The 115,343-nt window shown below is 30.7% G+C and carries 99 protein-coding genes, 1 tRNA gene, 1 rRNA gene, 10 pseudogenes, 2 riboswitches and 1 other annotated feature (2 of these 114 cut by a window edge); of the genes and pseudogenes, 59 read left to right on the forward strand and 52 right to left on the reverse strand.

Annotated features, from left to right (window positions below):
- The 4 genes and pseudogenes from AGR56_RS21990 to AGR56_RS13270 form a co-directional block, all read right to left on the reverse strand.
- Positions 1-214: pseudogene (locus AGR56_RS21990) on the reverse strand (ABC-2 family transporter protein) (it extends 605 nt beyond the left edge of the window).
- Positions 211-1,227 (reverse strand): ATP-binding cassette domain-containing protein, encoded by a 1,017-nt coding sequence (locus AGR56_RS13260; protein WP_053242639.1) that lies wholly within the window; start codon positions 1,225-1,227, stop codon positions 211-213. Before AGR56_RS13260 ends, AGR56_RS21990 begins: the two are co-directional and overlap by 4 nt.
- Positions 1,228-1,294: 67 nt before the next feature.
- The gene (locus AGR56_RS13265; RefSeq protein WP_053242640.1) at positions 1,295-1,588 is read right to left on the reverse strand and encodes a hypothetical protein; all 294 of its coding nucleotides are present in this window, start codon (positions 1,586-1,588) and stop codon (positions 1,295-1,297) included.
- Positions 1,589-1,686: 98 nt separating this feature from the next.
- Positions 1,687-2,711: pseudogene (locus AGR56_RS13270) on the reverse strand (branched-chain amino acid aminotransferase).
- 1,051 nt (positions 2,712-3,762) lie between these two features.
- On the opposite strand from AGR56_RS13270, the gene AGR56_RS21995 reads away from it, so the two are divergent.
- The 5 genes from AGR56_RS21995 to AGR56_RS13295 all read left to right on the forward strand — a co-directional run bounded on the left by AGR56_RS21995 (position 3,763) and on the right by AGR56_RS13295 (position 7,508).
- On the forward strand, positions 3,763-4,044 hold the full coding sequence (locus AGR56_RS21995; protein ID WP_242851443.1) for a hypothetical protein: 282 nt from the start codon (positions 3,763-3,765) through the stop codon (positions 4,042-4,044).
- Positions 4,007-4,183 carry an NfeD family protein gene (locus AGR56_RS22000; RefSeq protein WP_242851444.1) on the forward strand — a complete coding sequence of 59 codons (177 nt, stop codon included), beginning with the start codon at positions 4,007-4,009 and terminating at the stop codon, positions 4,181-4,183. Before AGR56_RS21995 ends, AGR56_RS22000 begins: the two co-directional genes overlap by 38 nt.
- Positions 4,184-4,199: 16 nt before the next feature.
- Positions 4,200-5,144, forward strand: a complete 945-nt coding sequence (locus tag AGR56_RS13285; protein WP_053242642.1) for an SPFH domain-containing protein — start codon at positions 4,200-4,202, stop codon at positions 5,142-5,144.
- Positions 5,145-5,368: 224 nt separating this feature from the next.
- Positions 5,369-6,943 (forward strand): glycosyltransferase family 4 protein, encoded by a 1,575-nt coding sequence (locus AGR56_RS13290; RefSeq protein WP_053242643.1) that lies wholly within the window; start codon positions 5,369-5,371, stop codon positions 6,941-6,943.
- A 241-nt stretch (positions 6,944-7,184) separates the two neighbouring features.
- Positions 7,185-7,508: a hypothetical protein gene (locus AGR56_RS13295; RefSeq protein ID WP_053242644.1), complete on the forward strand. Its 324-nt coding sequence runs from the start codon at positions 7,185-7,187 to the stop codon at positions 7,506-7,508.
- Positions 7,509-7,572: 64 nt separating this feature from the next.
- Here AGR56_RS13295 and AGR56_RS13300 read toward each other — a convergent pair whose 3' ends face one another.
- Positions 7,573-8,187 carry a flavin reductase family protein gene (locus tag AGR56_RS13300; protein WP_053242645.1) on the reverse strand — a complete coding sequence of 205 codons (615 nt, stop codon included), beginning with the start codon at positions 8,185-8,187 and terminating at the stop codon, positions 7,573-7,575.
- A 165-nt stretch (positions 8,188-8,352) separates the two neighbouring features.
- Here AGR56_RS13300 and AGR56_RS20820 point away from each other — a divergent pair.
- From AGR56_RS20820 to AGR56_RS22015, 5 genes and pseudogenes are all read left to right on the forward strand, one after another.
- A pseudogene (locus AGR56_RS20820) lies at positions 8,353-9,533 on the forward strand (YibE/F family protein).
- Between the two features lie 20 nt (positions 9,534-9,553).
- Entirely contained in the window at positions 9,554-10,225 is a 672-nt protein-coding gene (locus tag AGR56_RS13310; protein WP_269144198.1) for a response regulator transcription factor, read from the forward strand.
- The gene (locus AGR56_RS22005; RefSeq protein WP_242851445.1) at positions 10,222-10,494 is read left to right on the forward strand and encodes a hypothetical protein; all 273 of its coding nucleotides are present in this window, start codon (positions 10,222-10,224) and stop codon (positions 10,492-10,494) included. The genes AGR56_RS13310 and AGR56_RS22005 overlap by 4 nt, the downstream gene beginning before the upstream one ends.
- Before the next feature lie 83 nt (positions 10,495-10,577).
- A complete protein-coding gene (locus AGR56_RS22010; protein ID WP_242851446.1) occupies positions 10,578-11,357 on the forward strand; it encodes a histidine kinase dimerization/phospho-acceptor domain-containing protein in 780 nt (259 codons plus the stop codon).
- Positions 11,309-11,746 (forward strand): HAMP domain-containing sensor histidine kinase, encoded by a 438-nt coding sequence (locus AGR56_RS22015; RefSeq protein ID WP_242851447.1) that lies wholly within the window; start codon positions 11,309-11,311, stop codon positions 11,744-11,746. The genes AGR56_RS22010 and AGR56_RS22015 overlap by 49 nt, the downstream gene beginning before the upstream one ends.
- A 14-nt stretch (positions 11,747-11,760) precedes the next feature.
- On the opposite strand, the gene AGR56_RS13320 is transcribed toward AGR56_RS22015, so the two are convergent.
- Positions 11,761-13,038, reverse strand: a complete 1,278-nt coding sequence (locus AGR56_RS13320; protein WP_053242646.1) for a trypsin-like peptidase domain-containing protein — start codon at positions 13,036-13,038, stop codon at positions 11,761-11,763.
- Positions 13,039-13,217: 179 nt separating this feature from the next.
- Between AGR56_RS13320 and AGR56_RS13325 the strand changes: the two genes are divergently transcribed.
- Both AGR56_RS13325 and AGR56_RS13330 read left to right on the forward strand, forming a co-directional pair.
- Entirely contained in the window at positions 13,218-14,288 is a 1,071-nt protein-coding gene (locus AGR56_RS13325; protein WP_053242647.1) for an AI-2E family transporter, read from the forward strand.
- A gap of 48 nt (positions 14,289-14,336) precedes the next feature.
- Positions 14,337-16,238 carry an LTA synthase family protein gene (locus AGR56_RS13330; RefSeq protein WP_053243337.1) on the forward strand — a complete coding sequence of 634 codons (1,902 nt, stop codon included), beginning with the start codon at positions 14,337-14,339 and terminating at the stop codon, positions 16,236-16,238.
- Positions 16,239-16,279: 41 nt separating this feature from the next.
- On the opposite strand, the gene greA is transcribed toward AGR56_RS13330, so the two are convergent.
- The 7 genes and pseudogenes from greA to AGR56_RS13365 form a co-directional block, all read right to left on the reverse strand.
- Positions 16,280-16,744 (reverse strand): transcription elongation factor GreA, encoded by a 465-nt coding sequence (gene greA / locus AGR56_RS13335; protein WP_053242648.1) that lies wholly within the window; start codon positions 16,742-16,744, stop codon positions 16,280-16,282.
- Between the two features lie 143 nt (positions 16,745-16,887).
- Entirely contained in the window at positions 16,888-17,670 is a 783-nt protein-coding gene (locus tag AGR56_RS13340; RefSeq protein ID WP_053242649.1) for a PilZ domain-containing protein, read from the reverse strand.
- 126 nt (positions 17,671-17,796) lie between these two features.
- Complete coding sequence (locus AGR56_RS13345; protein WP_053242650.1) at positions 17,797-18,756, reverse strand: acyl-CoA dehydratase activase; 960 nt, start codon at positions 18,754-18,756, stop codon at positions 17,797-17,799.
- A pseudogene (locus AGR56_RS13350) lies at positions 18,737-19,836 on the reverse strand (2-hydroxyglutaryl-CoA dehydratase). Before AGR56_RS13350 ends, AGR56_RS13345 begins: the two are co-directional and overlap by 20 nt.
- Entirely contained in the window at positions 19,808-20,731 is a 924-nt protein-coding gene (locus AGR56_RS13355) for an acyl-CoA dehydratase activase-related protein (RefSeq protein ID WP_053242651.1), read from the reverse strand. Before AGR56_RS13355 ends, AGR56_RS13350 begins: the two are co-directional and overlap by 29 nt.
- 103 nt (positions 20,732-20,834) lie before the next feature.
- Positions 20,835-21,695, reverse strand: coding sequence for a patatin family protein (locus AGR56_RS13360; RefSeq protein WP_053242652.1), 861 nt, complete (start codon positions 21,693-21,695; stop codon positions 20,835-20,837).
- Positions 21,696-21,858: 163 nt separating this feature from the next.
- A complete protein-coding gene (locus AGR56_RS13365; protein WP_084757026.1) occupies positions 21,859-22,542 on the reverse strand; it encodes a L,D-transpeptidase family protein in 684 nt (227 codons plus the stop codon).
- Between the two features lie 155 nt (positions 22,543-22,697).
- On the opposite strand from AGR56_RS13365, the gene AGR56_RS13370 reads away from it, so the two are divergent.
- The 3 genes from AGR56_RS13370 to AGR56_RS13380 all read left to right on the forward strand — a co-directional run bounded on the left by AGR56_RS13370 (position 22,698) and on the right by AGR56_RS13380 (position 25,901).
- A complete protein-coding gene (locus AGR56_RS13370; protein WP_053242653.1) occupies positions 22,698-23,189 on the forward strand; it encodes a DUF4912 domain-containing protein in 492 nt (163 codons plus the stop codon).
- 141 nt (positions 23,190-23,330) lie between these two features.
- A complete protein-coding gene (locus tag AGR56_RS13375; RefSeq protein WP_053242654.1) occupies positions 23,331-24,920 on the forward strand; it encodes a 1,4-alpha-glucan branching protein domain-containing protein in 1,590 nt (529 codons plus the stop codon).
- A gap of 18 nt (positions 24,921-24,938) precedes the next feature.
- Positions 24,939-25,901, forward strand: a complete 963-nt coding sequence (locus AGR56_RS13380) for a restriction endonuclease (RefSeq protein ID WP_231017413.1) — start codon at positions 24,939-24,941, stop codon at positions 25,899-25,901.
- A 397-nt stretch (positions 25,902-26,298) separates the two neighbouring features.
- Here AGR56_RS13380 and AGR56_RS13385 read toward each other — a convergent pair.
- Positions 26,299-28,390, reverse strand: a pseudogene (locus tag AGR56_RS13385) (RNA degradosome polyphosphate kinase).
- A 262-nt stretch (positions 28,391-28,652) separates the two neighbouring features.
- Here AGR56_RS13385 and ppx point away from each other — a divergent pair.
- On the forward strand, positions 28,653-30,152 hold the full coding sequence (gene ppx / locus AGR56_RS13390) for an exopolyphosphatase (protein WP_053242655.1): 1,500 nt from the start codon (positions 28,653-28,655) through the stop codon (positions 30,150-30,152).
- A gap of 145 nt (positions 30,153-30,297) precedes the next feature.
- On the opposite strand, the gene AGR56_RS13395 is transcribed toward ppx, so the two are convergent.
- On the reverse strand, positions 30,298-30,474 hold the full coding sequence (locus AGR56_RS13395) for an H-type small acid-soluble spore protein (RefSeq protein ID WP_053242656.1): 177 nt from the start codon (positions 30,472-30,474) through the stop codon (positions 30,298-30,300).
- 206 nt (positions 30,475-30,680) lie between these two features.
- On the opposite strand from AGR56_RS13395, the gene AGR56_RS13400 reads away from it, so the two are divergent.
- The 3 genes from AGR56_RS13400 to AGR56_RS13410 are packed head-to-tail and all read left to right on the forward strand — an operon-like array spanning position 30,681 to position 33,271.
- Positions 30,681-31,706, forward strand: coding sequence for an ABC transporter substrate-binding protein (locus AGR56_RS13400; RefSeq protein ID WP_053242657.1), 1,026 nt, complete (start codon positions 30,681-30,683; stop codon positions 31,704-31,706).
- Between the two features lie 19 nt (positions 31,707-31,725).
- On the forward strand, positions 31,726-32,484 hold the full coding sequence (locus AGR56_RS13405; RefSeq protein WP_053242658.1) for an ABC transporter ATP-binding protein: 759 nt from the start codon (positions 31,726-31,728) through the stop codon (positions 32,482-32,484).
- Positions 32,426-33,271 carry an ABC transporter permease gene (locus tag AGR56_RS13410; RefSeq protein ID WP_053242659.1) on the forward strand — a complete coding sequence of 282 codons (846 nt, stop codon included), beginning with the start codon at positions 32,426-32,428 and terminating at the stop codon, positions 33,269-33,271. Before AGR56_RS13405 ends, AGR56_RS13410 begins: the two co-directional genes overlap by 59 nt.
- Positions 33,272-33,405: 134 nt before the next feature.
- Here the strand turns inward: AGR56_RS13410 and AGR56_RS13415 are convergent, their stop codons facing one another.
- From AGR56_RS13415 to AGR56_RS13435, 7 genes and pseudogenes are all read right to left on the reverse strand, one after another.
- The gene (locus AGR56_RS13415) at positions 33,406-34,212 is read right to left on the reverse strand and encodes a DUF2156 domain-containing protein (protein WP_347460480.1); all 807 of its coding nucleotides are present in this window, start codon (positions 34,210-34,212) and stop codon (positions 33,406-33,408) included.
- Positions 34,166-34,291, reverse strand: a complete 126-nt coding sequence (locus AGR56_RS23485) for a hypothetical protein (protein WP_347460481.1) — start codon at positions 34,289-34,291, stop codon at positions 34,166-34,168. The genes AGR56_RS13415 and AGR56_RS23485 overlap by 47 nt, the downstream gene beginning before the upstream one ends.
- A 79-nt stretch (positions 34,292-34,370) precedes the next feature.
- A complete protein-coding gene (locus tag AGR56_RS13420) occupies positions 34,371-34,679 on the reverse strand; it encodes a helix-turn-helix transcriptional regulator (protein WP_053243339.1) in 309 nt (102 codons plus the stop codon).
- Between the two features lie 148 nt (positions 34,680-34,827).
- On the reverse strand, positions 34,828-43,053 hold the full coding sequence (locus tag AGR56_RS13425; RefSeq protein ID WP_242851448.1) for a glucoamylase family protein: 8,226 nt from the start codon (positions 43,051-43,053) through the stop codon (positions 34,828-34,830).
- Positions 43,054-43,205: 152 nt separating this feature from the next.
- Positions 43,206-43,412 carry a hypothetical protein gene (locus tag AGR56_RS22020; RefSeq protein WP_242851449.1) on the reverse strand — a complete coding sequence of 69 codons (207 nt, stop codon included), beginning with the start codon at positions 43,410-43,412 and terminating at the stop codon, positions 43,206-43,208.
- 338 nt (positions 43,413-43,750) lie between these two features.
- The gene (gene lysA / locus AGR56_RS13430; RefSeq protein WP_053242660.1) at positions 43,751-45,040 is read right to left on the reverse strand and encodes a diaminopimelate decarboxylase; all 1,290 of its coding nucleotides are present in this window, start codon (positions 45,038-45,040) and stop codon (positions 43,751-43,753) included.
- Positions 45,041-45,155: 115 nt separating this feature from the next.
- Positions 45,156-45,331: riboswitch (Lysine riboswitch) on the reverse strand.
- Between the two features lie 173 nt (positions 45,332-45,504).
- Positions 45,505-46,804, reverse strand: a pseudogene (locus AGR56_RS13435) (M18 family aminopeptidase).
- A gap of 241 nt (positions 46,805-47,045) precedes the next feature.
- On the opposite strand from AGR56_RS13435, the gene AGR56_RS13440 reads away from it, so the two are divergent.
- Positions 47,046-48,233, forward strand: a complete 1,188-nt coding sequence (locus AGR56_RS13440; RefSeq protein ID WP_053242661.1) for a cation diffusion facilitator family transporter — start codon at positions 47,046-47,048, stop codon at positions 48,231-48,233.
- Positions 48,234-48,640: 407 nt separating this feature from the next.
- On the opposite strand, the gene AGR56_RS13445 is transcribed toward AGR56_RS13440, so the two are convergent.
- Genes AGR56_RS13445 through AGR56_RS13465 form a run of 5 tightly spaced genes read right to left on the reverse strand, consistent with a single transcriptional unit; the run spans position 48,641 to position 52,925 of the window.
- Positions 48,641-49,705, reverse strand: a complete 1,065-nt coding sequence (locus AGR56_RS13445) for a spermidine/putrescine ABC transporter substrate-binding protein (protein ID WP_053242662.1) — start codon at positions 49,703-49,705, stop codon at positions 48,641-48,643.
- Positions 49,702-50,484 (reverse strand): ABC transporter permease, encoded by a 783-nt coding sequence (locus tag AGR56_RS13450; RefSeq protein WP_053242663.1) that lies wholly within the window; start codon positions 50,482-50,484, stop codon positions 49,702-49,704. Before AGR56_RS13450 ends, AGR56_RS13445 begins: the two co-directional genes overlap by 4 nt.
- Positions 50,478-51,308 carry an ABC transporter permease gene (locus tag AGR56_RS13455; RefSeq protein WP_053242664.1) on the reverse strand — a complete coding sequence of 277 codons (831 nt, stop codon included), beginning with the start codon at positions 51,306-51,308 and terminating at the stop codon, positions 50,478-50,480. The genes AGR56_RS13450 and AGR56_RS13455 overlap by 7 nt, the downstream gene beginning before the upstream one ends.
- Entirely contained in the window at positions 51,308-52,357 is a 1,050-nt protein-coding gene (gene potA / locus AGR56_RS13460; RefSeq protein WP_053242665.1) for a spermidine/putrescine ABC transporter ATP-binding protein, read from the reverse strand. Before potA ends, AGR56_RS13455 begins: the two co-directional genes overlap by 1 nt.
- 28 nt (positions 52,358-52,385) lie before the next feature.
- Positions 52,386-52,925, reverse strand: coding sequence for an XRE family transcriptional regulator (locus AGR56_RS13465; RefSeq protein WP_053242666.1), 540 nt, complete (start codon positions 52,923-52,925; stop codon positions 52,386-52,388).
- Between the two features lie 345 nt (positions 52,926-53,270).
- Between AGR56_RS13465 and AGR56_RS13470 the strand changes: the two genes are divergently transcribed.
- The gene (locus AGR56_RS13470) at positions 53,271-55,001 is read left to right on the forward strand and encodes a multicopper oxidase (protein ID WP_084757027.1); all 1,731 of its coding nucleotides are present in this window, start codon (positions 53,271-53,273) and stop codon (positions 54,999-55,001) included.
- Positions 55,002-55,375: 374 nt separating this feature from the next.
- Here AGR56_RS13470 and AGR56_RS13475 read toward each other — a convergent pair whose 3' ends face one another.
- Positions 55,376-55,888 carry a ferritin gene (locus AGR56_RS13475; protein WP_053242668.1) on the reverse strand — a complete coding sequence of 171 codons (513 nt, stop codon included), beginning with the start codon at positions 55,886-55,888 and terminating at the stop codon, positions 55,376-55,378.
- Positions 55,889-56,093: 205 nt separating this feature from the next.
- Here AGR56_RS13475 and AGR56_RS13480 point away from each other — a divergent pair, with 205 nt between their 5' ends.
- From AGR56_RS13480 to AGR56_RS13505, 6 genes and pseudogenes are all read left to right on the forward strand, one after another.
- Positions 56,094-56,939 carry a DUF4037 domain-containing protein gene (locus AGR56_RS13480; RefSeq protein ID WP_053242669.1) on the forward strand — a complete coding sequence of 282 codons (846 nt, stop codon included), beginning with the start codon at positions 56,094-56,096 and terminating at the stop codon, positions 56,937-56,939.
- Between the two features lie 3 nt (positions 56,940-56,942).
- A complete protein-coding gene (locus tag AGR56_RS13485; RefSeq protein ID WP_053242670.1) occupies positions 56,943-57,773 on the forward strand; it encodes an AraC family transcriptional regulator in 831 nt (276 codons plus the stop codon).
- A gap of 93 nt (positions 57,774-57,866) precedes the next feature.
- Entirely contained in the window at positions 57,867-59,087 is a 1,221-nt protein-coding gene (locus tag AGR56_RS13490; RefSeq protein WP_053242671.1) for a multidrug efflux MFS transporter, read from the forward strand.
- Between the two features lie 51 nt (positions 59,088-59,138).
- The gene (locus AGR56_RS13495; RefSeq protein WP_053242672.1) at positions 59,139-60,032 is read left to right on the forward strand and encodes a LysR family transcriptional regulator; all 894 of its coding nucleotides are present in this window, start codon (positions 59,139-59,141) and stop codon (positions 60,030-60,032) included.
- A gap of 110 nt (positions 60,033-60,142) precedes the next feature.
- Positions 60,143-60,341 (reverse strand) — a binding site (T-box leader).
- Between the two features lie 620 nt (positions 60,342-60,961).
- Positions 60,962-62,618, forward strand: a pseudogene (ilvD, locus tag AGR56_RS13500) (dihydroxy-acid dehydratase).
- Between the two features lie 30 nt (positions 62,619-62,648).
- Positions 62,649-63,608 carry a bile acid:sodium symporter family protein gene (locus tag AGR56_RS13505; RefSeq protein ID WP_053242673.1) on the forward strand — a complete coding sequence of 320 codons (960 nt, stop codon included), beginning with the start codon at positions 62,649-62,651 and terminating at the stop codon, positions 63,606-63,608.
- 416 nt (positions 63,609-64,024) lie between these two features.
- Here the strand turns inward: AGR56_RS13505 and AGR56_RS13510 are convergent, their stop codons facing one another.
- Entirely contained in the window at positions 64,025-64,318 is a 294-nt protein-coding gene (locus AGR56_RS13510; RefSeq protein WP_053242674.1) for a SagB/ThcOx family dehydrogenase, read from the reverse strand.
- 564 nt (positions 64,319-64,882) lie between these two features.
- On the opposite strand from AGR56_RS13510, the gene AGR56_RS13515 reads away from it, so the two are divergent.
- Positions 64,883-65,338 carry a Tn3 family transposase gene (locus tag AGR56_RS13515; RefSeq protein WP_278279702.1) on the forward strand — a complete coding sequence of 152 codons (456 nt, stop codon included), beginning with the start codon at positions 64,883-64,885 and terminating at the stop codon, positions 65,336-65,338.
- Between the two features lie 125 nt (positions 65,339-65,463).
- Here AGR56_RS13515 and AGR56_RS13520 read toward each other — a convergent pair whose 3' ends face one another.
- The 3 genes and pseudogenes from AGR56_RS13520 to AGR56_RS13530 all read right to left on the reverse strand — a co-directional run bounded on the left by AGR56_RS13520 (position 65,464) and on the right by AGR56_RS13530 (position 69,574).
- Positions 65,464-66,387 (reverse strand): glycosyltransferase family A protein, encoded by a 924-nt coding sequence (locus AGR56_RS13520; protein ID WP_231016488.1) that lies wholly within the window; start codon positions 66,385-66,387, stop codon positions 65,464-65,466.
- Between the two features lie 451 nt (positions 66,388-66,838).
- Positions 66,839-67,909, reverse strand: coding sequence for an aspartate-semialdehyde dehydrogenase (asd, locus tag AGR56_RS13525; RefSeq protein ID WP_053242676.1), 1,071 nt, complete (start codon positions 67,907-67,909; stop codon positions 66,839-66,841).
- A gap of 290 nt (positions 67,910-68,199) precedes the next feature.
- Positions 68,200-69,574 (reverse strand): annotated as a pseudogene (locus AGR56_RS13530) (sodium:alanine symporter family protein).
- A gap of 116 nt (positions 69,575-69,690) precedes the next feature.
- Positions 69,691-69,777, reverse strand: a riboswitch (glycine riboswitch).
- Between the two features lie 320 nt (positions 69,778-70,097).
- Between AGR56_RS13530 and AGR56_RS20370 the strand changes: the two are divergent.
- Together AGR56_RS20370 and AGR56_RS20375 are read left to right on the forward strand one after the other, a co-directional pair.
- Complete coding sequence (locus AGR56_RS20370) at positions 70,098-71,195, forward strand: methyl-accepting chemotaxis protein (RefSeq protein WP_157055770.1); 1,098 nt, start codon at positions 70,098-70,100, stop codon at positions 71,193-71,195.
- 65 nt (positions 71,196-71,260) lie between these two features.
- Positions 71,261-71,791, forward strand: a complete 531-nt coding sequence (locus tag AGR56_RS20375) for a methyl-accepting chemotaxis protein (protein WP_347460539.1) — start codon at positions 71,261-71,263, stop codon at positions 71,789-71,791.
- A gap of 111 nt (positions 71,792-71,902) precedes the next feature.
- Here the strand turns inward: AGR56_RS20375 and AGR56_RS13540 are convergent, their stop codons facing one another.
- The 5 genes from AGR56_RS13540 to AGR56_RS13555 all read right to left on the reverse strand — a co-directional run bounded on the left by AGR56_RS13540 (position 71,903) and on the right by AGR56_RS13555 (position 76,873).
- The gene (locus AGR56_RS13540) at positions 71,903-73,486 is read right to left on the reverse strand and encodes an FMN-binding protein (RefSeq protein ID WP_053242677.1); all 1,584 of its coding nucleotides are present in this window, start codon (positions 73,484-73,486) and stop codon (positions 71,903-71,905) included.
- Complete coding sequence (locus AGR56_RS13545; RefSeq protein ID WP_278279703.1) at positions 73,476-74,231, reverse strand: FAD:protein FMN transferase; 756 nt, start codon at positions 74,229-74,231, stop codon at positions 73,476-73,478. The genes AGR56_RS13540 and AGR56_RS13545 overlap by 11 nt, the downstream gene beginning before the upstream one ends.
- A 19-nt stretch (positions 74,232-74,250) precedes the next feature.
- Positions 74,251-74,499: an FAD:protein FMN transferase gene (locus AGR56_RS22895; RefSeq protein ID WP_278279639.1), complete on the reverse strand. Its 249-nt coding sequence runs from the start codon at positions 74,497-74,499 to the stop codon at positions 74,251-74,253.
- Positions 74,500-74,720: 221 nt separating this feature from the next.
- The gene (locus AGR56_RS13550) at positions 74,721-76,187 is read right to left on the reverse strand and encodes a HAMP domain-containing sensor histidine kinase (protein ID WP_053242678.1); all 1,467 of its coding nucleotides are present in this window, start codon (positions 76,185-76,187) and stop codon (positions 74,721-74,723) included.
- Complete coding sequence (locus AGR56_RS13555) at positions 76,187-76,873, reverse strand: response regulator transcription factor (RefSeq protein WP_053242679.1); 687 nt, start codon at positions 76,871-76,873, stop codon at positions 76,187-76,189. Before AGR56_RS13555 ends, AGR56_RS13550 begins: the two co-directional genes overlap by 1 nt.
- Positions 76,874-76,993: 120 nt before the next feature.
- Between AGR56_RS13555 and AGR56_RS13560 the strand changes: the two genes are divergently transcribed.
- Both AGR56_RS13560 and AGR56_RS13565 read left to right on the forward strand, forming a co-directional pair.
- Positions 76,994-77,764 carry a YdcF family protein gene (locus tag AGR56_RS13560; RefSeq protein WP_053242680.1) on the forward strand — a complete coding sequence of 257 codons (771 nt, stop codon included), beginning with the start codon at positions 76,994-76,996 and terminating at the stop codon, positions 77,762-77,764.
- 53 nt (positions 77,765-77,817) lie between these two features.
- Positions 77,818-78,690: a DUF1002 domain-containing protein gene (locus AGR56_RS13565; protein WP_053242681.1), complete on the forward strand. Its 873-nt coding sequence runs from the start codon at positions 77,818-77,820 to the stop codon at positions 78,688-78,690.
- A gap of 160 nt (positions 78,691-78,850) precedes the next feature.
- Here the strand turns inward: AGR56_RS13565 and AGR56_RS23490 are convergent, their stop codons facing one another.
- The 7 genes from AGR56_RS23490 to AGR56_RS22040 all read right to left on the reverse strand — a co-directional run bounded on the left by AGR56_RS23490 (position 78,851) and on the right by AGR56_RS22040 (position 83,344).
- Complete coding sequence (locus tag AGR56_RS23490) at positions 78,851-79,402, reverse strand: ATP-binding cassette domain-containing protein (RefSeq protein ID WP_347460540.1); 552 nt, start codon at positions 79,400-79,402, stop codon at positions 78,851-78,853.
- Entirely contained in the window at positions 79,396-80,643 is a 1,248-nt protein-coding gene (locus AGR56_RS13570; protein ID WP_347460482.1) for an ABC transporter transmembrane domain-containing protein, read from the reverse strand. The genes AGR56_RS23490 and AGR56_RS13570 overlap by 7 nt, the downstream gene beginning before the upstream one ends.
- On the reverse strand, positions 80,588-81,274 hold the full coding sequence (locus AGR56_RS22025; RefSeq protein WP_347460541.1) for an ATP-binding cassette domain-containing protein: 687 nt from the start codon (positions 81,272-81,274) through the stop codon (positions 80,588-80,590). Before AGR56_RS22025 ends, AGR56_RS13570 begins: the two co-directional genes overlap by 56 nt.
- A gap of 16 nt (positions 81,275-81,290) precedes the next feature.
- A complete protein-coding gene (locus AGR56_RS22900) occupies positions 81,291-81,791 on the reverse strand; it encodes an ABC transporter transmembrane domain-containing protein (protein WP_347460542.1) in 501 nt (166 codons plus the stop codon).
- Positions 81,745-82,341 (reverse strand): ABC transporter transmembrane domain-containing protein, encoded by a 597-nt coding sequence (locus AGR56_RS22905; protein ID WP_278279640.1) that lies wholly within the window; start codon positions 82,339-82,341, stop codon positions 81,745-81,747. Before AGR56_RS22905 ends, AGR56_RS22900 begins: the two co-directional genes overlap by 47 nt.
- Complete coding sequence (locus tag AGR56_RS22035) at positions 82,338-82,631, reverse strand: substrate-binding domain-containing protein (RefSeq protein ID WP_242851451.1); 294 nt, start codon at positions 82,629-82,631, stop codon at positions 82,338-82,340. Before AGR56_RS22035 ends, AGR56_RS22905 begins: the two co-directional genes overlap by 4 nt.
- Positions 82,632-82,702: 71 nt before the next feature.
- Positions 82,703-83,344 carry a LacI family DNA-binding transcriptional regulator gene (locus tag AGR56_RS22040; protein WP_242851452.1) on the reverse strand — a complete coding sequence of 214 codons (642 nt, stop codon included), beginning with the start codon at positions 83,342-83,344 and terminating at the stop codon, positions 82,703-82,705.
- A 400-nt stretch (positions 83,345-83,744) separates the two neighbouring features.
- Here AGR56_RS22040 and AGR56_RS13585 point away from each other — a divergent pair, with 400 nt between their 5' ends.
- The 5 genes from AGR56_RS13585 (at position 83,745) to AGR56_RS20380 (ending at position 86,604) form a co-directional block, all read left to right on the forward strand.
- Positions 83,745-84,737, forward strand: a complete 993-nt coding sequence (locus AGR56_RS13585; RefSeq protein WP_053242682.1) for a glycosyltransferase family 2 protein — start codon at positions 83,745-83,747, stop codon at positions 84,735-84,737.
- A 30-nt stretch (positions 84,738-84,767) separates the two neighbouring features.
- Entirely contained in the window at positions 84,768-85,184 is a 417-nt protein-coding gene (locus AGR56_RS22045; protein ID WP_242851453.1) for a hypothetical protein, read from the forward strand.
- A gap of 155 nt (positions 85,185-85,339) precedes the next feature.
- Positions 85,340-85,819 (forward strand): hypothetical protein, encoded by a 480-nt coding sequence (locus tag AGR56_RS22050; RefSeq protein ID WP_242851454.1) that lies wholly within the window; start codon positions 85,340-85,342, stop codon positions 85,817-85,819.
- Positions 85,820-86,048: 229 nt separating this feature from the next.
- Positions 86,049-86,246, forward strand: coding sequence for a hypothetical protein (locus AGR56_RS22055; protein ID WP_242851455.1), 198 nt, complete (start codon positions 86,049-86,051; stop codon positions 86,244-86,246).
- Between the two features lie 205 nt (positions 86,247-86,451).
- Positions 86,452-86,604 (forward strand): hypothetical protein, encoded by a 153-nt coding sequence (locus tag AGR56_RS20380; protein WP_157055772.1) that lies wholly within the window; start codon positions 86,452-86,454, stop codon positions 86,602-86,604.
- 7 nt (positions 86,605-86,611) lie between these two features.
- Here the strand turns inward: AGR56_RS20380 and gpmA are convergent, their stop codons facing one another.
- The 4 genes from gpmA to AGR56_RS13610 form a co-directional block, all read right to left on the reverse strand.
- On the reverse strand, positions 86,612-87,343 hold the full coding sequence (gene gpmA / locus AGR56_RS13595; protein WP_053242683.1) for a 2,3-diphosphoglycerate-dependent phosphoglycerate mutase: 732 nt from the start codon (positions 87,341-87,343) through the stop codon (positions 86,612-86,614).
- Positions 87,344-87,543: 200 nt separating this feature from the next.
- Positions 87,544-88,752, reverse strand: a complete 1,209-nt coding sequence (locus tag AGR56_RS13600; RefSeq protein ID WP_053242684.1) for a M20 family metallopeptidase — start codon at positions 88,750-88,752, stop codon at positions 87,544-87,546.
- A gap of 103 nt (positions 88,753-88,855) precedes the next feature.
- The gene (locus AGR56_RS13605; RefSeq protein WP_053242685.1) at positions 88,856-89,272 is read right to left on the reverse strand and encodes a C-terminal helicase domain-containing protein; all 417 of its coding nucleotides are present in this window, start codon (positions 89,270-89,272) and stop codon (positions 88,856-88,858) included.
- Position 89,273: 1 nt separating this feature from the next.
- Complete coding sequence (locus AGR56_RS13610) at positions 89,274-91,148, reverse strand: SNF2-related protein (protein ID WP_278279705.1); 1,875 nt, start codon at positions 91,146-91,148, stop codon at positions 89,274-89,276.
- Between the two features lie 103 nt (positions 91,149-91,251).
- Between AGR56_RS13610 and rrf the strand changes: the two genes are divergently transcribed.
- A 5S ribosomal RNA gene (gene rrf, locus AGR56_RS13615) occupies positions 91,252-91,368 on the forward strand.
- Between the two features lie 7 nt (positions 91,369-91,375).
- Positions 91,376-91,451, forward strand: a tRNA-Lys gene (locus AGR56_RS13620).
- Between the two features lie 961 nt (positions 91,452-92,412).
- On the opposite strand, the gene AGR56_RS13625 is transcribed toward AGR56_RS13620, so the two are convergent.
- Positions 92,413-92,871, reverse strand: coding sequence for a LysM peptidoglycan-binding domain-containing protein (locus tag AGR56_RS13625; RefSeq protein ID WP_053242687.1), 459 nt, complete (start codon positions 92,869-92,871; stop codon positions 92,413-92,415).
- A gap of 127 nt (positions 92,872-92,998) precedes the next feature.
- Between AGR56_RS13625 and AGR56_RS13630 the strand changes: the two genes are divergently transcribed.
- The 4 genes from AGR56_RS13630 (at position 92,999) to pheA (ending at position 96,917) form a co-directional block, all read left to right on the forward strand.
- Positions 92,999-94,039, forward strand: a complete 1,041-nt coding sequence (locus AGR56_RS13630; RefSeq protein WP_053242688.1) for a M42 family peptidase — start codon at positions 92,999-93,001, stop codon at positions 94,037-94,039.
- Positions 94,030-95,031, forward strand: coding sequence for a M42 family metallopeptidase (locus AGR56_RS13635; RefSeq protein ID WP_053242689.1), 1,002 nt, complete (start codon positions 94,030-94,032; stop codon positions 95,029-95,031). The genes AGR56_RS13630 and AGR56_RS13635 overlap by 10 nt, the downstream gene beginning before the upstream one ends.
- A gap of 12 nt (positions 95,032-95,043) precedes the next feature.
- Positions 95,044-95,988 carry an aminopeptidase gene (locus tag AGR56_RS13640; RefSeq protein WP_053242690.1) on the forward strand — a complete coding sequence of 315 codons (945 nt, stop codon included), beginning with the start codon at positions 95,044-95,046 and terminating at the stop codon, positions 95,986-95,988.
- Positions 95,989-96,086: 98 nt separating this feature from the next.
- Positions 96,087-96,917 carry a prephenate dehydratase gene (pheA, locus tag AGR56_RS13645; RefSeq protein ID WP_053242691.1) on the forward strand — a complete coding sequence of 277 codons (831 nt, stop codon included), beginning with the start codon at positions 96,087-96,089 and terminating at the stop codon, positions 96,915-96,917.
- A 130-nt stretch (positions 96,918-97,047) separates the two neighbouring features.
- Here pheA and AGR56_RS13650 read toward each other — a convergent pair whose 3' ends face one another.
- On the reverse strand, positions 97,048-97,869 hold the full coding sequence (locus tag AGR56_RS13650; RefSeq protein ID WP_084757162.1) for a TerC/Alx family metal homeostasis membrane protein: 822 nt from the start codon (positions 97,867-97,869) through the stop codon (positions 97,048-97,050).
- Between the two features lie 56 nt (positions 97,870-97,925).
- Complete coding sequence (locus AGR56_RS13655; protein WP_053242693.1) at positions 97,926-98,531, reverse strand: uracil-DNA glycosylase; 606 nt, start codon at positions 98,529-98,531, stop codon at positions 97,926-97,928.
- 156 nt (positions 98,532-98,687) lie between these two features.
- On the opposite strand from AGR56_RS13655, the gene AGR56_RS13660 reads away from it, so the two are divergent.
- The 16 genes and pseudogenes from AGR56_RS13660 (at position 98,688) to AGR56_RS13735 (ending at position 115,197) form a co-directional block, all read left to right on the forward strand.
- Positions 98,688-99,512, forward strand: a complete 825-nt coding sequence (locus AGR56_RS13660) for a hypothetical protein (RefSeq protein ID WP_053242694.1) — start codon at positions 98,688-98,690, stop codon at positions 99,510-99,512.
- A 23-nt stretch (positions 99,513-99,535) separates the two neighbouring features.
- On the forward strand, positions 99,536-100,669 hold the full coding sequence (locus tag AGR56_RS13665; protein WP_053242695.1) for an alanine--glyoxylate aminotransferase family protein: 1,134 nt from the start codon (positions 99,536-99,538) through the stop codon (positions 100,667-100,669).
- Between the two features lie 200 nt (positions 100,670-100,869).
- A complete protein-coding gene (locus tag AGR56_RS13670) occupies positions 100,870-102,510 on the forward strand; it encodes a DUF362 domain-containing protein (protein WP_053242696.1) in 1,641 nt (546 codons plus the stop codon).
- Between the two features lie 22 nt (positions 102,511-102,532).
- Entirely contained in the window at positions 102,533-104,005 is a 1,473-nt protein-coding gene (locus AGR56_RS13675; protein ID WP_053242697.1) for a methyl-accepting chemotaxis protein, read from the forward strand.
- 150 nt (positions 104,006-104,155) lie between these two features.
- Positions 104,156-105,007 carry a methyl-accepting chemotaxis protein gene (locus AGR56_RS13680; protein WP_053242698.1) on the forward strand — a complete coding sequence of 284 codons (852 nt, stop codon included), beginning with the start codon at positions 104,156-104,158 and terminating at the stop codon, positions 105,005-105,007.
- Positions 105,008-105,295: 288 nt separating this feature from the next.
- The gene (locus AGR56_RS13685) at positions 105,296-106,048 is read left to right on the forward strand and encodes an exodeoxyribonuclease III (RefSeq protein ID WP_053242699.1); all 753 of its coding nucleotides are present in this window, start codon (positions 105,296-105,298) and stop codon (positions 106,046-106,048) included.
- Between the two features lie 27 nt (positions 106,049-106,075).
- Positions 106,076-106,462, forward strand: a complete 387-nt coding sequence (locus AGR56_RS13690; protein WP_053242700.1) for a VOC family protein — start codon at positions 106,076-106,078, stop codon at positions 106,460-106,462.
- A 17-nt stretch (positions 106,463-106,479) separates the two neighbouring features.
- Complete coding sequence (locus AGR56_RS13695) at positions 106,480-107,592, forward strand: class I SAM-dependent RNA methyltransferase (RefSeq protein WP_053242701.1); 1,113 nt, start codon at positions 106,480-106,482, stop codon at positions 107,590-107,592.
- A gap of 198 nt (positions 107,593-107,790) precedes the next feature.
- Entirely contained in the window at positions 107,791-108,465 is a 675-nt protein-coding gene (locus tag AGR56_RS13700; RefSeq protein WP_053242702.1) for a response regulator transcription factor, read from the forward strand.
- A 101-nt stretch (positions 108,466-108,566) separates the two neighbouring features.
- Positions 108,567-109,481: a HAMP domain-containing sensor histidine kinase gene (locus tag AGR56_RS13705; RefSeq protein WP_242851456.1), complete on the forward strand. Its 915-nt coding sequence runs from the start codon at positions 108,567-108,569 to the stop codon at positions 109,479-109,481.
- 109 nt (positions 109,482-109,590) lie between these two features.
- A pseudogene (locus AGR56_RS13710) lies at positions 109,591-110,347 on the forward strand (ABC transporter ATP-binding protein).
- Positions 110,334-112,238 carry an ABC transporter permease gene (locus AGR56_RS13715; RefSeq protein WP_053242704.1) on the forward strand — a complete coding sequence of 635 codons (1,905 nt, stop codon included), beginning with the start codon at positions 110,334-110,336 and terminating at the stop codon, positions 112,236-112,238. The pseudogene AGR56_RS13710 and the gene AGR56_RS13715 overlap by 14 nt, the downstream one beginning before the upstream one ends.
- A 322-nt stretch (positions 112,239-112,560) precedes the next feature.
- Entirely contained in the window at positions 112,561-113,028 is a 468-nt protein-coding gene (locus AGR56_RS13720) for a sigma-70 family RNA polymerase sigma factor (protein ID WP_053242705.1), read from the forward strand.
- On the forward strand, positions 113,025-113,252 hold the full coding sequence (locus AGR56_RS13725; protein ID WP_053242706.1) for a helix-turn-helix domain-containing protein: 228 nt from the start codon (positions 113,025-113,027) through the stop codon (positions 113,250-113,252). Before AGR56_RS13720 ends, AGR56_RS13725 begins: the two co-directional genes overlap by 4 nt.
- Positions 113,253-113,756: 504 nt before the next feature.
- Positions 113,757-114,008 carry a DUF3173 domain-containing protein gene (locus AGR56_RS13730; RefSeq protein ID WP_084757164.1) on the forward strand — a complete coding sequence of 84 codons (252 nt, stop codon included), beginning with the start codon at positions 113,757-113,759 and terminating at the stop codon, positions 114,006-114,008.
- Positions 114,001-115,197, forward strand: a pseudogene (locus tag AGR56_RS13735) (site-specific integrase). Before AGR56_RS13730 ends, AGR56_RS13735 begins: the two are co-directional and overlap by 8 nt.
- A gap of 48 nt (positions 115,198-115,245) precedes the next feature.
- Here the strand turns inward: AGR56_RS13735 and guaA are convergent.
- Positions 115,246-115,343, reverse strand: partial view of a glutamine-hydrolyzing GMP synthase gene (gene guaA, locus AGR56_RS13740; protein ID WP_053242708.1) — the final stretch only. 1,435 nt of this gene lie beyond the right edge of the window; the window shows 98 of its 1,533 coding nt (coding positions 1,436-1,533); its start codon lies beyond the right edge, outside the window; its stop codon occupies positions 115,246-115,248.

Genomic DNA, 115,343 nt, shown 5'->3' on the forward strand with positions numbered 1-115,343 from the left:
ATGACATAAATATATATAAAATCATTTCATTTCGAGTAAATCCAGCCAGCACACCATTTCTACTACTGCCATATATAGCCATCCATAAGTAATATGTAATGAACATACTAAATATCCGTCCAAGAATAAAAAGATAAAATCTTCCTTTATAAGCAAAATTACTTTTTATTTGATTTAAAGCAAAGGGCCAGTAAACTTTTAAAAATCTGTTCATAATGTACCATTAATCACTCCATTTTTATATATTTCTTTTACCACTTCAGATAATTCTGTTTCCTGAATTTTAATATCTTTTACTTCAGTTTGTCCCATAACATAAGAAATAACATCTGCTACTCCATATAACTTTTTATTAAAAGTAAATATTATACTTCTTCCATCTGACTCCACTTTAAGTTGATTGTTTTCCAAGCCGAAAATGCTATAATAATCCTGTTTTTGAATTTTCCCTAAATCTTTTACATCTATCTGCACTTTACACTTTCCCCCAAAATCATTTCTGAGCTCTTGTAATCCACCATCATAAATTAATTTCCCTTTATCTATTATCATAATTCTATTACAAAGCTCTTCGATATCGCCTAAGTCATGAGTTGTTAAAACAACTGTTGTATTATACTGCTTATTAATGTCTTTTATTGCTTGTCTCATTTTATCCTTTACTAATAAATCTAGTCCTATCGTTGGTTCATCTAGATATAATACTTTAGGATTGTTCAATAATGCAGCTGCTAAATCCGCTCTCATTCTTTGACCTAATGATAACGTTCTAACCGAATTATTTATAAAACCGGTTACATTTAATACTTCATTCAAAAACTTCATACGTTCTTTAAAATCCTTGTCACTAACATTATATATTTCTTTTAAAATAGTAAAAGATTCGCTTAGTGGAAGGTCCCACCATAACTGCGTCCTTTGTCCAAAAACAACACCTATATTTTGTGCATTTTCTTTACGATTTTTATTTGGATCAATGCCGTTAACAATACATTTACCTTTTGTTGGTGTTAAAATTCCCGTCATCATTTTAATAGTAGTAGATTTACCAGCTCCATTACTTCCAATATAGCCTACTATTTCACCTCTATCAATATGAAATGAAATATCATCAACAGCAACTTTACAAACTTTTTCGGTTGTAAACAGGCCCTTCACTGCCCCTTTAAAACCAGGATATTTTTTAGTTGTTACAAATTCTTTTGTAACGCCTTCTAGTGTAATCACTTAAAACTACCCCTCATGCAACATATTTAGACTATTTAATAGGAAAATCTATAAACCTTTTTTGTCTTTATCTCATAAAATTATTATATTTTAAAAACTTAAGAACTTTGCTTTCTCTAACTACCCAATCATTCGTATTCTTGTTATTTTTACTGATAACTTTTTCATTCTGTTGTACTGTATTATCTAAATCCATAAATACAGGAGCAAATTCTTCTTCTTTTTCATATTCATCTAAATATTGTTCACTTTTATTATTAGTATCAATTTCACATTCATAATAAATTGATTTCATGCGAAATATTGTATTCACATCAAATCTATCTACATTTTGCTGAATTATCTCTCCAATTTTTTTCAATTAATTTTAACATGAACCTTGTTTTGTGAATTAATAGTTTTCAAAAATAAAAGGAAATTCAATAATTAAATTGAATTTCCTTTTATTGATATAAATAATTATTTAATTACCTTTAACCAACCCTTAGGTGCCTCAACACGCCCCATCTGGATTCCTGTTAATGTATCACGCAGCTTTGTGATAACAGGTCCCATATCTTTCATGCCACTTGGAAAACAAATTTCTTTGCCGTGATCTACAATCTTTCCTACTGGTGAAATAACAGCTGCTGTTCCACAAAGTCCACATTCTGCAAAATCTTTTACTTCGTCAAAATAAACAGTTCTTTCTTCTACTTCTAGTCCAAGATAGTCCTTTGCAACTGTTAATAAAGAACGACGTGTAATTGAAGGAAGAATAGTATTTGATTTTGGTGTAACAACCTTGTTGTCCTTTGTTACAAATAAGAAATTAGCTCCTCCAGTTTCTTCTACCTTTGTTCTAGTAGCTGCATCTAAATACATGTTTTCATCAAATCCTTCTGCATGTGCAGTAACAATTGCATGAAGGCTCATTGCGTAATTAAGTCCAGCTTTGATATGTCCAGTACCATGTGGTGCAGCACGATCAAAGTCACTAACACATAAAGTTAAAGCTTAACGCCTCCTTTAAAATATGGTCCAACTGGTGTTGCAAATACTCTAAACTGGTATTCATCTGCTGGTTTAACTCCAATAACTGGTCCTGTTGCAAACATAAATGGACGGATATAAAGAGTAGCACCGCTTCCATATGGAGGTACCCATGCTGCATTTGCCTCTATAGTCTTTACAATAGCATCTACAAATTTTTCTTTTGGGAAAACTGGCATTTCCAATCTCTTGCAGGAGTTTTCCATACGTTCTCCATTTAAGTCAGGACGGAAGGTAACAATGTGACCATCCTCAGTTGTATAAGCCTTCATACCTTCAAAGCATGACTGAGAATATTGCAGTACACCTGCACATTCGCTAATTGCAACAGTTGCATCCGAACTTAATGCACCCTCGTCCCATTTACCATCTTTGTAGTTAGCAACAAATCTTTTATCTGTTGGAACGTATCCAAAACCAAGGTTCGCCCAATCTATGTTTTTCTTTTCCATACCACTACATCTCCTTATATGTATTAATTAATGTTCCATTGATTCTTCGTCTTATTAATAATACTCTTCTAATCAAATGAAGCATATCGACAATTAATTAGCAACATTTAAAATTGCTTACTTTACATTACATACTATCACATATAATTTTTAAAATAAATATTAAATTCATATTTTTTTATAAAATGCTAATTAAAGGTGTGATTTATTAAACAATAGTAAAATGTAAATGGTTTAAACGGGGTATTTGTAATTTTATCTTTATCATGTAATAATAGTCGCAAACAAAAATGAAGACTTCATGGGGAGTATCCCAGCAGTATTTACTTTTTTATTGAAAACTAGTTTTGAAGTTTTTTATTAAATCATCAAACTCCACTGGTTTCATTGAAATATACATATTTTTAACATATTCCCGCTCAAACTGAATAATATGTTTATATGACAACTTACAAGCTCTAAGTACTGCTAGCCTGTGATTCAACTTGATCTTTTTATCTTCTGGTTCTTTAAAACTCATTCGTATAAATAGCATTTCATATTTCGCATATATAGCAAATCCATAAGCAACCGGTATATACTATATATGTTAAAAAATTAGTATATAATAATCATATCATTCGATCAGTAAAATTTAATTTAACCACTTACTTTTTTGCAACCGTTCTTATAGCATTTATACACCATAAGTCTGCATGAATATAGACAAAATCATGACCACCGGCTAAGCCGGTGGTTTGCTCAGCCCTGTAAGGCATATTACTGGCTGGGCTAAAAGCCCTCTGAATGGTCCGCCACCCGCATACTTTTCCGTGCAGTCGCTAAAGCGACTATTTTTTGTTCTTCTTTACTATATATTATTATATCACGAATAATAAAATATATAGGGACTTTAATAAGTATAAGCATACGAAAATTAATGAAAAGTGAAGATTGCGTTAAGAAAATCATTTTTAAAGAGTAATTAATACCACTTTAAAAGTTAAAAATAAGGCTTTATTAATTCCGCATATTAGTGTAAATTATAAATATCGAGAGGGGGGTAGTAATAGTGGATACTATTTTTAAAGTATGGATATTTATTTTTGTAGTTATGATTTTTATTGACATAGCCACAAGTGGATTTTTGTTTGTGTGGTTTTCAATAGGAGCAGCCGGAGCAATAATAACCCATTTACTGGGTGGAAGTGTAATTGCTCAAGTAATAGTTTTTGCCGTAATAAGCATAATTTGTTTTATTTTTGGATATCCTATGGCAAAAGATTATAAAAAGCACTGTAAAAAGAACTCCTCTTATGGAAGAAAAGTATATAGGAAAGGAGCTGGTTGCTGAAAGGGATATAGAGGAAACATCTAAGATAATGGTTGGAGGAATTTATTGGACAGTTGAAAATATTGGACATCCAATAAAAAGAGGAGAAAAATTTGTGATTACAGGTATTAAAGGAAATAAATTTTTAATAACTAAATAAAAAGGGAGAGGTTAAAATGATAGGAAATATAATTATAGGAGTTATTGTACTTGTTATATTATTAATTATTTTAAGTTGTTTAAAGGTCGTTACTACTGGATATATCTTCATTGTTGAAAGATTAGGACAATACAATAGAAGTCTTCAACCTGGTTGGAATTTTATGATTCCATTTGTTGATTTTGTAAGAGCTAAGGTTTCTACAAAGCAGCAGATACTAGATATTGAACCACAAAGTGTTATAACTAAGGATAATGTTAAAATATCCATAGACAATGTTATATTTTATAAGGTAATGAATGCAAGAGATGCTATATACAACATAGAAAGCTATAAATCTGGTATTATATATTCTACTATAACCAATATGAGAAACATAGTTGGTAACATGACACTTGATGAAGTGTTATCCGGAAGAGATAAAATAAATCAAGAATTGTTACAGGTAGTAGATGAAATTACAGATGCATATGGAATAAAGATATTATCTGTTGAAATAAAAAATATAATTCCACCAGCAGAAATACAACAAGCAATGGAAAAACAAATGAGAGCAGAGAGAGATAAGAGAGCAACTATACTTCAAGCTGAAGGACAAAAGCAATCAGATATAGCTAGAGCAGAAGGAGAAAAGCAAGCCAAGATACTTCAAGCAGAAGCAGAAAAGCAATCAAACATAAAACGTGCAGAAGGTCTTAGAGAGTCACAGCTTCTTGAGGCAGAAGGTAAAGCAAAAGCAATAGAAAAAATAGCACAAGCAGAGGCTGAAGCAATAGAAGTTGTTAATAAATCTATAATACAGTCTGGAACTAATGAAACTGTTATTGCGTTAAAGCAAGTTGAAGCACTCAAGGAAATGGCAAAGAACCCTGCTAATAAACTTATACTTCCAAATGAAACTTTATCATCTTTTGGTAGTATAGCCGCTATAGGTGAACTTTTAAAGAAGGATACAAAGTAAATAAAAATGTGCAGGATTTAATATCCTGTACATTTTTATTATATAAAATTAATGCATAGAGTACGATTAATTTTATACAAATGGAAAAATATTACTTTAATAGAGCTAAATAGGTTGAATAATAAAAAAAATAGTTATAATTGGTAATATAGATTATAATATATTTTGTTTTTTCAGAAAAGTTTGATAAAATATTTTTAAATAGTAGGTAAGGGGGAAATGAGTTGAAGATATTAATGTTATCGTGGGAATATCCACCTAAGAATGTTGGAGGGCTATCAACACATGTATACAATTTGTCGCATGAACTTAGTAACTTGGGATACGAAATACATGTTGTTACTTGTGAAGAAGGTACAGCACCTATACAAGAGAATGATAATGGTGTTTATGTTCATAGAGTATCACCATATAAAATAGATACAGACGATTTTGCAAAATGGGTTATGCATTTGAATTTCGCAATGATTGAAGAGTGCATAAGGTTAATAAAGGAAATAGGTAATATAGACATTATTCACGCTCATGATTGGCTTACAGCATACTCAGCTAAAGTTTTGAAATGGTCTTATAAAATACCAACAATATGTACTATTCATGCTACCGAAAAGGGTAGAAATAATGGTATAAGAACTGAAATGCAAAGATATATATCTTCTGCAGAATGGCTGTTGAGTTATGAAGCATGGAAGATAGTTGTGTGCAGCACATATATGAAAGGGCAAATAGTAAATACATTTGCTTCTCCAGAGGATAAGGTATGGGTAATACCTAATGGCATAAATCTTAAAGAATTTGATTTCGAGTTTGATTGGCTTAGTTATAGAAGGCAATTTGCAGAGGATGATGAAAAAATAGTATTTTTTATAGGAAGGCATGTGTTTGAAAAAGGAATTCAACTGCTTGTAGATGCATCTTATGATATAGTCAAAGGATATAGTAAAGTCAAATTTATAATTGCAGGAAAAGGACCTATGACAGAAGAGTTAAAAAGTAAAGTAAGAAATATGGGATTAGAGAATAAATTTGTATTTACAGGCTATATGAACAATGAGAGCAGAGATAAGCTCTATAAGGTTTCAAATGTTGTTGTATTGCCATCTTTATACGAACCATTTGGTATTGCTGCAATTGAGGCAATGGCTGCGGGATGTCCTGTTGTAGTATCTGATACTGGGGGATTTAGTGAAATAGTAGAACATAAATTTAATGGAATGAAAATGATAAATGGAAATGCAAATAGCCTAAAAGATAATGTACTCCAACTTTTAAATGATGAAGGGCTGTGCAAATACCTAAGGGAAAATGCATTTAAAACAGTAAGTGAAAATTATACCTGGAGTAAAGTTGCAGCCTTAACTGTAAAAATGTATGATCTTGTAAAAAAGGAAGCAGAGGGTACAGAGTGGGATTTAGGTGGACAAATCCCAAATAAAAAGTATTCTAGACCTAGGCAAACTAGAAGGAAAGCAAAAACTTCAACTAGTAAAACCGTCAAGGAAAAAGAAAGTGAAGAAGCTTCTTTAAAAGGTAAAAGCACTAGAAAATCTACAAGTAGTTCTAAAAGGGCTAAGACTGCCGCTGAAAAAAAAGTTAGCGCATCAGAAAAACTTAAAGTAGACGAAAAAAATAATGATGAGATAAAAGGTGGAGAAAAGGTTAATGATTCCGCCAAAGAGGGAGAAAAGGAAAAAACGACTAAACCAAAAAGGACATACAGAAAAAGAAGTTCATCATCAACTAAGCCGAAAACTACAAGAAAGAAAATTGTAAGCAAAGATGAAACCGATGAAAAATGATATGATGAAGATTGAAGGAAAACTGCATTAGAAATTTGATTTTTAAGGAATATTTGATTTAATTTGATTGTATACCCCCTTAAATAACTTTTGTATTACGTACAAATATATGTAATATTATGAAGGATTATTGCGATTTTAGTGTAAGCATAGTGCTAGAATAAAAATAATGCAAGAGAAATTGAGAAAGTAAAATGAACTAAAACTTATAGTTTAATCATATATTTGAGGAGGAGTTAAAATGGTCAACAATAATGGAAAAAATTTATTGTATGCACTAGTAAGTAAAAATTTGAACAGTATACAATTAGATGAAGAAGATATTATAAATTATAGAAATGAATTAATATTGAATGAAGTAGATACATATATTAATAATATTAAAAAATTACCAAATGATAAAAATAATAAAAATGCATATTTATTAGCAAATAAATATCTTATAAGTAGGATATGTGATCACTTAAGAGTATGTGAACATTTAAGGATATGTAATAATGAAGATATTGAAGAACTGGAATTTATGGCTGAACTGAAAAGAATCAAATTAAGTGGGCAAATATAGTAAATGTAATGATTTTTATGGTTTAATTCATTAAAAGGAGTCTAGTTTTTAGGCTCCTTTTTAGTTACTTATGGCTGCTTTTTTTAGAAAAAGATTTATGTAAGTTTTTATTTTTTTTCTTTTTTACTGAATATCCAAATGAACCAAGTGGTTTTGAAGTAAGTCCATAATATTCACCATGGTTATAACAAATTAAATCTGCTTTATTAAAGCAAATTTTACCACTAGAATCTAATAAACTTTCGTCTACTTTAACGTTTAGAACTTCTAATAAAAATAAATCATGTGTGCCAAGAGGAGTGATTAATTTTACTCTGCATTCTAATGCTATAGGAGAAGCCTCTAACGAAGGAGTGGAGATAGATATTCCTTTGTTTAACTTTAGATTTAAATGCTTGATTTTATCTTCTTTTTTGCCAGAAACAACTCCGCAATAATCTACAATTTTAACCATGCTTTTTGTAGGAAGGTTTATAACACATTCGCCGCTTTCCTTAATATACTCATGGGAAAGTCTTTCTGGTCTAACACCCATAGCTATAACAGGTTCTTTGGTGCAGACAGTACTTATCCATCCAACTGTAAAAACATTGATTTTATTATAACTATTTTGAGAAGTGATAAGAACTACTGGTGTAGGGTTTAACATAACACTTCCTTTAAAGTTTAATTTACTCATTATAAAATCTCCTATTCTCATAAAAAATATTTGCTTTATTGATTTAAAATTAACATCAATAATTTTAACATATGATTAACAATTTAAGAAATTCTTTTTTTACAAATAATACTGTGATATAGTTTTTTATATAAAGCTGTATATTATGGATAAGGAGAAAATAAAATGAAAATTAGCATAAAGAAGAAGCAAATTAAATATTTGTTAGGAGCTTCAATTTTAATTATTTTGTTTATAGTATTTCATTTTTTATTTGGTGGTTCTCAGGATGACTTAGAGATACATGGAAAAGTAATAAAGGAGATAAATAATACCAGTGTTTCTAATAAAGTTAGCAAATCTAATTCTAAAAGTAAGACAACAACATTGGCAAGAAATTATGTTCTTGTAAAAATACTAAATGGTTCTCATAAAGGAGAAACCATAAAATTAGATAATCTAGTAAATGATAAAACAAACCATCAATCACTTACTAAAAAGGGTGACGAGGTGCTCGTTAATATTTCGGAAGATAAAAATGGACACATTAAAAATGGATCATACATATATGATGTTGTTAGATATAAGTTTATATATGCATTGGTAATTATATTTGTATTACTTATAGCTCTTGTTGGTGGCGCAAAAGGAATAAAGTCAATAATAGGACTTGCAATAACAGGCTTTGCTGTTTTAAAGATAATGCTTCCTCTTATAATGGCAGGATTTAATCCTATAGGAGTTGCGGTTTTTATATGTATTGGTGTTAGTATTTTAAATTTACTTATTATAAGTGGGAAAAACAAAAAAACCTTTGCGGCTATAATAGGCACCTGTGTGGAGTTGCGATTGCTGGGCTTATTGCAGGTATAAGTATTTCATCGCTAAGGCTTTTTGGACTTACAGATGAAGAAGAGCAAATGATTATTTATATATCTCAAAATGTAAATTTTAACTTTAGCGGATTATTATTTGCAGGAATACTTATGGGAGCGCTTGGGGCTGTTATGGATATTAGTATGTCTATTGCATCTTCTATAAATGAAATAAACCAGCAAAGAGAAATGAGTATGGTAGAGTTGATTAAATCAGGAATGAATGTAGGAAAAGATATAATGGGTACTATGGCTAATACCATAATACTTGCTTATGCTGGAGGGGCGATGTATATTATGATATGGATATCATCTTATGATTTGCCATTCCATAGAATTTTAAATCAAGATGTAATAGCATCAGAGGCTATTAAATCATTAGCTGGAAGCATAGGACTTATTTTTACAATACCGCTTACAGCAGTTTTTTCTGCTTTTATATTTAAGAGAGAAAAAAATCATGAGCAAGAGGAGGAAAAAACTGCCGAATAATTTAAAGGAGGAAGCTTGTTTTGGAAAAAATACTTGTAGTTGAGGATGAAGATAGAATGAGAAAGCTTATTTCAACCTACCTTGAAAGAGAGTCATATGAGGTTCTTCAGGCAGCTGATGGAATAGAGGCTATTGATATATTTAATAGTGAGGAGGTTTCACTTGCCATACTGGATATAATGATTCCCCTTGTGGATGGATGGAGAGTATGCAGGAGTATAAGGGAAAAATCAAGCATCCCCGTAATAATACTAACTGCAAAAAGTGAAGAAGAGGATAAACTTTTAGGATATGAACTTGGGGCAGATGATTATGTAACAAAGCCATTTAGTCCTAAAGTCTTAGTTGCAAAAGTTAAAGCACTTTTAAAGAGGGTTAATGGAAAAGAATTAGATAATCAAAGTAATTTTGACGGTCTTACCATAAATGAAATCTCGCATGAAGTTGTGTTACAAGGAAAACAAATTTATTTGTCACCTAAAGAGTATGAATTACTTATATATTTTTCTAGAAATCTTGGTATAGTTTTGAGCCGTGATAAGATACTTGATAATGTATGGGGAAAAGATTACTATGGTGATTTAAGAACGGTAGATACTCATGTTAAGAGGCTTAGAGAAAAACTTGAGGATAGAGCCTATCTTATAAATACCATAAGGGGAAGTGGATATAAATTTGAGGTGAAAAAGTGAAAAAAATAAATATAAAAAATAGTATAACTGCTAAATTGTTTTTAATAACACTTAGTTTTTTTACAGTATTTATAGTATTTATTTTATTATTTGAGTCCATATTCTTTCAAAAAATATATGAAAATAAAAGAAAAGATAATTTAAATAAAGCGGCTATTAATTTTAAAAATTATTATAATAATGAACTGAATAAAATGAATTCCAATGATATTGCAGATTATTATAGAAAGAATTTGAAGAAAAAAATGACTGCACTATTGCAATTTTAAATAGCTATGGAAATCTTAAATATCTTACCAGTAGGGATAATGATGAAAGTAATTCTACTGATATTAACAGAATAAAAGAAATAATGTATAAGTGGGTTTCTGATCCGGGTTCATTTATTGATATGAAAAGGACAGGAAAAAGTAAAACTTATGTATTTGAAAGTAAAGTATATAATATGAAGAATATAGTTTCTGTAGTTCCGGATACTACAACTAATGAATATATCTTTGCAATATCATCATTTACACCAATAACTGAAGCATCCGATGTTATGAAAGGAATTTTTATATACGTTTTTATTGGAGGTATAATCTTGGTTTTAATAATGGCATTTATATATTCCAATATGATAACTAAACCTCTTGTAAAAATAAATAAAGCCGCCTCAAAAATGGCTAATCTTGATTTTGATGAAAAATGCAGCATAAATAGGGAAGATGAAATTGGGAGTATAGGGAGAAGCTTGAATTTTCTTTCTAATAATTTAAATAATGCCTTAAATTCTCTTAAAAATGCAAATGAAAAGTTAAAGAAAGATATTGAGAAAGAAAAAGCATTAGAAAAAATGCGAAAAGAATTCATAGCTGGTGTTTCCCATGAACTTAAAACTCCGGTGGGACTTATAGAAGGTTATGCCGAAGGACTTAAAGATAACATTGTTACATCAGAGGAAGATAGAGAATATTATTTAAATGTAATAATAGATGAAGCTCTAAATATGGGAAATTTAATTTCGGATATGCTTGATTTATCTCAGCTTGAAAGTGGCAATTTTAAACTTAGTAAAGTAGTTATAGATATAGGTGACTTGGTATGGAAGTGCTATCAAAAATATTGTACTATTTTAACGAGAGAGGTATAGAATTAGATATAAATATTATAAATGTGAATGTGATAGCAGATAAATATAGGATTGAGCAAGTACTTAATAACTATATAAATAATGCTTTAAAATATGTGAAGAACAAGATAACTATAAACATGATTGAAAAAGAAGAAGAAGTTGTAGTACAGATAATTAATGATGGTGAAAAAATATGTGAAGATGAACTGGATAAAATTTGGGATAAGTTTTACAAAATAGATAAGTCTAGGAATAGAAAAGCTGGAGGAACGGGACTTGGACTTTCAATAGTAAAAAACATAATTGAGCTTCATGGAGGAAAGTGTGGGGCAGCTAATACAGAAAATGGCGTTGAATTTTACTTTACTTTGAACAAGGTGCAACAATATAAAAATATTGCGAAGTAACTTCGCAATATTTTTTAATTTGAAAGTGTAAGGGATATAGTTTTTGTACTATCATTCCTATAAATCTCTACTTTTACTATATCACCTGCATTGTGCTTAGCTTTAATTGAATTTAAATCATCTACGCTTGTTACTTTTTTACCATCAAATTTAGTTATTACGTCACCAGCCTGTATCCCTGCTTTTTGTGCTGAACTAAAATCTTGAACTTGTGCAACATAAATTCCTGCTGGAAGACCATGAGCTTTTAATTGGCTTTCACTATAACTTTCAGTTATAATACCTAGCATTAATATTTGTTTTGATAAGCTTGAAATCTTAGGTTTAACTAAATCTATAGGAATTGAGAAACCTATTCCTTCTACACTAGTTTCACTGCTGCTACTGCTTCCAATTTTAGCACTATTTATACCAATTACTTGTCCTTGAGCATTTACAAGAGGACCGCCACTGTTTCCAGGGTTAATTGCAGCATCCGTTTGTATATAAGTTTGCTTATTTGACGTCCCATCTACACTTATTTGTCTGTTTAAGGCACTTATAACACCAGTGGTTACTGAGCCTAATAGATCTTGCCCAAGAGGATTTCCTATAGCATATACAGGATCTCCAACATTCATACTGCTTGAGCTTCCCAGTTCTGCAACTCCGGGTACTTTAACATCTTTATCTGTTATTTTTATTACTGCTAAATCCATTGATGAATCGTAATTAACTACTTTAGCGGATACTTGTTTTTTATTGTTGAATATTACGGTTATTGTATCAGCGCCATCGATAACGTGATAATTTGTTAGTATATATCCTTCGCTATTAAAGATAATTCCAGAACCCATACCATCTTGCTCACTAGTTCCACTGTTACTGCCGTTTCCGTAGGAACCAAATACATCACCATAATCTGAGGAACTTACCTTTGTTTTTGTTGACACTCCAACTACTGCAGGAGCAACTTTTTTAACTATTTGTGCTCCAGTTAAGGTTCCACTTTGACTTGCAACTGTAGAAGTATTGGTGGCTTTAATAGTCGATGAAGAAGTATCTGTATAGGAGGCACCTGCGTTTTGCGCCAAACTTTTATATAAAGGAGTATTTTTAAAAGCACTTGAATTGGGGAGTAAATAAAGTGCTCCAGCAGTTGATATAGTACCACCTATTATAGAACATGCAAGACCTACTATAATGTATGAAGTAAATTTATTTCTTCTTTTAGGTTTTTGTGGTGGAATAAAATCATTATTTATCTTAAGTTCTTCTGGCATATTATTAGAATCATCATTAAAGTTATCCATAAGTATTACCTCCAATTAATTGTTATTTACTATGTTTTAATAATAATATTTTTATGTGACATTCTTGTGACAAATTTTGTTTAAGTAGTTTTAACAAAAAAGTTACTCCGTAGATTTAATTTTACATTGAAATTATAAAGGATTAATAGTAAACTATTATCAGTAAAGGAGGAATACTATTGGATTTCATAAGAGAAGTAATTCATAGAGAAGCTTTTAAGAAACTTATGTTTTTTTTCGTTTTGATTTTAATACTATATTTTGCTAGAAAAATGCTTAATCTAGTTCTATTGACTTTTCTGTTCACATATTTAATAAATAGCGCTGAAGTTTTCATTGTTTCTAGATTATCTAAATATGTAAAAATTAGAGAGGGAATTGTTACTATAATTTTATACATTATAATAATAACTGCTATTGTTATTGCTTTTTATAAGTATATTCCAGTTGTCATAAATGAAGGTAGTAGTCTTGAAAAACAGGCTGAAAATTTTTATAAAAATTCTAATGCATTTGAACAGTATACATTTATAGATAAGTATATTTCACCTATAGTCAGTAAAATTGATATTCAGAAATATACAGAACCTGGTGCCAAGTTTATCATTAACTCTATAACAAGTTTTGGTAAAGTTGGTGTAAATGCATTTTTAGCATTGATTTTAAGTCTTTTCTTTATAGTTGAAAAAAGAGAAATTATAAGATTTGGCAAAAAATTTGAAGATAGCAAATTATCAAGTATGTATAAATATTTTACTTATTACGGAAATAATTTTTTAAATTCTTTTGGTAAGGTTATTAAAGCTCAAATAATTATAGCCTTTGTAAATACGGCTCTATCTGTAGTGGCTCTTGCTGCAATGGGATTTCCAAGCCTTATGACATTGGGACTTATGATATTTATATTGAGTTTAGTACCAGTAGCAGGTGTAATAATTTCATTAGTGCCGTTATCACTTATTGCATTTAAGATAAATGGTCCAATAGAGGTTTTATACGTTTTAATAATGGTATTTGTTATCCATTCTGTAGAAACTTATTTCCTCAATCCTAAGCTTATGTCATCTAAAACTCATATTCCGATATTCTTTACATTTGTAATACTTTTAGTTTCAGAACATTTTATGGGTACGTGGGGATTGCTTTTGGGAATACCTTTATTTATGTTCATACTTGATGTATTTAATGTAAATATTACTGAAGGAGTTTCTTCAGGCATAAAAAAGACATTAGCTTTTAAAAAGAAATAATTTTAATTAAAATATTTGAAAAAAGAGATGATGAATTTGAAAACACCCATGCCAATTAAAAAAATATATAATAATACGGTTGCAAGAAAGATAAGTGAATTTGTAAAAAGCAATATTGATGTGGTTGTATTTTTTGTAATATTATGTGTAAAATTGGTGAGCTATGGCAAAAGTATATCACCTGAATATTTTGACCCAAGTGTTATTATACCTATTATTGCATCTCTATTATTATTGTGCAGTTTTGCTTTTTTATTGAAAAACAAAGCTAGAATAAGGTATTTGCTTATTGTAGATACTTTAATTAGTGCTTTTATAATAGCGGATTTAGTTTACTTTAGGTATTATAAGGATATAATAACTGTTTCAGTAATTAGAGATGCTAAGTTATTAATGGGAGTTAAGGATGCTGTAATTGGACTTATAAAGGTTAATGACTTTATATATATACTTGATATTGTGATTTTTATTCCTGTGCTTAAAATATATTATAAAAAGGTTAATGTTAGAGTACAGTCCATTATAGCTAGAATAATTACTTTTATAATGATATTTGCTGTAGGAACAGTAGTGGATGCTAAGACATTTAAAAGAGTTTCAGTAGAGCAGCCAACACTTTTAACTGCCATGAGCAATAGAATTTATTTGACTAAAATGATAGGAAACTTGAATTTTCATATAGTTGATGCATTTAATTTTACAAGTACAAAAATAAAAAATTCTAAAAAGCTTCCTGAAAGTGAAGAAAAGAAGGTAAAAAGTTATCTTGAAAACAATACAAGTAAAACAAATAGTCAATTTACTGGGATAGGAAAAGGAAAAAACCTTATAATGATTCAGGTAGAAGCACTTCAAGGTTTTACAATTAACCAAAAAATAAATGGTAAAGAAATAACACCTAACTTAAATAAATGGGTGAATAAGAGTATGTATTTTGACAATTACTTTTATCAAGTAGCTGGTGGAAATACTTCAGATGCTGAATTTATGTCTCTTAATTCACTTTATCCAGCTCAATCGGGAGCGGCATATTATACTTATGGTGGAAATACTTTAAACGCATTGCCTAAGGAATTAGGCGAAAAAGGTTATTATACAGCGGCACTTCATGGATACACTGAAGGTTTCTGGAATAGAAATGTAATGTATAAGACTGAAGATTTCAATGATTTCTTTGGACAATCTAAGTATAATCATGATGAAAATGTAGGGTTAGGTTTAAGTGATAAATCTTTTTTAAATCAATCTTTTGATAAACTGCAAAAATTTAAACAGCCATATTTTTCTTTCCTTATTACCTTAAGTAGTCATTATCCATTTAATGATGTTAAAGGATATGAAAATGGTATGGATACTTTGGATGTTGGAAGTTATAAAGATACTCTATTTGGTGATTATTTAGAGGGTATACATTATACCGATAAGCAGCTTGGAGATTTCTTAGATAAACTTGAAAGCTCTGGTATAGCCGACAATTCTATTATTGTAATATATGGTGATCATTTTGCTATTCCTAAGCAAAATATAAATGATTTATATAAATTTGAAGGCTCAACTAGCACGGACGATTTGGCATGGTATCAATATCAAAAAGTACCTTTATTGATACATTTTCCAAAGGATGCGAATAAAGGGCAAAATCATACCTATGCCGGACAAATGGATTTATATCCTACTATAGCGAATATGTTTAATTTGAAAAATAATTATATGTTTGGTAAGGATATATTTAATGTTGCTAACAGAAAGGTTACCTTTAGAAATGGATCTTTTACAGATGGAAAAGTATTCTATGTGTCATGGACAAATACTTATTATGATATAAAAACTGGAAGTAAAATTAGTGAAACCCCTGAACTTAAAAATATGAAAGACAGTAGTTCGAGAGAATTAGAGTATTCTGATGAACTGCTAAATCATAATCTAATAAAAGCATGGACGACAAAATAAGGAAGTTATCATAAGATAACTTCCTTATTTAAATATAATTATTATAATATTTCAAGTACCTCAACCTCATAGCTGCCATCAGGTGATTCAACAACTGCTTTTTTATTTACTTCGAGTTTGTATAATGATTTTCCTAAAGGGGAGTCAATGCTTATTTTCATATTTTTAGCATCTGCTTCTACTGAACTTACAAGAGTTACTTTTTCTACTTCATCTATATCATAAAATTTAACCATTGCAGTTTTATTTAAATCAAATACATTTTCACTTACAGAAGTTTCAACAACAGTAGAAGTTTTTAAGAGTTCTTCTATTTCCTGAATTCTAGTTTCATTCATAGACTGATCATCTTTAGCAGCACTATAATCAGCATTTTCGCTTAAATCACCTTGGGCTCTTGCAACTTTTAGAGCTTCTTTTATTTCGACCCTTTTAATTGTTTTTAAGTATTCGAGCTCCTCTTCTAGCTTTTTTTTTCCTGATTCTGTTAAAATAACTTTATTCAATTATAAACACCTACTATCTTAAAATTATGTATTTGTTTGATGGAAAATAGTATATTACATACACTATTAATAATATTACTAAAATTAATTTATTTCAAGAGAATACAATTCAATTTTAGTAATGTTAACAATATAAAAGTTTTCTATTTGTTTTCTATATTAAATAAATATTTTGAAATTTCTTTAGCAACATCTAATTTTATATCATCCGGTAAGGCATCAAACTTATGTCTTAAATTAGATGCTTTTTCAGATTCTAGTGGGGATATGTCAATATTCTCTAACTTTAGTGCTTTTATATTTAAATTGTCACCATAAAGAGAAGAAATAGAGAAATCCAATACATGCTTAAATTCTTCATATTCATAAATACTTATATTAAAATAATTTAAATGGTTATTTCCGTATTCTTCAAATCTATTAACTAAATTTTTTAGAATTATAAAAGCTAGTCTATTAGACTTATCAACTTCGCCAAGCAGCCAGCTTGAATATTGAAAAAGAGTATCTATATCAGATGCAGATATAGATATTGTGCAAGTCATATTTTCAATAATTTTAGTTGCCTTATCCTTATAAATATATATAAAGTTATTGCGATAAAATTCTTCTATTATACGTTTTAAAAGATGCTTATTGGTTGCAAGTAAATCAAATTTGCAACCATAGATAAAGCCTTTTTCCATACCTACTTGTCCCCAAATTATAGTCGCATTACATGTTAGATTTAAATTTCCTATAGGAAATTTAAAGGTTATTTTATCTCCGATTTGTAATCTTTTTGGTAGATTCAATCTTGTTCCACTTTCACTTATATCTAAAATTTCAACATCATTAATTTTATCTATACCATTTACCATAAAGAAAGTTGCTAAGCATTTAAATCTAACCCTTTTAAAGTTTCTTTGTTCTGTAAAATTTTTCATCTCATTCACCCTCAATATAAATATAAAAGTTATTATTAGGTATTCTAAAAGTTTAAGATACCTAATAATAGTAAATAAATTATATACATTTATTATAAAGTATATTTATAGATAAATAAACAAAAATTAAACTGCGGTGCTCTTGTTCCATTTACCGCATCTATCTCCAAAGCATCCTACTAGTTCATTGTTATTTTTAATTTGCACTACTTCGCATTTATTTTCACATCCGCTGCATTCAAAGCTGCTTGATACAAAATCCATATTTGCTAAATTGAATCCTTTGAAATTCGTTTGAGTTTTGTACTTTTCTATATAGTCTTTGGCTAGTATAGCAGCACCAACAGCACCCATTACTTTATGATTAGGTGGAACTGTTATTTCATATCCTAAAGCTTTTTCAAAAGCAAGTTTTATTCCTATATTTGAGGCAACGCCGCCTTGAAAAAGAATTTTTGGTAGTATTTCTTTACCTTTTCCTACATTATTCAGATAGTTTCTTACTAAAGCTTCACATAATCCACGTATAATATCATTTTCGCTATATCCAAGTTGCTGCTTATGAATCATATCCGATTCTGCAAAAACGGCACATCTACCGGCTATTCTTACGGGAGACGTTGATTTTAAAGCGTGTTCGCCAAATTTATCTATTGGTATTTCTAATCTTTCAGCCTGTCTGTCTAAAAATGAACCAGTTCCAGCGGCGCAAACTGTATTCATAGCAAAATCACTTACGATTCCATTACGTAAAATTATTATTTTTGAATCTTGACCGCCTATTTCAAGTATTGTTTTTACATCCTTATCTAAATTTAAAGCTGCAACAGCATGAGCTGTAATTTCATTTTTAACAATGTCACCACCTATAAGATATGAGGCTATTTGTCTACCGCTTCCCGTAGTTCCAACACCTAGTATTTGTCTATCGGTATATTTATCCTTTAAAATCTTAAGGCCGTTTTGAATTGCCTCAATTGGTCTTCCTTTTGTTCTAAGATATATGCTTTCTACTACCTCTGTATTTTTATTTAAAAGAACTATATCTGTACTTACAGATCCAACATCAACACCCATGTAATACATTATTTTCTCTCCTTTCAAGTAAATCTATAAAAGCTTCAATCCTTGTAATATATCCTGCTTCACCTGTCATTTCATCAACTATAAGGCTTAATATAGGAAAATCTTTATCTTTTGAAATTCTAGGAAGTATAGACTTTGCTACAATTTCTGGCATACATCCTAAAGGGAAAATTTGTATAGCACCATCAAAGTTAGAATGACTTGACATAACTGCTTCTCCGATGCATTCACGTGCATGACCGCCTATATAATAAGGTAAATACTTTTTTGAATTAAGTCTTAAATCAAGAGAATTTAACTTGAATATAGATAAAAAGGCATCTTTAAACCACCAACTTGGGCTTAAATGTCTTGAAGTTGATACACCATAATCCATAAGTTTATCTTCAATATACAAATTCGAGAAAGGTTCTATTATAGTATATATTTCGCCTATTATGGCAATTTTTAAAGGATGATTTTCTTTGTTTAATTTTACATTGTCAATTTTGTGCTTATAAACTTTAAGAAATTCTAAAAGCTCTTGAGGATCATTATAGGAAAATGCCTTTTTTTTGCAATCTTTTAATATTTTTTTGCATTCGCCCACATTTTGCTTCATAACCAACTTTTTTCATGAGCTTCTTTTTCAATATAATCTATTAAATTTATTATCCTATAAGCTGTGTATAGGATTTTTAACTTTTTCTTTGTGCTTAAAATGCTTTCATTAGATATTTTTTCTATTCTTTTTAAGAATTCATTTTTACCAATAGAACTTGGTTTATCTAAAACAATGAAATCAACATCATACCCTAGTTTTTTTAATAAATTCATTTGAAGTTCACAATATTCACCGAATCTACATGGACCGCAGCTTCCTGTTATTATAACAGTATCTGCACCTTTCTCTATACTTTCTATATAGCCGCCAAGCATTATTTTAAATGGAAGGCACATCTCCTCAGGAGAATATAATGAGCCTAGCTCTAAACATCTTCTGTTACTTTGAGGTGGAAGAACATAATCTATGCCTAAACCATCAAAAACGGCTTTTGCTGCATAACAGGTATTACCTAGTTGAGGAAATGTTATTTTCATATATCATACACCTCCTTTTAAGCATATCTGAGAAAGCTTCTAGTCTAGTATCAAAACCAGCTTCTCCTGTCTGTTCGTCTATTTTTAGTATAAGCATTGGAAATGATTTTAAACTATCTTTTATAAGCTCTATTAATACAGAATCTATTCCACAAGAAAAAGACGAAATATATATAATGCCATGAACAAGATTGTTTTTGGCAGAAAAAACTGAGAAGCCATAGGATTCTCTAGCAAATGTCCAAAAAGGTTTTTTAAATAAGCTTGCTGCTTCATTATTAATTAAATTTTCATCTATAGTTTCTTCTGTAATTACACCTATGCCTAATTTATGTAATTTTTTTATTAAGTTTAGATTTGAAAAAGAGTCGTATAAGTTGTAAGGATGACCAACTAATGCAATGTTAATATCATAGTTTTTATCTTTAATTCCTAAATTTAAACTGTTTTGTACAAGAAGAGCTTTCGAGTAAGCGGCCTTTATTTTGTAGATATTTTTTGTGAAGATGGATCCTGAATTCTTTATAAATGACATGAAACTTTTTTTGTTATACGAATATATTGGAAACGAGATGATCTTTGGCATATTGGGAATGTCGCTTACAATCATTTCAGGAAGTCCACAAAATTTAGGACATATGAATTCTGATTTTCTTAACTGCATTATTCTAGGAATAAGCATTATATCGCACTTATCCTTTAAATATGCGACATGGCCATGGAAAATTTTTATTGGTAAACAAGCTTCATCAATAGAATATTTAATCCCTAAATTTAAAATTTCTTTATTTGTATCTGGAGACGTTATAATCTCTGCGCCTAATTCATTAAAGAAGGTCTTGAAAAAGGGATAATATCTATAATACAATAAACCCTTAGGCATTCCAATTTTCATGGGATATCATTCCTCTCTGTATAATTTAGTACATCTAGGTATTTTATCCATAACATTTGACTTTTATTCATTTGTTACAAATAAAAATGGATAGGCATTGATCCTATCCATTTTTATTTAAAAAGCTTATTATATCTTTATAATTTCTTTCTGCATCTTTATATCCCTCATTATATAATTCAATAAGCTTTTTTGGGTTTTTTTCAGTTCTTTTAACAACAGGAGGGGTTTGAGGTTGTATTATAAATACCTTGCCATCGTTATGTAGTTTGTTTATATATTCAATGGTTTCATTATAAAGCTTATGTCTTTGTACAAGAGAATTATATAGTCCTTTATAGTTGTGGTATTTTTTTGATGCAAGCCATTTTAATTTAAACGGTTTTTTTATATATCCTCGCTGCCTAGTTAAGATAATTACATTCTTTTTGTTTCCATCACTTATAGATTTTTTTATTGGTATTGGATCGGAGAGACCGCCGTCCATAAGTATTGAATCATTTATTTTTACAGATTTAGCTACAAAGGGAAGACTGCTAGAAGCTTTTATTATATCAAGAATATTATTATTAGTATAATTACTCTTGTTAAAATAAACTTCTTTACCTGTAATGCAATCAGTAACACCAATTACAAATTCACCATCATAGTTGGAAAAGGTTTTAAAATCAAAGGGGACTAATTTTGTTGGAATTTCATTAAATATAAAGTCCATTCCAAATATGGACTTGTACTTAAAGAGGTTTCTATAGCTTAAATATCTTGAATCAGAAACAAAATCTATAGTTACAGATTTTGTTCTCCCGCGCTGCTTTGAAACATAAGAGGCACCATTGCAAGCTCCCATAGATACTCCTATTATGTATGGAAAGTAAAGATTTCTATCCATAAAGAAATCAAGAACACCTGATGTGTATACTCCACGCATTCCTCCGCCTTCTAGTATAAGACCTACATTGTTCAAATAATCATCTCCTTTAAAGAATACATCTGTTCTGCAAATGCCTACATAATCTAAAGTATAAAAAAATTCCAATAGTATAATTATAGCAATATGTTTTGTTTTTAAAACAGTGTATGCATTAAAATTTTACAAAAAGTTAAAACATATATATCAATCCATAAGTTTAATTCCTAGTTTTTTGAAAAAAATTACTACTTATTGTGTCACTTACATAGAGTTCATTATCTTTTTGAAATTTGTGTACATAGTATTTCATGCCGTCACCATAAATGCCATCAGCATTACCTTTGTAGTAACCTTTGTCCTTTAAAATTACCTGTAAGTCATATACGTCTGAACCTCGCATACCAGGTTTTAAGGTACGTTGACTTGAACTGAAATTAGTGTAAGGACTACCAGCAACTATTACTTTTGTTCCTATTGGAGTTATTTTATATAACTCGACTACATCTTTGTTTCTCATTCTTATGCATCCGTGTGAAGATGCCCAGCCTATTGAACTTGGAGCACTTGTTCCGTGTATACCATATTGCCCCCAGGGTACATTAAAGCCCATCCATCTTCCGCCAAAGCTTTCTCCCCAGGTATCCTTATGTACAATAGTCCAGGTTCCTATTGGGGAAGGAGTAGTTGCTTTTCCTGATGCAACTGCGTAATTTTTTATTATTTTATCATTTTGAAATACAGAAAGAGTATTGGTGCTTATATCTACGATTATTGTGATTTTTTTCTTTGGATCATAATTGGAAATAGTGTTTACTTTTGATTTATAAAAGACCAATATACAAATTGACTCTATTAATAGTACTATTAGTAGTGATGTTACTATTGTTTTAAATTTAAGCATTGTTACCCCATATAAAAATCTATATTAAAGTATATTTATTAAAATGGTATTTAATGTATGCTTTATAGTACATGTGTAAATTTATTCGTGACAGCGTTAGTATTTTACGGTATAATATACTATATTAACTAGTTGATTATTGGGGGTGCGGAGTTATGGTAGATGAAGATAAATCATCAATAGTTTTGCTTGTACAAAATGCACGCAATGTATTTTGTTATTTTAGTGTTTCCGCTGTTGAAATTAAGGAATTTCAAGATAGATATGGGGAAAATTCATGGAAAAACTCAAAGCCAGTAATAAAAGTTTATGAAGTAATAAATGGCATTGTTTCTGAAGTCAAAACAATTTATATTGATGCTTTTGCTGATAATTGGTTTATACACTTAGATAAGGGCGATATGGATGTATTTGTAAAGCTTGGAAGGGTGCTTGCAGATGATACCTTTGTGGCAGTTGCGGTATCAAATACTGTTACAACACCTAGAGATAATCAATCAGGTGATTCAGCGGTTTACTATGTAGATGTATCAGAAAATTCTCTTGCTCCAAACAATAGTTTACCAACATGCAGTGAAGGATCAAATGAAAATTGTATGCATAAAGAACCAAAACCATATCCATTTGTTGACGGAAAAAAAAATTAGACCATATCCCAGATTGGTAATTTGTTACTCTAAATATAATAATGAATATTTTGAAAAATGCTCAAAAGAAATTATTAATAATTATTTTAAATTTCCTGTGTGCACATCTAAGGGGAAATAAGTTGATTGGGGTGAATAAATTTGAAAAAAGGATATGTTGCGTTTGTACTTCATGGTCATATGCCTTTTATAAGGCATCCTGAAATTAATGATCCACTTGAAGAAAGATGGTTATTTGAGGCTATGAGTGAGTGCTATATTCCACTTATTCAAGCTTTTGATGGAATTTTAAATGATAAAATAAAATTTAAAATGACAATGTCCATAACACCGCCTTTGATGTCTATGCTTCAAGATGAGTATCTAAATGAAAGATATCTTGAATATCTTAATAAGTCTATAGAACTTTCAAATAAAGAATTAATAAGAACTAAAAATAATTATGAAAAAAATAAAGTTGCACATTTTTATAATGACAGATTTAAAGGACTTCTTGAAACATATGAAAAGTATAATAATAACTTAATGAATGCATTTAAAAAGTTTGATAAACTTGGGTGTCTTGAAATAATAACTTGTTCAGCTACGCATGCATTATTACCGCTTATTTCTGTAAATCCTGAAGCAGTTAGGGCACAAATTGCGACGGGTGTAGAATTTTACACTAAAGTTATGGGACATGCTCCAAAAGGTATATGGCTTCCTGAATGTGCTTACAGTTATTCGCTAGATAGTGTACTTAAGGAGTATGGTATAAAATATTTTATATCGGAAAGTAAAGCGGTGCTATATGCTTCTCCTAAACCGATGTATGGAACAAATGCTCCTATAGCAGTTCCAAATGGTGTATGCACTTTCGGAAGGGATATGGATTCATCATATCAAGTGTGGAGCGACTTTATGGGATATCCTGGAGATTTTAGCTATAGAGAATTTTATAGAGACATAGGATATGAACTTCCTATGGACTATATAAAACCATATATAAATGTCTCTGGCATAAGAATAGATACTGGTTTTAAATATTATAAAATAACTGGCAATACTGAGAATAAGGAGATATACAATAGAGATGAAGCAATGCAAAAAGTGTGGCAGCATGCATCACATTTTTCTAAATGTAGAAATGATCAGATAAATGAAGTTTCAAAGCACATGGACAAACCACCTATTATAACTTGCCCGTACGATGCTGAATTGTATGGACACTGGTGGTTCGAGGGACCGGATTTTATAAATGCGTTCATAAGAAAAAGTGCTGAAGAATGGACTTCATATGAACTTATAACTCCATCAGAATATCTTGAGATGAATCCTATGGTTCAATGTTCAACTCCAAATCCGTCAAGCTGGGGAGAAAATAGTGATTATTCTGTTTGGGTAAACCCTTCTAACCAATGGATATATAGAGAACTTCACAAATGTGAAGAAATAATGATAAGGCTTGCTAATACTTACACTGACCCAAGTGAACTTCAAAAAAGAGCATTAAACCAAGCGGCAAGAGAACTTATGCTTGCAGAATCTTCAGATTGGCCTTTTATTATAAAAAACAATACTACAGTTGATTATGCAGTTAGAAGAATAAATAGCCATTTAAATAGATTTATGACAATTTATGATGATATAACAAAAGATAACATAGAGTTAAAAAATCTAGAGAAAGTAGAAAAAATAGATAATATATTTCCAAGTATAAATTATAAGGTATATGCTAAAACAAACGGATAAAATATAGGAGGGATTTTCGTGGCGGCAAATTGGTGGATGATAAGTTGCAAAGTCAATGAAGATTTGATTGATTTTTGGATGAAAAATGGCATAGTTACAGTTGGATGGAGTGAAATTGGAAATCCTTTGGAATATGAAACTAAAGACAAGCTTTTAATAAGATGTGATCAAGTTTACAGCGATGTAATGCCTGGTAAGAGAATACAATATGAAAGTCAAATTTGGAGATTTTCAAGAGAAATAAATAAAAATGATAGAATAATCACATATAATGCTGTGACTGGAGAATACTATATAGGAATAGTTTTAGAAGGGTATAAATATATGGCTGAGTTATATCCTAAACAGCCTAATGTATTGAAAGTGAAGTGGATAGAAAAGCATATAAATGAAAAATTAATTTCTAAGGAACTTAAGGATTCGTTAAGTCAAAATTATGTTGTTTTTAGAGTGTTTAATTGTGATGTAGAAATAGAAAGACTTCTTGTAAGCAATGGAAATGTTAAAGAAGCTTTGGACAAAGAAAATGAAATATATAATGAAGTCTTAGAATGTATTAAAGAACTCCTTAAAAATATGGATAAAGATAAATTTAAAGTACTTATAAAAGAATTATTGTGTGCTATGAAGTATAAGGTAAGCAGTAATTATGATAATGATAGAGAAAATTCTTATCTTATTATAAGTGAAGATGAACTTAGTTTTACTAAAAATATAATAAGGGTTTGCCATCTTAATGATAACGAAGTATCGAATTTAGATACATTATTAAATATATTGAATAGTTATAATGACAATATCAATAAATATCTTGTTATTTCAAATAATCCTATATCACTGCCTGTTAAAAATGGAGTTAATGATAAGTTTTTTATGATTAATTTGTCATTAAGCGATGTTGTTTTAAAATTATTTCAATACTATGATGCTTTAAGCGAAGATACTACAAAATTACTTTTGTTAAGAAAAGTATACATTTAAATAGCTCAAGAGGGTATTTCTAATTTTGAAATGCTCTCTTTTTATAGATAAACAAGCTGAAATATTTAAATTACCAATACCAAATTTATCCTTACAAACTGGAATTTGTTGAGCACTATAGTGAAGGGTTTTAACTCACTTCGTTTGTTAAAAGACTAAGGTTTTCGCTATGCGAAAGGTGAAGGGTTTTACGGTGCTGTGCACGTAAAAGTTTTTGTCTGTTGCTAACAAAGCAGTTTATTTTAGTTCTAGGAAGGATAATGGGTCAAAGCCCACTGCCCCGTCGTTATTTTTATTTTGTATTTACTCAATGTTTTTGTCTGTTGCTAACAAAGCAGTTTATTTTAGTTCTAGAAGGATAATGGGCAAAGCCCATGCCCCGCGTATGATTACATTTTTATTGGTTTAAATTGTTTTCTTTTTCCCGTTTTCTTAATTTTTTTGCGTATTTTTTATATTGATCTTCAAAATATGCCTGGCTATTTATGGCGATTTGGCCCGTAACCTGAGTTCTTGTGTAAGTTCCATCCATATTTAATATTCTAGCTTTTGCATTGTCGTTAAGATACACATTAAGCTGTTCTTTTATTGTATTAACTAACTTACTACTTTCAACCGGAAATAATATTTCTACTCTTCTGTCTAGATTTCTATTCATCCAGTCAGCACTTGATAAATATATAGCTTCATCATCCTCACTTCTAAAATAAAAAACTCTACTATGTTCAAGAAATCTGCCAACTATGCTTATAACTTTTATATTTTCACTTACACCTTTTATCCCTGGTCTCAAGCAGCATATTCCTCTAACAATAAGACTTATTTTAACTCCTGCTTCAGAAGCATCATACAATTTTTCGATAATTTCTTTATCAACTAATGAATTTACTTTTGCAACAATAAGTGACCTTTTTCCCTCCTTAGCATTTTCAATTTGCTTTTTTATAAGTAATAAAAAACTTTTTTCTCAAGTTTATAGGCGCAATATATAGCTTATTCATTTCACTTATTTGAGAATATCCAGAAAGCATATTGAAAAGAGAAGATGCATCTGATGCAATTAGGTTATTAGATGTAAATAGCCCTAAATCTGTATAAAAATTAGCTGTTACATCATTATAATTTCCTGTAGCGAGATGAACATATCTTTTAATACCATCTTTTTCATTTCGCACTATAAGAAGAACCTTTCCATGTATTTTAAGTCCTAAAAGCCCATATATTACGTGACAGCCTGCTTTTTCAAGTTTTTTAGCCCATACTATATTATTTTCTTCATCAAATCTAGCCTTTAGTTCAACAAGTACAGTAACTTGCTTTCCATTTTCTGCAGCTTCCATAAGAGCATTTACTATTGGTGAATTACCACTTACCCTATATAAAGTTTGCTTAATTGCAAGTACTCTTGGATCCTTAGAAGCCTTCTTTACCAAATCAACGACATATTCAAAAGATTGATATGGATGAAATGCAAGTACATCCTGCTTAGAAATAACTTCAAACATATCTTTATCTTTTCCGTAAAATTCAAGAATAGGCTGTGGCTCAAACTTTGGATATCTTAACCAATCATATCCCTCAAGAGAAGCCAACTTATTCAAAAATGTCAAATCAATTGGACCATCTATTATATATATATCAGCTTCATTAGCTTCAACTTCTTCTTTTAGCTTGTTTAGAAGCCTTAAATCTATTCCATCCTCTACCTCTACTCTTACTACCTCTCCCCATTTTCTTCTTTTCACTGACTGCTCAATAGTTTCAAGCAAATCTTCCGCACCTTCCTCATCTATAGTGAGGTCTGCATTTCTTGTTATTCTATAATCTCCCATAGTAATAACCTTATGCCCTTTAAATAAATCTTGAGCAAACATTTTTATTACATCTTCAAGTAAAATACAAACTACTTCTTTACCATGAGATGGGATTTTAATTATTCTTCCTATAACAGAAGGTACTTGAACAGTTCCAAACATTACAGAATCATCTTTTCCTTCTATAAATAATGCTATATTTAAACTTCTATTTAATATAAGTGGAAATGGTCTGCTGCTATCCATAACCATTGGGGTAAGAATAGGAAAAACAGTATCATAGTAATACTCCGTTATATATTTTTTCTGCGCTTCATTTAATTCTTCTGGTTTAACTATATATATCTTTTGTTCTCTAAGTTCATCTAAAAGTTTTCTATAACATACATACTCATCTTCAACCATTTTTCTAACCCTAATCCTTATCTGAGTAAGCTGTCCCTCTGGCGTAAAACCTGCTATATCTGGAATAGTAAATTCTGCATGAATTTGCTCTATTATAGATGCAACTCTAACCATAAAAAATTCATCTAAATTAGAACTGGTTATTGAGCAAAATTTAATTTTTTCAAAAAGAGGATTGCTTTCATCTAAGGTCTCTTCTAAAACCCTATTATTAAATTCTAGCCAACTTAATTCCCTGTTTATAAAATTATCACAACTCCATTTTCCCATATACATCACCCTCTTGTAATATTAATTATAGGCTTTATTCCCATTAATTCTTCAAAAAATTCTCTATTTTTATTAAAATAAAACACAATTTACTATGTCCGCCCTAAACATATTTCTATAATTATAGCATAATTAACATGAAATATTATTATATTTAACCTAAACTTTACATACGCTAATGTATAATATACAAGCCTCTCACTTTAACTAATAAATGTGATATAATAATAAAATATTTTAATAAAGATTGGAAGATGATAATTTGAAACACATTGGCGTAATAGATATTGGTTCTAACTCCGTAAGGCTTCTTATAACTGAAATAACAGACAAACGTTCATTTAAAATCATCACAGAATTAAAAGAATATGTTCGTCTGGGTGAAGGCTTCGACAATAATGGAAGCCTTAAAGAAGAAAAAATACAAGAAACCATAAACGTGCTTAGGCTTTATAAAAACTTTTGTGCTACTTTTCCGGATATTAAAATAATAGCAACTGCCACAGAAGCTGTAAGAAAAGCCAAAAACCAATCTTATTTAATAGATAGAATAAAATCCGAAATTAATTTAGATATACAAGTTCTTTCTGGTGAAAAAGAAGCTTACTATGATTATTTTGCTTCTATAAATACTTTAAGCATTAACAACGGACTTATAATGGATATAGGTGGTGCGAGTACAGAACTAATACTTGTAGAAAATAGGAACTTAAAAGAATGCATAAGTTTGCCATTTGGTGCCATAACTTTAACAAAAAAATTCAACCTTCAAGACTCAATTTCAAATGCAGAGGAAAAAAATCTTAAAAGTTTCCTATTGGACAGCTTTTCAAAAATAGCATGGCTTAATGATTTAAAAGTAAATACCCTTATAGGTATAGGGGGCAGCATAAGAAACATAGCAAAGATAAGCAAAAAAAGAACCAACTATCCACTGAATTTAATTCACAACTATAAGCTAGACAGTGCTGAAGTTTTAGATATATATGATGAAGTAAAATTGAAATCTGCTGAGCAAAGGAAGAAAATAAAGGGTCTATCCAAAAACAGAACTGACATATTTGTTGGTGCCGTATGTGCAGTTAATACTTTAATTGATATGTGCAAAATAAAACACGTAATAATAAGTAGAAATGGACTTCGCGAAGGTGTTCTTTTAAGTACTCTTTATAATAAACAAAAAATAGATGACATTCTTGGTTTCTCTATAAATAATATCATGATAAACAACAGCATGAATCCTAAACATAGTAATCATGTTTATAAACTTACACTATCTTTATTTGATGAACTAAAACCAGTTCACAGACTAGATGACTACCTTATAAATGTAATTAGAACCTCAAGTATGCTTCATGATATTGGAAGCAATATTTCCTATTACTATCATCACAAGCACTCTGCCTATGTGATACTTAACTCTATTATATATGGCTTAACTCCACGTGAATGTGTCATGAGTGCTTTTGCTGCATATTATCACAGAAGCGACAGTTTGCCATCTGATTTTGATAAATATAAAACTCTAATTGACAAGGTTGATTTATATTCAATAAAGGTAATAGGCATTTTAATTAGAATCGCTGAAAATCTAGATAAAGATTTATCAAATTCAATAACTGATATAAAATGCACCATAAATGATGATGTCATAATAATAAAAACTGTTTCAAATACTAATTCTGATTTTCTTATAAAACAAGCTCAAACAATTTCAGACTCATTTAATGAACTTTTAGGTAAAAAGCTATATGTTGTATGATATATAGAAGGATGTGAAAATGTAGGTATTCTTTTTTACTGGTCGCTTATAATGCTTTATGCGTGGTGTAGTAAAACCTATAGAATACCTTTTTTTCACAACCTCTTCACTTTAAATCTTTCATACAATTTATTTCATATAGCGTTCAAGTTGTAAGTTCTCTAATATCTACATTAAACTTTTCACTTGTGGTTAAATCTTTTACTAAAATCTTGCCATCCTGATCTGTTCCAATTCCCTCCAAATATACAGGTTTGTTTTTATATCTTACCTCTATAAATCCTTTGGAATTAAGTATTTCCTTTACTCTTTCTTTTTCCACGATAATTCCTCCTATAGCTTTTATACTTATTACTGGCTATGCTTAAAGAATGTTGATAGTAATGACATAAATCTTTATCAACATTATTTTTAGCATAGATTTATTATTTAAACTTTTAAAAATTTTATGCTAAGAAATTTAAAATAATAACTTATCTCCTTCACACTTCATATTATGAATTAAGTAATATATTACGGAGGTCATTCATGAGAAAAAAACATTTGAAAATATTATCTCTTATAGTTTCTTCTTTAATGCTAATAACTTTGTTTTCATCTTGCGGAAAAAAAACAAGCACAAGCTCCTTAACCAAAGTTCGCTTAAATGAAGTTACACGTTCTGTATTTTACGCACCAATGTATGCTGCTATAAGCAATGGTTATTTCAAGGAAAATGGAATTGAGCTTGACATTTCCACTGGTCAAGGTGCAGATAAAACTATGCAAGAAGTTTTAAGCAAAAATGCCGATATAGGTTTTTGTGGTCCTGAGCAAGTAATCTATATTTACAATCAACATAGGCAGGATTACCCAATACTATTTGCACAACTTACACAAAAAGATGGCTCTTTTCTTGTTGGTAGGAAAGAGGAAAAAGATTTTAGCTGGTCTTATTTAAAAGGCAAAACTATAATTGGAGGCAGACCTGGTGGAGTTCCAGAAATGGCATTGGAATATGTGCTTAAGAATAAGAACCTTAAAATAGGTAAAGACGTGAATGTAATAACAAATATAGACTTCAAAGCAGTTGGTGGTGCATTTAAAGGTGGCACAGGTAATTACGCAACGCTTTTTGAACCTACAGGAAGTTTGCTAACTCAAAGTAAATCTGGGTATATTGTTTCATCAGTTGGGGCCGAGGCTGGAACACTTCCATATACTTGCTTTTTCTCCACAAAATCTTACATGACAGAAAATAAAGACGTAATTCAAAAGTTTACAAATGCAATATACAAAGGTCAATTATGGGTAAAAAATCATTCAGATAAAGAAGTCGCTTCTACTATAAAGTCATTTTTTCCTGGTACTAGTGAAAGTTTAATTGAAAACTCAGTAAAAAATTATAGAAAAATAGGAGCATTTGCTGAAACCCCTGCTTTAAGTGAAAAAGATTTAACAAGACTTATGGATATAATTCAAAGTTATAAATCTTCTCTCATAAAAGAAAGACCTTCCTTTAACACTATAGTAAATAACAGCTTTGCAAAGGAGGCAGTGCAGAAAATTAAATAATTTAGAAGGTGATAATAAAATGGATAAAGTTGATGTTAAAAATATTTCTGTTAATTATCATTCCCTAAAAGCAGAAACAAAAGCACTAAAGAATATATCATTTTCAATAAAAGAAGGAGAATTTGTAAGTATTGTTGGACCTTCTGGTTGTGGAAAATCAACTCTTTTAAATATAATTGCTGGACTTTTGAAACCCTCAAGCGGCGAAGTATATATAGATGGCACTTTAACAAAAGGTGTTTCACCTAAAATTGGTTACATGTTTCAAAAAGATAATCTTTTTGAATGGCTTACAGTAAAAGATAACATAGCTCTTGGTCTTAAAATACAAAAAAAATACACACATGAAATCAAAGATAAAATAGGTGATTTCCTAGTTAAATATGGATTAGGTGGTTTTGAAAATCATCACCCAAACGAGCTATCTGGTGGCATGAGACAAAGAGTTGCTTTAATTAGGACACTAATTTTAAATCCTGAGGTTTTACTTTTAGATGAACCATTTTCAGCTTTAGATTACCAAACTAGACTTAATGTTGGAAGTGAGATTTGCGGCATAATAAAGAAAGAAGGAAAAACAGCAATTATGGTAACACATGATATAGCAGAAGCTGTTTCTATATCTGAGAGAATACTAATACTTTCAAAGCGTCCTGCTTATATAAAAAAGGATGTATCAATAGACTTAAAGGAAGAATCTCCAATTAAAAGACGTGAGGATGAAAACTTTAGAATTTACTTTGATATTATATGGAAGGAGATGGACAAAAGTGAATGAGACTATAGAACAAAAAAAATATATTTTGGATCTAAAAAAAGAAAAAATAAAAATTAGAATCACTAGAATTTCCATACTTATAGCCCTCTTCACGGTTTGGGAAATTGCTGGTGATCTAAACTGGGTAGATCCATTTCTTATAAGTACTCCTTCCAGAATGATTAAGAGTCTTATAACAATATACGGAGAAGGAACTCTATTTACTCATATATTGGTGACCTGCTTCGAAACTATCATAGGTTTTGTATCTGGAACAATTTTAGGAACAATTATTGCTATACTCTTATGGTGGTCTAAATTTGCCTCAAAGGTATTAGATCCTTATTTAGTTGTGCTCAATGCACTTCCTAAAGTGGCTTTAGCACCAATAATAATATTTTGGGTAGGAAATGGAATGAAAGCAATTATTATAGTAGCCCTTTTAATTTCAATTGTAACAACCATAATAAGTGTATTAAATGGTTTTAATGAAGTTGATTCAGACAAAATAAAGCTTCTTCAAACACTTGGTGCAAATAAACTTCAAATACTCCTTAACCTAATAATCCCAGCTTCGATTCCAACTTTAATTTCTGCCTTAAAAATAAATGTAGGCTTATCTTGGGTTGGAGTTATAATGGGTGAATTTCTTGTTGCAAAAGAAGGTCTAGGCTTCTTAATTGTGTATGGTGGTCAAATTTCACAGCTAGATATGGTAATGATGAGTATCGTAATTTTATCTATTTTGGCTTATATAATGTATTTAGCTGTTGACTTACTTGAAAAAAAATTAAATGCTAGGTACTAGTACCTTTAATTCTAGCCTTCTTTATGATATTATCAATATCATTACAATATTGAAAGGTGGTAACTACTATAAAAAACTAAGCCAAAAGCTATTGAACTTAAAAATACTGTATAAACTTATAACAATTGTTATATTTATACAGTATTTTTTTCAAGTTTTACTGGTTTATATGACATTTTGGCCTTTCTCAATCCTTCAATACCTAAATCCTGCTCTCTATTGACATAGATTACTTCACTGCAATACCTTTCAACAAAGGTTTTATTAATAAACACATATATACCATTAACGTCCTTTCTTCCCTTCTCAATGTGAACTATTGCCATATTGTCATTGACAATTTCTCCAATTGTAAAAGCTGAGAGTGCATCATCGATATACACTGCAATTCCTTTCAAATTTAATATATCAGCATATTTCAATATTTCTTTTATTCCTTCGAGTTCATAGGTTAAATATATATCACCCCTATTATTTTCCTCATACCATCTTTCACTAGCTGAAATACACTCCTCAATTACTCCTTCTTCCGAAAGATCTTTAACTGTATAATCATAATTCTTAACAAAATTATTATAGTGATTCTTTTTTGAATGTAACTTCTTTCCTGATAGATTAATTAATTTTTCACTTAAATAAATATAATCAAAATTATCTACATCTTCTCCAATTTTAATATTGTCACCATAAACTTTTTCAAGTTCATCTTTAAATTCATCTTCAACATCTTTAAATAAGTAAGCCATATTATTTTTTTCTTTATATTCTTCAAGACTTTCAATTATCTTATTTAAGCTTTCTCTAGAATATCCTATTGGCTGCATAAAATGATATTTTTCATTAAAATCCTTTTTCTTTATTATAAGGGCATCTTCATATATGCAGTATTTAATATCACAGCCTTTTCTCCATATAAGAAAAACTTGTAAAAGAAAATTCACAGGTTTTAAATTTATAATCCTTTAAATACTTATCAAATACATTTTTATCATCAATAGTAACTTCTTTAAACTCTAACATAAAAATCTCCTTACCTACAATTATATTTTTTGTAGTTCGTCAGTAATCGAACTTTTACCACAAAAAATATTTAACTACCTTACTTTAAGAAATTTCTCACTGCCTCAACAGCGTCTAAATTTATTTTGCACGTAAAACATTGTCCATTACGTGTATATTCTATAAGTCCTGCATTTTGAAGCTCTTTAAAATGATGCGATATCGTTGAACGGGATAATTTCATGCAGCAGCATGCCTTAGTAAAACATTTTTCAACTCCTTCATTAAAGCAGTATTTCCCTCCATCATCTTTATTTGTTTCATACCATTCATATAGCATCTTAAAAAGCTTATACCTTTGCTCACATGATAATGCTTTAAATATTTTTACCAAATCGACTTTTTTCATAGTTCTATAGTAATAAAACAATGAAAGTTTGTCAAGGTATATTATATAAGTGAAGGATTTTAACGAGCAATGCAAGTTAAAACCCTTCACCATTTGCGACAGAAAATTCCTTCACTTTTTCACTAATGAATACGAAATTATAAATAATCTAAATAATAATTTCAACCTCATGGTGGCCAAATTCTGCGAAGGGAATTACATCTCCTTCTATATTCTTTCCATCGAATTTTATTTCTTTGTTTGAACCTCTCATAACTTTTATATTATAAACCGAATTATAGTGGTTGTATTTTATTGTATATTCATTCCAATCTTCTGGAATACATGGCTTTACTGAAAATCCTTTCCCTTCTACAAGCTTTAATCCCAAAATTCCATCCAGCCCTATTCTGTACATCCAACCTGCTGTTCCTGTATACCAGGTCCAACCTCCTCTACCCACATAAGGCTGTTTTGCATAAACATCAGCTGCCATTACATACGGTTCAACCTTATAGGTATGACAATCATAGTAGGATTTTGTATGATTTATAGGATTTATCATGTTAAACAACTTAACTGCCTTTTTTCCTTCTCCAAGTTTCGTCATAGCATATATTACCCAAGTAGCTGCATGAGTGTACTGACCTCCATTTTCTCTTACGCCTGGTACATATCCTTTTATATAACCTGGTTCAAGTTTTGATGAGCTAAATGGTGGAGTTAAAAGTAAAATAACACCTTTATCCTCTTTTACGAGGTATTTTTCGAGTGAGATCATAGAGCGTTTTGCTCTAGATGGTTCTGCTGCTCCAGATATAATTCCCCAAGACTGTGCTAAAGAATCTATCTGACATTCCTCATTTTCTGAAGAACCAAGCGGCGTTCCATCATCAAAATACGCTCTTCTGTACCAATCTCCATCCCAAGCATTCTTTTCAATATTCTCTCTCACAAACTCACTCAATTCATTATATCTTTGTACTCTATACTCATCATTTTTCAACTTAGCTATTTCTTTAAAATTTTTAAGAATAGAATACATAAACCATCCAAGCCAAACACTTTCGCCTTTTCCCTTGTTGCCTACAGTGTTCATGCCGTCATTCCAATCACCACTACCCATTAAAGGTATGTTGTGAACTCCGAATTTTAACCCTTTTTCTATAGCTTTTACACAGTGATCATATACACTCTCAGATTTTTCAGATACTCTTGCAATATTATATCTTTCATCTTCTCCTTCTCTTAAAGGTTCATCGTCTATATAGTTAACTTTTTCATCAAGTACACTGTAATCTCCTGTATTTTTTATATAATCTAAGGTTACGTATGGAAGCCACAGTAAATCATCGGAAAACCTAGTTCTTATCCCACTGTTAACTATAGGATGCCACCAATGTTGAACGTCTCCTTCTAGAAATTGCCTTGACGAATTTATTAAAATCTGCCTTCTCGTAATTTCAGGTTTTATATAACTTAATGACATAACATCCTGAAGTTGATCTCTAAAACCATAGGCTCCTCCAGATTGATAAAATGCTGTTCTTGCCCATACCCTACATGCTAAAGTCTGATACATAAGCCATCCATTCATAAGTAAATTCATAGTTTCATCAGGTGTCTTTACAGTTATAGTGTGAAGTAACGAATCCCAGTATTCTTTAGTGTTTTTTAACTCCTTATCTACTTCCTCAAAAGAAGAATATTTTTGAGTTATCTCCATTGCTTTATCCAGTGAAACAGTTTCTCCAAACATTATAATAATTTCTTTTTCCTCGTTTGGTTTAAGTTCTACTTTAGTATTCTCGCAAGCACATGGTTCTTCTCCGCTGCCTACATAATTTGAAAGTCTTGATTTCTTCATAAATTCAGGATTTTCAGTGTTACCTCCTCTACCTATAAATTCTCTTCTGCTGCCTGTAAAGCTTTCTTCTTCTCCTCCATACATCTTTAAATAAGCAAATGCGTTTCCAAAATTTGTACTATAAGGATTTTGTGCATATATTACTTTTTCCTTATTTTCCAAATACGTAGAAATATAATTAGAAGTTTGCTCATAGGCAACCCCTAAAACAAGTTCTGCAAAATACGTAATAGACAAGCTTCTATGAACTTCAGTATTATTTTTCAAATTCACCTTTAATATTTTAATGCTCTCATTCATAGGAACAAACATAGTGATACTTCCTATTATTCCTTCCCTATAATGCTTAAATGTAGAATATCCAAAACCATGTTGAATTATATAGTCTTCTTTATCCCTAACAGGTTTAGGTGATATGCTCCAAAATTCACCAGTATCCTCGTCACGAACATAAAGAGCTTCTCCAGGTGGATCAGATACCCAATCATTGTACCAAGGTGTCACTTTATTTTCTCTACTATTTTCATACCAAGTATAAGCAGAGCCACTTTCAGATACATGAAAACCAAATTTATCATTTGAAATTACATTTATCCATGGGGCAGGAGTATTCTTATCATCATTCAAAATAATAGTATACTCACCATTTTTATTAAATCCTCCATATTCATTAAAAAATTTAAGGCTTCCAATTTCAAATTTATGCGGTTTTATATTATATTTAACATTTTTTGTTTTTAAGTCTGGGATTTCATTATCCTCTTTCATCTCATTTTTAATTTGACTTACTAAAAGTCCATCTTTGGAATCAACCACAAATTTAGCTATACCTATTAAAAAATTCATATCTTCTTCAGGTATTTCCGATTTACCATAAAGAAATATCCTGCCAGAATTTTTTTTCTTTATATTGGAATTTCTTGCTGCAATCAAGTCTCTTATTGAATCCTTTAATATATGAATATATGAATTTTCTTGAAGATCTAAAATTATAAAATCATAATTGAGACCTTTAGTCTCTAAATATTCATGCGCAAGAATCATTTGTCTTGCAAGATCAACATCATTTTCCTCTCTTACAAGGAGAAGTAAAATAGGCAAATCTCCAGAAATACCGTACCCCCACAAATGCGGTTGAGAGTTTTTTATATTCTTAACGTAGTTTTCTCTAAGTTTAAGAGAACTATTTACGAACAATATTCTTGATGCCATTATTTGATATATATTTGCCTGATTTGATTTTATTCCCATATAGCTCATTTCAACCTGAGTTTGAGTCCGTGCAAGTTCAAATACACGTTTTAAGCTGTGATATTTACTATACTTTTCCGCAGTGCTTATAACTTCATCCTTTGATGTTGATATAGAATTAATATAATATATATTGCACGTTTTTCCAGGATGTATTTTTACTTTTTTTCTTATACTTATTATTGGATCAAGTACATCACCTGCAGTATTTTTAAGTGGATTATTGATACCCTCAGGATTATTTTTACTTTTTCCTCTTCCTATAAAATTAACTCTGCTGGTCTCATAAGACGTATTAGAAAGCTCTACTCCCTCTACTATCATTTTTTGCATAATCCAGTACTTTGTATCCTTATCACTTCGTGGTCTTCTTGATGCAATAATACATTCTGGAGCTTTTACAAATTCCGTAGTTACAAAAAGATTGCTAAAAGCAGGATGAGCCAAATCTGCATCATGCGGTGCTATAGTTATCTCAGAGTAACTCGTTATTTCAAATATTTTAGAAGAAGCCGTCTTGTTAGTAATTGATATTTTTCTAACCTCAGCATCTTCTTCATTAGAAACCGCTACAGCAGTATTAGTTATAATATTTCCATCTTTTCTTTTGAATTCTGCCCTATCAAGAGCAAAGACAGCTTCATAAAAATCTCCTTCGCTCTCGCAAGGCTCATAAGTCGGACTCCACCACTTTCCCGTTGAAACATCTTTTATATAAAAGAACATTCCAGTATCATCTTTAGTTGCATCATGCCTCCACCTATAAACTTCAATATTATCTCGTCTACTATATCCACTTCCACTATTTGATATCATCAAAGAATATCTTCCATTCGATAAAAGCTGCACTTCCGGAGTTGGCGTTTTAGGAGTTCTATATGTCCTAACAGTAATATTTTGTTTTAATCCTTTAAATTCTGGTACATCAAAGACTTGTTCTCTATCATATACAATTCTCCTTGGAATTCTTTCCTGAAGCAAAAGTTCTGTAGCTTTTACCCTTGGATTTGAATGAAATCTTTGTTGCAGCACATTATTATAAATAACATTATCAAGTGCCATCAGACTCATTCCCTCATGGTGAACCATAAAGCATCTTACAATGGACTTATCCCTGTTCTTATCGGATCTTCCTCTTGTATAATCTAAAGCTTCATAAAATCCATATCTTCCTTCCATTCCTTCACTTACAAGTTCTCTCATATTATCTAAACAATCTTTAAAATCAATTTGAAGTCCCATAACAGTTGAATACGGAGATATAACAAGTTCATTTGCAAGCCCACGTTTTAATCCTATTCCTGGAACTCCAAAAGCCTTATACTGATAATTATTGTCTACATCAAAGCTATAATATGCAGATTCTGAAATTCCAAAACACGACACTTTCCTGCTTCTACAGTATTTCTTTTGAGCCTCTATAACGGTTTTGTATGTTTCATTAAGAAGAGTATCTGGATAACTCTTCATTATGGCAAGAGGCATAAAGTATTCAAACATAGTTCCGCTCCAGGATACAAGTCCTTTTCTACCAGCTATAGATGTCATTGATCTCCCAAGTTTAAACCAATGTGTTTGTTCTACATCTCCTTTAGCTATTGCTATAAAACTTGCCTGTCTTGCTTCAGATGCTAGAAGATCATAATAACTCTTTCCAAGACTATCGCTTTCTATATCATAACCTATAGCGAATAATTTTCTCTTCTTATCAAACAACATTGAAAAATCCGTTTGATTTGATATTTTTCTTAATCTTTCTTTTAAATTATCCATCTTTAAAAGAAGGCTTTTAACTTTACTATTTTGTTTATCAAAATTGTTTACTATTCTTGTAACTAATTCAGCACTAGATTTTTTTAGCCTTAACTTTTCAATTTCATATGGTATATCACTTATTGGTGTGTGCATTAATATTTCATTTAAAAATTCAATGCTTTCATAGTCATTTTTAAATTTTTCATTTATCTCTGATACTGGAAATGAGAATTCTTCGATTTCATTTATAAATTTTACACACATAGCTTTAAGCTTCATATTCCAATAAATTTTATCTCTATCATAGTTCTCTTCTACACTTTTGACTTTATCTAATATTTTGTTTAGCATTTCACACCAAAAACTCAAGCTGAAATCATCTGTGGCTATTTCATTTAATATATCTTCATAGTATCCATCCTCTACTTCTTCCACTGCTAATTTTAAGGTATCTTCTATTCCTGTTTTATATTCCTTTCGTACTATAGGATTGTTTTCGTACTCTCTAATTGTTCCTATGAGAAGCCACAAATATCCAACAAGGTTACCACTATCTACGGTAGATACATAAAGCGGTTTAAGAGGTTCCTTTGTTTTTGTGTCATACCAATTATAAAAGTGACCTCTATACATTGGTAAACTTTCCATCTCAGAAAGCACTTTATCAACCCTATTTACAAACTCCTCGATTCCTATAAAACCAAAATCGTATGCAACTATGTTAGAAGTAAGCCCCATTCCCATATTTGTTGGAGATGTTCTATATGCAACTCCTTTATTGTACTCTTCTTGATAATTGTCTGGAGCAAGAAAATTTGATTCTTCATTTACGAAATCTTCAAAATAGGCCCAGGTTTTTCTGCACATTCTTCTTAAGAAATAGTTATCTTGAGATGAAATATTTGCATGCTTTAATCCTCTTTCTTTACTTATATAATAAGCAATAATTGGACTTATAAACCATATTACACAAGAAGGAAACATAATCATTCCAATTTTTATTTCTTTTGAAAATGAAATATATGCTATAACAAGAGCAACAACGCTTCCACTCCACATCGTCTTAATAAAATCATTTAGCTTTCTTCCCATTAACCTTTCACTATCAGCTGCTGTCTGCCATTCAAGTAATTTCTTTTTGCTTATAAGCATCCTATAAAGTGTTCTTATTATTGCATCAAGCATTAAATAAGCCTTATATGGCAAAAAAGCAAATATTAAAAACACTTGTTCTATTACCGTTTTGCTACTGTTTATTTTTCCAGATAAACTAAGTCCCCTTATAGGAGACGCTACAACCTCTGACACATCAAATAGCCATGGGCATATCAATGCTAAAAATGCTACACTAAGCCATCTATCCGGATTATATGGAAGTACTGTAAATGCCAGTATACTAAGTATTACAATTGCTGGAGATACAAGGCTTCTTCTTAAATTATCTGCAATCTTCCACCTAGAAAGAGCATTTATAGGTGATTTTTTAAATATCCAAGCTGCAATCTGCCAATCACCTCTAACCCATCTATGCAGTCTCTTTGAACTTGAATTATAATATGCAGGATATCCATCTATAAGTTCAACATCTGTTACCAATGCTGTTCTTGTGTATGATCCTTCAATCAAATCGTGGCTTAATATAGCATTTTCTGGAAGTTGATCCTTAAGCATAGTTTGAAACACGTCAATATCGTATATACCTTTTCCTGTGTAAATACCTTCTGCAAATAAATCTTCATAAACATCTGATACTGCTGTACTGTAAGTGTCAATTCCAGTTTCACCTGAAAATATCTTGGAATACATGGTTTTATTGGCACTTACTGTACTTATACTTACTCTAGGCTGCATAATTCCATATCCACGAACAACCTTATCATTTTCTATCTCTGGTTTATTTAAAATATGGGTTACAGCCCCTATTAGTTTTTTAGCGGCATCTCTTGGAAGCTTTGTATCAACATCAAGCGTTATTACATATTTTACATCTTTTAGTTTTTCTATATCTCCACTAATAACATTGTAACTTGTATTCTTATCTCCTCTTATCAGTGAATTGAATTCCATAAGTTTACCACGTTTTCTTTCCCAACCAATCCACATATTTTGTTTTTTATTAAATTGTTTATATCTATTTAAAAAGAAAAATATATCTTCACCATTACTGCTGTACTTGCGGTTTAAATCTTTCACCCTTTTGAGTGCAATTCTATTTATCTTTTCATCGTTAATATCATTTTTAACATAGCTGTCTTTGAAATCCCCCAATATCGCAAAGTATATATTTTTTTCTTTATTAGCAAGGTAGTACACCTCCATATTTTTCATAAGCTCAATTACTCTATCTTCACTATTTAAAATTGTAGGTATTACTACAACTGTTTTTGCGTAATCTGGTATACCACTGCTTAATTCCATTTTAGGTACAAACCTAGGATTAATTAAATGATTTATACTCCAATTTAGTATTGAGTTAACTATTTCGGAACACGGTATTAAGATACTTATCCCACCAACAATGTATTTCCAAGGTTTTGCATAACTATCTGTAACATATATTATCCAAAGCATAAAAACAGTTAATAAAATTGTTCCAAGGACATTAGCCCATATATATGCTGCAACTTTATGCTTATCTATATAACTTCTAAAATCTATTGTTCCACTTCTCTTAGATTTAAGCTTATTTTTTAGTTCTTCTACGCCATCATCCATAAGATAATACCCAACATGCTTTTTCAATTCACTTTTTGATTCTGCTTCATCAGCGCATTTAACTGCTGTCCTTGCAATGTATGCTTCTGGCAACCTCGTTTGCTTTGAAATAACTTCTACTCTATGCCTATAGTAATCCCTTGATGCATAATCCATATTTATATATATATTTGACGGATCTTTCTTTAATATCTGATGGGTTATGCTAAGTTTTTCAAAACATTCCTTCCAATTTAATGCTTCCACTTCCCTTATTCCACTTATGCAATTTCTCATCGACACTTGAAACTTTGCCTGTTTTTGATGTTCAATAATAATCATTCTATTACTGTCCATCTCTTGAACTTCCATAATATTTTCTATGTACTTATAAATTTTTTCATTTTCTACTCCATTATCTCTGATAACCTTTAAAAATCTTTCCATAAAGTGTGTAGAAAATATCATATTTCCTTTTATTAACCTTTTTATTTCATTTTCTGTTAACTCTTTATCTGAAAGTTTTATTATTTTATCTCCAAGCTTATCTGCTTTTCTTTTCTCTCTTTCAGCAAAAACTATCCCTGAAACAACCCTACTTATATTCTGAATAATTGCTATTCTAAGCATAGTTGGAAGTACCCAAAGTTCAGAACTTGTAAGCACACTCCTTTTTTCATAAGCATTAATAAATGAAAGGATAATGTTTTCATCTACTTTTCCATCTGTATGCGATATTAGTTCTGTACTTATATGATATATCCTTGGCAATCCTTTTACTGAACCTTTATTTATTATAGGAAGCTCTTTATATAAACTCTCCGACATATTATGTTTTATATCTTTATATTCTTTTTCTATAAGGTATAAATTGTCAAGAAGCCATTCAGCTGCTGGAACTATTTCTCTATTATTTCTGATATCTCTGTCTATATACTCATAGCCCCTTAAAATACTTTCATAGCTTAAGTCAAGTCTTCTTATAAGACTTTTTTGCTGCTCCTTTTTCTTGTAGCCTTATGATATTTAGAAAGTTCTACAGCATGATTCTCCAATTTTTCACTTTCAACATCATCAATATATGGAACATCATCAAAAGAATAATTAGAATTATTTTTTAATGAAATTATAATCACATATAACAGAATTAAAGCTACTACTATCGCTAATAAATACATGTAAGGCATAACAATTCATCCTTTCAGCAACTATATTTTAATTTTCCTATATATCCTAACTTGAATTATTATTCCCTAATTTATAAAAAAAATGCGAAGTAACAGTTCTTTGTAACATTAAAAGAAATCCATAAATCTAAGATAAAAAAATCGAAAATTCCTAAGATATTTCGATTTTTTTACCAAGATTTATTGGATTTTTTTAAATTGTTCCTTCAGCACTGTTACTTCGCTTCCATGGTAATTCAAGGGAAAAAATTCCTCCGTACCTACGGAATTTTAGTTGTAAATTTGTATACAACTTAAATTATTATAAGGTATTATTTAAAAATAGCAACACATTAATTTTATAGAATTGAAAGCTCGTTTCTTATTACATCCTCATAGCTTTCTCTTTTGCATATCAACTTTGAAGTACCATCTTTGACCAAAACAACTGCTGGTTTAGGTATCTTATTGTAATTACTAGACATAGAATATCCATAAGCTCCTGTTGTTGAAACTACAAGTAAGTCACCACTTTTTGCTTCTGATATCTCAACATCTGTTAAAAGTATGTCTCCAGATTCACAGCATTTTCCAGATATAGTTACCTTTTCTTTTGAATCATTAAATTTATTTGCGATTGAACATTCATATTCAGCATTATATAGTGAAGGTCTTATATTATCCGTCATTCCACCATCAACAGATACATACTTTCTTATATCAGGTATATTTTTTATAGAACCTATTGTATATAAAGTTGTACCTGCATTTCCTATAATTGATCTTCCAGGTTCTATAATAAGCCTTGGAAGCTTAATTCCAAGTTCTGCGCTTTTTTTATCGGCCTCTTTAAGTATAGCACTACAAAATTCTTCAGTGGTCCTCGGCTTATCTGCTTTTGTATAGTAGATTCCAAAGCCTCCCCCAAGATCAAGCTCCTTAATATCATACTCTATCTTGTCCTTTATTTGTTTAATAAAGCTTAACATAGCATCTACTTCTTCTAAATAAGGACTTATTTCAAATATTTGAGAACCAATATGAGCATGAAGTCCTACAAGTTCAACATTTTTAAATTTGATAGCTTCTCTAACAGCTTCAAGAGCATCACCATTTGAAAGTGTGAATCCAAATTTAGAATCAATTTGCCCTGTTTTTATATATTCATGGGTATGGGCTTCTATTCCCGGAGTTATTCTTAAAAATATTTTTTGTACCACATTTTCCTTTGCTGCTATTTCGTTTATTTTTTCAATTTCATAAAAATTGTCAACAACGAATCTTCCTACACCAAAACTTATTCCCATTCTAATCTCATCTATTGTTTTATTATTTCCGTGAAATAGTATTTTTTCCATTGGAAATTTTGCCTTGTATGCTGTATATAATTCTCCCCCAGAAACAACATCAAGATTAAGTCCTTCTTCACTTATAATTTGGCACATTGCAACAGGTAAAAACGCTTTTCCTGCATATGCAACTGTATTATTCTTGCAAAAATTGTCACGATAACTTTTGCAATTATTTCTTAAAAGTTCCTCGTCTATAACGTAAAGCGGAGTTCCATATTCCTTAGCAAGATTGCTTGAACTTACACCACCTATATATAATTCATTATCCTTTACTGACATGCTTCCAAATAATTTCACCCTTCACACCTCTTTAATTAGTTTCTGCATAAAAAAATATTTATTGTTATAATTATACAATAGTAAATAAAATAATACGGCAAAGTTCAACTCTGCCGCATACATACAACTTTGTGAACCTTGTAGCTCTCCACTTAAAAAACTCAAGCGACAACTTTATACATATTGTGCATAAAGCCAGATGACTAACCTGCCAGTTTATTCATCTTCGGCTAAAAGCTCCTTTCGCTGTTTATAATTGCCTGCTAGCTAAAACAACTACTCTTAACTTAAAGCACCTCTACATTAGGCTTTTAATCGTGAAATCAATAGAAAACTTATTGCATATATGTTTTAAAACAACGATTTTCAAGGCATTTCGAGACATATATAAATCTAGTTAAACTGATTTCACTAATATCAATTTTTTTTATTGTAGCATAATACTCATAAATATACAATATGTTTTTAAGACTTTAATTGAGTTATAGATTGTAGAATTCTTCAAAAGATTTTTCAACATATAAATGATCCACAACTCCACACAATTCTCTTATAGAATGCATTGCAAGCAGTGCTGTTCCTATATCAACAGATCTCAATGCTAAATGTGTTGAACTTATAGGTCCAATTGTAGAACCTCCAGTTTCATCTGATCTGTTTACAAATTTCTGAAATGGAATTCCTGCTTTTTTACATATTTCAGTATACACTGATATAGAATTGCTATCAGAAGTATACTTTTGATTTGCATTTATTTTAATTACAGGTCCACCATTTATGTGAGGTCTATTAGTTGGATCTGCCTTTTCACCTTTGTTAGGGTGAACCGCATGTGCTGAATCAGAAGATATAATAAAGGATTTGTTAAGAGCTCTAAAGAAATCTTCTCTATCACCACCAAAAGATAACACTATTCTTTCAAGTATATCAGATAAAAATTGAGAATCGGCTCCTTGCTTACTGGAACTTCCTATCTCTTCATTATCAAAGCACACAAGAACATTTGTCATTTCCGATACGCTTGACTTTGTTAAGGCAGTTACTCCTGCATGAACCATTTCTAAATCGTCTAATCTGCTGCTAGATATAAATTCATTGTTTAATCCCATTATACAGCCTTTATCATATTCGTAAAGCACAAGATCAAAATCCATTATATCCTCTATATCTACATTTAATTCACTTGCTATTAACTTAACAAGATAATTATCTTTCTCAAGGCTATCGTTAATAAGTCCAAGCACAGGAAGCATATCAATTTGCTTATTTAATTCTATGCCTTTATTTATATTTCTATTCATATGTATCGCAAGATTAGGTATTATAAGTATAGGCCTATTAATATTTATAAGTTCAGTTTTAGGATTTAAAATGCTCCTTCCTTTTAGAGTTACTCTTCCTGCTATAGATAAGGGCCTGTCAAGCCAAGTATTTAAAATAGGTCCTCCATACACTTCTGTATTCAACTTTAAATATGACCCTTCTGAAATAATTTCAGGATCTGGTTTTATCCTAAAAGTAGGAGAATCTGTATGGGCTCCTATTATTTTAAATCCTTTTTCGCAATAACGCCACTTCCAACACCAAAGGCAATTAAAGCTGAACTATTTCTTGTAACAAAATATCTTCCATTTTTTGAACTTCCCATCTATCTTCTTCATTTAATTCTATAAAGCCATTATCTTTAAGCACACTGCTTATGCTATCTACTGCATGAAAAGGTGATGGACTTTTATAAATAAAGTCAATCAATTCTTCAGCATATTCTAATTCATTTTTCATATGTCATCCTCCAAATTTATCATTATACTGCCTGTAATTTTAAAATTGATACTAATACGATTTATTCCACTAACACTATATATAGTTATAGTATACAAAATACAATTATTTTTTTCCAGTATATTTACCAAATGTGTTATAATTAAAATTAATTATATTTGAACCTCGTAACACAATTATGCATCAAGATTTTTTTAACATAACTTAAAATTTTTATCTATTATATAAGGAAGTGATTATTTTGTTTTCAAATTTAATTATATCCAAATTCATAAGAAATCATGACGATACTGCTGATAAAAAGGTTCGCGAAAATTATGGAATATTAAGCAGCATAATGGGATTAATAGTTAATTTTATTCTGTTTTTAATTGAACTTATTATAGGATTTATGTTAAACAGCATTGCAGTAATTGCAGATGCCTTTCATAATCTTGCAGATGTTAGTTCATCTCTAGTAACTCTCATTGGCTTTAAGCTTTCAAGCAAACCAGCTGATAAAGAACATCCTTTTGGTCACGGAAGAATTGAATATCTTTCTTCTTTATTAGTATCAGCTATAATATTGGTTGTAGGCTTTGAATTTGTGAAAAGCTCATTTTTAAGAATCATACATCCGGAAGAGACTAAATTTAATTTAATTTCTTTTATCATAATTATAATTGCTATTCCGCTAAAATTATGGCTAAGTCATTTTAATAAATACATTGGTAAAAAAATCAATTCCTCTGCACTTTCAGCAGCTGGTGCAGATGCTCTAAATGACGTCTTTATACTTTCTGGAGTAATAATTTCACTCTTAGTATGGGCATCTTTTCATATTTCTGTTGATGGATATGTGGGAATTGTAGTTGCCATTTTCATAATATTTTCTGGTTTTTCCATAATGAAAAGCACTATTGATCCTCTTTTGGGTCAAGCTCCCGATCCAGCCTTGGTAAAAAATATAAAAAGCCTTGCAATAAAATATGATTTAATTATAGGGATACATGATCTTATAATTCATAACTATGGTCCTACGAGATCCATGGCGTCATTCCATGCAGAAGTTCCTTACAATGTGCCAATAATGAAAATTCATGATGAAATAGATAGGGCTGAAAAAGAAATATCTGAAAAACTAAATATGCTTATAGTTATACACATGGACCCTATACTCACAGATTCAGAAGAGGTTAACGAAACCAGAAAGGAAGTATCATATATATTAAAAAAATTCCCTCAAATAAATTCTTTTCACGATTTTAGAATTGTTGGAACCGGTGACCACAAAAAGCTTATATTTGATATTGTTATAACCTTTGACGTTAATATTTCAAAAGACGCTGAAAATCAACTTATAAATAACATCGAAAATGAAATAAGAAGAGTTCATCCTAAATACGAAGCAATAATAACCATAGATAGAGATTATACAGAAACCTTGTAAATTAATTGATTATCAGTACTTAAATAAATTTTATAAATCTAAAATCAAAAATTTCAAAGAACTTTTAGTAACTCACTATAGATAAACAAGCTGAAATATTTAAATTACCAATACCAAATTTATCCTTACAAACTAGAATTTGTCGAGCTGAGTGAAGGGTTTTAATTCGCCCTGCTCATTAAAAAACTAACTTTTTCACTTATGTGAAAAAGTGAAGGGTTTGACATAGCTTTGCTTGTCAAAAAGGATAATGGGTCTGAAGACCCAAACCCCTTATATATAAAGAGAGCATAGCATTTTGTTAAGAAGGATAATGGGTCTGAAGACCCAAACCCCTTATATATAAAGAGAGCATAGCATTTTGTTAAGAAGGATAATGGGTCTGAAGACCCAAACCCCTTATATGTTTACTTCTTTGCAGTTATTTTTACCCAGGAGTCGTTGTAAAACTTTCTGGTATTTCCGAGATCTGTGAATACTTCGGAATTTTTGAGAGAAGCATCATCTGGATAAGAAGCTTTGTTATTTTTTTCTTCATTTTTTAAGAGAGAATAAGTGGCTTTATTAGGTGTTCCATAGCCAATATAATCTACATTCTTTTTATTGACCTTTGCATCGAGCAAAAAGTTAAGAAATTTCTCGGCTGCTACTTTATTTGAAGCGTTTTTGGGAATTACCCAGCTGTCAAACCATAAATTTGTACCTTCCTTTGGTATCACATATTCAAATTTTCCAGACTTTTCTTTCATAAGCACAGCTGCATCTCCAGAATAAATAACTCCAATTGGTTTCTCGCCATTTCGTAAAGAATCCTTTATTTCGTCACCTATATAAACTGGATTCATATTTTGTTTTTGCTTTATAAGCTCATCTGCTGCTTTATTAATTTGTTCTTTATTTGTGGAGTTAACAGAGAAACCTAAACGCTTGAGTGAAACACCTATAGAGTTTCTCATGTCATCTGACATGAAAATTTTGCCTTTATATTTTGTGTTCCAAAGTATATTCCAACTATCTATTTTATCTTTAATTTGAGTCTTATCATAGATTATTCCTATAGTTCCCCACATATATGGCACTGAATATTTGTTTTTAGGATCATAGTTTAAATTTTTATATTTGCTATCTATATTAGAATAGTTAGGCAGATTTTTAAAATTAATTGGTTGTACAAGATCTTCTTTAATCATTCTGTCAATCATATAATCTGATGGGCAGATAAGATCGTATTTATTTGTGCCAGATTTTACTTTTTGGTACATTTCTTCGTTGGTTGAAAAGGTTTGATAGTTTACCTTTATACCTGTTTTTTGTGTGAAATCTTTTATTATACCTTCATCGATATATTCTCCCCAGTTAAAAACATTAATGGTTTCTTTAGTTGAACCTGGTTTTATGCTGCAGCCCGTAAACATTGAAACAATTATCATTAGTGCAGCGGAAATTGATATGATTTTTTTTATATTTTTCATTTCTTTTCCTCCTTAGATAAAAATTCTTTCCCATTTGCAAGGAACAATAATATTAAGATGGTTAAAAACATCAGCGTAGATAATGCATTTATTTCCGGACTAATACCTCTTCTTGCCATGGAGTATATTTCAATTGAGAGGTTAGTGACATCATTTCCCGTATTAAAAAAGCTGATTACAAAGTCATCTATAGACATTGTAAAAGCGAACAAAAAACCAGCTGCTATGCCAGGTTTTATTTGCGGTAATATTATTTTTCGCATAGTATATCTTGGTGTAGCCCCAAGATCTAAAGAGGCCTTCACGATATCTTTTGGAAGCTGCTTAAGTTTTGGAAGCACAGATAATATTACATAAGGTGTAGAAAATACGATATGTGCTATGATCAGTGTAATTAACCCAAAAGGTATTTTGAAAAATATAAAGAGTGTCATTAAGGATACAGCAGTTACAATATCAGGATTAAGTACTGGTATATTATTGAAGTTTAGTATTGCCTTTTTTTGTATTCCAGACACCTTGTCTATGGATATTGCACTTAAGGTTCCAAATATTGTTGATGTTACTGACGAAACTATAGCAACAAGAACTGTATAATAAAGTGCAGTAAGTATTCTATCATCACTTAACAATGAACTATACCATTTTAGTGAAAAGTGTCCCCAGTTTGAGGAATATTTTTCTGAATTAAAGGAAAATATAATTAAGGAAAAATATTGGGCATATAAAAAAATATAAACTAAGGTTAAATAAAATTTTTTTATATATTTTCTTACCATAGACGGCCACCTCCTTTAACATCTTCTGTATTATCAAATCTTGAAAGTATGGCCATTGAAATTAATATTATAACCATCATTAAAATTGATATAGCAGATCCAAAATACCAGTCTCCAACCGTTGTAAATTGAGACTCAATAAGGTTACCTATAAGCATAAACTGACCACCGCCTAGGAGTTTGGATATTACAAAGGTTGAAACAGCAGGCATAAATACCATGGTTATACCAGACATTATTCCTGGTATGCTTAAAGGAAAAATTACTCTTTTAAAAACAACAAATCTATTTGCGCCAAGATCAGAAGCAGCTTTTATTACATCCTTATCTATCTTTATAAGAACTGTATATATAGGAATTATCATAAATGGAAGAAAGTTATATATCATGCCCAGTATAACTGCTGTGTTTGTATATAGAATGTCCACTTTAGAAATACCTATAAAAGCAAATATTTTATTTATTATACCGTTTTTACCTAAAATTGACATCCAAGCATAGGTTCTTAATAAAAAATTCATCCACATAGGAATTACAAGTAAAAGCATTAAAATATTTCGTGTTTTAATTTTAGCTTTTGAAACTATATAGGCAGCGGGATAACCTAAAAGAAGGCATATAATTGTAGAAATAAGTGCTAATTTTATGGAGTTAAAAAATACTAACATATATAGGGAATTAAATAATTTCTTATAATTATCTAGCGTAAAGATTCTGTCACTATTTGTAAGGCTGAAATATATTACGAGAAAAATAGGAACAACTATAAAAATTATGCTCCAAATTAAATAAGGATATTGAGATAATGAAGTTTTCTTTTTCATTACTGATTGCAAGGCTTTCTCATAATGTGTATATCATCAGGAAATATATTTATACCTATTTCTTCTCCAATTATGGTATGTTTTGTATTGTGAATTATCCATATAGCATTATTTATCTCAACCTTAATTTCGTAGTGAACTCCTCTAAACACAACAGAAATAACTTTTCCCTGTAGTTTTCCTGTTTCTTTATCTGAAATTTTTATATCCTCTGGTCTTATTACTACGTCAACTTCTTCATTTTTATTGAAACCTTTATCTACGCAGTTGAAATTAATTCCATAAAAATTAACTTTATAGTCATCTAACATAACTCCATCTATGATATTGCTTGCGCCTATAAAATTTGCAACAAATTTATTTCTGGGTTCATTATATATATCTTCAGGAGTTCCAATTTGTTGTATATTGCCCTTATTTAAAACAACTATGGTATCAGACATTGTAAGGGCTTCTTCTTGGTCATGTGTTACAAATATAAATGTTATGCCAAGCTTTTTTTGAATGTTTTTAAGCTCAAGCTGCATTTCTTTCCTAAGCTTTAAATCAAGAGCTCCAAGTGGTTCATCAAGAAGTAAGAGCTTTGGTTCATTTACAAGCGCTCTGGCTATTGCAACTCTTTGTTGTTGCCCTCCACTTAAAGAATCTGTTGATCTTTTTTCAAAGCTTTCAAGTTCAACCATTTTTAACATATTTTTTACTTTTTCTTTTATAATTTTTTCTGGAAGCTTTTTTACTCTAAGACCAAAAGCAACATTTTCATAAACATTCATATGAGTAAATAATGCGTACTTTTGAAACACTGTATTTATTTGTCTTTTATAAGGGGGAGCAGAATTAATTTCTTTTCCTTCAAAAATAATTTTCCCGTCATCAGGTGTTTCAAAGCCTGCAATTATATTCAATGTAGTTGTTTTTCCACAACCGCTTGGACCTAAAAGAGTGATAAATTCATTTCTTCTTACTGCAAGGTTTAAATTATTGAGAACGGTATTGTTGTCGTATTTCTTGGTTATGTTTCTTAAGTTTATTATGATATCGCTTTCCATAATTAGTTTAAACACCTCTTTTGAAATATTAAAATGAAGGAGGAGAACTTACCCATATAATTTTGGCGGTTTTCTTCCCATGATTTAGTATTTGGTGATTTACATTGGCTTTAAAATAAAAACTCTCACCTGATTTAACCTTGTATTTTTTATTTCCTAGTTTGATATTTATTGTGCCATTTAAAACATATCCAAACTCTTCACCTTCATGAGGCTCATCTTCAGGATATTGTCCATTTTCATTAAGCGTAAGGATGACAGGTTCCATAGAGTCCTTTTGAGAATTTGAAACAAGCCACATAAGATTGTACTTTAAAGCTTCATCTGAAGTTTCACACATATCGTCTTTTTTAAAAACTACTTTTTCTTCACAATCTTCTTTGAAGAACTCAGGTAAATTAGTTCCTAAGGCATCCAAAATATCTGTTAAAGTAGCTATGGAAGGTGAAGTGAGATCTCTTTCTATTTGTGATATGAAACCCTTTGAGAGTTCACATCTATTTGCAAGTTCTTCTTGAGTAAGCTGCCTTTCTATTCTAAGCCTTTTGATTTTTTTTCCTATTTCCATAATCCACCACACAATTATAAAATTTCGTTCATATTGATAGTATATGTAAACTTTAAGTTTAAATATACTAAACTTAACAATAAATAATTATACAAACATTTTTTCATAAATCAATATTTAATTAGATTTTGAGAAAAAGTTTTAATATAGCGCATATTAAGGAAGGATGGTTATCACCTAAATCTGTAACAGTAAAAATATTTGCAACATATTATGAGACTAAACATGAAGATAAATACTGCAATAATTAAGTAGTGTTGAAAGGAGTTTTGATAAGAAAATGACTACTATTGATCCCAAAAAATACCTAAATTTATAAGTCAGTTGATTATTCCTCCAGTCTATATGCCTAAAGTTGTAAAAAAGGCTAGTTCTGGCGAAATAATAAGCCATAATTATATAGTTTATGTAAGTCAATTTAAAGAGCAAATACTTCCAGATGGTTTTCCAATGACCACAGTTTTTGGATATGGTGGTAGGGTTTTTAGTAAGATTACAGGTAAAATAATAAATAATTTTAGAAGAGCACCAGGAGCAACCTTTGAAGCTGTAAGAGGTGTAACGATGAATGTTCAGTGGATTAATAATTTAAATGGACCAAGTCTTTTGCCGGTAGATCCAACACTTCACTGGGCAGATCCTAATAATATAGGAATGGTTGAATCAAGTTCTGTTCCACCTTTTCCACCAGGACTCACTAAAGCTCAAATTCCAGTTCCAATTGTTACTCATGTTCATGGAGGAGAAAATAGTTCAGTTTTTGATGGGCATCCGGATGCATGGTTCACTGAAGGAGAAAATAAAATTGGAAGTGAGTTCATAACATCCCTTTATAGATATCCAAATAAGCAAAACCCAACTACATTATGGTATCATGATCATACTCTTGGAATTACAAGACTTAATGTCGTTATGGGATTGGCTGGATTTTATATAATAAGAGATCCTAAAAATCCACTTGATATTCCAGGGAAAATACTTCCGGACAAAAGGCATGAAATTCCACTAGTAATTCAAGACAGAACTTTTAATATAGATGGTTCTTTTAATTTTCCTAATGTAGGAATTAATCCAGATATTCATCCATATTGGCAGCCAGAGTTTTTTGGAGATACAATTATGGTAAATGGCAGAACATGGCCTAATTTGAATGTAGATAAAGGAGAATATCGTTTTAGAATATTAAATGGCTCAAATGCTAGATTTTATAATTTCAAGTTTTCTAATGATATGGAGTTCTTTCAGATAGGTAGTGATGGGGGATACTTAGAAGAACCAGTAAAACTTAATTCTATCCTTCTTTCACCAGGAGAAAGAGCAGATATATTAGTCGACTTTTCAAAAATAACATCTGGGAAGAAGCTTATACTTCAAAATACAGCGAATGCACCATTCCCAAGTGGTGAGGTTCCAGATTCAGATACCGTAGGAAAGATCATGCAATTTACTGTTTTAAATTGCCGACCAATTAAGAAATTAAAGCTTCCTAAAAAATTAAATGTAATTCCGAAACTTACACCAGATGTTCCTAAAAGAACTTTAGTTTTGTTTGAAGTTGCTGGTGAAAATGGTCCGCTTGAGGTCCTACTTAATGGGCAAAAATGGTCAGCACCAGTTTCTGAAACCCCAGTAGTAGGTTCAACAGAAGAGTGGGAAATTGTAAATCTTACTGGAGATGCACATCCTATTCATTTGCATTTAGTTCAATTTCAAATTTTAAATAGACAATTATTTAAGGTTGATGATTACAGCACTAAATGGCTTGAATTTAATGGAGAGCCACCATTAAATCATCCTACTGTTGTTCTTCCAACTGAAGGATATCTTGTTGGAGATCCGATTTTGCCTGATGGGAATGAGGGTGGATGGAAAGATACTATTAGGGTAAACCCTGGAGAAGTTACTAGAATTGTAATTAGATTTGCACCTCAATACGCTGATCCAGATTTAGTTAAGCCTGGAGTTAATATTTTCCCATTTAATCCATCCTCAGGACCAGGATATGTTTGGCATTGCCATATACTTGATCATGAAGATAATGAGATGATGAGACCGCTTAAAATTATTACGAAGTAATACTGTTTTGTAACATTAAAAAAGTTCTATAAATCGTTCCTTCAGCAGTACAAGGAAAAAATTTCTCCGTACCTACGGAATTTTGGGTGTGAACTTGTCCACTGATTTATTGATTAACAGTGATTATAGAGTGTTTTTCGTAGGGAACCGGAGAAAAATTTACCTTGCATTTCCGGTTTAGCGAAGTAACAATATTGAAGAGATGATTTAAATGAAAGCTAATAAATCTTAGGTGATAATTGTTAAAAGGCTTAGAAGTTTCAATCTGTTTGAACGATAGCGAGTTATTGAAACTTCTTAGAATTTTGACAATTATCACCTTAGATTTATAGTTTCCATTTAATATCTCAAGATACTGTTACTTCGCAATATTTTTAAATTATAAGCGTTGGTGGGGCATAGACCCTTGCTTTAAGTTCATTATCTAGCAAATACAATCCTTTAGGGTCGTTACCGAATAATTCAAATTTTTTCATTAAATCTTCCGAGTTTTTTTCTTCTTCTCCTTGCTCTTTTATGAACCAGTCTAAGAATTGTGTGGTTCTAAAATCATTTATAGAAAAAGCAGCAGAATATATTTTGTTAATGCATTCGGTTATTTTTTGCTCATGTTTAAATGTTGCTTCAAGTGGTTCATAGAAGGTCTCAAATTTTATATCAGATGAGTTTATAGGTTTTAAATTAATTTTTTCACCATTATTGAGCATGTATTTAAAAAATAACATAGCATGATCTTTTTCTTCTTGCACTTGAACAAAAAACCAATTTCCAAAGCCGTCAAGATTCTTGTTCATAAAATAATTATAAATATCAAGATAAAAATATGAAGAATAAAATTCAAAATTAATTTGATCATTTAATAGAAACGATATTTTTTCATTTAACATAATATTCACCTCCATAATTTTTAAAGAACACAAAACTATATATGTTATACATAATTTTAAACAAAAAAATAAAAAAAGGCAAATTATATAGCAAAATTCGGTAAAAAATATTATATTTTGATGACTATTTATTTAAGATTATATCCTAAAATATTAAAATTATTTGTAGTATAATAAAAATATATTTATGTTTAAGAGGTGCAGTATGATTAGAAAAATTGATGATTTAGAAATGAATAACGATATTATTGAAATGCTTAATGATTTTTCGGAATTAAGGGAAGTAGAAGGGATTTTATTAGCAGGGTCACGTGCAGTTAAAACAAACGATAAATTTTCAGATTATGATGTGTATGTTTATTTAAGCAAAGATATATCAGTAGATGAAAGAAGAAAAATAACTGATAAGTATTGCAGTTATATGGAGTTAGACAACCGGTTTTGGGAGACAGAAGATGATGTGACATTAAAAGAGGGCAATGTTCAAGTTGAAATAATATATAGAAATTTAGATTGGATTAATGATTCATTAGACAGGACTATTGTAAAATGCGAAGCTGATACTGGATATACAACTTGCTTTTGGTCAAATATAAAAAATTCAGTTATATTATACGACAAAGCTGGCAAGTTAAATAAGCTGCAGGATGAGTGTGCAGTACCCTATCCAAAAGAATTAAAGGAGAATATATTAAAGAAAAATTATCCTTTACTTAAAAGTAAAATGCCTGCCTATTATTATCAAATTGAAAAAGCGTTAAAAAGAGATGACTTTATAAGTGTAAATCATAGGATAGCAGCTTTTTTTGCAAGCTATTTTGATATAATTTTTGCTGTAAATGAAATGCTTCATCCAGGTGAGAAAAAGTTACTAAAAATTATAAGAGAAAGAGATCTTAGAGTTCCAGTAGATATGGATTTAAATGTAGGTAATATTTTGAAATTTTCAGCAGCAGGTGACTTTAAAATATTAGAAGAAATAGACTTATTAATCAATAATTTAAATGCATTTTTAAAAAAAGAAGGCTTATGGAATGAATGGATGAAATAAAGTATGAATATAAATGATTTAATATTTTACATTCATTATTGTAATAAAAGAGACTGTACAGATAAAGATAGATTGCTAAAGACAATTTCTAGAAAAATAAATCACCATGAATTTATTCTTATAACTGGAGGAAATGGCAGCGTTACTATTTCAAATAAGATGTATAAGGCAGAGCAAGGAATGCTTTTATATTTAAAACCTGATATTTTTCATTGCATTAAACCAGATCTAAATGATCCATTAAATTTTATATCAGTTCATTTTAGTTTTACTAATGTAGAATTTGACAACAATAAGTGGAAAATAAAGTATGAAAAAGACGATTTGCCATTACGAGAAGTCCAATTTTTAGATAATTATTATAGTATTAAGAGTTTAATGAGAAGTATGCTAGAAGTTTGGTATGAAAAGTTTCCAGGTTATGAGTTTGTTTCTAAGACAATGTTTCAACGAATTTTATTTAAAATTTTTAGATCTGTAGAAGTAAGGTCACCAAATTATTCAAATTCTTTAAAGATAAAAATAATTATAAAATTTATGACAGATAATATAAATAAAAAGATAACTTTAAGTGAATTATCACAGCTTGTAAATTTATCTCCAACATACTTATCAAAGGTGTTTAAAAAAACTACGGGTTATTCAATAATTGAGTTTTTTAATAAAATGAAAATAGATAAGGCTAAAGAACTTATTATTGAGGGAGATAAAAAGATAAAGGAAGTTGCAGAAATTGTTGGATATAAGGATGAGTTTTATTTTAGCAGAATATTTAAAAAAATAGAAGGAATAAGTCCAAAAGAATTTTGTGGCAAGAATGTCCATGAAGTTTAATATATTGCATGGTATTACTGGAATTCAAGGCTTATAATTTGGATATAATTTTCATATATTTATTTTACACAAATGAAGGAAGGGATTATATCCATGAAATTATGGAGAAGGAATTTGGTGGTTTGCTGGGTGGGAATGTTCATAACTGCCATTGGAATGAGTCAAATTGCACCTATATTACCTTTATACGTGAATCATTTAGGGGTACACAATACTAATAGTATAGAACAGATATCTGGAATTGCTTTTGGAGTCACATTTATAGTGTCAGCAATTTTTTCACCAATATGGGGTAAAGCAGCAGATAAGTTTGGAAGAAAACCTATGCTTTTACGTGCAAGTCTTGGTATGTCGATTGTTATAGGTTCTACTGGTTTTGCAACTAATATATATCAGCTTATAGGACTTAGGCTTTTGCAAGGAGTAATTACCGGCTATACTACAGCATGTATAACATTAATTGCAACCCAAGCAGATAAGGAGCATGCTGGATGGGCACTAGGAACCCTTTCAACAGCTTCAGTTTCTGGAGCATTGTTAGGTCCGATAATAGGTGGTTTTATAGATGAAGTAATTGGACCGCAGGGTGTTTTCTTTATAACAGGCAGCCTTATGGTTGTAGTTTTTATAGCAACTTTAATATTTGTAAAGGAAGATTTTAAACGTTCAGATAAGAAGGTTATGAGTGCTAAAGAGATCTGGAGCATCTTGCCCGATAAAGGTATACTAATAACAATGTTTATAACTGCTTTTGTTCTGCAATTAGCACTTTACTCAATAGAGCCAATAGTTACAGTTTATATTAAGCAGTTGTCACATGATGGTTCTCATGTGGCATTGATTTCTGGTTTAGCATTTTCTGCTTCAGGACTTGCAAGTATAATTTCTGCACCTAGGCTTGGAAGACTTTCTGATAAAATAGGAGCACGAAAAGTTATATTGGGCTCACTTATTGCTGCTGGAGTGTTTTTTATACCACAAGCATTTGTAAAGAGTCCATGGCAGCTTATGGGGCTTAGATTCTTATTAGGTCTTGCTACAGCTGGGTTAATACCATCTGTTAATACCTTGGTAAAAAAATTATCTCCAGAAGCTGTTACAGGAAGAATATTTGGTTATAGTATGTCAGCTCAATACTTAGGAACATTTGCTGGATCGGTATTTGGCGGACAAATATCCTCGCATTTTGGAATAAGAAGTGTGTTTTTTGTTACTAGTACCCTATTGTTATTAAATGCGTTATGGGTTTATGAAACGGTGTATAAAAGGTTGGCTAAAGAATATAACAATAAATACTTACCAAAATGCAGTTAAAGATAAAAAGAGATAAATATAATTTAATAATTAGATGAAGATGGTGATTATATGGATTTTAAGCAGCTTAATGCCTTTGTGACCATAAGTAAGCTCCATAGTTTTACAGGAGCAGCGAATATGCTTGGTTATGCTCAATCAACTATAACCAATCAAATTAAACTTCTTGAAGAAGAACTTGGTGTGAGGCTTTTTGAGAGAATAGGAAAAAATGTAACAATGACTCATGAAGGAAAAAGGCTTTTACCATATGCTAAGCAAATGTTAAAGCTATCCTATGAAATTAAAAATGTAGCAGTTAATGATGAAAAACCAACAGGTACATTGACTATTGGAGCGGCAGAATCCTTGTGTGTAATTAGACTTCCAGAAATACTAAAAGAATATAGGAGACTTTATCCGGAAGTTGAAGTATCTTTAAAATTCGGAAGTTGTGCCGATTTTAGACATTTTTTAAAGAACAACATAATTGATGTGGCCTTTTCTCTAGGCACTAAAATAGATTCAGAAGATTTTATATCAGAGGTTGAATTTGATGAGGAAATGGTGCTTTTAGCCTATCCTGGTCACCATTTAATAGGTAAAGATGAGGTGTTTCCCAAGGATATTGAAAACGAACCTCTTATACTAACAGAAACAGGCTGTAGTTATAGAGCAGCATTTGAAAATATTTTAAATGAGTACAATATAAAACCTAATCTTGTCCTTGAAACTGGAAGTGTTCAGGCTATAAAACAATTTACCATGAGTGGACTTGGAATAACACTGCTTCCTAAAGTATCGGTTAAGGATGAACTTGAGAGTGGAAGAATGATTGCACTTAATTGGGCAGGCCCTGAATTTGGAATTATATCTCAAATTTTATATCACAAAGATAAATGGATATCGCCAGCTCTAAATGCGTTTCTTAAACTTTCAAAGGATATAATAGGCAAAAATATTTAATGCATAGCATAGATGAACAACTTGAAACATAGAAATTATAATACACACTAAAATTAAAATGAAATTTATATAAAGAAATTTAAAGTATAAAAAAGACAGGCAAACTCCCATTATGGGGCGAATGTCTGTCGCGGTACCACCCAAATTATTACTTATGATTATAACGGCATTACCGGCACAACTTACTCTAAATAATTTCAGTCTGCAACTCTGGAGTGATTTTCAACAAACTTTAGCTTATGGGTTCCCACCAAACTCCCATTCTCTGAAAGCATATGTTTGCTTACTTGTCTCCGTCATCGTTTTTGTGTTTGCAATTACTATAATATAAAAAAGTTTTTTATGTCAACAGAGAAAATTAAATAAATTTAATGCAAACTATGGAAAAATTCAAATTTAATTTAAAATTATATAAGATATAATCGTTTTCTTATTTTAAAAATGTTAATAAATACAATTAAAAACTTTCAAAATAATAATTTTTTGCTTAAAATTATGCTTTTTTTATACGTTTTTTTTGAATATAATGTAGAAAAAATAATTTTAGAAAAATAATAAAAAACTATTGACATTATACAACTATGGTATTATCATCATGTCATACACTAAAATTTGTTAAGTTGAAATTGAATTTATTATAGAGAAATAATTAAGGGTAAAATGAAAGATTATGTTCTGAGATTTTTGCAATTATCTAAGTAATCTTGTAATTTATCTTTGTTTTTATACCACAAAATATGAGCACATCTATTATTATTGCTTTAAGTAAAAGTTTGGGTGGTACCGCGCAGTTAAGATTCTCGCCCCAAGGAGAGAGTTTTGGCTGTTTTTTTATGCAATTTTTTAAAAGAGAGCTATTATATTGCAAAAAGTAATCATAATATTCAAAACAATCACAAAAAATTTAATATTCAAGAGGAGGATATATAATGAAAAGCGATTCTGTTAAAAGGGGAGTTAAAGCGGCTCCAGCAAGAGCATTAATGTATGGAATGGGGTATACCAAGGAGGAAATTGACAAACCGCTTATAGGTATTGTAAATTCTCAAAATGAGGTAGTTGCGGGTCATATGCATTTAGATGAAATTGCTAAAGCTGCAAAACTTGGAGTAGCTATGTCAGGAGGGACGCCTATGGAATTTCCAGCTATTGCAGTTTGTGATGGAATTGCCATGGGACATATAGGAATGAAGTATTCACTTGCCAGCAGAGAGCTTATAGCTGATTCTATAGAAGCTATGGCGATGGCCCATGGTTTTGATGGACTAGTTTTAATTCCTAATTGCGATAAAATTGTTCCAGGAATGCTTATGGCCGCTGCAAGACTAAATATTCCTGCAGTAGTAGTTAGTGGAGGACCTATGAGATCAGGAAAATTAAAAAATAAAACTTTAGATTTTAGTACATGTATAGAGATGGTTGGAACTTGTAGTGATGGAAAGATAACAGAGGAGGAACTTGAAGAAGAGACTAAAAGATCATGTCCAGGATGTGGTTCATGTTCAGGACTTTTTACAGCAAACAGTATGAATTGCCTTACAGAAGTTCTTGGAATGGGATTGCCTTTAAATGGCTCAGCTTTAGCACAAACTGGGAGAGAAATCAACTTGCAAAATATGCTGGCATGTACGTAATGGATTGTGTTAAAAACAATAGACGACCAAGGGATATAATGACATTAAAAGCTTTTGAAAATGCTATAACAGTTGATATGTCCATGGCAGGCTCTACTAACACGGTGCTTCATCTTCCAGCAATAGCTCATGAAGCAGAAATTGAACTTAATTTAGATTTATTTGATGAAATAAGTAGAAGAACACCATGTTTAACTAAGCTAAGTCCAAGTGGAAAACATCATATGGAGGATTTGCATATGGCAGGTGGAATACCAGCCTTATGAATGAACTTTGTAAGAAAAATCTAATTAATAAAGAATGTATGACAATTACGGGGAAAACCGTTGGGCAAACTGTGGAAAATTATAAAGTAGAGGACTATGAGGTCATAAGAAGTGTTGATAATCCTTATAGTAACAAAGGTGGAATTGCAATATTGAGGGGGAATATTGCAGTTGATGGCTGTGTTGTTAAGGAATCTGCTGTGGCAAAGGAAATGCTTGTACATGAGGGTCCTGCAAGAGTATTCAATTCAGAAGAAGAAGCTGTTGATGCTATATTTGGAGACAGAATAAATAAAGGGGATGTTGTAGTAATAAGATATGAAGGACCAAAGGGAGGTCCAGGAATGAGAGAAATGCTTTCACCAACATCAGCCATAGCAGGAATGGGACTTGATAAAGATGTAGCCCTTATTACAGATGGTAGATTTTCAGGCGCCACAAGAGGAGCAGCTATTGGACATGTATCACCGGAAGCTATGGAAGGTGGATTAATAGGTCTTGTAGAAGAAGGAGATACGCTCTTTATAGATATACCAAATAAAAAACTTGAATTAAAAGTAAGTGAAGATGAATTGAAAAAAAGAAAGCTGAATCATGTAAATCCAGAACCTAAAATCAAAAGTGGGTATTTATCTAGATATGCAAAGCTAGTTACATCTGCTAATACTGGGGCAGTACTAAAATAAGAAATGTTTTATAGAAAGAGGGCTAATTAAGTGATAGAAAAGATAAGTAAATTATGTAATAAGTATTTTGCACTTTTAGTAATTTTAGTTGCAGCAATAGGACTATTTAGACCTAGTACATTTTTGTGGGTAGTTCCAAAAGTATCGCTGCTTCTTGGAATTATAATGTTTGGCATGGGTATGACTCTTAAAAAAGAAGATTTTAAGGAAGTTTTTACAAGACCGAAAGATGTGCTCATTGGCGTAGTAGCACATTATATCATAATGCCGTGCATCGCATATCTTTTATGCGTTGCATTAAGACTTCCAAAAGAGATTGCTGTTGGAGTAATACTTGTTGGATGTTGTCCAAGTGGTACTGCTTCAAATGTAATGTGCTTTATTGCAGGGGGAGATCTAGCACTTTCGGTATGTATAAGTTCGGTTTCAACACTTTTAGCACCACTGTTTACACCTCTTTTAATACTTTTGTTAGCTGGAAAATGGGTATCGATACCAGTATTGGAACTATTTATTGATATTGCAAAAATAGTTATATTGCCAATTGTTCTTGGTGTAGTAGTAAATAAGGTTGCAGGAAATGCTTCTAAAGAAATAGTAAAGTTTCTTCCTATAGTATCTGTGGTTGCTATAGTTTTAATAGTTGGAGGAGTTGTGGGGGCCAATTCTAAAAAACTTATAACAACAGCAGCAATTTCAATAGGAGCAGTCGTACTTCACAATTTATTTGGTTTCTTATTTGGATATCTGGCAGCTAAAGTAATGAAAATGGATGAGGCTAAAAGAAGAGCAGTTGCTTTTGAAGTTGGAATGCAAAATTCAGCATTAGGAGTATCCTTAGCTATGAGCTTCTTTTCACCATTATCCGCTATTCCAGCAGCAATATTCAGTGTTTGGCATAATATTTCGGGACCAACTTTGGCTAGTTTTTGGGCAAATAAGCAAGTTTTCAATAATGTTGAAAATACAAATGAAAAAATAATAGAATAAAGAATATAATAATGTTATATAACTAAGTAAAGGATTTGACATGCAGTGCATTGTTAAATCCTTTACCATTTGTTGATTTAGTTAGCCAATTTAATTCTTTTCTATATCCGCTTTCCCTATAGGATATGATACCATACATAGTCAACAGGAATTTTTTCTGCTATGTGGTTTTAAATAAAGGCTTCTTTTTTGATTGCATAATTTATAATTAATTAGTTCTTGGAGTTTTGTATGTATATTCAGCTCACAAACAGTTAATGCATTATGGGTTAATGGTAGTATCCGTGTAACCAGTGACAAAGTAGGAATAAAAAAGCCGCACTACCTTTTGAGTTAGTACGTCTAGTTAGAATGTTATGATTTAATTTACTTAAATTTTTCTATTCACTATTAATAAATTTATCTAAAGATTGTTTTTAATATTTTCCTACTGGTGCTAAATAGATAACAAATTCTTCGTCATCATCAAGTTTTAAAAATTTATCCATATCTTTTTGCATATATGAAGCAATTGCACATGTACCAAGTCCAATACTTTCACAGGTAAGATATAAATTTTGACACATATGACCTGCGTCTAGTAATATAGCCTTATGTGCACTTATATTATATTCCCATTCTGAACGATAAGGGACACAACTCCATATAAATATTACCGCACCTTGTCCAATGAATTTTTGCCCAAATGTGTACTTGTTTAACTTTTCCATGTAATCTTAATCATAGAACAAGAAGATTAATTGATTTGTCAAGGATAGGAAACGGTAAATACCTTTTTCTATTCCGTCTACATTATTAATAACTAAATATGTTTTAAATGGGTGTCTTCCTTCTACTTCGTCTCTTTTTTATGCAGTTATAACTATCTCTATCTTTTATCAACAATTCATTTATTGAAGGTAAATTAATGATACTATCACTTTTATCTATGTTTTTTTTGTATTTGTGGATGTGGTATCTTTTTTTCCCTATCTGAAATATTGTCAGTTAACCCTATATTTGATTTTAAAAAATCTCTATAAGTATTTATTTCACTCATCTCTACACCTCTTATGTTTAAATTATTTTCAATACCTACGTTAAATCGTATTATTCTACCATTCCCAATTAATTATATCACTTATTATAGCATATTTATTTTACTAATTTCTTTTACACCATTTATGTTAAACATGTTGTGGTTGCGTAGTAATTGAACATTTGTTATCACCAAGTTAACCCAAGCTCATCACAACGAGCATCACCTTCAGTAAAACAGTTTTTCAGCTCAGCTTATTGAGACACTACAAAGTGGAGGAAAACCGACAATGTTAGGGCGTGCAATTGGAGGATTAGGACGTATTTATAAAACTCAGCATAATCTTACATATATTGATGACGAAACTTATAGGCGTAAGATTCTAACTCAATTAAATCGTGGTGAATCACGTCATAGCCTTGCAAGCGCTGTATTCTATGGTAAAAAAGGAGAACTTCATCAAGCATATAGAGAAGGACAAGAAGATCAATTAGGTGCATTGGGACTTATTGTTAATGCTATAGTTGTGTGGAATACACGTTATATTGAAACAGCCATTGATTCTTTGAAAATTACTGGTTACGATATAAGTGATGTTGATATACAAAAATTATCACCATTAGGTTACGAATATATTAATATTATGGGTATATATTACCTTAATTTACCAGCGGAAATTAAGAATGGTAAATTAAGAACATTATTACTCTAAATATATTTTAAACATATTCCTTAAAAATGAAAAAGGTAGGATTTGAGTCACACTATAAGAAATATAAGACATAACTGAATCTAAAATTATATTACCTCAACTCTACAAATTGGAACTTATGACACTTATTTATGAGATGACGCAATACGAACTGCCGCAGCCATCCCACCATCACCATACGATGGATGATCTATAAAATCATCTGATACTTTGCTTAGAGTATGTTTTATAGTTATCGTATGGAGAATTTCACTTTCCCATCCGTAAAGCCTTGATATAGATGTGGATTCAATACCCAGTATCGCTTCAGTTACATGCTCACGATATGCATTGATATGTTTTTCAATAATAAAGCGCATGAGATCAAGTCGCTTCGACATGCTTTTTACATTTGACGAGTCAGGTGCAGTACGATAGTCTATTAACGGTCTTTCGACAATTCCAATATATGTATCTGGCATAGTTTCCAACATACTTAAAAAGAAATCCCAGTCCTCAAAACCGGAGCACATGGACTCATCATAGCCACCACACTGTTTCCATACTTCACGCCGAAGGATATGTGTTGCCGGGCAACAATTACGTGCGAGAAATGCAGCTATGTTACCTCCGCACGGACAAACTGTTGCATCAAGAACTCCGAAAGTATGCATCCAAGATGAGGCTGCAATCATAGATGGATTATTGCGCAATATGTGGCTAACCTGCTCAATATACGAGGGTTCAAGTCTATCATCTCCATCAAGTACCAACACCATTGGTGTTTGTGCCCTACGAATGCCAGTATTTCTTGCAGCAGATACTCCGCCGTTTGGCTGCTGCAGTACTGTTACTGGAACGGATATGTTGGAATCCAATTTGATATTATTCAATATATTGATGGAGTTCTCATCCGTTGATCCATCATCCACTATGATAATTCTTGCTGGTAGTGTTGTTTGGTTGCACAAAGAACGAACTGCTTCAAGAATCATAGAACCCTGATTAAAACTAGTAATAACTGCTTCGACATCTTTGCTAATATAATGCTTATCATTATTTATATCCACTATAATATCCTCCCTAAATTACTATTTGTCTATGTATTATATTAATAATTTTTACTTTACCATTTTTACAATTACGATGTAAGCATATAGATAATAATATCATTTTTTACTATAATTTAAAATGAAATCTTGCATATTAATATGTATATAAACTATCCTAAATTAGATTGTAAATAAACTTCTTTTTTTGTTCTCCTGTGATTCCAACATATCTTAAAGTTTGTGATTTTGAAGAATGATTAAATATAGAAAAACTACTCTAATGTTTTAATTTGTTAGAGTAGTTTTCCACTTTTTTAGCACAGTAGTAATTTCCTTCAATAATAAATTGATAGTGTCTTGTGCTTCACATATTAAATTATCAAATCTTTCTTCTACACCTAAAATTCCGTAGTTACGGAAGAATTTTTTCCTTGCACTACCGTGGGAGCGAAGTATTGTTACTTCGTGGTTAGGTACCTTGGGCTTTTAAAAGTTCAGCAGTTAATACTCCGCCGCCAGCCGCTCCACGTAAAGTATTGTGTGATAGGCAGACAAATTTATAGTCATATACCTTGTCTTCTCTAAGTCTTCCCATAGTTATTCCCATTCCATGTTCAAAATCACGATCTAGTTTAGTCTGAGGTCTATTGTCTTCAGTAAAGTAGTGTAAAAACTTCTTTGGAGCACTTGGAAGATTAGTCACTATTTCTGAAGCTTTATAATTTTCCCAGGCAGACAGTATTTCTTCCTTTGAAGGCTTTTTTTCAAAGCTCACAAAAACAGCAGCTAGATGTCCATCAGATATAGGAACTCTTATGCATTGAGTTGTTATAATTGGACTTTCAGCGTTTACAATCTCATTATTTTCAATTTTACCCCATATCTTTAGAGGTTCATTTTCACTTTTTTCTTCTTCGCCGCCTATAAAAGGTATTACATTGTCAACTATTTCAGGAAAGTCATTAAAGGTTTTACCAGCACCTGATATTGCTTGATAAGTACACGCAAGTATTACTTTAGGTTTATACTGAAGTAGTGCACTTATTGGTGGAACATAACTTTGTATTGAACAGTTTGGTTTAACTGCAATAAAGCCTCTTTTTGTTCCAAGACGCTTTTTTTGAGTTTCAATTATCGCTGTGTGATCTCCATTTATTTCTGGTATAACCATAGGAACATCTTTGGCATATCTATTAGCTGAATTATTTGAAATTACTGGTGTTTCATGCTTTGCATATGCTTCTTCTAGTTTTCTTGTTTCTTCTTTATTTAATGAAATTGCGCAAAATACAAAATCTACGTCACTGCATATTTCGTCAATGCTTAAAGCATCTTTAACCACCAACTTCTTTACACTTTCAGGTATAGGTTCATTCATCTTCCATCTATTTTTAACCGCCTCTTCATAAGTTAGACCAGCAGATTTTTTACTTGCAGCAATGACAGTAACCTCAAACCAAGGATGGTCTTTTAAAAGGCATGCAAATCTTTGTCCTACCATGCCTGTACCGCCTATTAATCCCACTTTCAATTTATTCATAATAGCACCTTCCCTTATAGGGTTATCGACTTAACTATTAATTTATGCGTGTCTCATAGTGCTTTGAAACATGTATAAATTAAGTCTTAGTACGATAATCCTTAATTAATATTTCTTATATATTTATGGTATCATATAAGATTAAATTAGTAAAATTGATAATTTTAATAAGAATAATCAATATTTTTGATTGATAGTTTATAGTACATAAAAGGGCCATTCAAATTTATTTAGTTATATAGATAAATTGAATGGTCTTTTAAATTATATGAAATTATTTTTGATTTTATTTAGGCAACTTCTTCAGTTTTTGAAGCTTTATAATTCTTGAAAAAGCTTCTGGTTTCAGCAACGATTACGCCGCTCAAGCCTAACAGGGCTATAAGATTTGGTATTGCCATAAGTGCATTAACTATATCTGCAAGAATCCAAACTAATTCTAGTTTTAAAAAAGCACCAATAGCTACTAAGCATATAAATAAAATTCTGTATGGTATTATACCTTTTACACCAAATAAGTATTCTGTGCATCTTTCACCGTAGTAGTTCCAGCCTATTATAGTTGTAAAGGCAAAGAAAATAAGTCCTATTGTAACTATAAATTTACCAATCGTAGGCATAGGTAGCCCAACTGAAAAGGCATAATTTGTCATGGCAGCGCCTTTTAAATTTGAATTCCAAGCACCAGTGGATACCAGTACTAAACCTGTCATAGTGCAGATTACAATAGTATCAAAGAAAGTACCTGTCATGGAAATTAAACCTTGGCGGACACAAGATTTTGTTTTAGCAGCTGCAGCAGCTATAGGAGCGCTTCCAAGACCAGATTCATTTGAAAAAACACCTCTAGCCACACCATTTTGAATGGCTTGCTTTACAGTTGCACCTAAAAATCCTCCAACAGCAGCAGTGGGGGTAAATGCACTTTTTACAACTAGAACCACAGCGTGAGGAAGGGCAGAGGCATTAAATGCTAAAATTACGATTGAACCTATTATATAAAAAATTGCCATAAAAGGTACTACAAGTTCTGCAACTTTCGATATGCTTTTTATTCCTCCAAGTGTTACAAGTGCAACTAAAATGGTTATTATAATTGAAGTTACTATTATAGGGACATTATAAGCTACGTGTGTAGCTTCAGTTATGGAATTGATTTTGCGCAAAAGTACCAATTCCGAGGCAGGCTACACATATACCAAAGAAAGCAAAGGCTTTAGCAAGCCATTTTATACCCAAGCCTCTTTCTATGTAATACATAGGACCACCGGACATTTGACCATTTTTATCTGTTACTCTGTATTTAACAGCAAGTAAACCTTCAGCATACTTTGTTGCCATTCCAAAGAATGCTGCCATCCACATCCAAAAAAGTGCACCTGGTCCACCAGCTTTAATTGCAGTAGCAACACCAACTATGTTTCCGGTTCCTATAGTTGCAGCAAGTGCAGTACATAAGGCTGCAAAGCTAGTAACATCACCTTCTCCAGCGTCATCATCTTTATCCTTGCTGAAAAGGTATTTTAATGCTAGTGGTAATCTGAGAATTTGAAGTAAATTAAGACGTATAGTAAGATAAATTCCAGTTCCAACTAATAATACGAGAAGCGGCGTTCCCCATACAAATGAGTCAACCTGATTGAGTAGTTTCGTTAATTGTTCCATTTTATCCCTCCATGTATTGAGCAATTAGCTCTTTAAAGTATGTTGTGATTGGGACTTAAATGGGAAGAGATAGTACAAAATTAAATAATTGCAAAAACAAATTTTGTAAAGATAATTACTCGTCCCCTGTCCTTTTACCTGAGAGTTTCACCTTTCGGCTTGCTCCTTCGGTGCTCATTTTGAGTCTCTCCAAGGATTCATCCAATAGCGGTCATCTTATCCTTAAGCAATTAATGTAACTGCTTAAGGGGTTACCTGAAAGATTGACTTCTTCGGTGGATAATATATATCGCTCTCCCACTATTTTCATCTGAACTAGAAATAAATAAAAAAATTTAAATTTTATTTGTAAAAAATACTTGTTACAAATAAGTTACTATAATTAGTACAAAAGTATTGTAATGCATGTACAAAAAATTTTTCAATAGTATATGTATGATAATAATAAAAATAATAATAAAATTATAGCTTTTGCCCTTTCCATTTTGATTTGATAAATTATACATAAAATAGGGGCTAAGTTATGAAAATAATGCTTAAAATTTTATTATCTTTCATGTGTGTTGTTGTTTTGACTTGTATTGTAGGGGGATTTGGAATTGTCCAAGTTAAAAAAGTTAATTCCAATATAGGTAGAATCTACAACACGGATATGAGTGGAAGCAATGCACTTAATGCACTAAAAAACAATATTGGGACAGCTAGGGTGGATATGCTTTTGCTTATGGATCCTAATAATGGTTATCAGGTTGACAAGCTAATTAAAGATATGGATACGCTTGAAAAAGAAAATAATCAGTTAGTAAAATATTATAAGCAAAATTTAATTACAAATGAAAATAAAAAATTATTCGAAGGATTTGAACAGTATTTTGACGGATGGAAAACGACTAAGGTTCAGTGCGTTGACTATGTGAAAAATAAAGATTACAATGATGCTCAGGTTGAGTTTGAAAAAAATTCTGATTATTTATCGAGCATAATTGAAAATCTAGATAATGAAATAGAATTAAATACTAAACTAGCAAAGAAAGATTATAATAATAGCCAATCTGAATTCGAAAAATCTGTTGTTTTTTGTATCATTATCATTATTATAAGCATGGTAGCTGCAACTGTGCTTGGGTTATTTCTTGCTAAAGATATACATATAGCTTTAGAAAAAATAAGGAAATACGCTAAGCAGCTAGCAGATTTTAATTTTTCAACTCCTATAAAAGTAACTAGAAAAGACGAATTTGGCGAAGCAGGTAAGGAGCTTAATAAAGCTCAGGAAAATGTAAGAAATCTAATAAAAACTATTATGTTAAACTCACAGGATATGAGTGCTGCTAGCGAGGAGCTTTCTGCAACTTCTGAAGAATTGTCATCAAAGGCCGAAACTATAAATAATTCAGTAAATGACATAGCTTCTTTAGCAAGTGAGACAAGTAATGCTTCTCAAGAGATAAGTGCTGCAGTGGAAGAGATAAATGCAAATGTAAATCAGTTATCAGCTAGATCTGCGGATGGAAGTAAAAGTTCTAGTGATTCAAAGGAAAGAGCTATAAATATAAAAAATGAAGGAGCAAAAACAATACAGGAAAGCAGAGAGATTTATGAAAAAAGAGAGAAGATATAATAAAATCAATTGAAGATGGAAAAGTAGTTAATGATATTAAGAACTTAGCAGATGCTATTGCACAAATATCGGAGCAGACAAATTTGCTTGCGTTGAATGCAGCAATTGAGGCAGCAAGAGCTGGTGAGTATGGTAAAGGCTTTTCAGTTGTGGCTGAAGAGGTAAGAAAACTTGCGGAACAATCTTCTGAATCAGTAAATGGAATTAATGAAACTATTGAGGAAGTTCACGCAGCATTTAAAAATCTTGCTTCAAATAGTGAAGAAATATTAAAGTTTATGCACAACAATGTGAATAAAACCTTCGAAGCTTTTGATTATATTGGAAATAAATATTATTCAGATGCTGAGTTTGTAAGCAAAATGTCTGATGAGATATCGGTAATGGCTCAAGAACTAACTGAGACAATAGGTCAGGTAAGTGAATCTATGCAAAATGTTGCAAATGATCAGTATAAATCATCTGAGAATACTGAAGAAATAAGATCAAGTATAAAAGAAGTTGCAAGAGCTATAGAACAGGTAGCAATAACATCTCAAGGTCAAGCAGAACTTGCTCAAAAGTTAAACGAAATGGTGTTGAAGTTCCAAATCTAATCATATGCGAGGTTTGAACTAATTTAAGTAACTATTTTTGTGCAGTATTCAAAGACTTTAGTTTAGGTGAAGTAAACAGTATTTTAATGTTCTAAAATACTGTTACTTCATCTAGATTGCTTTATCTAAGGCTTTTTGTACTGCTTCCATAATACCATTACTGCTCATAGTAGCTCCTGAAACTGCATCTACATTAGTTGATTGAGCTTCTATAATTTCTTGAGGTACTGTTTGAGATGCTGCATCGAAGAAACGAGGAGTTTCGTTATTGGATAGCATTTCTATATTGGTAATTTTGCCAGATTTAATTGTTACTGATACATTTAAGTCTGGTCTAAAGCCATTTCCAACACCAGTATATGTTCCATCTTTATATGCTTTTTGGCTGCTATCTGAACTTGAACCATTCGAAGAACTATTGCTGGAAGTATTGTTTTCGGTTGCGGTATTTGATGAATTAGTATTTTGTTCAGTTTCAGCAGTTTTAGTTGAACTTGAATTTTTTAAATTAGAAGTAGAGTTCAATTTAGCATTTTTCAAGGCATCTTCTACAGCACTCATAATGCCATTACTGCTTCTAGTAGCTCCTGAAACGGCATCTACATCAGTTGATTGAGCTTTTATTATTTCAGAAGGTATAACACTTGAAGCTTGGTCGAAATATCCAGGTGTATCATTAGTAGATACTATTTCGATATTTGATATTTTATTATTTTTTACTGTTACAGAAACTTGCATTCCGGGTTTAAAGCCAACACCTTCACCTGTATAAGTTCCATCTTTATATTGACCTTTAGCATTGCTATTTGTAGTGCTTGATGAAGAAATTATAGAAGCTTTGTTATTTTTAATAGCAATATTAGCAGCGGTTGTACTTGCAGCATACATCCCAGCAAAAGCAGCAATTGCAATTGAGCTTGCTAGGGCAGGATTTAAGTTTTCATCAGCCACACTTATATTAGTATTTTTACGAGGACATACATCTAAACACTTTAAGCAGTTTATGCATTCCCCACTAGTAACTTTGTTTACTTTGTACAGTTCTATTCCCATGGAGCATTTAGTTGTACATAATCTGCACTTTCCACATTTTTCATTTGGCTTATTGATTTTAAATAATCTAAATCTAGATACAAGAGAAAATATTCCGCCAAGTGGGCATAAATATCTGCAGAAAAATCTTTCAATAAACATTGCACCAGCTGCAATTAAAGCAAGTATTATAAAGCCTAAGGAATAATCAAATATGGCATTTTTGAAGTTACTTATTTGAGCAAAGGCATTCCATGGACTAAAGCTATTTAGAGTTTTACTTCCTAGTGTCCATACAAAAATTAAAATAAATATTAAAACTACATATTTTAGCATTTTTAAGATACGATCAGTTTTTGCATCAACTTTAAACTTAAATTTAAATATTTTGCTTGATATGATGTATATAAAATCGTTCATAGTTCCAAAAGCACACATCCAACCGCAGAAAAATCTTCCGAACACTATTGTAATTGAAATTGTTACAAGCATTGTAGTTAAGTATGGCAGGGAACCAATTAAGTTAAAATCGCCTTTTATTATATCTGAATATAAATTGCCTACTTGGCTAAAACTTAAGGTAAATAATCCGGGAAGTAGAATCAAAAACGCAACTTGAGATATAAAACGAGCAATTTGTAATTTAGAAATTTTATTTTTCATAGTAGTAATCCTCCTGTAGACTAAAGTTTGTATCAGTAAGTCTGAATTTGTCTTTTATATTTGAAGTTAAATATATCTTGTTATCCTTGGTTATAAATATAGCATCTACACCATCTAAGTTTTCTATGAGTTTGATGCTTTTCTGGAGCCCCATTATGTAAACACCAGTTGATAGTCCATCGCCATCTATAGATTTGTCTGATATTATTGTAGTGCTCACAAGCTCATTTTTAGCTGGGTATCCAGTTTTGGGGTTTAATATGTGATGAAAGGTTTTATTGTTTTCGGTAGAGTATCTTTCATATCCACCAGAGGTAACAATAGATTTATGCGATAAGCTTAATATACCAACATAACTGCCTCTTATTCTTATAGGATTTTGAATTCCTATGTTCCAATTTTTCTTATTTGGCTTTTGACCAACTGCATAGATGTTTCCACCTAAATCAATGATACCGCTTTTGATTTTATATTTTTTAAATATTTTATTTATTTCATCAGCTGCATAACCTTTTGCAATACCGCCAACATCAAGACTTTGTCCTTCTTTTTTTAGCATTATGCTGCTGCTATTTTCATCAAATATAATATTTTTATAGTTTATAAGGTTTAAAATTTCTTTAATTTCATAGTTAGTTGGAATTCTAAAGTTATCTTTTCCTATATTCCATAGCTTTACCAATGGCCTTATTGTAGGATCAAAAGTTCCTTCAGAAAGTTCACTAAAATGTACAGCTTTTTTTATTACAAAATAAGTATCAAAACTAACTTTTTGAAAATTGCTTTCCGGATAAGGAGTTTATTTTTGAAATTTCACTACTAGGTTTAAATACAGACATTTTATCATCTATGTCATTTAATCTTTCTTGGGCTTTATTTATTGCTATTTCTGCTGAAGCTCCGTATGCAGTAAGAGATATAATTGTTCCAAGACAATAAAATTGCTTCGAAAAAGAAGTATTTTGTGCAATTGAATTTTTTGAGATTAATTTTTTTATTTTTTCAATAATCATAAATTAACTCACCTCCATTTCACTTATGATACAATTGTAAGGTATTAAGCTTAAAGTAACTTTAGAGTTAACTTAAAATTTGCTTAGAAAAGTGTAAACAGATTGTTATAAAAGGCTTTGCTTTAAGTAAGTGTCAAAGTCAACACGTATTTAAAGCAAAGCATTATAAGAAGCCATAGAATATAGCCATTCTATGGCTTGTGGCTTGTTATAAATATAATTTAAATTAGTCTATTTAAATATATGTAAAATGTAGTTCCACTGTTAAGGGAGCTTTTTACATCAATTGTGCCTTTATGAGAGTCTATTATTGATTTTACAATTGATAATCCGAGGCCATAGCCGCCGTGATGTCTTGAGCGGTGAGATTCACTTCTAAAAAATCTATCGAATATTTTTACTAAGTCGCTTTCTGATATTCCTGTTCCATTATCATTTATTTTAAGTACCAAAAAATTTTTAGCATCTTTAGTTTGTTTATCTAGTGAAATTGTAATGGTACCTTCTTTTTCATCTGTATGATTTATAGCATTTTGTACAATGTTAAATATTACTTGCTTTATTTGATTTTTATTTCCCCAAAAGTACATGTCTCCATTTAAGTTAAGATTTATCTTTCTATTTTTTGAAAGTATTTTTAATTGAGGATAAACTTCTTCTATTATATTTTTCATATTTTCTTTTGACATATCTACCCCTACTTGTCTGTCTAATCTAGTTAACATTAGAAGTTCATTTACAAGTTCTGTTAGACGTTCACTTTCTGTTAAAATGCTATTTAAGGCTATATTTAGTTTTTTTTCATCTTTAGCGGCACCCATAAGCAAAACCTCAACAAAGCCTCTAATGGAGGTGAGTGGAGTCCTAAGCTCGTGAGAAGCATCTGAAATAAACTGCTGCATTTTTTTCTTTATGGCAGTTTCTTTTTTAAAGGATGTTTCTATACGTTCAAGCATCCCATTAAAAGCTATGGACAAACTATCTATTTCTAATTGTTCATTGTTTACAGGAAGTCTTTTATTAAGCTCCTGTGGTGTAATTTGTTTTACTGTATTGGTCATGCTATATAGAGGCTTTAGGGTCCTTTTTAATACTGCGCCGCCTATTATAACTCCCAAGATTAAAATAATAAGACATGCAAATATATATGTAGAAAGCTGCTTATGAAGTACAGATATAATTGGTTCGGCTTCAGTACTTAATTGAACTAATCCAGAGCTAGAATGTAAATCTCCAATTTTTCGCCATATAACTAAATCTAATTCTCCGTTTATATTCTTAACTAGCGTATACCCCTCTAGGTTTCCTTTTTGATGCATTAGAGCTGTATAATCATTTTTGGCAAGCCTCGGAGCAGGAATACCATGTTTGTATCTACTTTCAGAAGCTATTATATTTCCTTCATTATCTATAACAGATGAGGTTATATTCATATCAATAGTATGTTCCACAAGTTCGTCAGCGCCTTCTATTACATCTTTTTTAGAATACAGCCTCGGCATAAGTTGAGATACATTGTGCATACGTGATTCTAAAACCTGTTCCCTGCTTTTACATAAGTAATGCTTTAAAGAAAAATATTGAAATACTTCTGCTATTATAAGAAAAAGTATTAAAAGCAAAAACATCCTTGTTAAAAGCTGATATTTTAAACTTTTTCGTTTAGACATGTTAATTACTTTTTTCATCATACAACCACCTTATAACCAACACCTCTTACAGTGCGAATAATATTATGATTTTTATCATTAAGTTTATCTCTCAGATATCTTATATAAACTTCAACAATATTTTCTTCTCCGTTAAAATCATAACCCCAAACTTTTTCTAGAATAATGCTCTTACTCAAGACTAGCCCATTATTAGTAAGTAAATATTTTAAAAGGTTATACTCTGTAGGTGATAAATTCAATACTTCACTGTTAAAACTTATTTCATGAGCTCCGTCATCTATAGTGAAATTTCCAATGTCAATTTTGCTTATTGATTGTGGTGAGATATTTCTAAGTCTAGCATTAATTCGTGCAAGTAATTCTTTAAAGCTAAAAGGTTTTATCATGTAGTCATCAGCACCCAGATTAAGTCCAAGAACACGATCGTCAATATCGTCCTTTGCTGTTAACATTATAATTGAGGTTTTTATGGATTTTTTTATTTTGTAACATACCTCGTAACCATTCATGCCAGGCATCATTACATCTAGTATTATTAACTCTGGATCTATATCTAAAGCCATAGAAACAGCCTCAATACCATTATAAGCAGTATGAACAGAGAAACCTTCATCTTCTAATCCCATTTTTATAAATTCAACTATACTTTCTTCATCATCAACAACTAATATATTAATTTCTTTTTTATTTAATAAGGTCATATTTATTGCTCCTTTAAGTAAATATTGTTTTATATTATTTTATCAAATTAAAGCATAAAATAAAGCATTACTTGGAAATTAATTTGTGGTAAAATAAATTAAGCTTTGGAGGTGGAAAGCATGTTCAAAAATAAATTGGGGACATTTTACATTGTATTAGGAATATTAAGTATTATTTATTTCATAGGATGTTTTATAACTTTCGGTTTTGCGATTAATTTTTCACCATTTTTTGCTTTAATAGGTGTTGTTTTTATAACTGTTGGAATTTTAAAATTAAAATTTAAAGGTAATATTTTAAAAGGGAGGTTTAGAAATATTTTGATCCTGTTTAGAGTATTAATTATAATATTTTTAATTTCATTTATTGCAATTGAAACTATGCTTATATATAATTCATTTGAAAAAAATAATAAAAAAGCTGATTTTGTTGTGATACTTGGAGCGGCAGTTAGAGGAAAGACTATGACATTAGCACTTTATCAGAGAATGGAAAAAGGACTTAAATACTTAAATGAATATCCTGATATTAAGGTTGTAGTTTCAGGAGGCAAGGGACCTGGAGAAGATATACCAGAAGCGGAGGCCATGAAAGAATTTTTACTTAAACAAGGTATAAGTGAAAAAAGAATAATTGTAGAGGACAAGTCAAGAAATACCATGGAAAACTTGAGAAATACGAAACAAATCCTTCAAAGATCATATGGAAAACGTGATTTTGAAATAGCATTAGTCACAAATAATTTTCACGTATTTAGAGCCAAAATGCTTGCACAAAGGTTTGGATTTAAAGTATACGGTATACCTGCGCCTATTCATCCAGGAATTATACTGAATTCATATGTGAGAGAGTATTTTGCGGTTATAAAATCATTTATATTTGATAGATAATATTTTTAGTATATAATATATATGCAATGAATAGTGAAAAGGAGACAGGTATTATGAAATTTAAAGCAATTGTAAGTAAAGTATTGGTTGGAGTTTTAGCAGCATCTTTCTTAGTATGTGCACCTTTAAAAAATGTTAGTGCAGATGCTTATAAAAGTGTTACTTTAGGAGGAGATTTAAGTGAGCAGCAAAAGGAAGACATGCTTAAATACTTTGGAGTAACCAAAGATGATGCAAATGTAATAGAAGTTAATATAGATGAGGAAAGAAAATATTTAGGAGATACTGCTTCTAAAAGCCAAATAGGAACGAAATCTATATCATGCTCATACGTGGATCCTACTAGCAGCGGTGGATTAAATGTAAGTACACATAATATATATTGGGTTAATGCAAATATGATAAAAAATGCTCTTATTACAGCAGGAATACAAAATGCAAATGTTGTAGCAGCGGCGCCATTTAATGTATCAGGTACAGCTGCGCTTACAGGAATATTAAAAGGTTTTGAAAGCAGCAAAAGTGGAAACAAGATAAGTGAAGCAAGCAAAGAAGCAGCCAACCAGGAATTGGTTACTACAGGTAATCTTGGACAAAAAATTGGTAAAGATAAAGCTGCTGGTTTAATGAATGAAGTTAAAAAAGAGGTAGTTGAAGAAAAGCCTAATGATAAAGCTGAAACTCAGAAGATAGTACAAAATGTGGTTAATAATTATAACTATAATTTAAGCAAAGATGATATTAGCAAAATTACTGATGTAATGGATAAGATAAATGGTTTAAACTTAAACTATAGTAAAATAAAAGGACAACTAAATGGTGTTGCAAACAAATTAGAGGGAGTCCTTAAAAGCGATGAGGCAAAAGGCTTCTTTAGCAAAGCTTGGAAGTCAATTAAAAACTTTTTCTCTAGTATCTTTGGATAAAATAAGAGAAGTAATACTATTTCGGGACGTTAAATAAAAGTCATAAATCTAAGGGGCTAAATCTTAAAATTTATTGACTTTTATTTAAATCATCCTCTCAATAGTATTGCTTCTATTGAACAGGAGATTAAGGAACATTCATTGTACTCTGCTTCAAGATTCATGTTGTTTCTTTTGTGCTTTCGTAGACTAGCTTTTTATAGTAGCCGTCTTCCTTCATAAGTTCGTTATGATTTCCCATTTCTAAAATCTCACCGTGCTTTAAAACTATTATCTTATGAGCATTTCTTATAGTTGAAAGTCTGTGTGCTATTACTAGGGTTGTCTTCTCCTTTGTAATGTTTTCTATAGCCCTTTGGATAAGTTTTTCAGTATGGGTATCTATGTTTGCAGTGGCTTCATCCAAAACAAAAATAGAAGGATCATGTGCTATGGCTCTTGCGAAAGATAATAACTGTCTTTGACCAGCAGAAAAGGTACTTCCTCTTTCCATAACAGGTTCGTGGATTTTGTTTGGCATCTTTTCGATAAATTTAGAGGAGTAAGAGTTTTTTACAGCTTTTTCTATTAAAGCATTATCTATTGAATCATTTAAAGTAATATTTTTTTCAATATCTCCAGAAAATAAAAATACATCTTGAAGAACAACAGCTACATTTCTTCTTAAATCTTCAAGTTTTATATTATTGATATTTATCCCATCAATTAATATTTCACCTTTTGAACTTTATAGAATCCACTTATAAGGCTTATTATAGTTGTTTTTCCTGCACCTGTTTCGCCTACAAAGGCAGCAGTTTCACCTTTGTTTATGGTGAAGCTTAAGTTTTTAAGTATCCAGTCTGTGCCATTGTATGAAAACCATACGTTTTTAAATTCTACTTTTCCTTTCATGCGTTTCATAGGAATTCCATCATGAAGTTTTTCGAGAATAGGTTTTTGGTCTAGAAGTTCAAAAATTCTATCGGCGGATACTAAAGCAGATTGTATTGTAGTGTAACTGTCTGCAAGATCTGAAACAGGATCAAAAAACTGCCTTATATATGTTGTAAATGCATACAAAACTCCAATTTGAAGAGTGCCATTTGCAATTTTACTCATGCCGTACCAAATGATAATTGCTATTGAAAGATTTTGAAATACATTTGAAGCAGGTTTTAAAAAGCTATTAAGGAAAACTTGAAATAAAGTTGCATCAAAGTATTCATTGTTAAGTTTTAAAAATTCTTCTTTTTTCTCTTTTTCACCTCTAAAAATTTGAACAAGTCTCATTCCAGATATGTTTTCGGCCATAAAACCGTTTATCTTTCCAATTAGAGTTTTCATCACCTTAAAATTTTTTTTCACTTTAGTTCTTAAGGCAAATATTATAAAAAGCATAATAGGTATTACTGAAAAAGATACAAGAGATAATTTTACGTTCATTGAAAGCATTGCATATACAATTCCTATTAAAAGAAATATATCTTGAAATAAGCTTATTATTACATCTGTATACATTTCGCTTAAAGCTTCTACATCGTTTGTTGCTCTCGTTATAAGTCTTCCAGAAGAGGTTTTATCAAGGTAGGATAGGGGAAGAAGCTGTATTGTTTTAAATACACTGCTCCTTAGGGTTTTCATAATCATCTGTGCAGCTTTATTTATTAAGTTAGCCTCACTTATTGCAAAAAATCCACCGAGGGCTACTATTAAAAAATATAAAATTCCCATTGAAGTTATAGAATACAATCCAATTTGAGGCTTTTTAGCCACTAAGAAGTCATCTATTACTATTTTTAATATATAAGGTTTAAGTAAGTCAGCAGCATTTACTAAAAGTACACAAATGGCGGCAAGTACAATTTTTTTTGTATATGGTAGTGTAAGTTTTAAAAGCCTTTTAAAGCTTTTGATTTTAATAGGTTTCTGGTTTTGATTTTTCAGCTTTGAATTGCTCTTTGTAAATGCCATAGTATATACCTCCTTTGCTTAAAAGCTCATCATGAGTGCCATTTTCTGCTATGTGTCCCTCATCTAAAACTATTATTTCATCCGCATCTTTAACAGCAGAAAGTCTATGGGTAATTATAATTGCTGTTTTATCTTTTCTTATATCCTTTAAATTACTTAATATTTTAGTTTCAGTTACAGCATCTACAGCTGAGAGAGAATCATCTAGTATTAGAATTGAAGGATTTTTTATTATAGCTCTGGCAATAGATACTCTTTGCTTTTGACCTCCAGAAATATTTACTCCTCTTTCACCAAGAACTGTATTAAACTCGTTTGGAAAATCCATTATGCTTTTATATATACATGCTGCTTTAGCTGAATTCTCAATTTCTTCATCTTTATATATATCGTTAAAAAAGCTAATGTTTTCTTTTATACTTGCGGAAAATAGAAAGTTGTCTTGAGGAACATAACCAATGCTGCTTCTTATGGAATTAAGTGTGTAGTCATTTATATCAGTGCCATCAAAAAGTATTGTGCCATTTTCTACGTTATAAAGTTTTAAAAGCAAATTTGTTAAAGTTGTTTTTCCAGACCCGGTTTTACCAATTATGCCAATGGTAGAACCCTTTTTTATGATTAAGCTTATATTGTTTAAAACTTTTTTATCGGAGCCCGGATAAGAAAAATGTTAGATTTTTAAGTTCAATATTTCCTTCAATGTCTTTTTCAATCATGGCCTTTCCATTAGTTACAGCGGGTTCCACTTTAAATATTTTATTTAATCTCTTTAGGGAAGCCATTCCTCTTTGAAAAACAATAATTACACGACCAATAGATATTACAGGCGCCATAATCATGGATATATATGTATTAAAAGCGACAAAATCTCCAAGAGAAGCTTGTCCCTTTAAAACCATATTTCCTCCTATGATTAAATTGAAAACAAAGCTTATACTGAAACATAGCTCAATTATTGGCGAAAGTGAAGATGAAATTCTAACCAGTTTTAAATTTGAATCCATCATTTTGTCGTTAAGTTCTTCAAAGTTTTTTACTTCTTTTTCTTCTTGAACATATGCTTTTATAACTCTTATTCCATTTATGTTTTCTTGTACCCTATCTGATATGTTTGCAAAAATTTTCTTGAACCTTTCTAAATCTATGTTGAACCATTTTTCCTATTTTGAGCATCATAATTATTATAAAAGGTATAGGAGCAAGGCACATTATAGTTAGTTTAAAACTTATACTAGTTATCATAGAATAAATTGAAGAAATGCATATTACAAGACCATTTATTGACATAGCTGTTGCTGGACCAAAAGTCATTCTTACAGCAGAAATATCATTTATGGCATAGGCTATAAGGTTGCCTGTTTTTTCATTATTATAAAATTCTGGTGACAATTTTTTTGAAAAGTGATCAAAAAGTTTTTCTCTTATATTATTTTCAAGCTTTCTTCCGCCGCCCATAACCATGTTTCTCCATATAAAAGTGCATACAAAAGTTGAAAAGGCAATTAAAACCATGTAGGTGATATTAAAGTTAACCATGCTGTTTTTAAAATTTCTGTTTTTCAAAATATCTATAGTATCCCCAAGTATTTTTGGAAATAAAGTTTGTATGTAGGAGGAAGCAATCATAAATATTAAACCTATGGAATATCTAAGTTTGTTCTTTTTAAAGAAATCAATTATTATATTTTCTTTCATATGGAATCTCCTTTTGTAAGGTTTTTTACAGAGTCCCTTTCAATCAAAAATCCATTTGTGGTTATGCTTTCATAGGGTTTTTGAGGATTATTAATTCTTTTTATGAGTAAATCTACAACAGTGTAACAGGAATGTTCTATGTTAATGTCTATAGTTGTAAGTGCAGGTATTGATAGGGAAGATATTTCTTGATTACCAATACCTATTATAGAAATATCCTCTGGAACCTTAAAATTATTTTCATGAAGAAGCTTTATTATTTTTAGTGCAATTAAATCTCCTTGGCACATAATTGCTGTAGGTCTATTTTTTAAGTTTAGAACTTTTAGTAAGTTTTTCTCTAGATCGTTAGCTTTTCTATCTATGAAAAAAAATCCATATTTATTTGAAGGTCATATTTATTCATAGCGGCTTTCATTCCTAGCATTTTTTCACCTAATATGTAGGAAGATAAATTTCCAACAAAACCTATGCGCCTGTGTCCATTGCTAAGTAAATATTTGCATTGTTTGTAGGCAGCATTGATGGCATTAAATCTAACAGTATCACAATCTAGGGAAGGTGAATAGCCTGCATATAAAGATTGATATTCTATTTTTGTTTTTAAAAAGGTTATATAATCTTCACTGAATCTCCCTATAAATAGTACTCCATCAAAAATATTTCCTTTTAAAATTTTACATGGGATTTCTTTTTTGCTTTGTTTATCTTTTGATACAAATTCTATACTATACTCAGCACCTCTATTTTGAAGTTCTGTTTCTATACATTGTAGCGTAAAATTAAAGTTAGGGTTATCTTGCAAATTTGTTTTTTCATGAAGAATTAAAATATTAACGTTATTTTTTGTCTTAGAGTAACCTAAATCTTTAGCTTTAAAAATTATTTTATCTCTAAGTTCTTTACTTACACCATCTTCGCCTCGTAATGCTCTACTAACTGTGATTGAAGATACATTCATGATTTTGGCTATATCAGAAATAGTTGTTTTTTTATGTTTCAATACGTTATATGCCTCCTTCTATATTAAAATTATATGTTAATTATAACTTTCTAAGTGCTTAAATTCAACGTTAAAAATAATTAAAATATAAACGTTAAAAATGGCGATAATTAAAAAGATGTTGATATTAATGGTGTAGGCTTATTAATATTTATTTAAAATAAAGCTAAAAATTAAAAAAATATTAATGATTTTCATAGGTAAATATTAATGTTTATGCTTTAAAATACATTATATGGATATAATATAGTAATAGTGTAACTATAATCAATTTCATATATTGATATCATATGCAGTGAAACTTTTTTGGCGTCTAATATATCTAATATAAAGAAAAGTAAATTTTAATTAATATTAACGGGATTGCTCTATAATTACAAAGCAGTAAAGGGAGAATTATATGAAAAGTAAAATAATATGCTCGGTTATAGTACCCTTATATAATGAAGAAGCTGTAATTGAGGAAAGTTACAGAAGATTAAAGAGAGTAATGGAATGTACTAAGGATAATTATGAGATTATATTCATAAATGATGGAAGTATAGACAAAACAAAGTATATGGCAGAGGACATATGCAGAAAAGATGGGTGTATAAAACTCATTAATTTCTCTCGAAATTTTGGTCACCAGGCAGCTATAACAGCAGGTATGAATGAAGCTGTGGGAGAGGCAATTATAGTAATTGATGCAGATTTGCAAGATCCGCCTGAGGTTATACTACAAATGCTTGAAAAGTGGAAACAGGGATATGAGGTTGTATACGGTAAAAGAACAAAGAGAAATGGGGAAAAATTATTAAAGAAATTTACAGCAATGGTATTTTATAGATTGCTTAAGAAAATGACGAGTATAGATATACCTGTAGATACAGGAGATTTTAGGCTCATAGATAGAAAGGTTTGTGATGCACTAAATTCTCTGCCAGAGAAAAATAGATATGTGAGGGGCCTCGTAAGCTGGGTTGGGTATAAGCAGACTTTTGTTGAATTTACACGTCAGGAAAGATTTGCTGGAGAAACTAAATACCCATTAAAGAAAATGATTAAGTTGGCTTTTGATGGTATGACAGCTTTTTCATATGCTCCAATTACAATTATGAGTGGTTTAGGAGGAATCATATTTTTCATCGGATTGATTTCTACTGCTTATGTTTTAATAAAACATATATATTTGAATATAGCCATCTTAAGTTTAGGTTTAATAATGTCGATTAACCTTATTATGTTTGGATTAATATTTATTAGCATTGGAATTATGGGGGAATATATAGGAAGAATTTCAGATGAAACTAAGAGTAGACCAATGTATATAATAGATAGTAAGGTAAGCTGCAAAGATAAAATAAAGAAATACAAAGATGAAGAACCGTTGAAAGATAACGAAGTGTCATAAAGAACTTTATGTTGAAAGGATATTTAGTTAATGAAGTTAATATTAAAAAAATTAAATTATATAAAAAACAATTACTTAATTGAAGCGATAATTTTAACTATAATAGGAGTCATATTGTTAAATACGTTATTTATTTATCCCATAATTGGTAAAATGAACAATGGTGATTTTGATAGGCTTATGACTTATGGAGGAGTAAGTGAGATAGGTAAAAGTTATAAAGAAACTTATGATGGGTTTATGCACATTAAATATTTAATAAAAGATCCAGGTGTAATTTTGCCAGTTTACTGGGATTGGGTTTCTGTGGCAATACCTGTAAAGATAGCAGTAGTGCTTTCATTAGTTATGAGTGGGTTTAAATCAAATTTATTTGATATTAGATATTTAGCAGTTATCTATTCTACAATATTTTTAGCAGGAGTTTTTTTTTATACTAAGATATAAAAGATTAACTAAAATCACCAAGCTTGCAGCAGGAATTTGTATTATTTTATTTTTACTAGTACATGCTATATTGAATACTTCAATTCTTTTACGGAGAAGCAGGTACAATAGTTTTTTTCTTTCTTAACATAGGTACTTATTTGCATTTGATAACTATGGAAAAACCTAAAATGAGAGATTTTATGTATTTTTTTATAGCTTCGGGTGCATTTTTAACCGCTAAATCACAAAATTTACCGTTATTTATTTTTATGCTTATTATATACGGATTCTTGTATTTTTATTATAAAGCATTAGGCTATAGACGAACTATTCTTATAGGATCCTTGGTGGTATTTATAGTTTGTTCTATTTCATATTTTTCATTAACAGACACAATTAAGGAGAATAATTTATTTCAGTCTGTTTTTATAGGGGTTCTCAGAGGGTCTAAAACACCAGAAAGAGATTTAAAGGAACTTGGGTTAAATGAAAAGTTAGTCGTTTTTGATGGACATTCTTTCTATAATAAGAATAAAGGACTTGATCCGTTGGGTAAAACTATGATGAAAGAATTTTATCCCAATATTTCTAATTGGAAAATACTTGGGTTTTATTTAAATAATCCTGATAGAATGTGGCAAAAAATAAAATGATGCAGCTCATAGTGCCTATGTATTTGGTAAGCCTAAAAGGTTTAATTTTTGCAAAAAATCAATTTTATCCTGAAAAAAAGTTAATAATTTTAGAATTGAGCTTATAGATAAATTGCCCAATCTTCATCATAATGTTTATGTTTATATAGTATTTTCTATAGTATACTTTATAATTTCGTTTCTATATTTTATAAAGAGCAAAGAAACGGACATAAAACTTTTAAATTTAATGCTTATATTTATTCTTGTGTCTGGATCATCTCAGTTCATTTTGCCAGTTATAGGAGCTGGATATGGTGATTTTAGCAAGCATTTATTTCTGCTTAATTTATCCTATGATATTATGTTTGGTGCTGCTTTATTGTGGTGCATACATGTTATTTTAAAGGCATTTTGCTATGTGAAACTTAAAATTAATAGAGGATAACATTAGATGAATAAAAAACTCAGCAGATGCTGAGCTTTTTTATTACAATTATATTACAAATTAAATAAAAATTGATTACAATTATATATTTACATATTATACTATTTGATTTAAAATTAAGCTGTGATTTAAGCTTTGGTGGGGTAAACATTTATTTAAAACATAGCCTAAAATTAAAATAAAATAACGAATTGGAGGGGGAAAAATGAGAGAAAGGGACAAGATGATGTTTATAAGAATTGCCATTCCAATAATAATTTTATTAGGTGCAATTTTAATAGATAAAATTATGAGCAATAGTATAGAAAATTTAGTTACATCACCTGTAAAATATGGAGTTTTACTTAAAAGGATATAAATTGATTTTAAATGGTTTTTGGGATTTTAGTATTATCTAATTTTCCATCTATTCCTATATAATAATGTGTAATTGGTTTTAAGTTGTCATCAAGCTCATATATCAGTGGAATTCCAGTAGGAATGTTAAGGCTTGCTATGCCATCTCCTGGTATGTTATCTAAATACCTTACAAGTGCCCTTAGGGTATTTCCGTGAGCTGAGATTATAACTTTTTTATTGGCTTTTATATTAGGCACAATGTATTCATTCCAATAGTCAAGAACTCTTTCTTGGGTATCGTCCAAATTTTCTGTAAGAGGAATTTCTTCCTTTTTTAAATCATGATATTTATATTCATTACCTGGATATCTTTTATCATTTATGTCAAGAGCAGGTGGTCTAACTTCTACAAACCTTCTCCACTTGTAAACCTGATCTTCTCCATATTTTTGTCGTGTTTCATCTTTATTTAAGCCTTGAAGAGCACCATAATGTCTCTCGTTTAATTTCCATGACTTATAAACTGGTATCCATAGAAGATCCATTTCATACAGTATTATTTGTAGTGTTCTTATAGCTCTTTTTAATACAGAAGTGAATGCAACATCAAAAGTTAAATTATTACTTTTTAATATTTTACCGGCTTGATACGCTTCTGTGGCGCCATCTACTGATAAATCTACATCTGTCCATCCTGTAAATTTGTTTTCTTTATTCCATTCGCTTTGACCGTGACGTACTAAAACAAGTTTTGTCATTATTTCACCATCCTTTGTTTTATTTACATAAGGATATTATTAGAAAAGTTTATGCTAATTATTCATAAGTTTTTACAAGAACTTAATAGCCTCATAATATACTTAGAATATAATTGAACAAAGTCCAATTATTGGAGTAATGTATTTTATGATTTCTGAACCTTAGACTTATAGGATTTTTTTAACGTGACGAAGCATTGTTACTTCGCGTTTTCTAACCACTTCATTGCCATGTTTGCATAAGTGGCTGAGCCTATGTATAATGGACTTTCATCAAATTGAGTTTTAGGATGATGATGAGGATAAATGTATCCGTCAGTTGTTGAACCGGTAGTTAATCCTACCATTATACTTGGGATAAGTTCTGTTACATATCCAAAATCTTCAGAACCTGTCATTGTAGCATATGCTCCATTTTCAGCTTTATCTGCATCTATTATCCTGTCATCTCCAATAAGAGAAGAAGTATAATCTTTAAAATTTTCAACAATATTTGCGTCATTTATCAAGGAAGGACAACAGCACGAATACTCAACTATAGCCTCTGCTCTAAAAGTTTTTGCTACAGAAGTTGCTATTTCTTCAAGACGTCTTTTTATAAAAGTTCTTGTTTCGTTGTTGAAAGTTCTTATAGTTCCACTTAAGAATGCAGTATCAGGAATAACATTAGAAGTATTTCCTCCATGTATTTGTCCAACTGTAATGGCAGCATTGTCTGCCGGTGCAAGCTCTCTTGCGTTTATACTTTCAAGTGCTATAAATATATGGGAAATGACGTTCAAAGGGTCTATAGTTAGATTAGGTGAAGAACTATGACCACCTTTTCCCTTTACTCTTATTGTGAACCAATCTGAAGCAGATGATATGATGCCAGCATGGCGTACCACTAAAAGACCTGAAGGAAATGGAGTTCCTGTGGCAACATGAATCATCATTGCAGCATCTACTTTTGGATTTTCAAGTACTCCAGCTTTAAGCATTGCTTGAGCACCTTTTATAGGTTCTTCGGCTGGCTGAAACATTAATTTTACTTTACCTTCAATTTCATTTTCGTGTTTCTTTAATAATTTAGCTGCTCCTAGAAGCATTGCAGTATGTAAATCATGACCACATGCATGCATATAATTTGTTTTCGATTTGAAAGGTTCATCAGTTTCCTCCACAATTGGGAGTGCATCCATATCTGCTCTCAATAAAAATGTTTTTCCTGGTTTTTTACCACCAGCAATAGCTACTATTCCAGATTTGCAAATTTCCTTTGGTTCATAGCCCATTTCAGTTAGCTTGTCCATTACATATTTTGTAGTGATTGGAAGGTCCATATCAATTTCTGCATTTTCATGTATATACCTTCTGTGTTCAATTAATAAGTTTTGAAGTTCTTTAGCTTCTTCTAGTAAGTTACTCATTAGTAATCCTCCTTGGTTAACAAATTATCAAAAATATATTATAACTTTTAAACATATGGTAGCGTAAAGTTGCATGATTTGTCAATATAATTTTTCACATAAATTATCTACTGAAAAGTTCAAGCATTTCTTCCTTTGTAAGCTTATTTATTGCATCGCTGTTTTTCAAATCTCCATTTATAACACTTTCTATTAATTCCTTTTTGCTTTCTTGAAGTAAAACAATCTTTTCTTCTATAGTTTCCCTTGCTACTAATTTAATTACATGAACCACATTTTTTTGACCAATTCTATGTGCTCTATCGGTTGCTTGATTTTCCACAGCGGGGTTCCACCAAGGGTCAAAGTGAATAACTGAACTTGCAGCAGTTAAATTTAAACCTGTACCTCCAGCTTTTAGTGATATTAAAAAAACAATTGGTTTACTTGAAGTATTAAATTTCTGTGTCAGGTTGATTCTTTCTTTTGGAGGAATAGATCCATCTAAATAAAGATATTCAATGCCTTTCTCTTTAAACAATTCACTTATTTTTTTTAGTTACAGAGGTAAACTGAGAGAATAACAGAACTTTGTTATTAGAAGCTATTTGTTCTTCTAATAGTTCAATTACTATTTTAAATTTACCACTGCCGCCCGTGTAATCTGTAAGTACGAGGGATGGATCTAAACATATTTGTCTCAGCTTTATTAGATATGAGAAAATTTCTGTATTTTTATTAGTGGCGTTTTTTAATTTGTCTCTAACAGTTTTAATATAAGAGTTGTATATTAATTTTTGCATTGGTGTCATTTCTACAAGAATTTTCTCTTCTATTTTATCAGGTAGGTCCTTTATAACTTCTTTTTTAGTTCTTCTTAAAATAAAAGGTTTTATTAGAAGCTTTAAGTTTTCAAAGTTTCTTTCGAAATCATAAGCCAACTTTTTGTCGAAAATCTCTTTGGAATATAAATAGTCAGGCATTATGAAATCAAATATTGACCAAAGCTCAGATAAATTATTTTCAATAGGGGTTCCTGTAAGTGCAAATTTTATTTTTGCATTAATTTTTTTGACAGAAGTAGTTATTTGAGCAGATGAATTTTTTATATTTTGGGCCTCATCAATAATGCAGTAATCAAATTTTATATGTTTAAAATTTTCAATATTATTTCTTAGAGTACCATAAGTAGTTAAAATTACGTCATATTTATGCAAAGTTTCATAATTGAAACTGGTACCATGTGCAATTCCAACTTTTAATATTGGCGCAAATTTATTTATTTCTGCTTTCCAATTATAAAGAAGGGAAGTTGGAACAATTATTAGTGATATCTTTCCTAGCTCTGATAAAATAAAAGCTATAGTTTGTACTGTTTTTCCAAGTCCCATTTCATCAGCAAGAATACCACCAAGACCAAGCTTACTTAAATTTTTAAACCACCTAAAGCCACTAATTTGATAATCCCTAAGTGAGGCTTTTAAATTATTTGGAAGAGAAATTTTATCATAATTTAAACCATTTAGGTTGTTTTCTATATTTTTTAAAAGTTCTCTGCCTTTAAAATTTCGTATATTTAGTTTTTCAAAAGCTTCTGCTGCAAACATTGTTTTGTCTTTCTCTATACATAGATTATCATCTGCACTTAAAAAATCGATAAGTGTAATAAACTCTTTTATTTTAGGGTCTTCAAGATCAATTAATTTATTATCTTTACTTAAGTAAAATTTTTCATTGCACTTATAAGCTTTAAGCATATTTGAGAATTCAGGTGCTTTTATATCACCAATTCCATAATCTAAATTAAACGCATCATTTTTTTCGTATAAATTTACGTTAATATCTGCGCTGCTATATATTTGTAAATTGCTAAGGCCATTACCTAGAGATATACTACCAAGCTTGTATATGCCTTGATTTTTCTTTGATAAAATATTTAAAAAATCTTCATAGTCGCCATTAAAAAAGAATTCTTCTCCATGCCTTATAAAATTATAGTGTTCAAGTTTCATAATAAGCTTTGTCTCTTCATTAAAATTTCTTATGGAACTTATTTTGCTAGCACTTTTATCTAATATATTTACACTCGTATCATTATAATTTCCATAAGCCTTACAATAAATGTTTTCTTCAGCCTTGTAAATGAAAAATTTAAAGTTCAGTGTACTTGAGGCAAAACTTTTAACGCCTTCAGTAAGGGTAATGTCATTGGATATGTTGTTTAATAAAAACATTAGAGCATTGTAATTTTTTAATGTTTTGTTATATACAATTTTTCCTTTTAACTTAAATTTATCATATAGGGGATTGTATCTTGAAAGCTGCTCTTTTGAAGGTAAATATAGTTTATCATTAAAAAAGTATACTGATTTATCTTTAGTTAGGGGTATAGGCAATTTTTTATGAGTAGTTAGTATAAAAAATCATTTTCAGTTTTTTAAAGTAAAACTAACGGTAAGTTTGCTTTAACATGTAACTGGGTCGTTCACCTGAGAAGTATGAAAAACTAAATAAGTTTGATCCGGTGACTATGGCTTAGTTGTAACACCCGTTCCCATTCCGAACACGAAGGTTAAGAACTAATACGCCGATGGTAGTGCAGGGGAGGCCCTGTGTGAGAGTAGGACGTTGCCGGGTAATTTATGGTTTATTAGCTCAGTTGGTAGAGCACATGACTTTTAATCATGGTGTCCGGGGTTCGATTCCCCGATAAGCCACCAAAACAAGAGATGTGTATTTCAATAAATTTGAAATACACATCTTTTATTTTTAAAATTTTTTATGTGTACTTTAATAGTGTATTTGTATTGGGTATATTTCTAAAAGCCCTATATAATGTTACATTAGAATATGACGTTGTTAATGAATTTTTTCTAACAGATAAAATTGATGCAAAGTTTTTTTGGAGAAGCAGCAATGAAAAAAGCGATGCATAATATTTCAAGTTAGTGATTTAGATTTTATTGTGGATTTGGTTATAAGCATGCAGGACAAAGTTAAAGTTATATGTCCTCTACAATTAAAAGAAAAAGTAAGATTAATGAATGGTATAAATTTAATAAGATAGGTTTCTATCAAAAATAGATTAACAATTAGAAGAATAATATCTGACTATACTATTAGTTAGAAGTACAAATAATTAGAAAGTTGCTGCTTATTTATGATTATGTTGATTAGAAGGAAAAGGGAGATATTTATTTGGGTACTATCAATGTAATATTATCGAGGTCTAGTTACAGTGGAAAATATTAAAGTAGCGATTTTTAAATTGGAGAAAGTTTTGGAGCAAGGTAACATATGTTTTTATATTCATATAGATGGGAAACTATACAGGAAAAGGAATATCTATAGGGCATATAGCTAGGGTAGCAAATAAACAGAGGAATAGAAATATATTACAGAATTTAGAGGCTTAGCTAGTGAGGATAGAATAAATGAGGCATTAGAAAATATTGAAGAAGAGTCTGTGATTGGTATTGGAAATAATACTAAATGGAAGGTCGATGCTAATTTAGATTAAGGAATAATTGATAAAATAGTATCTTTACGTAGAAAAGAACCTAGCCAAGGGGGAGTTATGGCTAGGTCTTTTATTATACTAATAATTGGGGATTAAGGTTTATTTCTGCCTATAATTCTCCAATTATAGGCAGAGGAAATATAAGAATTAATAATTAATTATTAACAACTTTTTTTTTCTGCTGGTATTATAAGAGAAGCATCTTTTGTAACTTCGTTATCGTTTTTTAAAGAATTTTGTTTTTCTATTTCTTTAACAACTCCTGAAGTTTTATATGTTGGCATAAAGCGCTCAGCTAAACTCCATAGATGATCTCCTTTTTTTAATCTATATTTTATATAAACGTAATCAGAATCTTCAGAAACTGTTTTTACGACCTCATAAGAGTTTATGGAGTTATTAGTTTTAACTGAAGTTTCACTAGTTTTATCACTATTTGATTGAGTTGTTCTTTTATCATTTGTAGCAATATTATTACTAGATGATTGCTGCACTAGATTTGATTGAGAAACTTTTTTTAATATATTGTTTTTTTCATATTTATTATAGTAAACTGCATAGCTTCCTACAAGAAAAACAAAAATGCAACATAATATAAACAATAATTTACCTTTGCTCAAATTAAGCACCTCTTTCCTTAACATTGGTAATTATTGACTTAAAAAATTTTTTTTATACACCTTTTTAGAAATTTTTTAAATAAGGTATGCTAAAATATATATAAGATTTTAATAAGCGGGTGAAGTAATGGATAGTAAATTATTATTAAAAGAACTTTGTTTAAAAAATGCACCAAGTGGTTATGAAGATAACTTATTTGGTGTAATTAAAACGGAATTTTCTAGTTTTGGAGATATTGCAATTGATGGTATGAAGAATGTTTACGTACATAAGAAAGGAAAAGGTAAATGTAAAGTTGTGCTTATGGCACATGCAGATGAAGTATCGCTTATTGTAACTTCCATTGAAGATAGGGGATTTTTAACGTTTAAGCCAATAGGCATAGATGCTAAAACTCTTATTTCACAAGAAGTAATTGTGCATGGAAAACAAGATATATCTGGAATTATAGGTATAAAACCTCCTCACCTTATGAATCAAAAAGAAAGAACAGAGGCGATACCGGCAGATAAGCTTTTAATAGATACTGGTTATAGTACTGAAAAACTAAAGGAAATAGTTTCTGTGGGAGACTATGTAACTATAAAAAGAGATTTTTACGAGCTTTTTAATAATTCGGTAACTTGTAAGGCCATTGATAATAGAGCAAGTATTGCAGCAATGTATGTTTGTGCACAAGAACTTCAGAATGTAGCACATGATGTAGAAGTGTATTTTGTTTGTTCGGCACAAGAAGAAGTTGGGCATAGAGGAGCCAAAATGGCAGCGTATAATTTAAATCCAGATATTTGCATAGCAATAGATGTTACTTTTGATGGTGGAAAGCTTGGAGATACAGATAGAGAAAACGAAATCGGAGGAGGTCCTGTAATTTGTATTGGGCCTAATATACACGGAAAGGTAATGGAAAAGATAATAGATACTGCGAATAGCTATGGAATCAAATATAAGGTTGAGGTTGAACCTGGGAATACAGGATGTGATGCATGGGATACACAAATTTCAAGATCAGGAGTGCCTTCAGTGCTTGTTTCAATTCCAATAAAATATATGCATACCTCTGTTGAACTTGTTAGTGTTGATGATATAAATAATACAGGAATTCTTATATCAAAGTTTATACAGGAATTAAACAGTATAGATGTGGAGGAATTATTATGTTTTTAGAAAAGCTTTGTAATGCATCAGGACCTGTGTCATATGAGGATGAAGTGAGAAAACTTATAAAAGATGAAATAAAGGACTTTGTTGATGAAATAAAAGTCGACAGAATTGGAAATATTATAGCCCATAAAAAAGGCAAGGGTAAAAAGGTTATGATAGATGCGCATATGGATGAAGTTGCATTTATAATAACTGGAATAAATGATGATGGAACAATGAGATTTGCGGCTATGGGAGGAATCAATAGCAAGATAATAGCATCTAAGATGGTTTATATAGGTAAAAATAAAATACCAGGGGTCATCGGCTTGAAGCCTATTCATCTGCAAAACAGCGATGAGAGGGAAAATAGTATAAGTTATGATAAATGCTGCATAGACATAGGAACTAAATCTAAAGAGGAAACTAAGAAATACGTTAAATTAGGAGATTATGCTGTGTTTACAACAGAATTTGCAGAGTTTGGAGAAGGACTTGTAAAGGCAAAAGCTCTTGATGATAGGGCGGGATGCGCAGTTTTAGTTGAGGTGCTTAAGGAAAATTATGATTGTGATTTATATGCTGCGTTTAATGTAATGGAGGAAATAGGTGATAGAGGGGCATATGTTTCCGCCTTTCAAATTAGTCCGGATATAGGAATTGCCATTGAAGGTACAATATGCGCAGATATGCCGGGAATACAAGATCATTTAAGAGCGACTGAAATAGGAAAAGGACCAGCTATATCAATAATGGATAGAACAAGCATATTTAATGTTGACATTACAAATGATATTATAGAAACCGCTGAAAAAAATGGCATACCATATCAAAGACGAAGGGCCATTGCAGGAGGAAATGATGCTGGTGCCATTCATACATCTGGAAATGGTGCTAAAGTTGCAACTGTATCTGTACCATGTAGATATATACACTCATCAGTTTCAGTAGCAAGTATTAATGATTTTAAAAATACAGTTGAACTTTTAAAAAAATACATTTGCAACTTGAATTAAAGGGGTGGAAAAATGGATAAATTGCTTAAGGATATTGTTGAAGTTTTTGGAGTAAGTGGACATGAAAGTAAAGTATCTCAGTTTATAAAGCAACAGTTAAAAGATATGGAATGTGAAATAACAGAGGATAAGCTTGGAAACATAATAGTAAAAAAAGGCTGCGGAGAAAAGAAAGTAATGGTATCTATCAATATGGATGTGAAGGGTTTAATTGCATATTATATTGAGGAAGATGGTAAGGTCAGAATTCATAACTTAGGAGATATTGAGGCAGATAATGTTGTAAATAAACTCGTAGAATTTGAAAGTGGTGTTTCTGGAGAGGTTTTATCCTATGATAAAGGAAAACATGAATTTAGAGATTTATATGTAGATTTGGGCTTTAAGACAAGAAAAGCTGCACTTAACTATGTGAAGGAAGGAGATGCAGCTTGTTTTAAAGGGAGCATATATGAAGAAGAGGATAATATAGTTGGTTCAAATTTAAGTAATAGAATAGCATGTTATGTAATGCTCAGACTTATAAAGGATGCTTGTAAATACAACAAAGAGGTGTATTTTGTATTCTCTGTGCAAGGAGAACTTGAAGCAAGAGGAGCTAGAGCAGCAGCCTTTGATATTAAACCCGATCTATGCTTTGCACTTAGTACTGAAAATGAAAAGTACATAAAGCTTGGCAATGGACCGGTAATAATTGCAATGCAAAAGGGGCTTATTATGCATAGCGACATAAAAGAACTGTTAATAAAGGAAGCTAAAAAAATGGATATGAGTGTTCAGCTATGTGTTTCAGATGAAATAAGCGATGGGAGTACAGTACATAAGGAAGTGGGAGGAGTACCTACAGGCACAATAGCCGTACCATGTCAAAATAAAGGAACTATTAAAGAAACTGTTAATTTAAAAGATGTGCAAAAAACTATTGATTTAATAAAGAAGTGTCTAAATAAAATTTAAAATAGCATAATGTAGATGCTGTCATTGCCTTTAATAGTTTAATAGAGTAAAATATCTTTAAACAAAGGTGAAGTTTTCTGAGGAAAGGGAGAATATGTATGATTAGAGCAGCAGTACTGGGGCCAGCAGGGACTTTTAGTGAACTCGCAGTAGAAAAGTATAAAAAGAAAACAAATCAGGAGTTTAACAGCATATTTTATCCTACAATAACAAAGGTAGTTAATGCCATTGGAGATGAATGTGATATAGGAATTGTACCAATTGAAAATACATTAGATGGATTTGTACAAGTTACTTTGGATTTGTTGATTGAAAAAAAGGTAAATATTATAAATGAACTTGTTATTCCTATACAATTTGCATTTGCTGCAAACAGTAATATAGAAGAAGTTAAAAAAATATACGTTCAATTTAAAACTCAAGGGCAATGCTGTAAGTTTTTAGAGAGTTTTAAAAATGTAAAAATCATAACAACTGAAAGCAACGGTGAATCTGTCCAAAAGATAAAAGAAGGATTAGAAGATGAGGGTGCCATAATTCCTGAACATATGATTAATTCATTTGAAAAACTTAAGTTTAGTATTAATTGTGTTACAGATTCAGATGAAAATGAAACTAGATTCATAGTACTTTCGGCGGACGAAAAAGAAGGTTGTAGAAAGGGAAAGCATTATAAAACGTCTATTGCTATAATGGATGCAGCAGATGATAGACCAGGTGCTTTATTTAGAGTGTTAGAAGAATTTGCCCAGAGACAGATAAACTTATCATCAATAATATCTAGACCAACTAAAAAGGGCCTTGGAAAATACTATTTTTTTATTGATATAGACGGTTCTTATCCTGAAGAAGAAAATGTAAGACAAGCTATTGAAGTTATAAGCAAACATAGTTTAGTTAAAATTATAGGATCATACAGCACCTTGTAGGTATATTGTCTGAAGAGTTAAAATGAAAAAAATAATTTGGATGCTTTAATTAGTTGACAAGTGACAAGTCAAGCAAATGGAAAGAATCTATTCTAAACCTGATATCTGTCACTTGTCATTAAGTTGGTTATTATTTTTTACTTGTTTTAATCATAGAAAAGATTATACTGAGTATCAAAGTCAAGAAAATAACTGCTAGCGATACTCCAAGTGATATTTCAATATGGAAAAATAGTATGCCAAGTTTTATTCCTGTAAAGACCAAAATTAATGCCACACCATATTTAACATACTCAAATTTGTTGTGAAGTTTTTGAAGCAAGAAGTACATAGCTCTTAAACCTAAAATTGCAAATATGTTTGAGGTATATACCAAAAATGGATTTGTTGTTATAGAAAAAATAGCAGGGATTGAGTCTATGGCAAATAGAACATCAGAGCCTTCAATTATAACGAGTATTGCAAAAAGTGGAGTGGCATGGAGAATTTTATTTTTTCTTACGAAAAACTTTTCCCCAGCTAATTCATCAGTGACCGGAATTATTTTTTTTAATCCCTTAAAGAAAATACTGTTTTTATAGTCTGTGCTTTCTTCTTTTTTAAAGAACATTTTAATTCCGCTTACTATCAAAATTATGCCAAATACGTATAAAATCCAATGAAATTTATTTACTATTGCTACGCCTAAGACTATAAATATTAGCCTAAGTACTATAGCTCCAAAAATTCCATAGCTTAGGATTCTTTTTTGATACTGAGGTTTTATGGCAAAGCCTTCGAAGATAAGTAAAAACACAAATAAGTTGTCTAGACTTAAGCTTTGTTCAATTATATAACCTCCAAAGAATTCAAGGGCGTGGTCTCTTCCCATGAATATATAGATGCCAATATTAAATGCAATAGCTAGACCTACCCAGAAGCATAAAGTTTTTAGAGCTTTTTTTGTTTCCATAAGCATACGCTGATTTACAGCGTTTTTCACCTTCCTTCCATTTATTAAAGTAAATTTTATTTATTTAAAACCTTATTAATAGCATCCTGCAGAGCTTTCCAATCATTTTCATACATTTCTTTAAAAGAGCCATTTCTGTTATAAGTCAATGCTGAAGGATGATACATTGGAAAAATATATTTTTTTAAGTTATCATCATAAATTAGCTTGCCATGACATTCTCCTATGTTTTTAAAGCTTGTAAGCCTTTTTAATGGAACATTACCAAGAGTTATAATTATTTTGGGATTTACAAGTTTTATTTCCTCATCTAGAATCTGTCTAAATAGATTTACTTCTGAGGTTTTAGGAGGTCTATTACTCGTAGTAGTTTTACCTGTTTTACTTAAATTTATTTTTATAGGTCTAAAAAAGCAAGTATTTGTTATTCTGATATCTTTTCTTGATAAACCTATAGAATTTAAATATCCTTCAAAAGTTTTACCGGCCATTCCAACAAAAGGTTTTCCAGATTCTACTTCAGTTTTACCTGGTGCTTCACCAATGAACATTATATTTGCAGGTATTGGACCATCGCCTGTAATCCAGCCTCCTGTAGAGGAGCTGTCATAGTTCTCACATATTTCTTTTATTTTCGATTTAAGATAATTGTGGCTATCCATTCATTTAACACTCCTTAAATTACATAGTTTTAGTAACTATTTTAACATATGCTTTAAAAGTATTGTATATTAAATTTTAACAATTTATACTGAAAGAAATTGTTGTTTAAATTTGTTTTTTAAGCGTATAATATATATATAAGGGAGGGATGATACATGAAAAGAGCTATTTTGATTTTAACCTTGTTAATTGCTACTGTTACATTTTCAGCATGCGGAAGTAATTCTAACAATACTAATAAAAGTGCTTCTGATAAAGCTAAGACTACAGCTAGCACGACAAATAAAACAACACCAGCAGCAAGCAAAACATCTGACACAGAAAGTGATGATGAAGTTATTACGGATATAGATAATTGGAGTCATCCAGTTAAAGAAGTATTTAAGGCTGAAGATATTAAGCTTAATAAAGTAGAGCTTAAAGATAATAAGACGTATGCTATATTCTATATAAGTCTAAATAAAGATTTAAATGATGAAAATAAATCTTATTATTCAAGTCTTATGGAAAAGATAGCAGCGGCTAATGGATATTGGAATTATGAAGTTAAAGATGAAAATAAGGATATAGATATAAAAGTAAAGTGCAAAGATAAAAAAACTGTAGATAGTATAGAATATAATAAAGACAGTCAATACTTCTTAGCATCAAATACGTCAAGTACATCAAGTACTATTAGTAATGATGAACTTATAAGTTATCTTAAGCAAAATGTTTCTGAGGTTAGCAGCTTTGTAGATACATTATCAAAGAATAAAAATGTAAAACCCATTTTGTATGTAGAACGTTCTCCAAAAGCATCGTCAAGTGATACTTACTTGAGAGATTATTATATTATTTACGTTGGAGAAAATCATACGGACCATAATGTTAATATATATAGATTCGCAATTAATAAGGATAGCAAGCAAATATTATATTATGATACAGCCCAAAATAAGTATGAAACATTACAAGAATGGCGAAATAGTAAAAAATAAAATGTATTTAAGAGGTGAATTTTGTGAAGGTACCTATGATAATGACACCTGGGCCTACACAGGTTAAAGAAAATGTTAGGTTTTCAAGAGCTACCCAAACTACAAATCCTGATCTTGACCTTCAATTTTACGATTTTTACAAAGAAACTTGTGAGAAGATAGGAAAAATGTTAAAAACCAAAAATGAAGTGAGAGTTTTAAGTGGAGAAGGAATACTTGGACTTGAGGCAGCATGTGCTTCACTTACAGAACCTGGAGATAGGGTATTAGTTATTGAAAATGGAATATTTGGAGAAGGCTTTGCTGATTTCGTAAAACTATATGGAGGAGAACCCTTCTTCTTTAGAGGTGACAAGAAACATAAAATAAATATTGAAGAGCTGAAGAATTTTTTAGATATAGATAGTGACTTTAAATATGCTACAGTTGTTCACTGTGATACTCCATCTGGAGCTTTAAATGACATAAGTGAAATATGCCCACTATTAAAAGAAAAAGGAATACTTACCGTTGTAGATAGTGTTGCAGCTATGGGAGGAGAAGAAATAAAAGTAGATGATTGGAAGATAGATATAGCACTTGGAGGTTCTCAAAAGTGTATCTCAGCGCCTCCTGGACTCACGGTTGTAAGTATAAGCGATGATGCATTTAAAGCAATGGAAAATAGAAAAGTCCCTATAGCATCATTTTATTGTAATCTTCTTTCTTGGAAAAATTATTATGAAGATAAATGGTTTCCATATACTCCACCTATAAGTGATATAGTTGGGCTTAGCACAGCAATAGATAATTTATTAAAGGATGATAATATACTGCTTAGACATGATAAAATAGCTTCTGCAGCCAGAGCAGCAGTTGTTTATGCGGGTCTTAGTTTGTATATGAAGGATGGATTTTCAAATACAGTAACAGTTGTGCAAGTACCTCACGGGATAGATGATAAAAAATTAAGAGATTACATGGTTGAAAATTACAATGTTATGATAGCTGGTTCCTTTGGATACCTTGAGGGACGAGTTCTAAGAATAGGGCATATGGGTGAAAATGCATATCCAGATAAGGTAAGTTACACGCTATTTGCCCTTCAGAAAGCTCTACAACATTTTGGTTTTAAATGTGAGCACGATATGTGCAAAACTTTTTTAGAAAAATTTTAAAATAAAGCTATGTTAAAAAGTTAACGTTTATTTAAAACATAGTATAAAGAAAGATGGAGATTATGCTCTGTCTTTTTTTTTATTAGAGAATAACATAATAATTAAACAAAAAATTATAAAAGTTAATATCATATATATGCTAATATATACGATAATTGGAATGATAGAATGTTTTTTATGCTGAATGAAGGTGAAATAAATTGAAAGATGAAAGTTATGTTGTTATTTCTGAAGCACCTAAGATTAATTATTTGAAAGATTATGCTGCGCTGCCGCAAAATTACGGAAGTAAAGAGTATTTTTCAAGGGAAGATGTTAAGGCAATAAAGGAAACGGTTTATAAAAATTTAGATGATTTAAATAATAAAATAAATTTTGTAGAAAAAATGAAAGGAAAAGGCATTTTAATAAAACCTAATCTTGTTTCTGTATACCACAAGATGGGCTTTAAAGAGGATGATTATCCAGAATCTACAGATCCAAGAGTTTTTGATTGTATAGTAGCTTACTTTAAAAGGATTAGTGAAAATGTAGTAATCATTGAATCCTCAGGAAAAGGAATGCCTACTAATGTAAGTTTTAAAGTAAGTGGTATTGATAGAGTAGCTCAGCATTACAATGTGAAGTGCATTGCTTTAGAAAATGAGCCGGTAATTAGGTACATGCTGCCGAAAGCTGAGGTTATGAAAGAAGTATACATTCCTCAAATAATGAAAAGTGTCATAGATGGTAATGCTTTTTATGTCTCTGTACCTAAAATGAAAACTAATTTATACACAGGAGTTACCTTAGGTTTCAAAAATGCCATGGGTATTATTCCTTATAATTTAAGACAAAGGAACCATAATTATAATATAAATAAAAAGCTTGTTGATTTATTATATTTGTTTAAACCAAATTTAACTATTATAGATGGAATTATAGGTGGAGAGGGTTGTACCCCTGCACCAGTTGATCCAGTTGATATGAGGGTGATCATAAGCGGAAATAACAGTGTTGAAACAGATAGAGTAGCTACTAGGATGATGGGTGTTGACCCAGAGGAAAATAAACTAATGGTTGAGGCAGTTAAGAGAGGTTTTAATGATAACAAGGTTAATATAATTGGAACCGAAAAAGTTGTTCATTTTAGAAAAGCTGAGGCCTCTTTAATGGATGATGACTTTAAAAAGAATTTTCCAAATGTAAAAGTGTTAGTTGGACATATGTTAAATAACGCACCTGTAATAAATGATGTTGACAATGTAACGCCCGATACAGTGAGGATAATAGAAAAAGCTTGTGATGGAGGATGTCTGGCAGCAACAAAGACATCTTTTGAAATTATGAGGTATGTTAAAAATCTTGATAGAAACTTTGAACTTGTTGTAATAATCGGGAGTGGTGTAAAGGTAGGAGATAAAACATATTATTTTGATAGAGATGGAAAAGCGTATGAAATTGAAGACATAAAAAACATGAAAATAAAGAGATTAACTATAGGCGAATGTACTAAAAGGTTAAAACCATTTTGCGAATATAATGGCAAAGGATGCTGTAGTCCAAGCAGCTGCATGCTGATGCCATTTAAGGCGGTAGGAGAAAAATTCCCCCTACTATCTTTTAAAAACAAATATGTTATTGAGCTTATTATAGAGACATTAAGGACTTATTTTATAAAAAGAAAGTTAATTAAAGCTGGTCAGTGGGTAGACTGCAAAGAAGAGGCTATTGATAAAATATACGAAATACCAGAACTTAAGCAAGAACAAAAAGAAATTGACTATATAGAATGGCCTCTTCCAGAACTTACAAAGGAATTAAGAAAGCAAAAATTAAAAGAGATAAGATTATCGCTTTAAATGTGAATGGAGTTGAGCAATTATGGAGAATAATGCAATATTAAATTACAATAATAAGGTGAATAAAATCAATACCTTAATAGTTGGAATGTGTGGTATTGCTTTGCTTATTTTTGGATTAACCACAGGTCAAACAAGTATGTTTCTTGTACCATCAATAGTTTTAATTATCGGAGCGAGTATTTCGATAATTTTCATTAAGAAAAAGCAGTTTGAAAATGCTATAGGGTTTATAACAGTCTTTTGTGTGCTTTTTACTAGTTTATATGTTATATTATGTGGTAAAAACATCAATAGAGCTTTAACTGTTTTATCAATTTTTGTTGTAATGTGCGATGCCGCATTATACATGAGAAAGTGGATTGTTTTGTCTATAGGAATATGTATTAATATAGGAATTGTACTTATACAAGTTGTAAGTCCACTTATGGCATATAAGGATTTTGCAAATTCTATGATGTGCATCGATCTGTCTATTATAATCTTATTTTTTCTCACTAAATGGGGAAATGAACTTGTACATTCAATTTCCAAAGTTGAAAAAAGTAATTTAGAAGCTCTTAAGAAGATAACAGAGTCAGGTAAATTGGTAAAAGAAAGTACAAAAGTGTTAAATGATGGTATAGAAAAGTCTAAAAATAATCTAGAAGCTTTAAGTGAATCTAGTAAGGACATAATGTCTACAATTAATGAGGTGGCTAGTGGTGTTACCCAGCAGTCAGAAAGTATGAATAATATAAATACATTAGTGGATGGAGCTAATAAAAAAGTTTCAAATACGTATGAATTTTCAGTTAGCATGAATGATATTTCTAAAAAGGCTGCAGAAGTTGCTTTAGATGGATCAGAGAAGATAGAAGGTATGTATAATCAAATAGATTTAATAAATAAAACAATGGATGAATCTCTAGAAACTACTCAGGAGCTTAGAGAAAATATCAAAGAGATAGGTGCTTTTTTATCAGGTATAAACGAAATATCAGAACAAACTAATCTTCTTGCATTGAATGCATCCATAGAAGCGGCTAGAGCAGGGGAATATGGTAAGGGATTTGCAGTAGTTGCAGATGAAGTTAAAAAGCTTGCGGAGCAAAGTAGTAAATTTACAGAAGAAATTAACAATATTATAGTTAAAGTTAATGAAAAAACTGAAGCTGTTGTTGAAAAAGTAAAAAATGGCAAGAACACAACTGAAGATGGTAAAATAATGGCAGAAGAAGCAAATGGCAGCTTTAAAAAGGTAAAGGAGTCTTTTGGAGATATAAATAAATATATTTCAAAGGAACTTGAACTTGTACAAGATGTATCAAAGGTATTCAAAGAAATTAATGAAGGGTGCGTAAATATAGCGAGTATTTCTGAGGAACATTCGGCGGCAACGGAGGAGGTTCTTGCTAATATAGAAGAAGAAGATTCAAAAATTCAAAATATATATGATTCAATAAAAAAACTTGAGTCATCCAGTGAAGAACTTCAAAGTATGTTTTTAAATTAAAAGTTCTTTTAAAGGGTTACGGCTGTGAAAATTAATTTATACATGCTTCAAAGTGTTATGAGGTCTATGCAAATTAATAATTGTAGTGGTTTAGCAGCTGCAAAATAAGAAGAAAGAAGCTTTTATCCAAAGCTTAGAGGGGGAATAAATATGGATTATAAGGAATATTTTGAAAAGAAGTTAACTGATGAGGAGATATTAAGGTGTTTTAGGGTGGTTATGCCATATCTAAATGAATTGATGATGAATGATTGTACGGTTGCGCTTACAAATACGGAAAAGGGAATTTTTGCTTCAAATGCTGAGCATTCTTTTTATTGTGGACCTGAGAATGAACAATTAATTGAGGTAGTAAAAAAGTGTATGGATGCAAACAAACCTCAAACTGAATTAATTGATAAAGAAGTGTATGGTAAGGAGTTTAAAGTAATAGCTGTTCCAATAAAGAATTCAAAAAATGAAATTATAGGTTCAATATCTAATGGAATTAATACAACTGGAAACTCAAAATTGCTTGAAAATATAAACTCATTAAATAATATAATAACGGATGTTTCTGAAAATACGCATCAAATAGCTAATGCTTCTGTAGGACTTGCGGAGCATCAGCAAAATGTAATGAAGCTCACTCAAGAAACAGTTGAAACGGTATCTGAAACAGATAAAGTACTAGAACTTATTAAGAGCATTGCAAATCAAACAAATTTGTTGGGGCTTAATGCGGCAATAGAGGCTGCAAGAGCTGGAGAGAATGGAAAAGGATTTTCTGTTGTAGCGGCTGAAGTAAGAAAATTGGCAAATCAAAGTAAGGAATCTGTTTCTACAATAAAGGACATTCTTGATAAAGTAAATGAGTCTATGGACAAAATATCTAAAGCAATTGAGGAAACTGCGGCAATAAGTCAGGAGCAAGCAGCATCAACTGAAGAAATAAACGCATCTATTGATAATATAACTAATAGTGTCAAAAATTTAAAGGAATTTAGTAAGGAACTTTATTAAAATAAGTCTATGTTTTAAAAGAATACCTCCTAAGTCTATGTGTTATTTATTAATGGACTTTAAGGATTGCTCGTTAGGAAGCTATTTGAAGAGTGTGTACCTAAATAATAGAATTGATAATTTTGGTACAAGCTCTTTTTTATTTTATGTGAAATATGAGATAATAGAGATAAACCATTTGAAACATTAAAATTAGTAAAGGGTTTTTCATAACATTTAACTTATAAAAAATAAGTATACAATGCGCAGACTTAATTGTGTACTATAAATAAAGGGAGGGAAAACAAAATGAAATTAATTTCATGGAATGTAAATGGCCTTCGTGCATGTGTTCAAAAAGGATTCTTAGATTATTTTAAGGAAGTAGATGCTGATATTTTCTGTGTTCAAGAGACAAAACTTCAAGAAGGACAGATAGATTTAAAATTAGATGGATATTATGATTATTGGAATTATGCAGAAAAGAAGGGGTATTCAGGTACTGCTATATTCTCAAAAATTAAACCTATAAATTGTACGTATGGAATAAATATAGAAGAGCATGATAAGGAAGGAAGAGTTATAACTTTAGAGTTTGATGAGTTTTATATGGTTACTGTTTATACTCCAAATTCAAAGGAGAAACTTGCTAGACTAGATTATAGGATGGAATGGGAAGACTGCTTTAGAGATTACTTAAAGAATTTGGATGAAAAGAAACCTGTTATTGTATGTGGAGATATGAATGTAGCTCATACGGAAATAGACCTTAAAAATCCTAAAACGAACACAAAAAATGCTGGCTTTTCACCAGAAGAAAGAAGTAAATTCACAGAACTTTTAGGAGCAGGGTTTATAGATACCTACAGATATTTTTATCCAGATAAAGAAGGAATATATTCTTGGTGGTCGTATAGATTTAAAGCCAGAGAAAAGAATGCAGGATGGCGCATAGACTATTTCTGCGTATCAGAAGGGCTTAAGGACAAGCTTGTTAGTGCTAACATTCATACAAAGGTTATGGGATCAGATCACTGCCCTGTTGAATTAGTTATAAAATAGCAAATAATAAAATTGGAGATATAGATAATGAAACTAAATGGAATTCATCATGTAGCAATTATTTGCTCAAACTATGAAACATCTAAAAAGTTTTATACTAATATTTTAGGTTTAAAAATTATTAATGAAACTTACAGAAAGGATAGAAAATCATATAAGCTAGATTTAGCAGTTGGAGATAAATATCAAATAGAATTATTTTCTTTCCTTGAAGCTCCTAAAAGGCCTAGCTATCCCGAAGCAAGAGGACTCAGACACTTGGCTTTTGAGATAGATAGTATAGAGCAAGCAATAACGGAACTTGCTGATAAAAATGTAGCCGTTGAGCCAATTAGAGTAGACGAGATTACTGGAAAAAAATTCACTTTCTTTAGTGATCCCGATGATTTACCAATAGAATTATATGAGAGATAGAATAAGGAGAGTACAAAATGGATTTTACTTTAATAGCAACTTCGACTTTTGGTTTGGAAGCTGTAGTTGCAAAAGAACTTAAAGAACTTGGATATGATGATTTAAAGATTGAAAATGGTAAGGTTACCTTTGAGGGTGACGAAATGGATATAGTAACCTGCAACTTGTGGCTAAGAACTGCAGATAGAGTTTTAATAAAAATGGCAGAATTTAAAGCAGAAAGTTTTGAGGAGTTATTTCAAGGAACTCTAAAAGTACAATGGGAAAATATTATGCCCCAGGATGCTTATATGCATGTTACAGGAAAATCTATAAAATCACAGCTTCACAGTGTTCCAGATTGCCAGGGAATAGTAAAAAAAGCTGTTGTTGAAGCAATGAAGAGAAAATACAACCTTGAAAGATTCACAGAATATGGTGCAGAATACAAAATAGAGGTTGGCATACTTAAGGATATAGTTACCTTGACCTTAGATACCTCTGGGGAGGGACTTCACAAAAGAGGCTACAGAGAGAATTCTGGTGGCGCTCCTATAAAGGAAACTTTAGCTGCTGCAATGGTACTTTTAAGCAAATGGACTCCAGAAATTCAACTTGCAGATCCAATGTGTGGTTCTGGAACAATAGCTATAGAGGCTGCTATGATAGCAAAGAATATTGCACCAGGTCTGAAGAGAAAGTTTGTATCTGAGGAATGGGATATAATTTCTAAAGATTTATGGAGTGATTTAAGGAAGCATGCAAGAAATTCTATAAATAATAAGGAGTTTAATATACTTTGCTCTGATATAGATGGATGGGTAATAAAAACTGCCAAGGCCAATGCTAAAAAGGCTGGTGTAGCTGATTATATATATTTTCAAAAACTTTCTATGCAAGACTTTTCATCTAGTAAAAAGGGAGGATTCATAATAACTAATCCACCTTATGGTGAAAGACTTGGAGAAGTAAAAGAGGTAGAGAGATTATATAAGGATATGGGGAGGAATTTTTCAAAGCTCGATAATTGGTCTTATTTTGTAATTACAGCTCATGAAAAGTTTGAAGAACTCTTTGGAAGAAAAGCTGATAAAAATAGAAAATTGTATAACGGAAAACTTAAATGTTATTACTACCAATACCATAATTAATTCACAATGCACAGTTCACAGTCCACAATTATGGATGATTTTCTGCTTTGACGGAAAATCTAAAATGTAAAGTTGACGCTGTATTGAGTGCAGTCGATGAAATTTTTAATTAAAGATTTTTCGTAGAGAAATGAAGAAAAGTCATCCATAACTGTACTCTGTTATCTCTACTCTGTACTCTGTCAAAGGTGGTGGGTTATGTATAAAATAATGATTGTAGAAGACGAAGAAAAAATCAGAGGTATTTTAAAAAAGTCACTGAAGAAATGGTCTTTTGAGATTTATGCTGTAGAAGATTTTAATAGTACTTTTGAGGAATTTGTAAAGGTAGAGCCTCAGCTTGTTTTAATGGATGTAAATCTTCCTGTTTGTGATGGATTTTACTGGTGCAGTAAAATAAGAAGCATATCAAAGATACCTATAGTATTTTTATCCTCACGAAATTCAAATATGGACATAGTTATGGCTGTGAATATGGGAGGAGACGACTACATAACAAAGCCTTTTTCTATTGAAGTTCTTGTAGCTAAAATAAATGCGCTTTTAAGAAGAACTTATTCATATAGTGAGACAAGCTTAGATATGCTTGAGTTTAAAAATGTTGTTATTTCATTAAAGAATAATACTGTTTATTATAATGATGAAAATATAGAACTTACAAAAAATGAATTTAAGATACTTTATGTGCTAATCAAGAATCACGACAATATAGTAAGCAGGGAAGATATAATGCAGGAGCTTTGGCAGGATGAGAATTTTATAGATGATAATACACTTACGGTAAATATAAATAGGCTTAGAAAAAAGCTTAAAGAAATTGGACTTGTAGATTTTATAAAGACTATAAAAAATCAAGGATATGTTATAAAATGACACTTATTAAATATTTAAGAGATAATATAAGATTTATAATATTTTATATACTTTTAATAACATTTGTTTCGATGTTTACTTACTTGGATGAGCGAAATAGAATGGCTAAATCAAATATTGTATATATGATTTTTGTTTCAATATTTTTAATGTGCATATTTATTTTTTATGATTACAGCATAAAAAATAGATATATAAAAGAACTTTTACTTTATAAAAAGGGTGAAGACAAAACACCTATTTTACCTAGCCCTTTTGATTATAAAGATGAAATTTATATGTCTATGATAGAAGACTTGTATATGAGTTATACTGAAAAATTAAATAATTTAGAAGAGAAATTTGATGATAATAATGACTTTGTAACAGCTTGGGTACATGAGATAAAAACACCAATAGCAACCTCGAAGCTTCTTCTTGAAAGTGGAGAAATAAATTTAAAATCCTTTAAAGAAGAGATAGATAAAATAGATGATTATGTTGAAAAGGTTCTTTATTATTCAAGAAGTGATGATTTTTCAAAAGACTATATAATTTCTGAGGTTGATGTTGGCAAGTTAGTTAAGGAAAGTATAAAAATTCATTCAAGCATATTTATAAAAAAGCATATAAAATTAAAATTAGAAATAGATAGTCGATTTAGCGTAGATACTGATAAAAAGTGGCTTCTTTTTATAGTAAATCAGGTTATTTCTAATGCTCTTAAGTACACAAGTTTAGGTGGAACAATATTAATAAGAGCATCACAAAGCGATAATGAAAAAATATTATTAATAGAAGATACTGGTGTAGGAATAAAGAAAGAAGACTTAAGTAGAATATTTGCTAAATCTTTTACAGGATACAATGGAAGAAAAGAAAATTCAAAGGCTACAGGATTGGGCTTGTATTTATCCTATAAGCTTGCTAGAAAATTGGGACATAACATTACTGTAGAATCTGAATATAACAAGGGAACTAAGTTTTATATACATTTTCCAAAGTGGTGTGATTATTACGAGCTTACAAAAATGTAAAGTTTGAAAAGCAAAATGTAAGTCAAAAAAATGGCTGAACATTTTGCTTTTTTATATAATTTAAATATAGTGAAACGCGATGGAGGTATAAAAATGGAAGTTTTTAAATATACAAAATTTAAAAAAGGTTTATGGTTCTAAATTTGGAGGAGTGAAATATACAGCACTTAATGATATTAATTTAAAAGTAGAAAGCGGGGAATTTGTTGGGATAATGGGACCATCTGGTTCGGGAAAAACTACGTTCTTAAATGTTATATCAACTATTGATAAACCAACTGCAGGAAATGTATTTATTGATGGAAAAGATATAGTGGGACTTAGAGAACCAAACTTATCAAAATTTAGAAGAGAAAAGTTAGGATTTATATTTCAAGATTTTAATTTGCTTGATAATATGACTATTAAGGAAAATATAGTTTTGCCTTTGGCTTTATCTAAAACACCATATGATGTTATTGAAAAAAGGCTCAAGGATATAAGCACAAAACTTGGTATAGATAAAATAATAAATAAGCATATCTACGAGGTATCTGGAGGACAAAAGCAGAGAGCTGCTGCGGCAAGAGCGATGATAACAGAACCTTCACTAATTCTTGCAGATGAGCCTACAGGAGCATTAGATTCGAAGGCATCTAAAGAACTTTTGAATTCTTTAAGGTATTTGAATGAAAAAAAATGAAGCTACAATTCTTATGGTAACACACGATGCCTTTGCTGCTTCTTATTGCAGGAGAGTGATATTTATTAAAGATGGAAGATTATTTAATGAAATATATAAAGGGGATAGAAGCAGAGCAGATTTTTATCAGAATATATTAAAAGTGCTCTCTATTATTGGAGGTGATACGGATGACATTATGTAAAATGGCAGTGAGTAATATAAAAAGTAATTTTAAAAATTACTGGGCATATTTTTTAAGTTCAAGCTTTAGTGTATTTGTATTATACCTTTTTATATCCATAACTTATAATAAAAATGTTCAAAATACACTTGGTAAAATGAAGTCAAGTATGATTTTACTTAAGATAGGTTTAGGGCTTGTCATATTATTTTCTGTATTTTTTATATGGTACTCAAATTCGTTTTTTATAAAAGCTAGAAAAAAAGAATTTGCAACCTATATGTTGCTCGGAATATCTAAAAAGCAGGTTGCTTTCCTCAATTTTTTTGAAAATTTGATGATTACATTGATGTCGTTTTTAAGTGGAATAATTTTGGGTATTGTTTTTAATAAATTTTTTATTATGCTGCTATTTGAACTTATGAGGACTAAAGGTACAGCTGAATTTCAGTTTAGCCTTAAAGCGTTTAATTTATCATTTATAGTATTTACAATTATATTTTGTATAATAAGTATTCATGGTTACTTTGTTATAAGTAGAAGCAGTCTTATAGATATGTTTAATGCATCTAAAAAGATAGAAAAAGGGCTAAAGATATCAATGTTAACTTTAGCAATGAGCGTAGTTTCTTTTATTTTTATGAGTTTTGGATACTATCTTGCCATAAAAAAACTTGGGGACAACATAATTTTGGCACCTAAAGTAGTATTACTTATCGTTATAGGTACAATACTATTTTTCACTGCTATTACCGCTGTGATTATAAATATAATGAAGAAAAATGAACCATATATTTTTAAAGGAATTAGACTTATACCAATATCCCAGATTTATCAAAGATATAGAGGAAATGTAGGAAGCCTTAGTATAATAACAGTAACCACTACTATTGCATTGTGTGCACTTCTATTTTGCTTTGGAGGGTTTAATAAATCTATAGAAAATGCAAGAAATTTGTGCCCATTTTCAGTGGAATACGTAAATGGAAATCAAAATTCAGATAAAATTTTTAATGATGCTTTGAAGGAACATAAAGAAGTTTCGGTTAAAAATAAAGCAGTTATAAACTTTGTTATAGTAACTGCTAATGGACCATTTTATAATAACAAATCTGACGTTTCAATATTAAATCAAAGTAAGTTTAATAAAATTAATTCATATGAGGGAGTAAATAGGAAAGTAAATTTAAATGATAATGAATGTTATTATGTTGCATTAGACACTATGTCGGGAAATCCTAAGGGAAATATTAATAAAAATATAAGTTTTAAATTTGGAAATAAAGATTATAACCTTAATATAACTAATTCAGATACAAAGAACTTTATAGCTATAGATCATTGCAGAGAAATAGTAATTGTAAGCGATAAGGTGTATAAGAATATTAAAAAAGTGGCAAGGACTGGAAACTTTTTTAATGTTACAGGGTATATACTTAAAAATGATTTTAGGGCTGAAAAATTTACTGATGAACTACAAAGGGATATGCCTAAGGAAGATAGTTTAGCAACTTTTTATGAGCATTATACCAGTGGAATGAAGATAATGGGGGTACTTGCATTTACAGGACTATTTATAGGAATCTTATTTGTAATGGCAACAGGCAGTATAATATATTTTAAAATGTCTATGGAAGCAAAGGAAGACAAGAAAAATTTTATGATCCTTAGAAAAATAGGAGTCAGTGAACGCGAAATAAAAAAGGCAGTATTAATAGAAAATTTAATTTTATTTGGTGTTCCATTTTTACTAGCATCTTTAAATACCTACGCAGCGTCATTTTCTATAAGCAAATTAATGGAGCTAAAAATTGTTAAGGAATATGTAATTATAATGTTAGCATATTTGTTTATCTATAGTATATATTATTTGATAACAGTAAAGGATTATTTAAGAACTGTTAATGAGTAAAACTGGAAGTTGTGAAGTAATAATGCTTCGTCGCGTTAAAAAAATCCTATAAATCTAAGTGGTTATTTAAAAAAAGTGGTTGCTTTGGGTTCAAGAAGTATGAGATAAACTATTTGTGTCTTTCATTAGACATCCTCCTATGTTTTCATATTTGCGGTTGGCTAGACCTGCATCTATTTTAACATAGGAGTTTTTTTCTGCTCAACGGCATAAGCCTTTTTTCTTCCACTTGCTTAGCAAGTGGTTTCCTTCGTTACACAAAGAGGAAAAGAGAAACAAAATTTTCTCTTTTCTCACTGGCTAAGAAAGGAGGTGATATTCTATGAAGCCATCTTCTTTCAGCAAAATACCATTCGAAAAACTCAACTATCAGATTCAGAAAGATTTTCAGACAACTATTCAATTCCAATTTGACTATATGGCAAGAAAAGTAATGATACGTACTAAAAGTAATTGTTGCCGATCTATTGGTAGACGCAGTAAACATGAATACTTATTTTCAGAAATATCGGAATTGGAATTGAATAAGCTGCAAACTTCTGACTCCTATCATTTAGATAGTCAGATTTATGAGATTTTATCACTTAATGTGGAAGTAGCTGACTGTCAGATTGCAGAGGCCCTAGATACTTTGCCAAAACGCAAACGTGATATCATTCTGATGTCGTACTATTTGGAAATGACGGATGCAGAGATTGCAGATGAATTGGGTGTAAACCGTAGTACAGTGTACCGCAACCGTACTAATGCATTAAAAATTATAAAAACACTATTGGAGGAGGAGTTATGAAGAAAACAAAGGAGTTGATTCCCTTTCCTATAATAAAGGCAGCAAGTGATGGTGATGCTGTGGCAATTGAATATATATTAAATCATTACCAAAGATATATTGCAAAACTTTCTACAAAGATGCTTACTGATGAATACAGTAATGGATATTATTTTGTGGACAAGTACATTCAAGAACAGATTACCACTGCCCTACTGAAAATGATTTTAAGTTTTAAAATCTAAACATATAAGGGCGTATGGATCACCAATACGCCCTAACTTTGAAGCTGTCACTCTGTAAAAGCATATTGTCTATTTAAGTATGCTTTTACGGATTGATAAAACCTATTTGTTCTTTGACAAAGAAAATGCCATTTGTGGCATAGAATAAAATAATTGGATACATTCAATATGTAGAAAGCCGGCGAACTGGAACGCCATGACCACTAAAGGGGGAAATAAAAAGTGAGCGATTATTCCAGTGATTCGCAAGTGACCTTTGGCAAGGTTACTGCCATGACCTGCATATTGGGATAATGATACTCCCGTATAGCCACAGCCCGAGCGTGAACAGACTGCCGCAGGCAATGGATACGGCTACGTGAGAACCATGTAGGGGTGGAATTCCCGTGGAGCCGTTGCCAGCAGCCATCTGATTTCTACTTTTTTTACTCTATTAATGATTATCATGATTCATGATATAATGGATATATATTGTATTGGCTCGACCGAGAAAGGAGCAATATGATAGTAACTGTAACCAGAAAAGAATTAATGGCTTTAGGTTATGGTCCCTCTTTTTCCCGTGACATTATACGTCAGGCCAAATATTTAATGGTTCAGAAAGGATATGGTTTCTACAACACAAAAAAACTAGGTCGAGTACCTGTGGAAGCCATAGAAGAAATATTGGGAATTACCTTTAGCTCAGAAGATTTATTAAAATTGAGTGGTTCCAGTAAGGCTGCTTTAATCAAGGGAAGGAATTCAAATGATTAAAGTTAAAAAAAATGCCAATGGAACTTATGAATTTAGGGCAAGTCTTGGATTTGACCCTGTTACTGGCAAGAGAATACAAAAAAGAATGAGTGGATTTAAGACAAAATCCGAGGCGGAATCAGCCTATGCCAAATTGATTTTAGACAGTGGTGATGGTGCATTTCATCTCAACAGTAGCATGACTTTTAAAAAATTTACTGAAGAATTTTTTATCCCATGGTATAAAAGTCATGTAAAAGAAAGTACTTATGAGAATAGAAAACACATCATTGATAAACATTTTACCTATTTTTACAAGATGAGTCTATGTGACATTACACCTTTGATTATGCAAAAATGGCAAATCAGTGTAACAAAAAAGTATTCAAGTCAATACGTTCGAGGAATACAAGGTTTATTATCCTTAGCATTTGATAGAGCAATTATCCTTGGTTTGATGAAAGACAATCCGTCAAAGACCATTGGAAATATCAAAAAGAAAAAAAGTGAGATTGATTTTTGGACAAAGGAAGAATTTGAAGCTGTTATCTCCAAAATTTATTTAGGAGACTTTTTTTAACACTTTCAGTTTGTCACAATCTGGCTTCTATTTATGACAGGCATGCGAATTGGTGAAGCTACTGCTTTACAATGGGAAGACGTTAACTTTAAAGAAAGAACTTTAAATATTTCTAAAACACTATACTATAAAAATGCTTCTGAGTATCGTTTTACTTATCCAAAAACAAAGGCAAGTATTCGCGTAATTGCTTTAGATACAGATACTATTAAAGTATTACAAAATTGGGCAAAATTACAGAGCAAATTATGCAAAACCAATTTCATTTTGTCTTATAATGGAGTTCCTACTCAAAAATCTACAATTTCTCATGCTATAAAAAGATATGCAAAAGCTGCAAATGTTCATAAAATTAAAATTCACGGTTTAAGGCACTCTCATGCTTCTCTGCTAATTAGCATGGGTGAAAATCCTTTGGTCATTAAAGAACGGCTTGGTCATGAAGATATTCAAACTACACTTGGAACATATGGACATCTATATCCAAACAGCAATTTTCAAGTAGCTGACAAATTAAGTGGATTTATCAATCTACAAACCAGTGAAGAAACTCAGATTGAACATTACAGCAGCAATCAATTTATTCAGACAAAATATCAAAGTGTGCCAAAAGTGTGCCACAAGAAATAAATAAGTCTTAAAAGCCTTGTTATATCAAGACTTTTAAGACACCTATAATTATTCCCACTCAATTGTAGCTGGTGGTTTTGAAGTTATATCATAAACAATTCTATTTACGCCTTTAACTTCATTAACTATTCTTCTAGATACTTTAT

The organism is Clostridium sp. DMHC 10, from assembly GCF_001270375.1.
Classification (GTDB): Bacteria; Bacillota; Clostridia; order Clostridiales; family Clostridiaceae; genus Clostridium_S; species Clostridium_S guangxiense.

Bases quoted from the DNA above. Each gene is read 5' to 3' on its own strand.
- AGR56_RS13495 (WP_053242672.1), top strand. From the start codon at position 59,139: ATGGATTTTAAGCAGCTTAATGCCTTTGTGACCATAAGTAAGCTCCAT.
- AGR56_RS13725 (WP_053242706.1), top strand. From the start codon at position 113,025: ATGAAGAAAACAAAGGAGTTGATTCCCTTTCCTATAATAAAGGCAGCA.
- AGR56_RS13695 (WP_053242701.1), top strand. From the start codon at position 106,480: ATGGATTTTACTTTAATAGCAACTTCGACTTTTGGTTTGGAAGCTGTA.
- AGR56_RS13300 (WP_053242645.1), bottom strand. From the start codon at position 8,187: ATGAGTAAATTAAACTTTAAAGGAAGTGTTATGTTAAACCCTACACCA.
- AGR56_RS13410 (WP_053242659.1), top strand. From the start codon at position 32,426: ATGAAAACTTTAGAATTTACTTTGATATTATATGGAAGGAGATGGACA.
- AGR56_RS13445 (WP_053242662.1), bottom strand. From the start codon at position 49,705: ATGAAAAATATAAAAAAAATCATATCAATTTCCGCTGCACTAATGATA.
- AGR56_RS13680 (WP_053242698.1), top strand. From the start codon at position 104,156: ATGGATTATAAGGAATATTTTGAAAAGAAGTTAACTGATGAGGAGATA.
- AGR56_RS13715 (WP_053242704.1), top strand. From the start codon at position 110,334: ATGACATTATGTAAAATGGCAGTGAGTAATATAAAAAGTAATTTTAAA.
- AGR56_RS22035 (WP_242851451.1), bottom strand. From the start codon at position 82,631: ATGTGCCAAGGAGATTTAATTGCACTAAAAATAATAAAGCTTCTTCAT.
- AGR56_RS13475 (WP_053242668.1), bottom strand. From the start codon at position 55,888: ATGTTAAATGAAAAAATATCGTTTCTATTAAATGATCAAATTAATTTT.
- AGR56_RS13540 (WP_053242677.1), bottom strand. From the start codon at position 73,486: ATGAAAAATAAAATTTCTAAATTACAAATTGCTCGTTTTATATCTCAA.
- AGR56_RS13550 (WP_053242678.1), bottom strand. From the start codon at position 76,187: ATGAAAAAAGTAATTAACATGTCTAAACGAAAAAGTTTAAAATATCAG.
- AGR56_RS13660 (WP_053242694.1), top strand. From the start codon at position 98,688: ATGAAAAGAGCTATTTTGATTTTAACCTTGTTAATTGCTACTGTTACA.
- AGR56_RS13485 (WP_053242670.1), top strand. From the start codon at position 56,943: ATGAATATAAATGATTTAATATTTTACATTCATTATTGTAATAAAAGA.
- AGR56_RS13340 (WP_053242649.1), bottom strand. From the start codon at position 17,670: ATGAAAAATTTTACAGAACAAAGAAACTTTAAAAGGGTTAGATTTAAA.
- AGR56_RS13370 (WP_053242653.1), top strand. From the start codon at position 22,698: ATGGTAGATGAAGATAAATCATCAATAGTTTTGCTTGTACAAAATGCA.
- AGR56_RS13650 (WP_084757162.1), bottom strand. From the start codon at position 97,869: ATGGAAACAAAAAAAGCTCTAAAAACTTTATGCTTCTGGGTAGGTCTA.
- AGR56_RS13555 (WP_053242679.1), bottom strand. From the start codon at position 76,873: ATGACCTTATTAAATAAAAAAGAAATTAATATATTAGTTGTTGATGAT.
- asd (WP_053242676.1), bottom strand. From the start codon at position 67,909: ATGAATAAATTGAAAGTGGGATTAATAGGCGGTACAGGCATGGTAGGA.
- AGR56_RS13480 (WP_053242669.1), top strand. From the start codon at position 56,094: ATGATTAGAAAAATTGATGATTTAGAAATGAATAACGATATTATTGAA.
- AGR56_RS13400 (WP_053242657.1), top strand. From the start codon at position 30,681: ATGAGAAAAAAACATTTGAAAATATTATCTCTTATAGTTTCTTCTTTA.
- potA (WP_053242665.1), bottom strand. From the start codon at position 52,357: ATGGAAAGCGATATCATAATAAACTTAAGAAACATAACCAAGAAATAC.
- AGR56_RS13425 (WP_242851448.1), bottom strand. From the start codon at position 43,053: ATGTCGGAGAGTTTATATAAAGAGCTTCCTATAATAAATAAAGGTTCA.
- AGR56_RS13705 (WP_242851456.1), top strand. From the start codon at position 108,567: ATGGCTAAATCAAATATTGTATATATGATTTTTGTTTCAATATTTTTA.
- AGR56_RS13345 (WP_053242650.1), bottom strand. From the start codon at position 18,756: ATGTATTACATGGGTGTTGATGTTGGATCTGTAAGTACAGATATAGTT.
- AGR56_RS22000 (WP_242851444.1), top strand. From the start codon at position 4,007: ATGGAAGAAAAGTATATAGGAAAGGAGCTGGTTGCTGAAAGGGATATA.
- AGR56_RS13635 (WP_053242689.1), top strand. From the start codon at position 94,030: ATGTTTTTAGAAAAGCTTTGTAATGCATCAGGACCTGTGTCATATGAG.
- AGR56_RS13720 (WP_053242705.1), top strand. From the start codon at position 112,561: ATGAAGCCATCTTCTTTCAGCAAAATACCATTCGAAAAACTCAACTAT.
- AGR56_RS13285 (WP_053242642.1), top strand. From the start codon at position 4,200: ATGATAGGAAATATAATTATAGGAGTTATTGTACTTGTTATATTATTA.
- AGR56_RS13560 (WP_053242680.1), top strand. From the start codon at position 76,994: ATGTTCAAAAATAAATTGGGGACATTTTACATTGTATTAGGAATATTA.
- AGR56_RS13510 (WP_053242674.1), bottom strand. From the start codon at position 64,318: ATGGAAAAGTTAAACAAGTACACATTTGGGCAAAAATTCATTGGACAA.
- AGR56_RS13685 (WP_053242699.1), top strand. From the start codon at position 105,296: ATGAAATTAATTTCATGGAATGTAAATGGCCTTCGTGCATGTGTTCAA.
- AGR56_RS13600 (WP_053242684.1), bottom strand. From the start codon at position 88,752: ATGAGTAACTTACTAGAAGAAGCTAAAGAACTTCAAAACTTATTAATT.
- AGR56_RS13465 (WP_053242666.1), bottom strand. From the start codon at position 52,925: ATGGAAATAGGAAAAAAAATCAAAAGGCTTAGAATAGAAAGGCAGCTT.
- AGR56_RS13365 (WP_084757026.1), bottom strand. From the start codon at position 22,542: ATGCTTAAATTTAAAACAATAGTAACATCACTACTAATAGTACTATTA.
- AGR56_RS13690 (WP_053242700.1), top strand. From the start codon at position 106,076: ATGAAACTAAATGGAATTCATCATGTAGCAATTATTTGCTCAAACTAT.
- AGR56_RS13675 (WP_053242697.1), top strand. From the start codon at position 102,533: ATGGAGAATAATGCAATATTAAATTACAATAATAAGGTGAATAAAATC.
- AGR56_RS13320 (WP_053242646.1), bottom strand. From the start codon at position 13,038: ATGGATAACTTTAATGATGATTCTAATAATATGCCAGAAGAACTTAAG.
- AGR56_RS13565 (WP_053242681.1), top strand. From the start codon at position 77,818: ATGAAATTTAAAGCAATTGTAAGTAAAGTATTGGTTGGAGTTTTAGCA.
- AGR56_RS13700 (WP_053242702.1), top strand. From the start codon at position 107,791: ATGTATAAAATAATGATTGTAGAAGACGAAGAAAAAATCAGAGGTATT.
- AGR56_RS23485 (WP_347460481.1), bottom strand. From the start codon at position 34,291: ATGTTAGAGTTTAAAGAAGTTACTATTGATGATAAAAATGTATTTGAT.
- AGR56_RS13490 (WP_053242671.1), top strand. From the start codon at position 57,867: ATGAAATTATGGAGAAGGAATTTGGTGGTTTGCTGGGTGGGAATGTTC.
- AGR56_RS22055 (WP_242851455.1), top strand. From the start codon at position 86,049: ATGCTTATATTTATTCTTGTGTCTGGATCATCTCAGTTCATTTTGCCA.
- AGR56_RS13455 (WP_053242664.1), bottom strand. From the start codon at position 51,308: ATGAAAAAGAAAACTTCATTATCTCAATATCCTTATTTAATTTGGAGC.
- AGR56_RS13630 (WP_053242688.1), top strand. From the start codon at position 92,999: ATGGATAGTAAATTATTATTAAAAGAACTTTGTTTAAAAAATGCACCA.
- AGR56_RS13355 (WP_053242651.1), bottom strand. From the start codon at position 20,731: ATGAAAATTGGAATGCCTAAGGGTTTATTGTATTATAGATATTATCCC.
- AGR56_RS22050 (WP_242851454.1), top strand. From the start codon at position 85,340: ATGGAAAAACCTAAAATGAGAGATTTTATGTATTTTTTTATAGCTTCG.
- AGR56_RS20380 (WP_157055772.1), top strand. From the start codon at position 86,452: ATGAGAGAAAGGGACAAGATGATGTTTATAAGAATTGCCATTCCAATA.
- AGR56_RS22045 (WP_242851453.1), top strand. From the start codon at position 84,768: ATGAAGTTAATATTAAAAAAATTAAATTATATAAAAAACAATTACTTA.
- AGR56_RS13640 (WP_053242690.1), top strand. From the start codon at position 95,044: ATGGATAAATTGCTTAAGGATATTGTTGAAGTTTTTGGAGTAAGTGGA.
- AGR56_RS13420 (WP_053243339.1), bottom strand. From the start codon at position 34,679: ATGAAAAAAGTCGATTTGGTAAAAATATTTAAAGCATTATCATGTGAG.
- AGR56_RS13295 (WP_053242644.1), top strand. From the start codon at position 7,185: ATGGTCAACAATAATGGAAAAAATTTATTGTATGCACTAGTAAGTAAA.
- AGR56_RS22905 (WP_278279640.1), bottom strand. From the start codon at position 82,341: ATGAAAGAAAATATAATAATTGATTTCTTTAAAAAGAACAAACTTAGA.
- AGR56_RS20370 (WP_157055770.1), top strand. From the start codon at position 70,098: ATGAAAATAATGCTTAAAATTTTATTATCTTTCATGTGTGTTGTTGTT.
- AGR56_RS13570 (WP_347460482.1), bottom strand. From the start codon at position 80,643: ATGGCATTTACAAAGAGCAATTCAAAGCTGAAAAATCAAAACCAGAAA.
- AGR56_RS13585 (WP_053242682.1), top strand. From the start codon at position 83,745: ATGAAAAGTAAAATAATATGCTCGGTTATAGTACCCTTATATAATGAA.
- gpmA (WP_053242683.1), bottom strand. From the start codon at position 87,343: ATGACAAAACTTGTTTTAGTACGTCACGGTCAAAGCGAATGGAATAAA.
- AGR56_RS22020 (WP_242851449.1), bottom strand. From the start codon at position 43,412: ATGCCTTACATGTATTTATTAGCGATAGTAGTAGCTTTAATTCTGTTA.
- AGR56_RS13405 (WP_053242658.1), top strand. From the start codon at position 31,726: ATGGATAAAGTTGATGTTAAAAATATTTCTGTTAATTATCATTCCCTA.
- AGR56_RS13330 (WP_053243337.1), top strand. From the start codon at position 14,337: ATGCCAATTAAAAAAATATATAATAATACGGTTGCAAGAAAGATAAGT.
- AGR56_RS22010 (WP_242851446.1), top strand. From the start codon at position 10,578: ATGTATAAGTGGGTTTCTGATCCGGGTTCATTTATTGATATGAAAAGG.
- pheA (WP_053242691.1), top strand. From the start codon at position 96,087: ATGATTAGAGCAGCAGTACTGGGGCCAGCAGGGACTTTTAGTGAACTC.
- AGR56_RS22895 (WP_278279639.1), bottom strand. From the start codon at position 74,499: ATGATTATTGAAAAAATAAAAAAATTAATCTCAAAAAATTCAATTGCA.
- AGR56_RS13450 (WP_053242663.1), bottom strand. From the start codon at position 50,484: ATGGTAAGAAAATATATAAAAAAATTTTATTTAACCTTAGTTTATATT.
- AGR56_RS13655 (WP_053242693.1), bottom strand. From the start codon at position 98,531: ATGGATAGCCACAATTATCTTAAATCGAAAATAAAAGAAATATGTGAG.
- AGR56_RS13470 (WP_084757027.1), top strand. From the start codon at position 53,271: ATGCCTAAAGTTGTAAAAAAGGCTAGTTCTGGCGAAATAATAAGCCAT.
- AGR56_RS22015 (WP_242851447.1), top strand. From the start codon at position 11,309: ATGGAAGTGCTATCAAAAATATTGTACTATTTTAACGAGAGAGGTATA.